This is a genomic window from Variovorax sp. J22G73, assembly GCF_030317035.1.
In the GTDB taxonomy this organism is placed as follows: Bacteria; Pseudomonadota; Gammaproteobacteria; order Burkholderiales; family Burkholderiaceae_C; genus Variovorax.
This window is the reverse complement of record NZ_JASZYK010000007.1, coordinates 111390-224435: the sequence shown is the minus strand read 5'-3', so window position 1 is coordinate 224435 and position 113046 is coordinate 111390. Positions and strand designations below refer to the sequence as shown.

Annotated in this window: 110 protein-coding genes and 5 pseudogenes (1 of these 115 cut by a window edge); 68 read left to right on the top strand and 47 right to left on the bottom strand. The window is 67.5% G+C overall.

The window, feature by feature from the left end; genetic code table 11:
* Positions 1 to 248 precede the first annotated feature (248 nt).
* From QTI51_RS24585 to QTI51_RS24560, 7 genes and pseudogenes are all read left to right on the top strand, one after another.
* Entirely contained in the window at positions 249 to 515 is a 267-nt protein-coding gene (locus QTI51_RS24585; RefSeq protein ID WP_286516345.1) for a helix-turn-helix transcriptional regulator, read from the top strand.
* 168 nt (positions 516 to 683) lie between these two features.
* The gene (locus QTI51_RS24580; RefSeq protein WP_286516346.1) at positions 684 to 1046 is read left to right on the top strand and encodes a hypothetical protein; all 363 of its coding nucleotides are present in this window, start codon (positions 684 to 686) and stop codon (positions 1044 to 1046) included.
* 11 nt (positions 1047 to 1057) lie between these two features.
* On the top strand, positions 1058 to 1297 hold the full coding sequence (locus tag QTI51_RS24575; RefSeq protein WP_286516347.1) for a hypothetical protein: 240 nt from the start codon (positions 1058 to 1060) through the stop codon (positions 1295 to 1297).
* A gap of 54 nt (positions 1298 to 1351) precedes the next feature.
* Positions 1352 to 1885 carry a hypothetical protein gene (locus tag QTI51_RS24570; protein ID WP_286516348.1) on the top strand — a complete coding sequence of 178 codons (534 nt, stop codon included), beginning with the start codon at positions 1352 to 1354 and terminating at the stop codon, positions 1883 to 1885.
* A gap of 201 nt (positions 1886 to 2086) precedes the next feature.
* Positions 2087 to 2248 (top strand): annotated as a pseudogene (locus tag QTI51_RS38965) (DUF2514 family protein); the annotation flags it as partial.
* A gap of 328 nt (positions 2249 to 2576) precedes the next feature.
* The gene (locus QTI51_RS24565) at positions 2577 to 2918 is read left to right on the top strand and encodes a hypothetical protein (protein WP_286516349.1); all 342 of its coding nucleotides are present in this window, start codon (positions 2577 to 2579) and stop codon (positions 2916 to 2918) included.
* Positions 2919 to 2920: 2 nt separating this feature from the next.
* Positions 2921 to 3448 (top strand): hypothetical protein, encoded by a 528-nt coding sequence (locus tag QTI51_RS24560; protein WP_286516351.1) that lies wholly within the window; start codon positions 2921 to 2923, stop codon positions 3446 to 3448.
* Between the two features lie 76 nt (positions 3449 to 3524).
* Here the strand turns inward: QTI51_RS24560 and QTI51_RS24555 are convergent, their stop codons facing one another.
* Positions 3525 to 3917 carry a hypothetical protein gene (locus QTI51_RS24555; protein WP_286516352.1) on the bottom strand — a complete coding sequence of 131 codons (393 nt, stop codon included), beginning with the start codon at positions 3915 to 3917 and terminating at the stop codon, positions 3525 to 3527.
* Here QTI51_RS24555 and QTI51_RS24550 point away from each other — a divergent pair.
* Positions 3916 to 4515 (top strand): annotated as a pseudogene (locus QTI51_RS24550) (ATP-dependent DNA ligase). The gene QTI51_RS24555 and the pseudogene QTI51_RS24550 overlap by 2 nt on opposite strands.
* A 3-nt stretch (positions 4516 to 4518) precedes the next feature.
* Here QTI51_RS24550 and QTI51_RS24545 read toward each other — a convergent pair.
* Both QTI51_RS24545 and QTI51_RS24540 read right to left on the bottom strand, forming a co-directional pair.
* A complete protein-coding gene (locus tag QTI51_RS24545) occupies positions 4519 to 4746 on the bottom strand; it encodes a hypothetical protein (RefSeq protein ID WP_286516353.1) in 228 nt (75 codons plus the stop codon).
* A gap of 15 nt (positions 4747 to 4761) precedes the next feature.
* A complete protein-coding gene (locus QTI51_RS24540; protein ID WP_286516356.1) occupies positions 4762 to 5250 on the bottom strand; it encodes a hypothetical protein in 489 nt (162 codons plus the stop codon).
* Between the two features lie 101 nt (positions 5251 to 5351).
* Here QTI51_RS24540 and QTI51_RS24535 point away from each other — a divergent pair, with 101 nt between their 5' ends.
* Positions 5352 to 6068, top strand: coding sequence for an SOS response-associated peptidase (locus QTI51_RS24535; RefSeq protein ID WP_286516357.1), 717 nt, complete (start codon positions 5352 to 5354; stop codon positions 6066 to 6068).
* 2 nt (positions 6069 to 6070) lie between these two features.
* Positions 6071 to 6373, top strand: coding sequence for a hypothetical protein (locus QTI51_RS24530; protein WP_286516358.1), 303 nt, complete (start codon positions 6071 to 6073; stop codon positions 6371 to 6373).
* A 12-nt stretch (positions 6374 to 6385) separates the two neighbouring features.
* Here the strand turns inward: QTI51_RS24530 and QTI51_RS24525 are convergent, their stop codons facing one another.
* From QTI51_RS24525 to QTI51_RS24515, 3 genes are all read right to left on the bottom strand, one after another.
* Positions 6386 to 6676, bottom strand: coding sequence for a hypothetical protein (locus QTI51_RS24525; protein WP_286516359.1), 291 nt, complete (start codon positions 6674 to 6676; stop codon positions 6386 to 6388).
* A 125-nt stretch (positions 6677 to 6801) separates the two neighbouring features.
* Positions 6802 to 7683 carry an alpha/beta hydrolase gene (locus QTI51_RS24520; protein WP_286516360.1) on the bottom strand — a complete coding sequence of 294 codons (882 nt, stop codon included), beginning with the start codon at positions 7681 to 7683 and terminating at the stop codon, positions 6802 to 6804.
* A gap of 953 nt (positions 7684 to 8636) precedes the next feature.
* Entirely contained in the window at positions 8637 to 9242 is a 606-nt protein-coding gene (locus tag QTI51_RS24515; RefSeq protein ID WP_286516361.1) for a hypothetical protein, read from the bottom strand.
* 256 nt (positions 9243 to 9498) lie between these two features.
* Between QTI51_RS24515 and QTI51_RS38960 the strand changes: the two genes are divergently transcribed.
* The 3 genes from QTI51_RS38960 to QTI51_RS24505 all read left to right on the top strand — a co-directional run bounded on the left by QTI51_RS38960 (position 9499) and on the right by QTI51_RS24505 (position 11297).
* Entirely contained in the window at positions 9499 to 9624 is a 126-nt protein-coding gene (locus QTI51_RS38960; RefSeq protein ID WP_286516363.1) for a YHYH domain-containing protein, read from the top strand.
* 13 nt (positions 9625 to 9637) lie between these two features.
* Entirely contained in the window at positions 9638 to 9919 is a 282-nt protein-coding gene (locus QTI51_RS24510) for a hypothetical protein (protein WP_286516364.1), read from the top strand.
* A gap of 772 nt (positions 9920 to 10691) precedes the next feature.
* Positions 10692 to 11297: a hypothetical protein gene (locus QTI51_RS24505; RefSeq protein WP_286516365.1), complete on the top strand. Its 606-nt coding sequence runs from the start codon at positions 10692 to 10694 to the stop codon at positions 11295 to 11297.
* Between the two features lie 348 nt (positions 11298 to 11645).
* Here QTI51_RS24505 and QTI51_RS24500 read toward each other — a convergent pair.
* The 13 genes and pseudogenes from QTI51_RS24500 to QTI51_RS24440 all read right to left on the bottom strand — a co-directional run bounded on the left by QTI51_RS24500 (position 11646) and on the right by QTI51_RS24440 (position 26803).
* Positions 11646 to 12780, bottom strand: a pseudogene (locus tag QTI51_RS24500) (IS3 family transposase).
* A gap of 423 nt (positions 12781 to 13203) precedes the next feature.
* Positions 13204 to 13860: an energy transducer TonB gene (locus tag QTI51_RS24495; protein WP_165840384.1), complete on the bottom strand. Its 657-nt coding sequence runs from the start codon at positions 13858 to 13860 to the stop codon at positions 13204 to 13206.
* A complete protein-coding gene (locus QTI51_RS24490) occupies positions 13857 to 14291 on the bottom strand; it encodes an ExbD/TolR family protein (RefSeq protein WP_116910932.1) in 435 nt (144 codons plus the stop codon). Before QTI51_RS24490 ends, QTI51_RS24495 begins: the two co-directional genes overlap by 4 nt.
* Positions 14292 to 14303: 12 nt before the next feature.
* Positions 14304 to 14732, bottom strand: a complete 429-nt coding sequence (locus QTI51_RS24485) for an ExbD/TolR family protein (RefSeq protein ID WP_116910933.1) — start codon at positions 14730 to 14732, stop codon at positions 14304 to 14306.
* A gap of 37 nt (positions 14733 to 14769) precedes the next feature.
* Positions 14770 to 15657 carry a MotA/TolQ/ExbB proton channel family protein gene (locus tag QTI51_RS24480; RefSeq protein WP_286516367.1) on the bottom strand — a complete coding sequence of 296 codons (888 nt, stop codon included), beginning with the start codon at positions 15655 to 15657 and terminating at the stop codon, positions 14770 to 14772.
* Positions 15658 to 15690: 33 nt separating this feature from the next.
* Positions 15691 to 16917: an alanine racemase gene (locus QTI51_RS24475; protein WP_116911119.1), complete on the bottom strand. Its 1227-nt coding sequence runs from the start codon at positions 16915 to 16917 to the stop codon at positions 15691 to 15693.
* A gap of 23 nt (positions 16918 to 16940) precedes the next feature.
* Positions 16941 to 17750: pseudogene (locus QTI51_RS24470) on the bottom strand (alpha/beta fold hydrolase); the annotation flags it as partial.
* Positions 17751 to 17909: 159 nt separating this feature from the next.
* A pseudogene (locus tag QTI51_RS24465) lies at positions 17910 to 19346 on the bottom strand (M81 family metallopeptidase); the annotation flags it as partial.
* Positions 19343 to 21052 carry a serine hydrolase domain-containing protein gene (locus QTI51_RS24460; RefSeq protein ID WP_286516368.1) on the bottom strand — a complete coding sequence of 570 codons (1710 nt, stop codon included), beginning with the start codon at positions 21050 to 21052 and terminating at the stop codon, positions 19343 to 19345. The gene QTI51_RS24460 and the pseudogene QTI51_RS24465, both read right to left, overlap by 4 nt.
* A gap of 41 nt (positions 21053 to 21093) precedes the next feature.
* Positions 21094 to 22554 (bottom strand): MFS transporter, encoded by a 1461-nt coding sequence (locus QTI51_RS24455; RefSeq protein ID WP_116910936.1) that lies wholly within the window; start codon positions 22552 to 22554, stop codon positions 21094 to 21096.
* Position 22555: 1 nt separating this feature from the next.
* Complete coding sequence (locus tag QTI51_RS24450) at positions 22556 to 25045, bottom strand: TonB-dependent receptor (RefSeq protein ID WP_165840385.1); 2490 nt, start codon at positions 25043 to 25045, stop codon at positions 22556 to 22558.
* Between the two features lie 112 nt (positions 25046 to 25157).
* Positions 25158 to 26234, bottom strand: a complete 1077-nt coding sequence (locus QTI51_RS24445; protein ID WP_116910938.1) for a FecR family protein — start codon at positions 26232 to 26234, stop codon at positions 25158 to 25160.
* A complete protein-coding gene (locus tag QTI51_RS24440; protein WP_286516369.1) occupies positions 26231 to 26803 on the bottom strand; it encodes an RNA polymerase sigma factor in 573 nt (190 codons plus the stop codon). Before QTI51_RS24440 ends, QTI51_RS24445 begins: the two co-directional genes overlap by 4 nt.
* A 264-nt stretch (positions 26804 to 27067) precedes the next feature.
* Between QTI51_RS24440 and QTI51_RS24435 the strand changes: the two genes are divergently transcribed.
* Positions 27068 to 27367 carry an STN domain-containing protein gene (locus QTI51_RS24435; RefSeq protein WP_116910939.1) on the top strand — a complete coding sequence of 100 codons (300 nt, stop codon included), beginning with the start codon at positions 27068 to 27070 and terminating at the stop codon, positions 27365 to 27367.
* Between the two features lie 360 nt (positions 27368 to 27727).
* Here the strand turns inward: QTI51_RS24435 and QTI51_RS24430 are convergent, their stop codons facing one another.
* The 4 genes from QTI51_RS24430 to flgA all read right to left on the bottom strand — a co-directional run bounded on the left by QTI51_RS24430 (position 27728) and on the right by flgA (position 30331).
* Positions 27728 to 28579: a winged helix-turn-helix domain-containing protein gene (locus tag QTI51_RS24430; RefSeq protein ID WP_116910940.1), complete on the bottom strand. Its 852-nt coding sequence runs from the start codon at positions 28577 to 28579 to the stop codon at positions 27728 to 27730.
* Between the two features lie 35 nt (positions 28580 to 28614).
* Entirely contained in the window at positions 28615 to 29073 is a 459-nt protein-coding gene (locus QTI51_RS24425; protein ID WP_207786742.1) for a flagella synthesis protein FlgN, read from the bottom strand.
* On the bottom strand, positions 29070 to 29420 hold the full coding sequence (flgM, locus tag QTI51_RS24420) for a flagellar biosynthesis anti-sigma factor FlgM (RefSeq protein ID WP_116910941.1): 351 nt from the start codon (positions 29418 to 29420) through the stop codon (positions 29070 to 29072). The genes QTI51_RS24425 and flgM overlap by 4 nt, the downstream gene beginning before the upstream one ends.
* A 101-nt stretch (positions 29421 to 29521) precedes the next feature.
* Positions 29522 to 30331, bottom strand: coding sequence for a flagellar basal body P-ring formation chaperone FlgA (gene flgA / locus QTI51_RS24415; RefSeq protein WP_286516370.1), 810 nt, complete (start codon positions 30329 to 30331; stop codon positions 29522 to 29524).
* Between the two features lie 219 nt (positions 30332 to 30550).
* Here flgA and flgB point away from each other — a divergent pair, with 219 nt between their 5' ends.
* The 22 genes from flgB to flgL all read left to right on the top strand — a co-directional run bounded on the left by flgB (position 30551) and on the right by flgL (position 56523).
* Positions 30551 to 30958 carry a flagellar basal body rod protein FlgB gene (gene flgB, locus QTI51_RS24410; RefSeq protein ID WP_116910942.1) on the top strand — a complete coding sequence of 136 codons (408 nt, stop codon included), beginning with the start codon at positions 30551 to 30553 and terminating at the stop codon, positions 30956 to 30958.
* Positions 30959 to 30986: 28 nt separating this feature from the next.
* Positions 30987 to 31403 carry a flagellar basal body rod protein FlgC gene (gene flgC, locus QTI51_RS24405; protein WP_116910943.1) on the top strand — a complete coding sequence of 139 codons (417 nt, stop codon included), beginning with the start codon at positions 30987 to 30989 and terminating at the stop codon, positions 31401 to 31403.
* A 33-nt stretch (positions 31404 to 31436) separates the two neighbouring features.
* Positions 31437 to 32126 carry a flagellar hook assembly protein FlgD gene (locus QTI51_RS24400; RefSeq protein WP_116910944.1) on the top strand — a complete coding sequence of 230 codons (690 nt, stop codon included), beginning with the start codon at positions 31437 to 31439 and terminating at the stop codon, positions 32124 to 32126.
* Positions 32127 to 32167: 41 nt separating this feature from the next.
* Positions 32168 to 33388 carry a flagellar hook protein FlgE gene (gene flgE / locus QTI51_RS24395; RefSeq protein ID WP_116910945.1) on the top strand — a complete coding sequence of 407 codons (1221 nt, stop codon included), beginning with the start codon at positions 32168 to 32170 and terminating at the stop codon, positions 33386 to 33388.
* A 37-nt stretch (positions 33389 to 33425) separates the two neighbouring features.
* A complete protein-coding gene (flgF, locus tag QTI51_RS24390) occupies positions 33426 to 34172 on the top strand; it encodes a flagellar basal-body rod protein FlgF (protein ID WP_116910946.1) in 747 nt (248 codons plus the stop codon).
* A 76-nt stretch (positions 34173 to 34248) separates the two neighbouring features.
* Complete coding sequence (flgG, locus tag QTI51_RS24385; RefSeq protein WP_116910947.1) at positions 34249 to 35031, top strand: flagellar basal-body rod protein FlgG; 783 nt, start codon at positions 34249 to 34251, stop codon at positions 35029 to 35031.
* A complete protein-coding gene (locus tag QTI51_RS24380) occupies positions 35031 to 35756 on the top strand; it encodes a flagellar basal body L-ring protein FlgH (protein ID WP_116910948.1) in 726 nt (241 codons plus the stop codon). The genes flgG and QTI51_RS24380 overlap by 1 nt, the downstream gene beginning before the upstream one ends.
* A 2-nt stretch (positions 35757 to 35758) precedes the next feature.
* The gene (locus tag QTI51_RS24375; RefSeq protein WP_286516372.1) at positions 35759 to 36886 is read left to right on the top strand and encodes a flagellar basal body P-ring protein FlgI; all 1128 of its coding nucleotides are present in this window, start codon (positions 35759 to 35761) and stop codon (positions 36884 to 36886) included.
* A gap of 13 nt (positions 36887 to 36899) precedes the next feature.
* The gene (gene flgJ / locus QTI51_RS24370; protein ID WP_116910949.1) at positions 36900 to 37904 is read left to right on the top strand and encodes a flagellar assembly peptidoglycan hydrolase FlgJ; all 1005 of its coding nucleotides are present in this window, start codon (positions 36900 to 36902) and stop codon (positions 37902 to 37904) included.
* A gap of 32 nt (positions 37905 to 37936) precedes the next feature.
* Positions 37937 to 38458, top strand: a complete 522-nt coding sequence (locus tag QTI51_RS24365; protein ID WP_116911124.1) for a chemotaxis protein CheW — start codon at positions 37937 to 37939, stop codon at positions 38456 to 38458.
* A 42-nt stretch (positions 38459 to 38500) separates the two neighbouring features.
* Positions 38501 to 40066, top strand: a complete 1566-nt coding sequence (locus tag QTI51_RS24360; protein WP_116910950.1) for a methyl-accepting chemotaxis protein — start codon at positions 38501 to 38503, stop codon at positions 40064 to 40066.
* 7 nt (positions 40067 to 40073) lie between these two features.
* A complete protein-coding gene (locus QTI51_RS24355) occupies positions 40074 to 40355 on the top strand; it encodes a hypothetical protein (protein WP_116910951.1) in 282 nt (93 codons plus the stop codon).
* 8 nt (positions 40356 to 40363) lie between these two features.
* Positions 40364 to 42100: a methyl-accepting chemotaxis protein gene (locus QTI51_RS24350; protein WP_116910952.1), complete on the top strand. Its 1737-nt coding sequence runs from the start codon at positions 40364 to 40366 to the stop codon at positions 42098 to 42100.
* Positions 42101 to 42179: 79 nt separating this feature from the next.
* Positions 42180 to 43793 carry a methyl-accepting chemotaxis protein gene (locus QTI51_RS24345; RefSeq protein ID WP_116910953.1) on the top strand — a complete coding sequence of 538 codons (1614 nt, stop codon included), beginning with the start codon at positions 42180 to 42182 and terminating at the stop codon, positions 43791 to 43793.
* A 16-nt stretch (positions 43794 to 43809) separates the two neighbouring features.
* Positions 43810 to 45405 (top strand): methyl-accepting chemotaxis protein, encoded by a 1596-nt coding sequence (locus QTI51_RS24340; protein WP_116910954.1) that lies wholly within the window; start codon positions 43810 to 43812, stop codon positions 45403 to 45405.
* A gap of 34 nt (positions 45406 to 45439) precedes the next feature.
* Entirely contained in the window at positions 45440 to 47062 is a 1623-nt protein-coding gene (locus QTI51_RS24335) for a methyl-accepting chemotaxis protein (RefSeq protein ID WP_116910955.1), read from the top strand.
* Positions 47063 to 47147: 85 nt separating this feature from the next.
* Positions 47148 to 47669 (top strand): chemotaxis protein CheW, encoded by a 522-nt coding sequence (locus QTI51_RS24330; protein ID WP_116910956.1) that lies wholly within the window; start codon positions 47148 to 47150, stop codon positions 47667 to 47669.
* 51 nt (positions 47670 to 47720) lie between these two features.
* Complete coding sequence (locus QTI51_RS24325) at positions 47721 to 49481, top strand: methyl-accepting chemotaxis protein (RefSeq protein WP_116910957.1); 1761 nt, start codon at positions 47721 to 47723, stop codon at positions 49479 to 49481.
* A gap of 106 nt (positions 49482 to 49587) precedes the next feature.
* Positions 49588 to 51315, top strand: a complete 1728-nt coding sequence (locus QTI51_RS24320) for a methyl-accepting chemotaxis protein (RefSeq protein WP_503011537.1) — start codon at positions 49588 to 49590, stop codon at positions 51313 to 51315.
* A gap of 123 nt (positions 51316 to 51438) precedes the next feature.
* Complete coding sequence (locus QTI51_RS24315) at positions 51439 to 53163, top strand: methyl-accepting chemotaxis protein (RefSeq protein ID WP_503011536.1); 1725 nt, start codon at positions 51439 to 51441, stop codon at positions 53161 to 53163.
* A 133-nt stretch (positions 53164 to 53296) separates the two neighbouring features.
* Positions 53297 to 55261 carry a flagellar hook-associated protein FlgK gene (flgK, locus tag QTI51_RS24310; RefSeq protein WP_116910959.1) on the top strand — a complete coding sequence of 655 codons (1965 nt, stop codon included), beginning with the start codon at positions 53297 to 53299 and terminating at the stop codon, positions 55259 to 55261.
* Between the two features lie 50 nt (positions 55262 to 55311).
* The gene (gene flgL, locus QTI51_RS24305) at positions 55312 to 56523 is read left to right on the top strand and encodes a flagellar hook-associated protein FlgL (RefSeq protein WP_116910960.1); all 1212 of its coding nucleotides are present in this window, start codon (positions 55312 to 55314) and stop codon (positions 56521 to 56523) included.
* Here flgL and QTI51_RS24300 read toward each other — a convergent pair.
* Positions 56510 to 57379, bottom strand: coding sequence for an SDR family oxidoreductase (locus tag QTI51_RS24300; RefSeq protein WP_116910961.1), 870 nt, complete (start codon positions 57377 to 57379; stop codon positions 56510 to 56512). The two genes, flgL and QTI51_RS24300, sit on opposite strands and share 14 nt — an antisense overlap.
* A 142-nt stretch (positions 57380 to 57521) precedes the next feature.
* Here QTI51_RS24300 and QTI51_RS24295 point away from each other — a divergent pair, with 142 nt between their 5' ends.
* A complete protein-coding gene (locus QTI51_RS24295; protein WP_116910962.1) occupies positions 57522 to 58454 on the top strand; it encodes an AraC family transcriptional regulator in 933 nt (310 codons plus the stop codon).
* Between the two features lie 20 nt (positions 58455 to 58474).
* Here QTI51_RS24295 and fliR read toward each other — a convergent pair whose 3' ends face one another.
* The 13 genes from fliR to fliF all read right to left on the bottom strand — a co-directional run bounded on the left by fliR (position 58475) and on the right by fliF (position 70060).
* Positions 58475 to 59260 (bottom strand): flagellar biosynthetic protein FliR, encoded by a 786-nt coding sequence (fliR, locus tag QTI51_RS24290; RefSeq protein WP_371086384.1) that lies wholly within the window; start codon positions 59258 to 59260, stop codon positions 58475 to 58477.
* 8 nt (positions 59261 to 59268) lie between these two features.
* Positions 59269 to 59538, bottom strand: a complete 270-nt coding sequence (gene fliQ, locus QTI51_RS24285; protein WP_116910963.1) for a flagellar biosynthesis protein FliQ — start codon at positions 59536 to 59538, stop codon at positions 59269 to 59271.
* Positions 59539 to 59548: 10 nt separating this feature from the next.
* Positions 59549 to 60307, bottom strand: coding sequence for a flagellar type III secretion system pore protein FliP (gene fliP / locus QTI51_RS24280; RefSeq protein ID WP_116910964.1), 759 nt, complete (start codon positions 60305 to 60307; stop codon positions 59549 to 59551).
* On the bottom strand, positions 60304 to 60819 hold the full coding sequence (gene fliO / locus QTI51_RS24275) for a flagellar biosynthetic protein FliO (protein WP_116910965.1): 516 nt from the start codon (positions 60817 to 60819) through the stop codon (positions 60304 to 60306). Before fliO ends, fliP begins: the two co-directional genes overlap by 4 nt.
* Positions 60816 to 61262: a flagellar motor switch protein FliN gene (fliN, locus tag QTI51_RS24270; RefSeq protein WP_116910966.1), complete on the bottom strand. Its 447-nt coding sequence runs from the start codon at positions 61260 to 61262 to the stop codon at positions 60816 to 60818. The genes fliO and fliN overlap by 4 nt, the downstream gene beginning before the upstream one ends.
* Positions 61255 to 62253 carry a flagellar motor switch protein FliM gene (gene fliM / locus QTI51_RS24265; protein ID WP_116910967.1) on the bottom strand — a complete coding sequence of 333 codons (999 nt, stop codon included), beginning with the start codon at positions 62251 to 62253 and terminating at the stop codon, positions 61255 to 61257. Before fliM ends, fliN begins: the two co-directional genes overlap by 8 nt.
* A 24-nt stretch (positions 62254 to 62277) precedes the next feature.
* Complete coding sequence (gene fliL, locus QTI51_RS24260) at positions 62278 to 62787, bottom strand: flagellar basal body-associated protein FliL (RefSeq protein WP_116910968.1); 510 nt, start codon at positions 62785 to 62787, stop codon at positions 62278 to 62280.
* A gap of 135 nt (positions 62788 to 62922) precedes the next feature.
* Positions 62923 to 64377, bottom strand: a complete 1455-nt coding sequence (locus tag QTI51_RS24255) for a flagellar hook-length control protein FliK (protein ID WP_165840386.1) — start codon at positions 64375 to 64377, stop codon at positions 62923 to 62925.
* A 16-nt stretch (positions 64378 to 64393) separates the two neighbouring features.
* Complete coding sequence (gene fliJ / locus QTI51_RS24250) at positions 64394 to 64849, bottom strand: flagellar export protein FliJ (protein WP_116910969.1); 456 nt, start codon at positions 64847 to 64849, stop codon at positions 64394 to 64396.
* 71 nt (positions 64850 to 64920) lie between these two features.
* Positions 64921 to 66378 (bottom strand): flagellar protein export ATPase FliI, encoded by a 1458-nt coding sequence (gene fliI, locus QTI51_RS24245; RefSeq protein ID WP_116910970.1) that lies wholly within the window; start codon positions 66376 to 66378, stop codon positions 64921 to 64923.
* Positions 66379 to 66392: 14 nt separating this feature from the next.
* Complete coding sequence (fliH, locus tag QTI51_RS24240) at positions 66393 to 67328, bottom strand: flagellar assembly protein FliH (protein WP_116910971.1); 936 nt, start codon at positions 67326 to 67328, stop codon at positions 66393 to 66395.
* Positions 67315 to 68313, bottom strand: coding sequence for a flagellar motor switch protein FliG (gene fliG / locus QTI51_RS24235; protein WP_116910972.1), 999 nt, complete (start codon positions 68311 to 68313; stop codon positions 67315 to 67317). Before fliG ends, fliH begins: the two co-directional genes overlap by 14 nt.
* Positions 68306 to 70060 (bottom strand): flagellar basal-body MS-ring/collar protein FliF, encoded by a 1755-nt coding sequence (gene fliF / locus QTI51_RS24230; protein WP_116910973.1) that lies wholly within the window; start codon positions 70058 to 70060, stop codon positions 68306 to 68308. The genes fliG and fliF overlap by 8 nt, the downstream gene beginning before the upstream one ends.
* Positions 70061 to 70356: 296 nt before the next feature.
* On the opposite strand from fliF, the gene fliE reads away from it, so the two are divergent.
* From fliE to QTI51_RS24110, 24 genes are all read left to right on the top strand, one after another.
* Positions 70357 to 70680, top strand: a complete 324-nt coding sequence (gene fliE, locus QTI51_RS24225) for a flagellar hook-basal body complex protein FliE (protein WP_116910974.1) — start codon at positions 70357 to 70359, stop codon at positions 70678 to 70680.
* A 176-nt stretch (positions 70681 to 70856) separates the two neighbouring features.
* On the top strand, positions 70857 to 72515 hold the full coding sequence (locus QTI51_RS24220) for a flagellin N-terminal helical domain-containing protein (protein WP_116910975.1): 1659 nt from the start codon (positions 70857 to 70859) through the stop codon (positions 72513 to 72515).
* Positions 72516 to 72720: 205 nt separating this feature from the next.
* Positions 72721 to 73068 (top strand): flagellar protein FlaG, encoded by a 348-nt coding sequence (locus tag QTI51_RS24215; protein ID WP_165840387.1) that lies wholly within the window; start codon positions 72721 to 72723, stop codon positions 73066 to 73068.
* 82 nt (positions 73069 to 73150) lie between these two features.
* Positions 73151 to 74590, top strand: coding sequence for a flagellar filament capping protein FliD (fliD, locus tag QTI51_RS24210; RefSeq protein ID WP_116910977.1), 1440 nt, complete (start codon positions 73151 to 73153; stop codon positions 74588 to 74590).
* A 32-nt stretch (positions 74591 to 74622) separates the two neighbouring features.
* Positions 74623 to 75042: a flagellar export chaperone FliS gene (gene fliS / locus QTI51_RS24205; RefSeq protein ID WP_116910978.1), complete on the top strand. Its 420-nt coding sequence runs from the start codon at positions 74623 to 74625 to the stop codon at positions 75040 to 75042.
* 52 nt (positions 75043 to 75094) lie between these two features.
* Complete coding sequence (locus QTI51_RS24200; protein WP_165840388.1) at positions 75095 to 75427, top strand: flagellar protein FliT; 333 nt, start codon at positions 75095 to 75097, stop codon at positions 75425 to 75427.
* A gap of 63 nt (positions 75428 to 75490) precedes the next feature.
* Positions 75491 to 76801, top strand: coding sequence for a flagellar hook-length control protein FliK (fliK, locus tag QTI51_RS24195; RefSeq protein WP_116910980.1), 1311 nt, complete (start codon positions 75491 to 75493; stop codon positions 76799 to 76801).
* On the top strand, positions 76798 to 77088 hold the full coding sequence (locus QTI51_RS24190) for an EscU/YscU/HrcU family type III secretion system export apparatus switch protein (RefSeq protein ID WP_116910981.1): 291 nt from the start codon (positions 76798 to 76800) through the stop codon (positions 77086 to 77088). The genes fliK and QTI51_RS24190 overlap by 4 nt, the downstream gene beginning before the upstream one ends.
* Before the next feature lie 346 nt (positions 77089 to 77434).
* Entirely contained in the window at positions 77435 to 77815 is a 381-nt protein-coding gene (flhD, locus tag QTI51_RS24185) for a flagellar transcriptional regulator FlhD (protein WP_116910982.1), read from the top strand.
* On the top strand, positions 77812 to 78402 hold the full coding sequence (gene flhC, locus QTI51_RS24180; RefSeq protein WP_116910983.1) for a flagellar transcriptional regulator FlhC: 591 nt from the start codon (positions 77812 to 77814) through the stop codon (positions 78400 to 78402). Before flhD ends, flhC begins: the two co-directional genes overlap by 4 nt.
* A gap of 77 nt (positions 78403 to 78479) precedes the next feature.
* The gene (gene motA, locus QTI51_RS24175) at positions 78480 to 79340 is read left to right on the top strand and encodes a flagellar motor stator protein MotA (RefSeq protein WP_116910984.1); all 861 of its coding nucleotides are present in this window, start codon (positions 78480 to 78482) and stop codon (positions 79338 to 79340) included.
* Positions 79341 to 79382: 42 nt separating this feature from the next.
* Entirely contained in the window at positions 79383 to 80279 is an 897-nt protein-coding gene (motB, locus tag QTI51_RS24170) for a flagellar motor protein MotB (protein WP_116910985.1), read from the top strand.
* A gap of 56 nt (positions 80280 to 80335) precedes the next feature.
* On the top strand, positions 80336 to 82450 hold the full coding sequence (cheA, locus tag QTI51_RS24165) for a chemotaxis protein CheA (RefSeq protein ID WP_116910986.1): 2115 nt from the start codon (positions 80336 to 80338) through the stop codon (positions 82448 to 82450).
* Positions 82451 to 82472: 22 nt separating this feature from the next.
* Complete coding sequence (locus QTI51_RS24160; protein ID WP_116910987.1) at positions 82473 to 83789, top strand: EAL and HDOD domain-containing protein; 1317 nt, start codon at positions 82473 to 82475, stop codon at positions 83787 to 83789.
* A 102-nt stretch (positions 83790 to 83891) separates the two neighbouring features.
* Positions 83892 to 84758, top strand: coding sequence for a CheR family methyltransferase (locus QTI51_RS24155; RefSeq protein ID WP_165840389.1), 867 nt, complete (start codon positions 83892 to 83894; stop codon positions 84756 to 84758).
* Positions 84755 to 85468, top strand: a complete 714-nt coding sequence (gene cheD, locus QTI51_RS24150) for a chemoreceptor glutamine deamidase CheD (RefSeq protein ID WP_286516383.1) — start codon at positions 84755 to 84757, stop codon at positions 85466 to 85468. The genes QTI51_RS24155 and cheD overlap by 4 nt, the downstream gene beginning before the upstream one ends.
* Complete coding sequence (locus tag QTI51_RS24145; protein ID WP_116910988.1) at positions 85465 to 86562, top strand: protein-glutamate methylesterase/protein-glutamine glutaminase; 1098 nt, start codon at positions 85465 to 85467, stop codon at positions 86560 to 86562. The genes cheD and QTI51_RS24145 overlap by 4 nt, the downstream gene beginning before the upstream one ends.
* A gap of 31 nt (positions 86563 to 86593) precedes the next feature.
* Positions 86594 to 86989, top strand: a complete 396-nt coding sequence (cheY, locus tag QTI51_RS24140; RefSeq protein WP_172839779.1) for a chemotaxis response regulator CheY — start codon at positions 86594 to 86596, stop codon at positions 86987 to 86989.
* A 1-nt stretch (position 86990) separates the two neighbouring features.
* Positions 86991 to 87632 (top strand): protein phosphatase CheZ, encoded by a 642-nt coding sequence (gene cheZ / locus QTI51_RS24135; protein ID WP_116910989.1) that lies wholly within the window; start codon positions 86991 to 86993, stop codon positions 87630 to 87632.
* Between the two features lie 154 nt (positions 87633 to 87786).
* Positions 87787 to 88968: a flagellar biosynthesis protein FlhB gene (gene flhB / locus QTI51_RS24130; protein ID WP_116910990.1), complete on the top strand. Its 1182-nt coding sequence runs from the start codon at positions 87787 to 87789 to the stop codon at positions 88966 to 88968.
* Entirely contained in the window at positions 88965 to 91064 is a 2100-nt protein-coding gene (gene flhA, locus QTI51_RS24125) for a flagellar biosynthesis protein FlhA (RefSeq protein ID WP_116910991.1), read from the top strand. The genes flhB and flhA overlap by 4 nt, the downstream gene beginning before the upstream one ends.
* Positions 91061 to 93730, top strand: coding sequence for a flagellar biosynthesis GTPase FlhF (flhF, locus tag QTI51_RS24120; RefSeq protein WP_116910992.1), 2670 nt, complete (start codon positions 91061 to 91063; stop codon positions 93728 to 93730). Before flhA ends, flhF begins: the two co-directional genes overlap by 4 nt.
* A 13-nt stretch (positions 93731 to 93743) precedes the next feature.
* On the top strand, positions 93744 to 94538 hold the full coding sequence (locus tag QTI51_RS24115; protein WP_116910993.1) for a P-loop NTPase family protein: 795 nt from the start codon (positions 93744 to 93746) through the stop codon (positions 94536 to 94538).
* A 31-nt stretch (positions 94539 to 94569) separates the two neighbouring features.
* Positions 94570 to 95304 carry an RNA polymerase sigma factor FliA gene (locus tag QTI51_RS24110; RefSeq protein WP_116910994.1) on the top strand — a complete coding sequence of 245 codons (735 nt, stop codon included), beginning with the start codon at positions 94570 to 94572 and terminating at the stop codon, positions 95302 to 95304.
* Here the strand turns inward: QTI51_RS24110 and QTI51_RS24105 are convergent.
* The gene (locus tag QTI51_RS24105) at positions 95288 to 97309 is read right to left on the bottom strand and encodes a type VI immunity family protein (RefSeq protein ID WP_116910995.1); all 2022 of its coding nucleotides are present in this window, start codon (positions 97307 to 97309) and stop codon (positions 95288 to 95290) included. The genes QTI51_RS24110 and QTI51_RS24105 overlap by 17 nt on opposite strands.
* 324 nt (positions 97310 to 97633) lie before the next feature.
* Between QTI51_RS24105 and QTI51_RS24100 the strand changes: the two genes are divergently transcribed.
* Entirely contained in the window at positions 97634 to 99529 is a 1896-nt protein-coding gene (locus QTI51_RS24100; RefSeq protein ID WP_116910997.1) for a glycoside hydrolase family 15 protein, read from the top strand.
* On the opposite strand, the gene QTI51_RS24095 is transcribed toward QTI51_RS24100, so the two are convergent.
* From QTI51_RS24095 to QTI51_RS24085, 3 genes are read right to left on the bottom strand one after another with little or no spacing between them, the layout of a single operon-like run.
* A complete protein-coding gene (locus QTI51_RS24095; protein WP_116911129.1) occupies positions 99492 to 99833 on the bottom strand; it encodes a putative antibiotic biosynthesis monooxygenase in 342 nt (113 codons plus the stop codon). The genes QTI51_RS24100 and QTI51_RS24095 overlap by 38 nt on opposite strands.
* 44 nt (positions 99834 to 99877) lie before the next feature.
* On the bottom strand, positions 99878 to 100435 hold the full coding sequence (locus QTI51_RS24090) for a gluconokinase (RefSeq protein WP_116910998.1): 558 nt from the start codon (positions 100433 to 100435) through the stop codon (positions 99878 to 99880).
* A 46-nt stretch (positions 100436 to 100481) separates the two neighbouring features.
* On the bottom strand, positions 100482 to 101243 hold the full coding sequence (locus QTI51_RS24085; RefSeq protein ID WP_116910999.1) for an SDR family oxidoreductase: 762 nt from the start codon (positions 101241 to 101243) through the stop codon (positions 100482 to 100484).
* Positions 101244 to 101457: 214 nt separating this feature from the next.
* Between QTI51_RS24085 and QTI51_RS24080 the strand changes: the two genes are divergently transcribed.
* Together QTI51_RS24080 and QTI51_RS24075 are read left to right on the top strand one after the other, a co-directional pair.
* On the top strand, positions 101458 to 102411 hold the full coding sequence (locus tag QTI51_RS24080; RefSeq protein ID WP_116911000.1) for a 2-hydroxyacid dehydrogenase: 954 nt from the start codon (positions 101458 to 101460) through the stop codon (positions 102409 to 102411).
* 65 nt (positions 102412 to 102476) lie between these two features.
* Positions 102477 to 103538, top strand: a complete 1062-nt coding sequence (locus tag QTI51_RS24075; protein WP_116911001.1) for an L-idonate 5-dehydrogenase — start codon at positions 102477 to 102479, stop codon at positions 103536 to 103538.
* 18 nt (positions 103539 to 103556) lie between these two features.
* Here the strand turns inward: QTI51_RS24075 and QTI51_RS24070 are convergent, their stop codons facing one another.
* Entirely contained in the window at positions 103557 to 104522 is a 966-nt protein-coding gene (locus tag QTI51_RS24070; RefSeq protein WP_116911002.1) for a PLP-dependent cysteine synthase family protein, read from the bottom strand.
* Between the two features lie 28 nt (positions 104523 to 104550).
* Positions 104551 to 104955, bottom strand: coding sequence for an MAPEG family protein (locus tag QTI51_RS24065; RefSeq protein WP_116911003.1), 405 nt, complete (start codon positions 104953 to 104955; stop codon positions 104551 to 104553).
* A 127-nt stretch (positions 104956 to 105082) separates the two neighbouring features.
* Here QTI51_RS24065 and QTI51_RS24060 point away from each other — a divergent pair, with 127 nt between their 5' ends.
* On the top strand, positions 105083 to 106114 hold the full coding sequence (locus QTI51_RS24060; protein ID WP_116911004.1) for a GlxA family transcriptional regulator: 1032 nt from the start codon (positions 105083 to 105085) through the stop codon (positions 106112 to 106114).
* On the opposite strand, the gene QTI51_RS24055 is transcribed toward QTI51_RS24060, so the two are convergent.
* The 3 genes from QTI51_RS24055 to QTI51_RS24045 form a co-directional block, all read right to left on the bottom strand.
* The gene (locus QTI51_RS24055) at positions 106111 to 107121 is read right to left on the bottom strand and encodes a LacI family DNA-binding transcriptional regulator (protein ID WP_116911005.1); all 1011 of its coding nucleotides are present in this window, start codon (positions 107119 to 107121) and stop codon (positions 106111 to 106113) included. The two genes, QTI51_RS24060 and QTI51_RS24055, sit on opposite strands and share 4 nt — an antisense overlap.
* Positions 107122 to 107379: 258 nt before the next feature.
* Complete coding sequence (locus tag QTI51_RS24050) at positions 107380 to 108297, bottom strand: alkaline phosphatase D family protein (RefSeq protein WP_116911006.1); 918 nt, start codon at positions 108295 to 108297, stop codon at positions 107380 to 107382.
* A gap of 97 nt (positions 108298 to 108394) precedes the next feature.
* A complete protein-coding gene (locus tag QTI51_RS24045; protein ID WP_116911007.1) occupies positions 108395 to 109351 on the bottom strand; it encodes a LysR family transcriptional regulator in 957 nt (318 codons plus the stop codon).
* 201 nt (positions 109352 to 109552) lie between these two features.
* Between QTI51_RS24045 and QTI51_RS24040 the strand changes: the two genes are divergently transcribed.
* Positions 109553 to 110518, top strand: coding sequence for a Bug family tripartite tricarboxylate transporter substrate binding protein (locus tag QTI51_RS24040; protein ID WP_116911008.1), 966 nt, complete (start codon positions 109553 to 109555; stop codon positions 110516 to 110518).
* 123 nt (positions 110519 to 110641) lie between these two features.
* Complete coding sequence (locus tag QTI51_RS24035; RefSeq protein WP_116911009.1) at positions 110642 to 111964, top strand: FAD-dependent oxidoreductase; 1323 nt, start codon at positions 110642 to 110644, stop codon at positions 111962 to 111964.
* Between the two features lie 14 nt (positions 111965 to 111978).
* Here the strand turns inward: QTI51_RS24035 and QTI51_RS24030 are convergent, their stop codons facing one another.
* Positions 111979 to 112380, bottom strand: a complete 402-nt coding sequence (locus QTI51_RS24030; RefSeq protein WP_116911010.1) for a phage holin family protein — start codon at positions 112378 to 112380, stop codon at positions 111979 to 111981.
* A 233-nt stretch (positions 112381 to 112613) separates the two neighbouring features.
* Here QTI51_RS24030 and shkS point away from each other — a divergent pair, with 233 nt between their 5' ends.
* Positions 112614 to 113046, top strand: the 5' portion of a protein-coding gene (shkS, locus tag QTI51_RS24025) for a surface-behavior sensor histidine kinase ShkS (protein ID WP_116911011.1). Its footprint extends 986 nt past the window's final position; only the first 433 of its 1419 coding nucleotides appear in the window; its start codon is at positions 112614 to 112616; its stop codon lies off the right edge, out of view.

Here is a 113046-nt window from a genome sequence, read left to right as displayed (position 1 = left end):
TCGCGTCTCACTGACGCTCGTTCGGTATTGATCTCCGCGCAGAGCCTCACCTCGTCGCACGCTGTCGCAGCTTTTCGCGCCTCTGAGCCAGGCTCCCGAAGGCATAGAGACGGAGGCACGTTTAGTATGTTTACAGCGGCTACGCCTTGAAAATACTCGTGCCGCAGCCGGCGACGCCGTTATGGGCCAAAAGCAGGCCATCCGGCCGTGGATCACACCTTGCGCCTATCGATTACCAGGATCGTTCAATGAAGCGCCGCGTCATCCCGTCGAAGCCGGTGCGCCAGTTGGGCGCCAAGCGCGAGATTTTGCGGCGACTCGACACTGCGACGTCGGCGCTGGTCGGCCTAGCCCGCAGTGGCGGCGCGCGCCTGACCCGCGCCGAGATGTGCGAACGGCTCGGCGTGAGCAGCAACACTCTGACGGCGCGCATTCGCCGTGGCGACGTGCCCACGCCCGGCAAGGACGGGAAGTGGCTGCTGGCTGAGCTCATCGAGTGGGAATCCGGCATCTGATAGGGAAACCGCACGGCACGGGCGGTACCCTGCAACTGCGACGTGTCGCAGCGCATCTGGTGGGTTGGTGGACGGCCATTTGCACGGCCTGGATCTAGAGCGCGCGCCCGTGCTTGGGGAGGTGTCGAGGAGGTCCACAATGCGATGTCCAAGGGAAAGGGGTCGGGGATGGGAATCGAAAACTGCGACTGGCAGAGCCATAGGGACATCGAACGTTGGATGGCCGAATGGCGAGAAGAGGCTGAGTACAAGACGCTCGCCTTCACGGGCGAAGATGACCCGGTCGATGAGCTGCGGCACCGTTTGGAGCGTGGCGATTTCGCCGGCAAGAACAAGGCGTCCGTAGAGGCTTTTTTGAAGGTTGCCGACTCGAAAGCACACCGCGTTTCTGACCAAGGGAAGGCCGACCGCGAAGAGCGTGCAATCGCCGCCGCCGAGCGCTCGGCGAGGTGGGCAGGCTGGGCTATAGCCGTGGCTCTTGCTGCCTTCGCTGTGTCGGCTTGGCCGTACGTAAAAGACCTGCTCGGCTGAAGGGCCGCAGAATGGCCAAGTCCACCCGCACCGCCAAGCAGCTGCAGCAGATGCTGATTCAGCGCATCGAAGCCTTGCCGGGCCTTCGAGGCCAACAGACGGATGTGCACCGCGGCGGCGTAATCGGAATGCAGTCCGAGGAAGGCGGCCCTAACTGGACGGTCAGGATCGTCACAGACCGCGGCACGCACCGCGCAGACATCGCGCAAATCATCCGCACGCTGCAGGGGCAGTTCGATCTGGAAGGCTGAGCCGGCGGCCTTTTCTTTGCGCGCTACGATGCGCGCCAAACGAGGAGAACATGAATGCTGCAACTGCTGCCCGCGCCACCGCCGCCCCCGGAGTACTGCTTGTTTTGGGCAGACCGTTGGTGGCCATGGTTCGAACCATGGTGGGCTTGCATGCAGAAGGGCGAATGGTCGGGATGGGCGCAGGCAATCGGCGCCATCGTTGCTCTCTACATCGCAATCCGATTGCCTGCGAAGGCTCGACAGGATGCTTTGAGTGCTGCGAAAGATGTGGCAAAGACGTTCGCTGCGCAGCTCGCTGTGATTTCTCAAGACTTCATCAGGGCATGCGACAACCAGAAGTTCGAGGACTTCGATGCACACCGACACGCGCTGGCCGACGCCTGCACGATTTCGCAGCTTGTTCCCATTGCCTCGTTGCGCGGTGAGGCGCTCGGGGCACATTTGATCTTGAGGGCTGCCGCCGTAGAAATTCACCGACGCTCCGCTGCCCACATCAGCGGGGGCAGTTGGGCTCATTGGAGGAGCGAGTTCGTGGATTTTCACAACCAGGTGCTGGGCCTCATCGACAGGACTCACAAGTCCGAGTGAAATGGCGTGGTTGGGATTCATACGGCGGCGCCCTCCGCCTCGCACCCACGCCCGAGATGGTCAAGCACACATCGCATTCCTGGAAACTGATCTCGCCGGGGCTCGCGCTGATGGTGAGCGCATGCGCGGCGTCTACCGCGCGCCGTTGAGCGAGCCCGAGCGCTTTCCGGAGCTTTCGGCCCAAGGCCGGGTGAGGGTGGTCCCGATCCCATCGGAGTGTTCGCCGACCTGCTTGGCCGGGCTGACGCGCGCGAGGAAGTCGTCAGAGGCTACGCTGACCGGCTCCGGGTTGCTGGCGCCGTCTGCGAGCGATCTTGGGACGCCGGACTACGCGCTACCGCTGGGCCGGCCGTTACCCCGTGAATAGATACTCGCGGGGCTCGCTCACTCGGCAGGCTGGATTTTTGAATCGAGAAGTGAATAGATACTGGAGCTGCCGGTGCAGCAGCCCAAGCAGCATCTGAGGCGCCTCTTCGGGGTTGTCGGCGATCCGGACAGCCTTCGCGGATCGATAGTTACCGCTCGTCTGGCGGGTAGCACCATCAGCCATTTGCTGACTTGACCAAATGTTGAACTACAACCACAGTCGGGTGTCTACAGGGCTTGCATTGCTTGCAAACCTGCAGTAGCGAGGTAAGCTCGCCAGTCATCACAAATACTTACAAACGATGACTAGTCAAAGCGAGACGAAGTGGCTGTAACGAAACCGACGGGGGCGCCAGCGCCAGCAAAAGTTGGATACGCACAGGCAATTAGGGATGTATTCATTACGTCTATCAATAAGGGTCAATTCCCTTTCGCCATACTTGGCGCCATTGTTTTATTGTTGATTTGGCGAATTCCTGAGCATGAAATTGTCCCGCTAATCCATTGGATTTTTGAAACGCTGGGATCACTGCAATATCTGGGATTTTTGCTTTTTGCTTTAACTGTATTTTTCTGGTATTTTCATGCGCAAAGAATGCGTAGAGAATTTACAGAACAGCTGAATGCATTCAAGGCCGGACAAAAAGCCCCGAAACCAGGGAAATAGATATGTTTATAGGAATCTTAATTCTTGCACTGACGCTGTTTGCGTTTTTGCACTTTATTGCAGACGGAATCTTAGCTCCGTCTGAGCAAATGCTTGTTCGGCTCAAGCTACTCAAAGCTTCCGACGAAGTAGAGAAAATCGCCGCCCGTTCCTCTGGGCCGAATAGGCAGCACGCTTTTCGTGTTCGGGCGTCGTACCACAATCTCATAAACGAGATGCCGCGTTTCAATCTTTGGACGTTCGCCGCGGTCAAACACAAGTTTGATACGGATGCGAGTTTTAGAGAGGAAGCGAAAGCTCGTATCCGAGAGTTCGATTCGTGTGATGACTTGGAGTTGATCGAGATGCGGAAGCGTGTTGTGCGCTACGGGGATAAGATTCTTCTGTGGAATACGGTTGGCTGGGGCCTTTATGTGTTGCCCATAGCATTCTGCGGCATGATTTTCGCCAAAATCCAAAATGGGATTAAGGCGATTATTACGCTTCCGCCCTCAAAATTGGATGAAATAGAAAGGCATTTCGCTCGGTAGCGAACTGTTTGGTAGTCGCAAATGAAGATCCCCAGCACAGCCTGGGGATTTTTTTTGGCTCCTTGGCCAATGGGACCTACTTCAAAGGGAGGCCTACAGGCGACGCATCTTCATCGTCACTACTATCTTCGCGTGGTCCAATGCGCTCATCTGGAGCGTAGGTGACCAGCGCTTTCATTCCTTCCTGCAGGGCGTCGAGCCACATGTCATAGCCTTCACTGGCAGATTCAAGCTCCCGCCATTGCGATGCATCGTCGCCTTCCTCCATGAGCACCCAGTAGAAGTGGCCGGGGTCCGGCTCGTCGACGTGCAGGGAGATTCGGCGGATATGGGACATCTTGGCTCCTTTCAGGGCCAGCACCGCGCTGGCCGAGCTTGAACGCTCCTGTGTGGTCGGGCTGGCTTCCATCCTCAAAAAGCGATTGCGGCTGACAGCGTCCTTCCTACGACAGAAGGAATTTGCGGACATGCCGCACCTCACGGACTTTCCACCCATGCTGCTCGACGAGCGGCCCCTTGACTTCAAGGAGCCGGGGTGGATATACGAGATCAAGTTCGACGGCTACCGGATGACGGCCGAGTTCGACCGCGGCGCGGTGCAGTTGCGAAGCCGAAACGGCGCGGATGCCGCCAGGTGGTTTCCTGAGATCACACAGGCGCTGGGCAGCGTCAAGGGCGGCCAGTACATCGTTGACGGGGAGATGCGTGTGCTCGACGAGCTCGGTCGTAGCGACTTCGACAAGCTGCAGGACCGCGCGCGGCGTCGGCGCTGGTACGAAGGCGCCTCCCCGGTCATCTACTGCGTGTTTGACCTGCTGGTGAACCGTGGCGTGGATATCTCGCAGCAGCCGCTGGTGCAGCGCAAGGCGGCGCTCGCCAAGGTGTTCAAGCCGGCCAAGCCCGGCATCCTCGTGGTTCGCCACTTCGATGACCAGCCGGGCAGGATCTAAGAGGAGGCGGTCATCCCGCTGAAGCTCGAAGGCCTGGTGGCCAAGCGTGCCGTTAGCTTCTACCAGCCGGGCATCCGGTCATCGGAGTGGGTCAAGGTCAAGCGAGTGGCGAAGTAGCCGTCAGCACTTCCTGAAGGGGTTGATGCCGATCTGCGCAGTATCGACTGCGCGCATGCGCTGGCGCCACTCGTCATCCGTTTCTGGAACCTCTCGCACGATCAGAGAGCCTTCGACCCGCACCGCCTCCGGGTGGCTGGTGCGGATCTGCTCCTCCGTGCTGTGGTAGCGGGTCGGCGACATCTTGCCGTTCCATTTCGTCATCCACCGGTAGGTGTGTTCGACCCTCATCGCTCGCGAGGCCAGTCAGAACGGCACCGGGCCATAGTTCGCGCGGATCAGGTCGCCGGCGCTTCCTTCCCGCGCGCTGCGGAACTGGTCGCCCACCGCCGCGCATAGCTCGGTCACGCCGTGGGCGAATTCCAGCTGCGCCGGCGATAGCTCGTCGCCTTCCTGAATCAGCTGCACCTCGGCGGCAAGCGCCTGGAACTTGGTCTGAGCACTGGTCAGCGTGTCCGCGGCGCCGGTGCAGGAGTTGAAGTGCTGACGGGCGATCTCTTCGGGCGGCCGATGGCCGACGATGTGGTGCAGCGTCAGGCCTTCGTTCTGGGCAATGTCATCGTCCATGCGTCCATTGGCAAGCCGCGCCCACTCGGTGATGTAGCGGTTCACCCATTGGTTGCGCGCCTCAATGACAGCTTCTTGCGGGTCGAGGCGCACGGGTGGGCGCCTGATCGGGACGACCTTCTCACGCACGGCCGGGTACCTGATTTCGAACTCGTCGGGGAATGACATGGCGGGCTCCTGAAGTACTGGATGGGTGTACAGTATTATTCCGGCCGCGGTTCTTCGTCAACAGGTCTTGCTGTCGCAGAATGTGATCCGGAGGACACCGCATGTGCAACCGCTACATCAGCCCTGAGACCGCCGAGGCCGAGCGCTTTTGGCGCATCAAGGAGAGCAACAGTCGCCGGCCGCTACTGCCGCCGGTGAACGTCTTCCCGCGCGCGCAGGCGCCGTTCATCCGCCGCGCGCGCAACGAAACCGGCTACGAGCGCGAGCTGGTCATCGGCCAATGGGGCCTGATCCCCTGGTTCGCGAAGGAGCCGAAGCTGAAGTTCCCAACGAACAATGCGCGCAGTGAGGAGCTCGAGCAGAAGGCCAGCTACAAGGATCCGTGGAAGCGCGGCCAGCGCTGCATCATCCCGGCCATCAGCTTCGACGAGCCGAACTGGGAGAGCGGGAAGAACCAGTGGTGGCAATTCCGCCGCGCGGACGGCACGCCGTGGGGCCTGGCCGGGCTGTGGAGCACCTGGACGGACAAGACGACCGGCGAGGTGCACGAGAGCTACACAATGCTCACGCTGAACGCCGATGACCACCCGCTGATGAACCGGATGCACAAGCCCGAGATCGACAAGGACACCAAGCTGCCGCTGCCTGCAGACAAACAGGACAAGCGCAGCGTGATCCCCATCGAGTTTGGCGATGTGGATATGTGGCTGGCCGGCACCGTCCAGGAGGCGAAGACCCTGCTGCGCCTGGCGCCGGTTGAGGAGTTCGACGCGGGTCCGGCGCCGGCCTCAGCGCCAGCAGTGCAGCAGTCGTTGTGACGATGGTGCTCAAGGTCCTGGGCGCGACGCTGGCGGAGATCGCCAAAGGGCTGCTGGCCGCCCAGGCGGTGCTCGACCAGGCGGGCGTCACCGACATACAGGGCGCGCGAGCGGAGTTCGATCTTGAAGGCTGGGACGTTGCCTACGACATGGACGAGAAGCGGCGGCCGGGTGCCGATGTGTTTGATGCCGCGGCGGCGCTGGATCGCGCCCGAGGTGCCGCAGTTGCGGCCTGCTGTGCGGAGTGGGCCGCTCTTCCTGATGTTCAGGACTGGTCGCTGGACGTGATTTCCAGCCACCTTTGAGGCGGCTGCGCCTCAGTCGTCTCGCATGGGCGGGAGGGCCTGGAGCAACTCCCACGTCGGCGTGTCGTCGTCGAACGGCTCACGCTTTTTCAACGTCAACCCCATCCGCCGCAGGTCGTCGTGGATGTGCGTAGAGGTTGCCTCAAGATTTTTCAGCAGCAGCTTCGTCCGCTTGGGATCGCTGTTGCCGCCGGTGATCAGCTCGATGAGCTGCGCCTGGTCATCCTGGATCTGGTCGAGTGCGGCCTTCAGCAGCCGAAACAGCCGACCCTCAGACTCCGTGAGAACTCGTTGTTTGCCCATCAATCGATCATGGCGCGGGCAGAACGAGGCGGCAATGCGGGGAGACGCTAATTTGTACCTGCCAGAGATCTGAAGCCTGTTTCGGGTACATAGCACCGTGGACGCTGCGCGATCAGCGGCGCTTTTTATTGCCGCATTTGCCAGTAACGAGGATCAGCCTCGCTTGGGCGTGGCTTGAGGTTCGGGCGCGAAGCCGCGCGTTTGCCTTCTACGATAAGCGCGCCGATGTCTCGGATCAGTGCCGGGGAGGAAGCAAAGTACGAATGTCCGAGGAAATCGGTATCGATCGCGGAGGCGTCGATGGTCTCTAAACCGTTGCCGAAAACAATCTCTTTGCCCGCCGAGCCGACGCGGCTGAATCCGTGCATTTCGACGGAGGTCCGCAGCGCTTTATCTTTCGACGAGGCGTAGATAGTCACCGGAACGCCGGCGTCAACAAGAACAGGCATCACCTGCTCTTTGAAAACTGCGGCATCCAGGTCCGGAGCAGCGAGAACAAGGTGAAGCAGCCTCTTCGCGATCTTTGGATCGCGTTCGATCATCTCCACGAGAGCTGATGTGACGATGCGAGAGCCCATGCTGTGCGCCACAATGACGATTTGGTCGATGTTTGATCCGCTGAGGTAGGTTGTGAGGAACTTCTTGAAGTCCGGCACGCTTTGTAATGCGGTGTTCTCGTCTCTCCAGTAAGCGGCGGTTCCCGCTTTGGAGGCCCAGCTGAAGAACACCGGCATGCTCTGCAGTTCCATGTCGAACGACATTTGCGCTGCACGAAATGCTGCGGCCTGAAAGGCGACGTTGTAGCCGTGAACGAAGACCAAGGCACTGTGCTTGCCAGGTTTACCCTTGAAGAAATCAGCCGTGATACGAGCGATATCTCCCTCAGAGATCTGGTCGGCGTCCAATAGCCTGAAGTAGCGCATGGGATTTTTGAACATTGCGTAGTCTTCGAAGCCGTTCGGCGGCGTCGGGATTTCGCCCTTGTTCCGGAACGGAGGAATGCTCACGACCGCTTGGCCATAGGCGAGTGGGCCGCGTGACGTGCCATAGCCCTGCACTTTGCCTTGGACTCGCGCCAGCGGGACGCGATTCGTTCCGAACAAGACGGGGACAATTACGGGCTTCCGCTTGTCACCTCGAGCAGGCGGTGGCACTGGCGTTGGAGGCGTCACCGTGCCGGTTGATGTTGGAGGTATCGCCGCGACGGGAGGCGGAGCGATTACAGGCGGCGAAGAATTTGGTGAGGTAGTCGGGGCAGGCGTTGGAACGCCCTGCGATGCACAGCCACCGAGGATCAGTATGGCCGTCGCAGTGGTCAACCTGCAGACCAGGTCGAGCGTGTCCGCTCTGAGCACCGGTAGTTTTTTACGCCTCATCTGCCCCTCCGGCATGTTCTCGTCAGCATTACGGCGCATCAGCCCGCGCGGGCTTGTTGACGCGTCGAGGCGGTCAGCGTAGCGGGCTCGGAGAGCTACGGTCTATCCCCATTACATGGGATTCAGCGGAGTCGCAAGCACGCTTGCAACGTGAGAGCATCCCATCAAGAACTCGCCGAATTGCGGGTAAACCGGGCGCCCGACTCAGCTCGTACCGAGGCGACTAAAACATGAAGACAACGTTGCTCGCCATCTTGATCGCATCTGCTGCCGGCAGCTCAAACGCAGGTTTTCTGGCCACGCCGGGCAGCCGGGGTTTCGATCCCGCTGGCGCGGCATCGGCGCCGACTTTTGCGGCGGCGAATCGTTCAGGAAGCCGGCGCGTCGGTGGCCACAGCAGTGGCAAGGGCAGCCACTATGTGGGCGGCCGCCGTCGATAGCCGTGCGGCAGGGTCGGCGAAGGACAAGAAAAGGACCGTGAAAAGCCAGCACGGGGCGGGCTTTGCAGATATGGTCGTGAACTCCTACGTGGTCCACACTACGGCAAATTCGTTCGCAATAAAGTCATCTTGTTTTCTTCGTCGTCAGTCGGTCACGACGGGAAAAATATGGGGTGAAGACGCCCTGAACGCCAAGTGACGGGCCTCCCTTTCCGTGTCCTCTGCGGCGACTTCGGACAGGACTGTTTTGAACGCCCCGGAAAAGTCGAAATCGGACTGTGGCAAGCCAGCACTTTGGCGCAGACTTGCTGCAATCCCGAAGGCCGTGAGCCCCAGTTCACAGTGGCCTTTTTTGCGAGCACGAAAGTACTGCCAAAAGTCGGGCGGGTCTGCTTCCCACTTTGGTCCGATCGTTTCTCGGGCGCTCCTGATGACTGCAGGCATATTTAGTATCCGATAGCAAAGTGCTGGCTCTATTGACTTCCAGTCCACGTCGAGAGCGGACACATCGAAGTTCGGTGACGGCACGCTTGTCTCAACCAGCCCTTGCTCGTTGTATTCGCCATCGTCATGAGCCACAGCAAGGCAAGCCTCGCAATAGTGGTCAATTTCGCACGTAACGCGCACCGACAGGTATCCTCTCGCGGTCGCGCGAGAGGCGCGGTACTCCAGCCACTTCTGTAGGCTGGTAATTCCGCCACCAATAACGACGCCGACAAGGCCCGCAACTGCTGTCGTAATTTCTGCCACCGTATTCCTTTGTTTTTTGGGCGCCTTTCACCCGACCTTCGACGCCCGGGTCAGGCAGGCTTGAGATGCCGCCCATGTTGGATGGTAGCGGCGGCCGTGTCACCGCGGTGGCCGAGGCGTACCGGCAAGCCGGGTGCGCAACACGCGTTCGCGCCACACAAGGAGTCCCATGTTTATGGGAGAGGGCTCGCAAACCCTTGTAGAACCCATGCTACAGAAGCTCACACTTCAGTCCTTGCCAAAATGAGGAGACGATATGAAGAAGATCGCTGTGCTGATTGCTGCGTTGTGTTTAAGTTGCGGCGCGCTGGCTCATTCTGGCGGCACTGACAAGAACGGGTGCCATCGAGATCACAAAACTGGTGGCTCGCACTGCCATTGACACGGAGCAAAAAATGAAATCGATCATCGTGCTGGTTGCACTCTTGGCATTCGGCTCGTCAGGCTTCGCCCGCGGCGGCGGCGGTCATGGCTCCAATAGCCACGGCGGTTCCAACTCATACAGCTCCGGGGCATCGACCGGAAGCCATTCGACCAGCGGCTACGTCAAAAGCAACGGGACCTACGTCGCGCCGAGCCACGCAACGAATCCGAATGGCACCAAGGCGGACAACTGGTCCACCAAGGGAAATGTGAACCCCTATACCGGCAAGCCCGGCACGAAGTCTCAGGACTGACATGGCTTGCCGGTGGAGGATATCTACGCGTGGCTTGCGGGCCGGTACGACTTCGATCACGTCGCCATGAGGATTTCCGGCTGAGGCTGGCTAAGCTAGATGCTCATTACTCGAGCTCAGCGTCGGCGTCTTGATACTGCTAGGCCTTCTTATGTCGCAACCAGTCGGACTCAGGTTTAGGGACGTCATTGGTGGCCTTCCACGTTGGATCCTCTGAGCAGTGTTTTTGGTACCGTATGGACGATTACTGATGGGCGCTTATGGTTGGATGGTGCGCCATTCAAGCAAGCTAGTGCGCAGGCATTCGTAGGCCTGGTCAAAGCGATAGCCTCCTCGAATCCTTTTACGCTGAATCCTGCGGTTGGCAACACAATATCTGACGGAATCCGCAGGAAAACGGCACTTCATTGCCGGCTTGGGAAAGCTGAAACCAAACGGCCAAGTAATACGACCAGTCAACATACGGCCCCAATTACAACCACTCGGACCCCACATGACTCGCGTGCTACCAGCTAGCTTTCCGTTCTTTGAGGTTCCTGCGCCCGCTCGTTGCGTATTACCGGACTTAAGTGACCTCTCGATCTCCTGCAAATACTCGCCAGCGTATCCACCGCCAGCGGGCACGTTGCTTAAACAACTGAGCAATTTTCCGGATATACAAGACGTTAGGGAATCAATCCAAGACGGGTACTTTCGTACAAAACCTATACGGCCGCAGCCCGGAACCTCTCCAACCAATCACTGGACTGTCTATACGCATTTAAAAACGCAAATGAGCGGCCGTATTCCTGACAAGGTGTGTATTCCGCAGCCTGCTGGGGAAGCTGCAGAGAGCCGCGCTTGGCAGGCTGCGCTCGAACTGTTTGCTGCTCACCCGTCGCCAGCGTGGGCACCGTCCGTGATTTCGCCACCCAACAGTTGGCCGCAGCATCATTTGTTAAGCTTGGATGGAATTTTAAGCTCGGTGTGGATAGATAGAGCTTCTCCACAGACCCCCTTCATCATCGACCAGCTTTGGGTCGTGTCGTGGCTGCATCAACCCTCACTCTCGTTCATCGTTGGTATAGAGGTCGATGGGGGCTACAAGTGGAATGATCAAAAAGGCGAATGGGCGACGAACCCAAAGGATCGAAGCGTTCAGCGCTCGTTCGAGATCCTGTCCAAGGGCGTTGCTCTCTTTCGGGTGTCCAGCAAGGATTGTGAGACCGATGCAGGGGCACTGAATCAAATTCAGTCTTTGTGGGACCGATTGACGACGGCAGCATTCCTTCATCGCATGAACCTCTCGAGCTTTGCCGCGCAGGACTTGCGTGATGTTGATGCAGCCTTCGACTTGGCGTGCAGGGAATACACGAGACATGGGGATTTTCTTTGGTGAAATACCACGTGCAACTCTTCACGTGATCTTTCGCCAGCATTCCTTCTGGCCACGCCCAGATTAATCAGTCCATCTGCAGCGCCATTCCACGACTAGTGGATCGCGACTACCGCATCGGCAAGCGTCATATACGCGTACTCGTTTCCCGCTCTGACTGATGCCAATTTCGTGCTGCACGTGCCAAGCACTCGGTGCCTGAAGACTGGAACCTGAACGGATTTCTCTCCGTACTCCATATCTTGCTCGAATTCCACCCAAGCCCACCAAGCGCCACCGCGCTGGGCAACCGTGATTGACCTGCCCCCTTCTGCCATGCCATTCATAACGAGGAAGTCCGGGGTTGCAAGATTAATTGATCTCGGTGGTTGTTGAGCTGGATCGAGCTGCATCGCCAGCGCGCTGGCGATGCAGCTCGGCGAACTTCGACGGAGGCATTCGCTGGCAACTGCTGTGCGGCCTGACCTCGTTGTAGTCCTGGCGCCAGAGCGTGATGGCCGAGCGGGCCTGCTGCAGTGTCTCGAACCACTGTTCGTTCAGGCACTCGTCCCTGAACTTGCCGTTGAAGCTCTCGATGTAGCCGTTCTGCATGGGCCGTCCCGGCTCGATCAAGATGTGACGGATGCCGTGGGCCTGCGCCCAGCCCATGAAGGCGCGACTGGTGAACTCCGGGCCGTTGTCGGTGCGCACAGCCAGCGGGTAGCCTCTGAACACGGCCGCTTGATCCAGCAGTCGCGTAACGTATTGCCCCGAGATTCCCCAGTCCACCGAGATACTCACGCACTCGTGGCTGAAGTCATCGGCCACGGTCAAGCACTTGATGCGTCGTCCCGTGCTCAGGCTGTCGCTGACGAAGTCCATGCTCCATACCTCATTGACCGTCGTGGCCAGTTGCAGCGGAACGCGCTCGCTCGCGGGGCGTTTGACCTTCTTGCGCTTGCGCACCGCCAGGTTGGCCGCGCTGTACAGGCGGTAGACGCGCTTGTGGTTCACGCCCGGGAAGTGCGGGCGCAGCATGTCGTGGATGCGCCGATAGCCGAAGCGCCGACGTGCATGCGCGATCTCGACGATCTTGCTGCTGAGCTCTTGCGTCATGGCATCGGCCTCGGGTGGATTGCGATAGCTGTCGCGGGAGAGCCCACAAGCCTGCAGGCACGTCGCTCGCTCAGATCGCATTCCCCGATCATGATGGCGACGGCCGCGCGCTTGGCTTGCGGGGCTATCGCTTTACACCGAAGGCCGTGTTCAGCGCGTGGATGTCCAGGTGCGCTTCGGCCAGCAGCTTCTTGAGTTTGTTGTTCTCGGCCTCGAGCTCACGCAGGCGCCTGGCATCGGGCACGTCCATCCCGCCGTATTTGGCGCGCCATTTGTAGAAGGTCGCATCGCTGAAGCCGCCCTTGCGGCACAGATCTTTGATCGGCAAGCCGGACTCGGCTTGCTTGATGAAACCGATGATCTGCTCCTCGGTGTATCTGCTCTTTCTCATGTCCGTCATTCTCCAAGTTGACGGACTTCACTGCCATTACGCTGGTACGGCCGGGAGGGGGCAGGTCACCACGTTGGAATCCACAGATGAGCGATGGATGTGTGTGCAGAACACCACAGTGCGGGGCCGGCAGAGAGTTGGAGCGAGACAGCTATTCGCTGTGTAGCGTATGAGGTGACCAGCAACACATGTTTGGGGGCATCCATGGGGGCACAGACGAAAAGGAAAAATCGGATTCGCCAGTATTCATGCCCTTTGCAGCCCGACATGCTGCCGCCTCCCTCCCTCCAAGAATGGCCCCGCAAGGGGCTATTTTTTTGCCTGTACGTTCCCGAGCCGCAAACCAAGCCGCAAACAAAAAAGGCATTGCGCGGGGACAGGCCCCGGCGCAACGCCCCGGTCGCAAAAGCAGGTCCCCCCCGCCTATTCGATCTTGAACACGAACTCCTGCGTCGCCAGGATCTCCGCATCCCCTGTCGTCTGGCACTCGTAGCGCATCATGGCCGAGCGCACCGCCGACTGGTACACCTTGGGCCCCGACAGGAAGCGCACCTCCGTCACGCGCCCGCCCTTGATGCGCACTTCCGCCTTCACCACGCCGCTGATGCCTTCGTCCAGCGCCTTGCGCGGCATCTCGGGCTTCACCTGCCGCGGGCAGGCCACGGCGATGTCTGTCGAGGTCGCCTGCGCCGGAGGGGCCGGCGGCGCGGGAGGCGCAGGCGGTGCGGCCGGCGGCGGCGCGATGGGCTCGGTGGTCTGCACCGCGGTGATCGCGGGCGCGGTGCTCGGCGGCGGGGTCACGGCCGGCGGCGGCACGTAGGCCGGCTTGGGCGGGGGCGGCGCCTTGGGCGTCTCCTGCTTGATGACCTTCTTCGGCGGCGGTGGGGGAGGCGGCGGGGGCGGCGGCAGCTTGACCTCCGCGATGATGGTCGCGTCCATCGGCTTCTTGATCATCTCCACCGCCTGGCGCGCCAGGCCCGAGACCAGCGCGTAGCCGACCAGCACATGAAACAGCACCATCACGCCGATGCCCACGGGGCCGAAGCGGGACTTGGGGTCGAAGTCGTTGGTGCGGCTCATGGAATGAACTGCTCCGAACCCATGATGCCCAGCTTGGTCAGGCCCGAGCGTTGCGCCGAGGCCATCACGCCGGCCACCACGTTGTACCTGGCGGCCTTGTCGGGGCGCAGGTGCACCTCGGGCTGCACCGGCTGCGCGGCGACCTGCTCGAAGCGCCGCTCCACCTCCGTCAGCTCGGCCACCGCCTCGCCGTTCCACAGCACGGTGCTGCGCGCGTCGATGTCGATGCGCAGCACCTCGGGCTTGATGTCGCTGGGCGGCGGGTTGCCGTTGGGCATGTTCAGGTTCACCGCATGCAGCTGGATCGGGATGGTGATGATCAGCATGATCAGCAGCACCAGCATCACGTCGATCAGCGGGGTGGTGTTGATGTCCATCATGGGCTCGTCGGACGGGGTGCCGCTGCGGCGCCCCTGCTTTTCTTTTCGCATGGCTGTGCCTTCTCAGTTGCGCGCGGGGGGCTCGGTGATGAAGCCCACCTTCACGATGCCGGCCGACTGGCACGCGAAGATGATCTTGCCGACGGGCTCGTAGTCGGAGTGCCAGTCGCCGCGGATGTGCACCTCGGGCTGCGGCGTCATTGCGGCCACTTTCTTCAGCTTGTCCGCCAGGCTCGCCACGTCGCGCACGGGGGTGTCGTACCAGTAGATGCGGCCCGCGGCGTCCACCGACAGCACCACGGTCTCGGGCTTGCTTTCGCGCACCTCGTTGCGCTGCTTGGGCACGTCCACCGGCACCGAGTAATTGACCACCGGAATGGTGATGAGGAAGATGATCAGCAGCACCAGCATCACGTCGACCAGCGGCGTGGTGTTGATGGCGGCAATGGCCTGTTCCTCGTCGCCGCCGGCGGATGGGATGTTCATCGCCATGGTGTGGGTCGCTCGCTTGCGTGCGGTCGCGCGGCGCTCAGGCCGGGGCGCTGCCGGCCAGGATCACCGAGTGCAGCTCGCCGCTGAACTCGCGCACGTCGTCCATCACGGTGATGTTGCGCCGCAGGAGCCAGTTGTAGCCCAGCACCGCGGGCACGGCCACGGCCAGGCCGATGGCGGTCATGATGAGCGACTCGCCCACCGGCCCGGCCACCTTGTCGATCGACGCCTGCCCCGCGATGCCGATGGCGGTGAGCGCGTGGTAGATGCCCCAGACCGTGCCGAACAGGCCCACGAAGGGCGCGGTCGAACCCACGGTGGCCAGCAGCGACATGCCGTTGCTCAGCCGGCGCTGCACGCGCTCGGTGGCGCGGTGGATGCACAGGTCGACGAAGTCGGCGAAGTCGACCTTGCCGCGCAGGCCGTCGTGCTTCTTGGTGGCGTGCACGCCCGCGTCGGCAATGAAGCGGAAGGGGCTGCCTTCGGCCAGCCGCGCGGTGCCGGCCTGCACGGTGCCTTCGTTCCAGAACTCGTTGTCGACCTCCTTCGCCTGGCGGCCCATGCGCATCTGCTCGAGCAGCTTGGTGACGATGACGTACCAGCTGCCCATCGACATGATCGCCAGGATGAGCAGCACGGTCTTGGCCACCAGGTCGCTCTGCGCCCAGAGCGCGCCCACGCCGTAGGGGTTGTCGACCTTCGCCGCGGCGGGTGCTGAAGTGGTGGGGGAGGCGGCAGGGGAGGCGGTCGGCGCCGTGGCAGCCGATGCAGCGGGGGCGGGGGCGTTCGCCGTCGTGGGCTCGGCAATGGCAGCAGGCGCCGCCGGAGCTTGCGCATCGGCCGCATGCGGCGTGGCCGCCAGGGTGAGTGCCAGAACGAAAGGGGCGGCGACGGCCATCAGCCTGGCGCGGAAGGTTTTCATCATGAGTGACTCCAAAAAAACAGAACGTGTCTCGAATCAGGCCGCTGCAGCTGCAGTCGCTGCGTCGTGCAAGGCCGAAGGCGTCGCCGCGTGCCAGCCCTGCGCCTTCCCCCACACGGCGTGCACGCCCGTGCCGTTGCCGCGCACGACGTGGTACCGGTCGTAGGGCGCGGCGGTCATGCAGGCGTGGTGCGGCAGGATGCGCACGCGGCTGCCCAGGGGCAGCGCGTCGAACATGGCCTGCACGCCGGCCTTGCCATCGCCTTCACAAGCGACCAGCCCGTGCTCCTGGTGCAGCTCCGCCACCCGCAGCCCGCCCAGCGGCGTCGTGCCCTGCGCCGCGCACACCAGGCCGAAGCCCAGCCCGTCGCGAAACTCCGCGCCCGATTCGTCCTTCGACAGCGCGAGCGCGCCCGCGTCGATCAGCACCCGACGCGAGCGCGGGTTGTGGCCGATCACCGTGGCCAGCACCGACAGCGCGATGTCCTCGATGCGGCAGATGCCGCGCGCGGCCTGGTCGAGGTCGAAGAAGGTGTAGACGCCGGGGCGCATCTCGGTGACGCCGTCAAGCCGGTCGGCGCACACCGCGGTGGGCGTGGCGCCCACGCTGACCGTGCCCACCTCGAAGCCGGCCGCGCGCAGCCGCGCGGCTGCATGCACCGCGCCGGCGCGCTCGGCCTCGGCAATGCCGCGAATGGCCGCCAGCCCGGCGGCGTGGTAGCTGTGGCCCGCATGCGTGAGCACGCCGGCCAGCCATAGCGATTCGCTGGGCTGCACCTCGCGCGCGACGGCCAGCAGCGCCTCGTCGTCGGGCGCGACGCCGCCGCGGCCGCCGCCGGTGTCGATCTCTACCAGTAGGCCGAAGCGCGCGCCCAGCGTGCGCGCCCGCGCGGCCGCGGCCCGCACCGCCTCGACGCGGTCGGCCAGCAGCGTGATGCGCGCGCCGTGCGTGCGTTGCACCAGGTGCAGCGCGTCGATCTTGCCGGCGGCAATGCCGACGGCATAGGTGATGTCCAGGAAGCCGTGGCGCGCGAAGTAGTCGGCCTCGGCCACGGTCGACACCGTGATCGCGCCGCTGTGCCCGCGCGTGGCCAGGCGCGCCACCTCGGCCGACTTCGAGGTCTTCAGGTGCGGGCGCAGCGCCACGCCATGGCGTGCCGCGCGCTGCGCCATCGCCTCGCAGTTGCGCTCGAGCACGGTGGCGTCGAGCAGCAGCGCGGGCGTGGTGAGTTCGCCGAGGGCGGTGCGGGAAAGCTGGGTCATCTGCATCGTTCGCTCGATCTCCATCACCGCGCCCATCCGAGCTCGGCCATCATCAAATCGACCGCTTGCGCGATCTGCTGCACGAACGGCGGCAGCATCACCAGCGTCATGTGCGCGGCGCCTTCCACCAGCTGCACGCGTCCGCGCGTCGACAGCGCGGCATGGTCGTGCTGGTACTCGGGCCAGCGGCGCTGCACGTCGGCTGCCGCATCGGCTGCCGTGTTTTTGGTCGCGCCAGTACCCGGCGGCAGCGGCGGCTGCGCCGCCCACAGCACGGCGAGTGGGCGGGCGCCCAGGTCGGGTGATGCCGCGGCCTGCTGCGTCACCTTCGGCAGCCCCGTGTGCTCCGTCACCATCGTGTCGATGGCCTGGGCCGTGTAGGTCGCCTTCAGCTGCCGCACCACCTCGGGCATGTCCGCGAAGACAGCCTCGATCGGCGCCATTTCCGGCGGCGGCTCGCCACCGGCCTGGAAGGCGATGCGCTTCGCGCGCTCCGCGTCCAGGTGCGCCTGCGGCAGCGGCTGCCTGAACAGTTCGCACTGGTCGGGGTGGCTGGCATCGAGCATCACCAGCCCGACCACCTGCGCGGGATACAGGCCGGTGTAGATGCGGTTCAGCAGGCCGCCCAGCGAATGGCCGACCAGCACCACAGGCCCTGTCACGCCAGCGGCGCTCAACAGGGCATGCAGCCGGTGCGCGTTGCGCTGGCCGTCCAAGGGCTCGGGGTCGGCTTCGCTCCAGCCCATGCCGGCGCGGTCGTAGCTGAGCACGGGGTACTTCGCCGACAGCACCTGCTGCAGCCGCCCGTAGAGCGACGAGGCGCAGCCGCCGCCCGCCTCGATCACCAGCGTGGGCTGCAGCGCGCCGGCCGGCGCGGGGCCGCTGCGCTGCAGGTGCATGGCGCGTCCGTCGATGGCGTACAGCTCGCCGGGGGCGTCCAGCGTCCACGGGCCGGCCGCCTGCGCGGGCCGGCGCTTCGGTTGTTCCACGCGCGGCCAGTAGTCCAGGTCGCGCACGCGGTAGGGCAGGTTGGCGAAGTCGTTGCTCAGCGCCGCCGGCGTCGACACGTACAGCACCGCCTTGGCAAGCGGCGCGAACTGCGCATGAAAGTGCTGCGCCGACTTCACCACGACCAGCTTCTTGCCCTCCAGCGCAATGCCCAGGCCGGTGAACAGGTCGGGCGACATCACCTGGTTGCGCTTGCTGATGAGCACGATGTCCACGCCGTTCGCGGCCTGCACCCACACGCTGGCGCCCATGGGCGTGCGCGTGCCGGCGAGGCCGCCCTGCGAATGCGCTTCCGCCACGCCCCGGACGGTCACGCGCAGGTCGATCGGGTCGCCCGAGGTGGGGCCGCATTTGCCGCCCAGGCGCAGCTCGAAGCTCGCGCCCACGCCCGCGTCGCGGCACAGCTGGATGGCGCCCAGGTCCCACACGCCGCCCAGCGCCACGTCGGCGATGCCGCGCTCGACCATCGCGCGCAGCACGAAGGTGCTGTCGCTGGTGGCACCGCCGCCGGCGTTGTCGGCCATGTCGGCAATCACCACCGGACCACCCTGCAGGGCCATGGCTTCGTCGAGCGTCTCGTCCACCGAGGGCGCGCGCGCGCCGGTCTGGTGGCGCAGCGCCCAGAACTCGCGGCCCAGCTCGTCGGCCAGTCTGGCGGCCAGCACCGGGTCGTTGTCCGTCACCACCCACAGCTTGGCGCCGGACTCGGGCACGTCGGCCCACGGAAAGCCATGGCCCAGCGACACCGACAACACGCCCGGCAGCTTCTCGCTGGCCTCCATGCGGCGCACGAAGCCGGCCATCGGCTCGCGCGTGGTGTGCCACAGTCCCACCATGCGGCAGTCGTGCACGGCCGTCACCGGTTGCACGCGGCCCTGCGCGGCGTCCACCACGATGCGCACCAGCTCGCGCAGGCGCAGCACCGCGTCGGTGTGCGGATATTCCTTGTAGCCGACGATCACGTCCGACTCGGTCAGCATCTGCTGCGTGAAGTGGCAGTGCAGGTCGAGCTCCACGCCGATCGTCACCTTGGGCCCGACGATGGCGCGCACGCGCGAGATGAGGTCGCCCTCGCAGTCGTCGTAGCCGTCGGCCACCATGGCGCCGTGCAGCACCAGAATCACGCCGTCCACCGGGCCGGCCTTGCGCAGGTCGTCCAGGATCTCGTCGCGCAGGCTCTCGTACACCGTGCGCACGGTGCGCCCCAGCGGCTGCGCGAACGCCAGCAGGCTCTCGACCATCTCGTGGCCCTCGGCGGCGAGCAGGTTGCGCACCTCGATCGCGAACATGCCGTAGCCGTCCGCGTTGCGCGTGCTGGAGTCGCCGTGGAACACGCCGTATTCGTTGAAGCTGCCCCAGCCCGTGGGGGCGGAGACGAAGGTGTTGGTCTCGGTGGCGAGCAGGGCGGTGAAGAACTTCATGCGCGTGACTCCTGACGGGCAAGGTGGATGTTTCGGGTGCGCAGGGTGTCCAGCCGCAGTCCCACGACGCGGCCGGCCTTGCGCTCCACGTTCAGAACCGACTTGCCCATGCGGGCGAGCACGGGGTCGTTCGAGGTGAGCGTCATCACGTCGGCCGACAGCGGCGTCAGCGCGCACACGTGCTGACCGTGGCGGCCCTGCACCGTGAGCAGCAGCGTGCCGTCGACCAGCGCCATGCGCGCGGTCGCGTCGAGGTCGGCGCTGGCGTAGTCGCCGCACAGCGCGTCGGCCAGCGCGGCGGCATCGGGCGCGTTTTCGGACAGGCGCTCGAAGCGGCGCGGCAGGCCGCCTTCGTGCAGCACCAGCGTGTCGGGCGCGCCCGTGCGGTCGCCGCGCGCAGCGATGTCGGCGGCGTCCAGCACCAGGTCGTTCACCGGCAGGTCCTGCAGGCCCAGCCACAGCTTGCCGTCGCCCTGGTGCAGCGGCTGCGCGGGCGAGGCCTGCCACGACATGGCCAGCTTGCCCGCCACGTCGGCAAAGCCCAGCACGCTGCCGGTGGACGGCGCGTGGTAGTGCTGGCCCACCAGCGCGGAGAAGTCGCTGGCCAGTGGCCGCACCTCGGGCGCTTCGAGCGCATCGCCCAGCAGCAGCTCGACCACCTTCAGCGCCAGCGGCGAAGGCGCCACGGGCGCGCCGTTCACCATCACGATGATGTCCAGCCCATGGGCCGGCACGCTGAGCATCTGCGACGTGGCGCCGAGCACCGCGCCCGCGTGGTGGACGATGTCGACGCCGCGGTACGGGTGGCGCGCCAGCCCGAAGCCGTAGTGCACCTGCGAGCCCGACGACAGCGTGGTCGGCGCCGACAGCAGCGCCCAGCTCTCCGCGCTGCCCACGGTCTTCTTGTCGGCGCGCATGTGCGCCTGCCAGCGCAGCATGTCGTCCACCGTCGACACCAGCGACCCGCCGCCGTCGAGTTCGCACGGGTACACGCCGCGCTGCCATCCGCCGCCGGGCGCGGGCATGTAGAGGCCGGCCAGGCCGGGCACCACGTCGAGGTCGGTCGCCACCGAGAAGGTGTCGGGCATGCCCAGCGGGCCGAACAGGCGCTCTTTCAGGAAGTCGTTGAAGCCCCGCTTGCTCACGCGCTCCACGATCTTCGCGAGCAGGTGGTAGCCGCCGTTGCTGTAGACCATGTGCGTGCCGGGCTCGAAGTTGAGCTCGCCCTGGCGCGCCATGGCGGGCAGCCCCGGCCCTGGTTGAGTGAAGGTGAGGCCGTGCGCAATGGCCCACAGCTCGTCGTGGCCGCGCCAGCCGCTGGTGTGCGCCAGCAGGTGGCGCAGCGTGGGGCCGTTGGCGCTCAGCGCCGGCATTTCGGGCAGGTGCTTGTGCACCGGGTCTTCCACGTCGAGCAGGCCGTCTTCGGCCAGCAGCAGCACGGCCATGGCGGTGAAGTGCTTGCTGGTGGAGGCGATGCGCATGCGCGTGGTCGGCGTGAGGGCCACGCCCATTTCCAGGCTGGCCATGCCGGTGGCGCGCCGGTACAGCAGGCGGCCGTGTCGCGCGATGCCGATCACCAGGCCGGGAGCGTCGCTGCGGGCGAAGGGCGCCAGCAGTGCGTCGATGGCGGCGAGCGCGGCGGCATCGGCTCCGTCAACGGCGGAGGGTTCGGAGTCGGGAAGAGAGGAAGAATTTGGTTGTGGCATGAAAGGCAACGAGAGGGGGTGTGAGCGAAACCGCGAAACGGTCAGTTGGCTTGCGCCGCGCGCATCAGGCGCACGAACGGGCCTTCGGTGGCGCGCAGCACCAGCGCGCCGAGGCAGCCGCCGACCAGGGTGGTGGCCACGATGGAAATCGCCAGCCCGTTGGGCACCGACTTGAGGGCGTCCGACAACATGCCGACCACCAGCGGCCCCACCACGCCGAAGGGCAGGCTGGCCATGGTGAGCAGCGCGATGGTGCGGGCGCGCAGGTGCGAGGGCGCGGCGTCCTGCAGCACGTTGGGCAGCAGCACCGCGCCGCTGATGAGTGGCACCACCAGCAGCGCCAGCAGCATGAAGGCGTCGTTGGCCGAGCGCGTGAACAGCAGCAGCGTGGACAGCAGCGCCGCCGTCAGGTTGCCCAGCATGATGATGCGCAGCGCCGCGGCCGGTCCCATGCGCGGCTGCACGTAGCGCATCGACGCCACGCCCAGCAGGCCGCCCACCACCGTGCCGCACAGGAAGGCCAGGCCCATGCCTTGCCCCATCTGCGCCGGCGTGGCGCCGTACTCGCGCGCCGCCACGATGGGCAGCCAGGTGCCGATCGAGCTCAACCCGATGCTGGCCAGCCCCACGCCGATCACCAGGCCCGAGAAGGTGCGCCAGTGCTTGCGCAGGTGATCGCGAAAACCGATGTCGTTGGCCGCATCGGCTGCATCAGGTTGTCCACCCGACAGCGTGGCGAGCGGCGCGAAGCCCGAGGGCGCTTCGCCCGCACGCGCGTCGGCCACTGCTTTCGCGGACGTTGCAGGCGGCGGCACGCTGCGCCGCGTGCGCCGTATCGACAGCACCAGCAGCGCCACCGGCACGCCCGCGGACGCCATCACGAAGAAGGTCAGCCGCCAGGGTTCCAGGTGTTGCATCGACGCGGGCAGCCAGTGGCGCAGGTCGTCCGTCAGGTGCACCACGGTGCCGCCTACCAGGGCGCCCAGCGCGCTGCCGAAGATGGCCGACAGCGCGAACACCGCGTTCGCCAGCACCCGCTGCGCGCGCGGGAACAGGTCGGGAATCATGCTGTTGGTGATGGGCGTGAGGCCGGCTTCGCCCACGCCCAGGCCGATGCTGGCGATGAACAGCACGCCGTAGTCCATGGCGGTGCCGCGCATGGCGGTGGCGGCGCTCCACAGCAGCACGCAGGCCGCCAGCACCACGCGCCGGTCGTAGCGGTCGCTCAGCCAGCCCAGGGGCAGTGTGGCGATGCCGGTGAACAGCACGATGCCCGCGCCCTGCAGCAGGCCCAGTTGCGTGTCGGAGAGCGTCAGCGCAATGCGCATCGGCTCGGTCAGCAGCGTGAGGATGACCTTGTCGACCGAGCCCAGCACCGTCGCGATGACCAGCACCGCCAGCGCGTACCAGGCGCTGGGCAGTGCCTTTTGCGTCTTCTCGTGTGCTGCGGGCCCCGTCGCGTCCGGCGGCAAGGCGGCCGCCAGCGGAGTGAGGCTGGACATCTCAGAACGGAACGGTCACGGTCATGCCGACGGTGCGCGAAGGCGCCAGCGCCGCCTGCACCAGGTTCGGGTTGGCCGACAGGCCCGTGTCGATCGACAGGATGCCGCGCTTGTTGGCCAGGTTGCGCACATAGGCCGAGAGGCTGAAGCGCGGAAAGTCGATGCCCGCCTGCAGGTCGACCACGGTGAAGGCCGGCATGACGATGCTCGGGATCGTCGCGCTGCCGCGGTAGCCCGCGTCGCGCTTGCCGGTGTAGCGCGCGCTCACGCCGAAGTAGGCCGGCCGGTCGCCGATGCTGAAGTTGCGCGTCACGCCCAGCGTGGCCGAGAAGCGCGGGGTCTGCGGCAGGCGGGTGCCGGCCTTGGCGTCCAGGCCGGCCGCGTCTTCGGTCAGGCGCGCGTCGATGGCCGCGCCGTTGGCGGTGAAGCGCCACTCCTTGCTGGGCTTCCAGGCAAGGGTGAGCTCGCCGCCCTTCACGCGCGCCGCGCCGGCATTGGTCACGAACACGAAGCCGCCGCTGCGCGTGGGCTGCTGCACGTCGCGCCATTCGATGTCGTACAGCGCGGCCTCCAGCGACAGCGTGCGGTCCAGCAGGTCGGCCTTGTAGCCGAGCTCGTAGCTCCACAGCGAGTCGGACTTGAACATCGGCTGCACGATGTTGCGGTTGGTGTCCGGCTTCAGCATGTTGGGGCCGCCGGGGCGGTAGCCGCTGGCCGCGCGGAAGTAGGCGGTGCTGGTGTCCGACAGGGTGTACTTGGCCGCGGCCAGGTAGGTGGTCGGGCTTTCCGACGAGGTGCCGCTGGCGGTGGAGGTGGTCGGGCCGATCAGCATGCCGCTCTGGCGGCTGCCGTAGGTCTGGCTGTTGCGCGCCAGGCGCACGCCGCCGGTGAACGACAGCGCGGGCGTCACGTTCCAGGTCACGTCGCCGTAGGCGGCCGTTTCGCGGTAGCGCGAAGACTGCGAGGACGACAGCAGGTTCAGGCTGCCGAGCCCGCCGACCAGGCCCGCGTCGATGCCGCCGTCGGTGCTGCCGCGTTCGCGGTTGAGGTACAGGCCGGCCAGCCACTCGAAGGTGGTGCCCGAGCGCGAGGTCAGCCGGAACTCCTGGCTGATGCGGTGCTGCCCGATGTCGTTGGCCAGCGGCACCGAGGCCACCGGCAGGCGCAGCGCGCTCGCCAGCGGCGCGTACAGGGCGGTGAGGTCGGCGGCGTTGGAAATCTTCACGTCCTGCGCCGAGGTGATGGAGTTCAGCCGCGCCCAGCCGAAGTCGTACTCCACGTCCAGGCCGAACAGCTGCGTCTTGTTGCTGTAGGGCTCGCGCAGCGACAGCTGGCGCGTGCGCTCCAGGCCCCAGGGGCGCAGCGTGCGCCGGTCGATGTCCTCGAAGCCCAGGCCCTTGCGCTTCACGTCCTGCACGGTGCCCGTGAGGCGCACCGTGAGTTCGCGCGTGGGCGTCAGCAGCAGCGACACGCGCCCACCGTCGGTGTGGCCGCGGTCGATGTTCTTGCCCCAGGCCGGGCCCGAGGCGTTGTAGCTGCCGCCGAGCTGGTCGGTGAAGGCGGCGAAGCGCACGGCCGCCACGTCTTCCTTCAGCGGCACGTTCAGCACCGCGCTGGTCGTGAAGCCGGGGCCGCCGCCCTGGGTCCACGAGGTGCCCAGCTTCACCGAGCCCGCGAACTCCATGGTGTCGGGCTGGTTGGTCACGTACTTCAGCACGCCGCTCATGGCGCCCGCGCCGTACAGCGTGCCCTGCGGCCCGCGCAGCACCTCGATGTGGTTCAGGTCGAGCATGCCCATGTCCAGCGGCGTGAAGCCGCCGAGCGCGCTGGACGAGCTCAGCCCCGTGGCCACGTCGTCGACGTACACGCCCACGGTGGCAATGCCCTGCACCGGGCCGGTGGTCAGCCCGCGCATGGTCAGGATGCCGCCCACGCTGCCGCTGCTCGTGAGGTTCACGCCCGGCTGCTCGGCGATGTAGTCGGCCAGGTTCTTGGCACCGGCGCGCTCCAGCGTCTCGGCCTTCATCACGTTGACTTGCATGGGCACTTCGCGCACCGGTTCGCGGCGGCGCGTGGCGGTCACGGTCACGCTGTCGAGCGACTGCGGCTCCTCGGTGGTGGGGCGCGTGACCACGGGCGCCGCGGTGTGGACCACGATGGCGCCGTCGTCGCCGCGGCGCGTGACCAGCGGCGTGCCTTCCAGGATGCGCGCGAGCGCCTCCTGCGGCGGCAACGCGCCCTTCACGCCGCGCGTGGCGAAGCCCTTCACGTCGTCGACCTTGTAGATCAGCTGCACCCCGCCCTGGGCCACGTAGGCGTCCAGCGCGCTCTTCAGGTCGCCGCCGGCGATGTCGAAGCTCTGCGGAGCCTGGAGTGGAGCCTGGCTTTGCCCCTGGCCTTGCGCCTGTGCCTGCGTGGAGAGCCCGCCGATCAGCGCGCAGCTGCCCGCGATGACCCAGGGACGGAGGGTGACCCGTTTGCTCTTCTTCACGGACGGCACGGAAGGCAGGGTAGCGCTTTGCTCGATTCGATTCATGATCTACAGCGTGGTATTTGTTTGGGTACCCACTGAGACGAATGCCCCGTCACATTCCGGTAATAAGCTAGTTTGAAATTCGTATTTCATTGCCGCTGTCTTGCACGGCCAGCCCGAAGCCCTGCTTGAGCAAGGCCACGAAGCCGTTCATGTTGTTCGCGTCGAAGCTGCCGCCGATGCGAATGCGCGCAATGGCCGCATCGGCGATCACCAGCTTGCGCGTGTTGTAGCGGTTGAACTGCGTGGCCGCGTCGCCCAGCGTGGTCTGGTCGAACACCAGCTTGCCCTGGCGCCAGCTGAGTTCGTCGTCGATCTGCTTGGGCGCCTTGGGCATCACCAGCACGTTGCCGGCATGGGCCACCGCCGCCTGGTTGCGCACGATGACGGTCGGGGGCGCATCGCCTGCGCCGGTGCCTTGCGCCGAGGCGATCTGCACGCGGCCTTCTTCCACCACCACGTTCACCTGCTCGCCCTGGCGGCGCACCACGAAGCGCGTGCCCAGCACGGTGATGCGGCGGTCGCCCGCGATCACCACGAAGGGGTGCTTCTTGTCGTGCGCGATGTCGAAGTAGGCCTCGCCGTCTTCCAGCCACACCTTGCGCCCGCTTTCGTTCACCAGCGTGCGCAGCTGCGTGGCGGTGTTCAGCGTGAGCACCGAGCCGTCGGCCAGCGACACCTGCTGGCGCGCGCCCACGGCGGTGGCGTAGTGCTCGCTTTGCCAGTCCTGCGTGTAGCGCCAGCCCAGCCAGCTGCAGGCGGCCGCCGCGAGCACCACGCTGGCGGCGATGCGCTGGGTGGAGAAGCGCGGCAGCCAGCGGGCGCCGGCGCGCCGTGGCGATCCGGTCGGTGTCCCGGTCGGTGCAGCGGTCGGTGCACGCGTCGGCAGTGGAATGGGCACCACCGCGGGTGTCGCGGGTATCACTGGCGTGGTGGGCGCCGCGGCCGGCACCGTCGGCGCGCGCAGGGCGCCCAGCCGGTCGGCGCGCTGCCATGTGCTTTCCAGCCGCAGCCAGGCGATGCGGTGCGAGATCGACTCGGCGATCCAGGCGTCCAGCCGCTGCTGGTCGGCGGGTTCCCAGTGGCCGCTGTCGCGGCGGGCCAGCCAGTCGGCGGCGGCGGATTCGATGCGTTCGGCTTCGGTCATGGCGAGAGCCTCTTGTCGTTCTGTGCCCGGCCGAAGGCCTTGGTGTGCAGCTGCACGCCGCTGGAGAGCATGGCGTCGGCCAGCGCGCGCACGCCGCGCGACACCTGGCGCTCCACCGTGTCTTCGGTGATGCCCAGCTGCGTGGCCACCTCGCGCTGCGAGAGGCCGTCGATCTTGCGCATTTCCACCACGCGGCGGCATTTGGAGGGCAGGGCGTCGAGCGCGGTCTGCAGCAGCCGCAGCTCGCCGCGCCCCGCGGCATGGCGCTCGGGCGTGAGCTCGTCGGCGGAGAAGTCGAGCGCGTCGAGGTCGGCAATGATTTCGATGGACACGATCTGGGCCCGCCGTGCGCGGTCGATCAGCAGGTTGCGGGCGGTGGTGAAGACAAAGGGCTTGACCAGGTCGGGGAGGGCTTTGGCAGCCGATTCATAGATACGCACGTAGACGTCCTGGCGCAGGTCGGGTATTTCGGCGTCGTCGCGCCAGTTTCGGCGAAGAAACCGCGTGAGCGCGGCCTCCATCGGCAGCACTTCGCTGACGAACCAGGTGTCCAAGTCACTGAGAACCAAAAGAGCGCTCCTGGGATGGCCGGATGGGGGTTTCGACGGGTCGCCGGGATTGGCGACAGACAGTGAGACGAACGGCCGGAAGATTTCCGGTAACGCGCGACGGAAATACCGGAAACCACGGGCTGGCTCGTCTCACAAGGGTCACAAGAAAAAACACATCGCGGGAATCACATCCAAATGAATCGAATCGGGAGGCTCGCTGTCACCGCCCCTGCCGCAGCCCGGCGCTACGTAGGACATCTGAGGCATCCGGGGCACCTTGCCGTGGGCCTCGCGCTGGGCGCCGCCCTGCTGGCGCTGCCGACCTCGGCGCTGGCGCTGGCCCGCGAGTTTGACGTGGCCGGCGGCGCGCTCAAGCCCGCGCTGGACACTTTCATCGCCCAGTCGGGCGTGCAGCTGATCTACAAGGTGGAAGACGTGAAGGACCTGTCCACGCGCGGCATCAAGGGAAGCATCGCGCCCGACGCGGCGCTGGACCGCCTGCTGGAAGGCACCCGGCTGCGCATCCGGCGCGGCCAGGACGGCGCGATGGTGCTGATTGCGCCGGCGGAGCGCAAGCCCTGAAATCATTCAGTCTGGCTTAAGTTTGGCCGCTGATACTGGCCTGGACGGTCAGCTGGCGCTGGTAGAGGTCGCTCAGGCACCCGCCCATCAGGGGTGGTTCCTCGAAGCCGGCGGTCGTCCCAATTTCACCGGCGCGGCGTTCCTTTCAGGGGGCGGCGTGCCGAGTTGTCCAGGTGCTCATTCCGCAGGCACCGCGTTGCAGGCCACGCCAGGCAACGATCTCGCCCGAACTCCGCACGGTTGTCCCCAGTGTTGTCCCCAATCGGCGGGGACAACCCGCGAAGACTCGAAAAGACTGCCTGCCGGTCGCCCAGGAGCCTTCAGCGGCCTTCGGCTGGCTTCAGGCGCCTTCGGCCGCGTTCAAGCCCAGGCCCGCGCCTCGTCTTCCAAGCGCCAGGCCGGCTCGTTCGAGGTGTCGGGGTAGCGCGAGCTGTCCGCCGGTTGCACCAAGATCGGCGAAGGCTCGGTGCGCACGGGCAGGTGGCGCAGCTCGTAGCCGCGCCCGTACACCGAATGCAGCACGAACTCGCTCTGCTTGTGCAGCGACAGCTTGCGCCGGATGTTCGCCACGCAGCAGTCGAGCACGCGGCTCTTGCGCTCGATGCGCGAATCCATCCACAGCGAGGCCAGCAGCCAGTCGCGCTCCAGCAGGCGACCGGCGTTGCGGAACAGCAGCAGCGCCAGCTCGAACTCGCGCGGCTTCAGGCGAATGTCCTCGCCCTTGTGCACCACCACCTTGCGGCTGCCGATGAACTGGTAGTCGCCGAAGCTCGCGCTCACCGACTGCGGATGCAGCAGCGTGTGGTTGCGCCGCAGCGACTCGCGCACGCGCAGCTCCATCTCGAAGTCGTCCACCGGCAGCACCGCGAAGTCGATGGTGGCGCCGTGGGGCTCGGTGTCCACCGCCGCCAGCGCCTCGACCAGCAGGTCGCGCTGCAGCGCATGCGCCACCAGGAAGATCGGCAGGCGCAGCGCCTTGCACATCGAAGTCAGCACCGGCCACGCGGCCTGGTCCTTCAGTACCACCAGCAGCAGGCCGAATTGGCTGCCGTGGGTCACGGCCAGCAGAAAGTCGGTGCTGGTGTCGAAGCGCGCCGTGGTGCACCCCATCAGGTGCAGCCGGTGGCTCCACGCCTGTGCCTGGGCGGCGTCGCAGCCCACCATGGCCACCTGGCGCGAGCCGAGGCTGTTCTTCGTGTCGATAGCTTCCATGGAGTGCAAAAGGGGGAATGGGTGCGACGGCGGGCTCAGCCGGCCGCCAGGCGGGTGCCGGTGCCGGCCTGCGTCTTGCGAACGCCGTCCGGCCCGTAGAAGAGTTGCGCGCTGGCCTGCAGGAAGTGCAGCGCCTGCTGGGTGAAGTCGAGGTGCGCGTACACCATGGAGCCGTTGCGCAGGTTGTGGCTGCGCGCCTGCACGGCCAGCACCAGCAGCTCGGCCCAGGCCTGCTGCACGGCGCTGCCGCCGGCGGCGGCCGCCGCGTCGGCACCGGCGCGCCCGGGCGCATGGCCCAGCGACACCTGCAGGGTCTCGCGGTCGAGGTCGAGCGCGGCCATGCGGTCCAGCAGCTGGGTCTTGCGCGCGGCAATGCCGGCCAGCTCGCCGAACACGTTGTCCGACATGGCCTTGGCCTCCTGGTCGAGCACGGCCAGAAATTCCTGGATGCAGGCGGTTTCGGTGCGCAGGTGCGCCAGCAGGGAAGCGGTCATTCGCGGTTTTCCGGATCGGGGTTGGCCTTGCCCTGCACCTGGGCCGGCAGCTCGGCTTGCGGGTCGAGCAGGTTGCGCACGCTGGCCAGCAGGCCGTCGGCGATGCGCTCGGGGCGGATCTGGTAGCGCCCGGCCCGGATGTCCTCGCGGATCGCGGCCACCCGGGCGGCGTCGAAGTCGCTGCCGCCCACGGCGCTGGGCATGGTGTGGACGTGCGCGGAGGGCTGCGCCGCCTCCTTGGGGCGCGCCGCGGCGGTGGCGGCGGCCGTTGCCGTGGCAGGGGCCGCGCCCGCGGCGGGCGTTCGTTGCAGGGGCGTGGCCGAAGGGGCGGGTTGATCGATTTTCAAGGTGATTCCTCAGGGGCTGACCCGTATATCGGCAGCGCGGGCAATAACTTTAGAAGCGGTGTGCAACAAAGCGTACGGCAGAACGTCGCGGGCCGGCCGGTTCACTGGGCCAGCTGGATCTGCCCCTGCATGTCGGCGATGCCGCTGACCAGCCGCCCGTCCTGCGTCTTGGCCTGCACCACGGCGCCCACCGTGGCCCCGCTCAGGGCCTTGGCGTCGGTGCTGACCACGAAGCCCTGGCCCTGGGCCACCACCTTCACGGCCTGGCCCTGCTGGATCACGGTCACGCCGCGCACCAGCTCCTTGCGCAGCGGCGCGCCCGGCGCGATGCGGTTGGACGCGACCACCCCGGCCAGCTCGGCCGCGCTGGTGATCACCGAGCGCGGCAGGCGCGACAGGTCGCCCGTGCGCTCGCTGTAGTCGCCCGCGGCCAGCGGGCGGCCCGCGTCGATGGCGCGCGCGGCCACGAAGTAGCTGCCTTCCACCGCGACGTGGGCCTGCACGTAGCGCATCCACGGCCGTTCGGTCTGGCAGCGCACGCCCACCGACACCCGGCCCCACGGCGAGGCGCCCGGCGGCAGGAAGACCTCGGGGTTGTCGCAGGCGGGCAGGGCGGAGGTGCCGCGCCCTTCCAGGCGGATCGTTACCTTGCCCGGCAGGCCGGCGGTCTGCACCTGCAGGTACCTGGCGATGGCGAGCTCGGCCGCGGCGATCGACGCGGCGGTGGGGGGGGAGTTCTGCGCGCCTTCATGCGCGGCGTTCTGCGCGGCCATCTGCCCGGCCATCTGCACGGCCTCCTGCGCCCACGCGGGCGCCGCGCAGCAGACAGTCAGCAGCAGGGCCGGCAGCAAGGCCGGCTGCCGCGCCGGCGTGGTGCGCGGCAGGCGCTTGCGGAGCTTCAGGAGGTTCATCGAATGTGTTGGAAAGGGGCTCGGGCTGCGGCACGGATGCCCTGGAGGGCACAAGCCGCCGCCCGCAAATTCTAGAAATTCGCCCCCGGATCGAAGGTGCGAGCAGCACCACAAAACCCCCTTTGTTCGAACGATTGCAAAAGCGGCTCATGCATAGACTCGCTTTCCATCTGTCGCCACGCCATGCGCGAACGCGACGCTTCAACAGATGGAACTCAGATGATCGACAAGCTGGATGCGGCGCTTCGCTTCAACCGCGAAGCCCTCAACCTCCGGGCGGAACGCCAGGAGGTGATTGCGGCCAACATCGCGCACGCCGACACGCCCAACTACAAGGCGCGCGACTTCGACTTCAGCGCCCGGCTGAGCGACGCCGTGGAGCGCGGGCGCTCCTCGCAATCGATGTCCATGGCCACCACCTCGGCGCGCCACATCGAGGGCCAGGCCCAGGCCGCGTCCGACAAGGACCTGCTCTACCGCACGCCCAACCAGTCGAGCATCGACGGCAACACGGTCGAGATGGACGTCGAGCGCATCGCCTTCGCGGACAACGCGCTGCGCTACGAGTCGAACCTCACGGTGCTCAACGCAAAGATCAAGTCGCTGCTGTCGGCGGTCGCTCCGTAAACCCCACAGGACACACAGGACGCACCCCATGCCCTTCAACAGCACATCCATGAACATCTTCAACGTGGCGGGTTCCGCCATGACCGCGCAGTCGCAGCGCATGAACGTGACCGCCAGCAACATGGCCAACGCCGAGAGCGTGGCCGGCCCCGACGGCATGCCGTACCGCGCCAAGCAGGTGGTGTTCGAGGTCGCGCCCTCGGGCATGCAGAACATCGGCGGCGTGCGCGTGGCCGGCGTGGTGGAAGACCCCTCGCCCCCGCGCATGGTGTTCGACCCCAAGAGCCCGCACGCCAACACCGAAGGCTACGTTGCCATGCCCAACGTCAACGTGGTCGAGGAAATGACCAACATGATCTCGGCCTCGCGCAGCTACCAGGCCAACGTCGAGGTGCTCAACACGGCCAAGACGCTGATGGTGAAGACGCTCACCCTCGGCCAGTAAACCTTTCTCTTCTTCCAAAGAAACCCCAACGCCATGGCCATCTCCGACACCTCGTCCATCACCGGGCAGAACGCCACCAGCGCCGCCAGCAGCAGCAACACCAGCGTCAGCAACGAAGACAGCGAGCAGCGCTTTCTCAAGCTGCTGGTCACGCAGCTGAACAACCAGGACCCGCTCAACCCGATGCAGAACGCCGAGCTCACCTCGCAGCTCGCGCAGATGAGCACCGTGAGCGGCATCGAGAAACTCAACACCACGCTGTCGGGCCTGGTGAGCCAGACCGGCTCCAACCAGGTGCTGCAGTCGGCCTCGCTCATTGGCTACAACGTGCTGTCGCCAGGCGACGTGCTCACCACCAAGAAGCCCGAGGACGGCAAGGACCCGGCCACGCAGGCCTTCGCCGTGGAGCTGCCCGGCACCGCCGCCAACGTCGACATCAAGATCGTCGACGCCTCGGGCAACGTGGTGCGCACCATCAACGCGGGCTCCATGAAGGAAGGCGTCAACGCCGTCACCTGGGACGGCAAGGACGACGCCGGCAACGTGGTGCCCGCGGGCGCCTACCAGTTCACCGTGGACGCCACCAACGGCGGCTCGGCCGTGAAGGCCACCGCGCTCACGTTCTCGCAGGTGGCCGCCGTCAAGCAGGGCACCGGCGGCGTCACGCTGGAGCTGTCATCGGGCAACAACATCGGCCTGTCCGACGTGCGCCTGTTCCTCTGAGTCATTCACCGCATCCAACGCAAACCAATCAAGGAAACATCATGGCTTTTTCCCAGGGCATCAGCGGGCTCGGCGTGGCCGCCGCGAACCTCGACGTCATCGGCAACAACATTGCCAACTCGAGCACCATCGGCTTCAAGTCGGCCGCCGCCACCTTCCAGGACGTGTACGCGGGCTCGCGCATCGGCCTGGGTGCCTCGGTGGCCGGCGTGACGCAGAACTTCACGCAGGGCGTGACGCAGACCAGCAGCCGCCCGCTGGACGTGGCCATCCTGAACGGCGACGGCTTCTACCGCCTGACCAGCGAGACCGGCGAGGTCATGTACTCGCGCAACGGCCAGTTCACGCGCGACAAGGACGGCTACATCGTCAACACCCAGGGCCTGCGCCTCACGGGCTACGGCGTGAACGCCAACGGCACCATCAACGGCGGCACGCCCTCGGCCATCCAGATCCCGACCGCGCCCATGACGCCCAAGGCCACCACCAACGTGAAGGCCGAGTTCAACCTCGACGCACGCCTGGCGACGCCCACCAAGACGCCGTTCAACTCGGCCGACTCCGACACCTACAACTACTCCAACGCCGTGGGCCCCGTGTACGACTCGCTGGGCAACCCGCACGACGTGGCGGTGTACTTCGTGAAGGCGGCCACGCCGGCCAACACCTGGAACATGTACGGCACCTCCGACGGCGCACCGCTGAGCGGCGGTGCCGCGCTGAGCACGCTGACCTTCGACTCCAGCGGCAAGATGACCGCCCCGGCCAGCGGCGCGCTGAACATCGGCCCCATCACCTTCACCAACGGCGCCGCGCCGCTGAGCGCCAAGGTCGACCTGTCGGGCACCACCCAGTTCGGCTCGGCCAACGGCATGAGCAAGCTCGCGCAGGACGGCTACCGCTCGGGCGAGCTGACCTCGTTCTCGGTCAACCCCGACGGCACCCTCACCGGCAAGTTCTCCAACGAGCAGACCCAGCTGCTGGGCCAGGTCGTGCTGTCGTCGTTCGCCAACCCCAACGGCCTGGAGCCCAAGGGCAACAACGTGTGGGCCGAGACGCTGGCCTCGGGCACCGCGCTCACCGGCACGCCGGGCGAGGGCACCAAGCTCGGCTCGCTGCAGGCGGGCGCGCTGGAGTCGTCGAACGTCGACCTCACGTCCGAGCTGGTGAACCTGATCGTCGCGCAGCGCAACTACCAGGCCAATGCGCAGACCGTGAAGACGCAGGACCAGGTCATGCAGACGCTGATGAACATCCGCTGATGCGCCGCCACTGAACGACCGACACCAGGAACACCCAGTGGATCGCATGTTGTACGTCGCCATGAGCGGCGCCAAGCAGGTCATGGAGCAGCAGGCCTCGGTCGCCAACAACATGGCGAACGTCTCGACGCCAGGCTTCCGTGCGCAGATTGCCAACTTCCGGGCCGTGCCCGTGGTCGGCGCGGAGGCGCAAACGCGCGCCTTCGTGGCCGCCACCACGCCCGGCGCCGACTTTTCCCACGGCCCCATCACCGAGACCGGCCGCTCGCTCGACGTGGCCGTGAGCGGCTCCGGCTGGCTGGTGGTGCAGACGCCCGACGGCGGCGAGGCCTACACCCGCGTGGGCAACCTGCAGATCGGCGCCGACGGCCAGCTCACCACCATGGGCGGACGCCCGGTGGTGGGCGACAACGGCGCCATGACGGTGCCGCCCGGCTCGTCGCTGACCATCGCCTCCAACGGCCTGGTCGCGGCGCGCGACCCGGCCTCGGGCACGCTCACCGGCATTGCCGAGGTGGGCCGCCTGAAGCTGGTGAACCCGCCCACGGCCAACCTGGAGCGCGGCGACGACGGGCTCTTTCGCATGCGCGCGGGCCAGCAGCCGGCCGAGGCCGACGAGGCCGTCACGCTGGTCAGCGGCGCCATCGAGGGCAGCAACGTGAACCCGGTCGAGGCCATGGTGGCCATGATTTCCAACGCGCGCAGCTTCGAGATGCAGATGAAGTCGCTGCAAAGCGCGGACATCAACGCGCAGTCGGCCAACAAGCTGCTGTCGTACGGCTGATGCGGCCGCGCCGCCGCAGCCGCCCCGACACCGAAGTGCAGACCCGCACGCCATACATCCACAGGATTTCCCTCCAATGATTCGCTCCCTCTACATCGCCAAGACCGGCCTCGACGCGCAGCAGACGCAGCTCGACGTGGTCTCCAACAACCTGGCCAACGTCGGCACCACCGGCTTCAAGCGCAGCCGCGCCGTGTTCGAAGACCTGGTCTATCAGAACCTGCGCCAGAGCGGCGGCCAGTCGTCCGACCAGACCCGCCTGCCTTCGGGCCTGCAGGTGGGCACCGGCGTGCACGTGGTCGCCACCGAGCGCATCCACTCGCAAGGCAACCTCACCAAGACCGACAAGCCGACCGACGTGGCCATCAACGGCGGCGGCTTCTTCCAGGTGCTGATGCCCGACGGCACCACCTCGTACACCCGCGACGGCTCCTTCCAGAAGGACCGCGACGGCCAGCTGGTCACGGCCAGCGGCTTTCCGGTGCAGCCGGCCATCACCATTCCGGCCAACGCCACCAGCATCACCGTGGGCCGCGACGGCATCGTGTCGGTGGTGCAGGCGGGCAGCACCAACACCGTGCAGGTCGGCCAGCTCCAGCTCGCCACCTTCATGAACCCGACCGGCCTGGAAAGCAAGGGCGAGAACCTCTACGCCGAAACCGACGCATCGGGCGCGCCCAACCAGGTGAACCCCGGCGTGGACGGCGCGGGCACGCTGAGCCAGGGCTACGTGGAAGCCTCGAACGTGAACGTGGTGGAAGAGCTGGTGAACATGATCGCCACCCAGCGTTCGTACGAAATCAACAGCAAGGCCGTGCAGACCTCCGACCAGATGCTGCAACGCCTGGCGCAGATGTGATGAGCGGCGTGCGTCTTCTTCATCGCCTGGGTGGCATCGCGCGCTCTCGCGCGATGCTGCTGGTGTCCCTTGCCGCATGGGCCGCGCTGGGCGCGGGCTGCGCGCAGGTGCCGCGCGAGCCGCTGGTGCACCAGCCGATGACGGCGCGCGCCGAAAACTACGCGGCGCTGCAACCGCGCCGCGCCCCCGGCGCGATCTTCCAGGACGGCCCCGGCGCCAACGCGCTGTTCGAGGACCGCCGGCCGCGCAACGTGGGCGACATCCTGACCATTCTCATCAGCGAGAAGGTCAACGCCACCAAGAATTCCGGCGCGAACGCCAGCCGCGCGGGCAGCACCGCCAGCGTGTTCGCGGCCATTCCCAAGCTCATCGGCGGCCTGCTCGACGGGCAGGACACCAAGCTCAGCGGCACCAACACGCTCACCGCCAAGGGCGGCGCCAATGCCAACAACACCTTCAACGGCGTGATCACGGTCACCGTGACGGACGTGATGGGCAACGGCAACCTGCTGGTGAGCGGCGAGAAGCAGATGGGCATCAACCAGGGCACCGAGTACATCCGGTTCTCGGGCGTGGTCAACCCGCGCACCGTCTCGGGCAACAACACCGTGCCCTCCACGCTGGTGGCCGATGCGCGCATCGAGTACTCGGCCAAGGGCTACATCGACGAGGCACAGACGATGGGCTGGATGCAACGCATCTTCCTCAACGTCATGCCGTTCTGAACATGAAAAATATCCTGGCTTCACGCACCTCGGCGCTCCTGCGCACCGCAGCCCTCGCGGTGCTCGGCACGCTGTGCCTCGCACCCGTGCATGCCGAGCGGCTCAAGGAGCTCGCCACCATCCAGGGCGTGCGCGACAACCCGCTCATCGGCTACGGCCTGATGGTGGGCCTGGACGGCACCGGCGACCAGACCATGCAGACGCCGTTCACCACGCAAAGCCTGAACAACATGCTGCAGCAGCTGGGCATCACGATTCCGCAAGGCGTGAACATGCAGCTGAAGAACGTCGCGGCGGTGATGGTGACGGCCACGCTCCCTTCGTTCGCGCGGCCGGGGCAGAACATCGACGTCACCGTGTCCTCCATGGGCAATGCCAAGAGCCTGCGCGGCGGCACGCTGCTGATGACGCCGCTGAAGGGCGTCGACGGCGCGACCTACGCGGTGGCGCAGGGCAACATGGTGGTCGGCGGCGCGGGCGCCGCGGCCAACGGCAGCAAGGTGCAGATCAACCAGCTGAGCTCGGGCCGCATTCCGGCCGGCGCGCTGGTGGAGCGCACGGTGGAAGCACCCGTGGGCGCCGAAGGCACCTTCGCCATCGAGCTGATGCGCTCCGACTTCGGCACCACGCAGCGCGCGGTGGACGCCATCAACCGGCAGTTCGGCCCGGGCACGGCCGAGGCCATCGACGCGCGCGCCATCCGCGTGCGCGCGCCCGAGCCGCAGCAGCGCGTGGGCTTCCTCGCGCGGCTGGAAGACCTCGAGGTGACGCCCACGCAGGCCAGTGCCCGCGTGGTGGTCAACGCACGCACCGGCTCGGTGGTCATGAACCAGGCCGTGCGCGTGAAGGACTGCGCCATCGCGCACGGCAACCTGTCGGTGGTGATCAACACCGAGCCGGTGGTCAGCCAGCCGGGCGCGCTCTCGGGCGGCAGCACGGTGGTGGCGCAGACCTCGCAGATCTCGGTGAACCAGGGTGGCGGCGCGCTCCAGATGGTGCGCGGCGGTGCCTCGCTGTCGGACGTGGTCAAGGGCCTGAACGCCCTGGGCGCGAACCCGCAGGACCTGGTGTCGATCCTGCAGGCCATGAAGTCGGCCGGCGCCCTGAGCGCCGAGCTGGAAATCATCTGAGGACGACCACTCCATGACCGTTTCTGCCACCGGCGCCTGGAACGGCGCCGACGCGGCCAGCCGCACCGGCGCGCTCGACCAGCGCTTCGCCCTCGACGTGCAGGGCGTGGACGCCTTGCGCCGCACCGTGCGCACCACGCCCGAAGAAGGCCTGCAGCAGGTCTCGCGCCAGTTCGAGGCCCTGTTCATGAACATGGTGCTCAAGAGCATGCGCGAGGCCACGCCCTCCAGCGGCCTGCTCGACAGCCAGGACCAGAAGGTCTACATGTCGATGTTCGACCAGCAGCTCACGCAGAACCTCTCGGGGCGGGGCGTGGGTTTGGCCGAGTCCATGCTCGCGCAGCTGCGCCGCCAGCTCCCTTCGGGCCCGACCGACTTCGAGGCCGACGCGGCCATCGGCACCAAGCCGATGTCGCTGGAGCCGCGCGGCGGCTTCCCCTACGCGCCCAACGCGGGCATTCCGCTGGGCTCCGCGCCCCCCGGCCGCACGGGCACGCAGGCCGACCTGAGCGTGTACCAGTTCAACAGCGACCGCCGAAGCGCTGCGGGTGGCGACGCCTCGCTGCAGGGCAAGGTCGACGACTTCGTGGGCCGCATGGGCGCCTCCGCGCAGGCGGCCAGCACCGCCAGCGGCGTGCCCGCGCCGCTCATCCTGGCGCAGGCCGCGCTGGAGTCGGGCTGGGGCAAGCGAGAGATTCGCGCCGACGACGGCACGCAGAGCTTCAACCTGTTCGGCATCAAGGCCGACAAGAGCTGGAAGGGCGCCACGGTGGAAACGACCACCACCGAGTACGTCGACGGCGAGCCGCAGAAGGTGCGCGCCAAGTTCCGCGCCTACGGCTCGTACGAAGAGGCCTTCACCGACTACGCGCAGTTCATCACGCGCAACCCGCGCTACGCCAACGTGCTGGCCACCGACGACCCGGCCGCGGCGGCGCACGGCCTGCAGCGCGCGGGCTACGCCACCGATCCGAAGTACGGCGAGAAGCTGGTTCGCATCATGCAGAAGTTCGGTTGAGCCGCGTGCGGCCCACCCTCGAAGGAAATTCCATGACAGACATCGCGGGCACCGCCCACAAGCAGCTGCAGCAGACACAGATCCATGCCGCCGCGGGCACCGCCCGCCTGGAGGTCGTGACCTTCAAGCTGGGCGAAGAGGAATACGGCATCGACATCCAGAAGGTGCAGGAGCTGCGCGGCTACGACGCGGTGACGCGCATTGCCAATGCGCCGGACTACATCAAGGGGGTGGTGAACCTGCGCGGGATCATCGTTCCGATCATCGACATGCGCATCAAGTTCAAGCTGGGCGACCCGACGTACGACCAGTTCACGGTGGTGATCGTGCTGAACATCGGCGGCCGCGTGGTGGGCATGGTGGTGGACAGCGTGTCGGACGTGATCACGCTCACGGCCGAGCAGATCAAGCCGGCGCCGGAGATGGGCTCGGTCTTGGACGCGGACTACCTGATCGGGCTGGGCACGCTGGACGAGCGGATGCTGATCCTGGTGGACATCGACCGCCTGATGTCCAGCGACGACATGGGCGTGATCGCGAAGATCGCGGCCTGAGACAGAACAACAAAGACACAGGGTCCGCGAGGAAAGAGACACATGAAGAATTGGAACGTCGGCCGGCGCCTGGGCGCCGGCTTTGCGCTGGTGCTGGCCCTGGTGCTCATCACCTCGGGCATCGCCGTGCTGCGGCTGCAGCACGTGGGCGAGGCCACCGACGAGATGGCCAAGCGCTCGCTGGTCAAGGAGCGGCTGGCCGCGGCCTGGCAGCTGGGCACCAGCACCAACAGCGTGCGCACCTTCTCGCTGCTCAAGAGCAACGACCCCGCCGTGCAGGCCTACCTGCAGAAGAACATCACGGCCACCAGCGCCGCCATCAGCGAGACGCAGAAGAAGCTCGAGGACATGCTCGACACGCCCGCCGAGCTGGCGCTGAGCGCCGACATCAAGAAGAAGCGCGGCGACTACGTCGAGCTGCGCAACCGCATCCTCAAGCTCAAGGCCGACGGCAAGGGCGAAGAGGCAGCCCAGCTCACCGACACCCAGCTGCTGTCGGCGCTGGACGCCTACGACGCGAGCATTCGCGCCATGGTGGCGCAGCAGCAGCAGGACATCGACCGCACCGCGGCCGACATCGACACGCAGTACCGCTCGGGCCGCGTCTACGTCATCACGCTCACCATGTTCTCGCTGGTGGCGGGTGGGGTGATTGCGTGGGCGCTCACGCGCAGCATCGTCGCGCCCATCGGCGAGGCGCTGCTGATTGCCGAGACCGTGGCCTCCGGCGACCTGAGCAAGGACTTCGAGACCGAGCGCGGCGGCGACTTCGGCCGCCTGCTGCGCGGCATGGGCGACATGGAAGACACGCTCACCGAGCTGGTGACGCGCATCAAGGCCTCCACCGATTCGATCGCGGTGGCCTCGCGCCAGATCGCGGCCGGCAACGAAGACCTGTCTTCGCGCACCGAGCAGCAGGCCAGTTCGCTGGAGCAGACCGCGGCGTCGATGGAAGAACTCACGAGCACCGTGAAGCAGAACGCGGACAACGCACGGCAAGCCAACCAGCTGGCCGTGTCCGCCTCGGAAGTGGCCGTGAAGGGCGGCAGCGTGGTGTCGCAAGTCGTGGGCACCATGGGCTCGATCAATGCGTCGTCGAAAAAGATCGTGGACATCATCGGCGTCATCGACGGCATCGCGTTCCAGACCAACATCCTCGCGCTGAATGCCGCCGTGGAAGCCGCGCGTGCCGGCGAGCAAGGCAAGGGCTTCGCGGTGGTCGCGTCGGAAGTGCGCAGCCTGGCGCAGCGCTCGGCCTCGGCGGCCAAGGAAATCAAGACGCTCATCGGCGACTCGGTCGAGAAGGTCGAAGAGGGCAGCAAGCAGGTGGCCGAAGCGGGCCGCACCATGGACGAGATCGTGGGCAGCGTGCGCCGCGTGACGGACATCATGGGCGAGATCACCTCGGCGAGCCAGGAGCAGACCTCGGGCATCGAGCAGATCAACCAGGCCATCTCGCAGATGGACCAGGTCACGCAACAGAACGCCGCGCTGGTGGAGCAGGCCTCCGCCGCCGCACAGTCCCTGCAGGAGCAGGCCGACAACCTGGTGAGGGCCGTGAGCACGTTCAAGCTCGACGCCGATGAAACCGATGCCCAGGCGGCCTGAAGACTTCGTGCGCAATCGTCTCAGTCCCAAGCGCGCCCTGCGTACAGGTGTCGGCTTTTCCATTCTCCTGTTCATGCTGGCCGGCGCGCTCAGCCTCGGCTTCAAGGCCGGCGCCGGCTACGAGTGGGCCCGCCACGCGGTGTTCGCGCTGGCGGTGATCGCGCTGCTCACGGGCGTGCTCGTGGCCTGGCGCATCACGCGCTCCCTGGCGCGCTCGGTGCGCGACGCCGAGCTGGTGGCCCAGCGGCTGGACCGCGTCTTCAAGAATTTCAAAGCTAGCGACTCCTGACCCTTTTCATGAAATCACTCCTCAATCTCAAGATCGGCACCCGTCTCGGCATCGGCTTTGCCGCGGTGCTCCTGTTGCTGGCCGGGCTGGTCGGCCTGGGCATCAACGCGATGGGCGGCATGCAGTCGCGCCTGGAAGGCATCGTCGACAGCAACAACGTGAAGGTGGCCGCGGTCAACCGCATGATGGACGCGATACGCGACATCGCCATCTTCGACAGCAACCTCATCCTGCTGAGCGACGACGCGGCCCTGCGCGAAGAGAGCAAGAAGATCGCCTCGGCGCGCGACCGTTACACCGACGCGCGCGCCCAACTGGCCAAGCTGATGGTCACGCCCGCGGGCAAGGCGCTGGTGGCCGCCATCGACGAGAAGGTGGCCGTGCTGGTGCCGCTGAACACGGCGCTGTCGGAGTTCGCGCTGCAGAACAAGAACGACGAAGCGACGATGCTCTTCATCACCAAGTTCCAGCCGGCCGTGAAGGCCGTGATCGTGGAGCTGAACAACCTGGCGGCGCACGAAGAACGGCTTTCCGAGGCCGCCAGCGTGCAGGCCCGCGACGGTTATGCCTGGGCACGCACGCTGATGCTCTCGCTGGGCGCGCTGGCAGTGCTGCTGGGCGCGGCCATTGCGTGGTTCATCACGCGCACCATCACCGGCCCCATCGGCCAGGCCGTGGAAGTGGCCGAGAAGGTGGCCGCGGGCGACATCAGCTCGCGCATCGACGTGCATTCGAAGGACGAAACCGGCCGCCTCATGGCCGCGCTGAAGGCCATGAACGAAAGCCTGGTGCGCATCGTGCGCGAAGTGCGCACGGGCACCGACACCATCGCCACGGCCTCCAGCCAGATCGCCTCGGGCAACCAGGACCTGTCGTCGCGCACTGAGGAGCAGGCCAGCTCGCTGGAAGAAACCGCCGCCTCGATGGAAGAACTCACGAGCACCGTGAAGCAGAACGCCGACAACGCACGCCAGGCCAACCAGCTGGCCGTGTCCGCCTCGGAAGTCGCGATGAAGGGCGGCAGCGTGGTGTCGCAGGTCGTGGACACGATGGGCTCCATCGACGCGTCTTCCAAGAAGATCGTGGACATCATCGGTGTCATCGACGGCATCGCGTTCCAGACCAACATCCTCGCGCTGAACGCCGCGGTGGAAGCGGCGCGTGCCGGTGAACAAGGCCGCGGCTTCGCAGTGGTCGCATCCGAAGTGCGCAGCCTCGCGCAACGCTCGGCCGCAGCCGCAAAGGAAATCAAGACGCTCATCGGCGACTCGGTCGAGAAGGTCGAGGCCGGCAGCAAGCAGGTCGAAGAAGCTGGCCGCACGATGGACGAAATTGTCGGCAGCGTGCGCCGCGTGACGGACATCATGGGCGAGATCACCGCAGCGAGCCAGGAACAGACCTCGGGCATCGAGCAGATCAACCTCGCCATCTCGCAGATGGACCAGGTCACGCAGCAGAACGCCGCTTTGGTGGAAGAAGCCTCCGCAGCGGCCCAGTCGCTGCAGGAACAGGCCGGCAGCCTGGTGAAGGCCGTGAGCGTGTTCAAGCTGGGCGACCAGCCCGCGGCGCCCGCGCGCCCCGGCTTCACGCGCATCACCCCCATCAAGCCCATCGCACCGGTCACGAAGCATGGCAGGCCCGTGGCGCAGGCCGCGTCCAAGGCGCTGCCGGCCCAGCGCCGGGCCTCCACGGCCCCGCAATTGGCCATGGCGGGCGACGCCAAGGGCGACTGGACGGAGTTTTGAGAAAAAAGGTCTCAAGTCTGGCGACCTGATGCCGATAACAGAGGGTGGACCCATCCCCCGTTATTGAAGGAAGCGCGCAATGAGTTTGAAGGATCTGAAAATCGGCACCCGCCTGGGCCTCGGCTTCACGGTGATGCTGCTGCTGATGGCACTCATTGCGGGCACCGGCGTGGTGCGGCTCACCAACGTGGGCAAGGCCACGGACGACATGGTGTCGCAGTCGCTGGTGAAAGAGCGGCTGGCCACCGAGTGGCTGGCCAACCTGCGCTCCAACACGGTGGCCAACTTCGCGATGGTGAAGACCACCGATCCGCAGATTGCCGCCTACTTCGCCAAGACCCAGGCCGAAGGCTCGGCCCGCATCAGCCCGGCGCAGAAGAAGCTGGAGTCGATGCTCGACACGCCCGAGGAGAAGGCGCTGTACGCCAAGGTGGCGGCGTCGCGCGCGGTGGTGCTCGAGACCGTGGGCGTGCTCAACAAGCTCAAGGCCGGCGGCCAGCAGGCCGAGGCCAACACGCTGGTCGACACCAAGTTCACCGACGCGCTGGCCGTGTACAGCGGCGCGGTCGAGGCGCTGGCCAAGCACCAGCGCGAGAAGATCGACGCCACCGCCAAGGGCATCGACGCCGATTTCCTGACCGGGCGCACCACGCTGCTGGTGCTGGCCGCCATTGCGCTGGTGCTGGGCGCGCTGTTCGCCTGGCGCCTCACGCTGGGCATCGTGCGCCCGCTGGGCCATGCCGTGACGGTGGCCGAAACGGTGGCTGCCGGCGACCTGAGCGCCCGCATCGTGGTCGAGAGCCGCGACGAAGCCGGCCAGCTGATGCACGCGCTGCGCGAAATGAACGCCAGCCTGGCGAAGGTGGTGGGCGAGGTGCGCATGGGCACCGACACCATCGCCACCGCCTCCAGCCAGATCGCCTCCGGCAACCAGGACCTGTCCGCGCGCACCGAGCAGCAGGCCAGTTCGCTGGAGCAGACGGCGGCGTCGATGGAAGAGCTGACCTCGACGGTGAAGCAGAACGCCGACAACGCGCGTCAGGCCAACCAGCTGGCCGTGTCGGCTTCTGAAGTTGCAGTGAAGGGCGGCAACGTCGTGTCCCAGGTCGTGGACACCATGGGCTCGATCAACGCGTCGTCGAAAAAGATCGTCGACATCATCGGCGTCATCGACGGCATCGCGTTCCAGACCAACATCCTCGCGCTGAATGCCGCTGTGGAAGCCGCTCGCGCGGGCGAGCAAGGCCGCGGTTTCGCGGTCGTCGCCTCCGAAGTTCGCAGCCTGGCCCAACGCTCGGCCGCGGCCGCCAAGGAAATCAAGACGCTCATCGGCGACTCGGTCGAGAAGGTCGAGGAGGGCAGCAAGCAAGTGGCCGAAGCGGGCCGCACGATGGAAGAAATCGTGAGCAGCGTGCGCCGCGTGACCGACATCATGGGCGAGATCACCGCCGCCAGCCAGGAGCAGACCTCGGGCATCGAGCAGATCAACCAGGCCATCACGCAGATGGACCAGGCGACGCAACAGAACGCGGCGCTGGTGGAAGAGGCCTCGGCCGCCGCGCAGTCCATGCAGGAGCAGGCGGGCAGCCTGTCGCAGGTGGTCGGCGTGTTCCGCCTGGACGGCAACGCCGTTGCCGCGCAGTCGCGCCATTCATCGCAATCGCTGTCGCAAATTTCAGCACCAGCACTATAAAAAGGGAGAACAGACAATGCAGTGGTTCCAGAATCTTCGCGTCACCGTTCGGTTGATCCTCAGCTTTCTCGTGGTGGCGGCGATAGGCGCGGCGGTCAGCGCGCTCGGCATCTATCACATGGGGCGCATCAGCGCCTCCACCGAACAGCTCTACGCGAACGAACTGCACGCGCTGCAGGCCGTGCAGGAAGCCAACATCCACCTGCTGTACGCCAGCCGCGCGCAGATGACGCTGCTGTCGGCCGGCACGCGCGGCGAGCGCAACGCGGGCGCGAACGAACTCAAGGCCTCGCTGGAAAGCCTGTCTTCGCGCGCGTCGGAAGTCAGGTCTTTCTTCCAGGAGAGCGAAGAGGGCATCAAGCTCTGGGGCCAGTATGAAAGCCTGGCCGGCCCGCTGGAAAAGCGCATGAGCGACTTCGTGGCGCTGGTCAACAAGCAGCCGCTGGACAGCTCGCAGTTCGACAACCAGGTGAGCGAGGACAGCACGCGCCTCCTGAAGGAATCGCGCGGTCTGGAAGACGTGCTCAAGGGCATGGTCGCGTACAGCAAGGAGCTCGCGCGCGTGCGCGCCGAGCACGCCGACGACATCTACAAGACTTCGCGGCTGATGATGCTGGTGCTGGCGCTGGCGGGCATCGCGATCAGCGTGGGGCTGGGCCTGGTGGTCGCGCGCCTGATGGGCCGGCAACTGGGCGGCGAGCCGCAGTACGCGGCCGACGTGGTGGGCCGCATCGCCAACGGCGACCTGTCGCTGGCGGTCGAGGCCGACACCGCGCACGACGGCAGCCTGCTGCACTCCATCAAGCAGATGCAGGCGCAGCTGACCTCGATCGTCGGGAAGATCAAGGATTCGAGCGACACCATCGCCACGGCCTCGGGCCAGATCGCGGCGGGCAACCAGGACCTGTCTTCGCGCACCGAAGAGCAGGCGAGCTCGCTGGAGCAGACGGCGGCTTCGATGGAAGAGCTGACCTCGACGGTGAAGCAGAACGCGGACAACGCGCGTCAGGCCAACCAGCTGGCGGTGTCGGCTTCGGAAGTGGCTGTGAAGGGCGGCAGCGTGGTCTCGCAAGTGGTCGACACCATGGGCTCGATCAATGCGTCTTCCAAGAAGATCGTCGACATCATCGGCGTCATCGACGGCATCGCCTTCCAGACCAACATCCTCGCGCTGAATGCCGCTGTGGAAGCCGCACGTGCAGGTGAGCAAGGCCGAGGCTTCGCAGTCGTGGCATCGGAAGTTCGCAGCCTCGCGCAGCGTTCCGCCGCAGCCGCCAAGGAAATCAAGACCCTCATCGGCGACTCGGTGGAGAAGGTCGAAGAGGGCAGCAAGCAAGTGGCCGAAGCGGGCCGCACCATGGACGAGATCGTGGGCAGCGTGCGCCGCGTGACGGACATCATGGGCGAGATCACCGCAGCGAGCCAGGAACAGACCTCGGGCATCGAGCAGATCAACCAGGCCATCACGCAGATGGACCAGGTCACGCAGCAGAACGCGGCATTGGTGGAAGAGGCTTCGGCCGCCGCCCAGTCGCTGCAGGAGCAGGCCGGCAGCCTGTCTGAAGTCGTGGGCGTGTTCCGCCTCGGCACCACGCAACCTGCCCTGACCTGAACCGCCCTGACCTGAGAGAAAAGCAAGCAGCATCATGCGTGTCAACCTGCCCATCACCGGCGTCGAATACGAACTCCCGCCAGGCGCAGCCCTGGTGTCCCGCACCGACCTGAAGGGCCGCATCACCTACGTCAACCCCGCGTTCGTCGAAGCCAGCGGCTTCGCGGTGGGCGACCTCATGGGCAAGGCGCACAACATCGTGCGCCACCCCGACATGCCGCCCGAGGCCTTCGCCGACATGTGGCTCTCGCTGGGCCAGGGCCTGCCGTGGACCGGCCTGGTGAAGAACCGGCGGCAGAACGGCGACTTCTACTGGGTGCTGGCCAACGTCACGCCCATTCGGCGCAACGGCCGCGTGCAGGGCTACATGTCGGTGCGCAGCAAGCCGGGCCGCAACGAAGTGGCCGAGGCCGATGCGCTGTACGCCCGCCTGCGCGAAGGCGGCGGCAAGAACATCGAGATCGTGCAGGGCGAGGTGGTGCCGCGCGGCTGGCGCAACCCGATGGCGCGGCTGCGCCGCATTCCGGTGCGCCAGCGCGTGTTCGGCGCGACCACCGTGGCGGCCGTGCTGTCGCTGGGCCTGGGCGCCGCGGGCTGGAACGAAGCCTCGCGCATGGTGGCCGCGGCCGGCGCGCACAGCTGGCTGCCTGGCGCGCTCGCCGCGGGCGGCACGGGCTTCGCGCTCGCATGGCTGGGGCTGGGCCAGTTCCTGGCCCGCACCGTGTTCCGCCCGCTCGACGAAGCCGTGCACGTGGCGCGTTCCATCGCCGGAGGTGACCTGGCGCGCTTCGAGATCCGGCGCGGCGACGAGATCACCGGGCTGCTGCGCGCGCTGAACCAGATGAGCGCCAACCTGTTCGCCATCGTCTCGGACGTGGGCGAGAACGTGGCCGGCGTGATGTCGGCATCGACCCAGATCGCCTCGGGCAACGAAGACCTGTCTTCGCGCACCGAGCAGCAAGCCAGCTCGCTGGAGCAGACCGCGGCGTCGATGGAAGAACTGACCTCGACGGTGAAGCAGAACGCCGACAACGCGCGCCAGGCCAACCAGCTGGCCGTGTCCGCCTCGGAAGTGGCGGTGAAGGGCGGCAGCGTGGTGTCCCAGGTGGTCGATACCATGGGCTCGATCAACGCGTCGTCGAAAAAGATCGTCGACATCATCGGTGTCATCGACGGCATCGCGTTCCAGACCAACATCCTCGCGCTGAACGCGGCGGTCGAAGCCGCGCGCGCCGGCGAGCAGGGCAAGGGCTTTGCGGTGGTGGCATCGGAAGTGCGCAACCTCGCGCAGCGCTCGGCCTCGGCGGCCAAGGAAATCAAGACGCTCATCGGCGACTCGGTGCAGAAGGTCGAGGCCGGCAGCAAGCAGGTGGCCGAAGCGGGCCGCACCATGGAAGAGATCGTGGGCAGCGTGCGCCGCGTGACCGACATCATGGGCGAGATCACCACCGCGAGCCAGGAACAAACGTCCGGCATCGAACAGATCAACCAGGCCATCTCGCAGATGGACCAGGTCACGCAACAGAACGCGGCGCTGGTGGAAGAGGCCTCGGCCACGGCCCAACTGCTGCAGGAACAGGCCGACGGCCTGGTGAAGGCGGTGCGGGTGTTCCGCGCCGATGCGGGCCAGGTAGCCGAAGTGGCCGAAGTGGCCTGAAGCCCCAGACCGCCCCAGACCGCCTCAGCGCCACCCGAACCCACACAGACACACACACAACAGATTCAACCCGGAGAAGATCATCATGCTCAACAAGGCCAAAGACCCACTGAAACAAGCCGCCTCGGCATCGTCCGCCACCGCGGGCACCGCCCGCCTGGAGGTCGTGACCTTCAAGCTGGGCGAAGAGGAATACGGCATCGACATCCAGAAGGTGCAGGAGCTGCGCGGCTACGACGCGGTGACGCGCATCGCGAACGCGCCGGACTACATCAAGGGGGTGGTGAACCTGCGCGGGATCATCGTCCCGATCATCGACATGCGCATCAAGTTCAAGCTGGGCGACCCGACGTACGACCAGTTCACGGTGGTGATCGTGCTGAACATCGGTGGCCGCGTGGTGGGCATGGTGGTGGACAGCGTGTCGGACGTGATCACGCTGACGGCCGAGCAGATCAAGCCGGCGCCGGAGATGGGCTCTGTGCTGGACGCGGACTACCTGATCGGGCTGGGCACGCTGGACGAGCGGATGCTGATCCTGGTGGACATCGACCGCCTGATGTCCAGCGACGAAATGGGCCTGGTCGAGGCGGCCGCCACGGCCTGACGCGCTGACCAACTAACGACGCCTGCACGCTCCATTGCCAGAAGCACGCTCATGAACTTCCTCGCCAACCTCCGCATCGGCTCCCGCCTGACCCTGGCTTTCGCCGTGGTGCTGGGCCTTACCGTGATCTCGACCGCCATCGCGCTGGTTTCCGCGCGCAACAACGCGGAAGCCACGCGCGTGATGATGCAAAGCCCGCTCGCCAAGGAGCGGCTCATCTCCGACTGGTACGTGCTCACGTACTCGGCCATCGCGCGCACCTCGATGATCGCGCGCACCACGGACGAGACCCTGCCCGTCACCTTCGCCGACGTGATCGCCGAGAGCGTGAAGAAGGGCAGCGAGACCATCGCCAAGGTGGAGCCGCTGCTGTTCACCGACGAAGAGAAGGCGACCTACAAGTCCATCATCAACCTGCGCGCGAAGTACCAGGCCGGCAAGGACGAGGTGAGCAAGGCCAAGGCGAGCGGCAACGCGGTGGACACCGCGCGCGCGTTCAAGGAAGTGTTCCAGCCGGCGGCCAAGGCCTACGAGAACGGCGTGCTCGAGCTGCTCTCCATCGAGCGCCGCGACATCGACCGCATGAGCCAGGACATCGACGCGGCGAACACCCGCAGCTTCAACCTGCAGCTGCTGCTGACCGTGCTGACGGTGGTGAGCGGCGCGATCTTCGCGTTCTTCATCTCGCGCAGCATCGTGCGGCCTCTGGCGCGTGCCGTCGAGGTGGCCGAGACCGTGGCCGCCGGCGACCTGAGCGCCGACATTCGCGTGGACAGCCGCGACGAGTCGGGCCAGCTGATGCAGGCGCTGAAGAACATGAACGCCAACCTGGCGAAGGTGGTGGGCGAGGTGCGCACGGGCACGGAGACCATCGCGACCGCTTCAGGGCAGATCGCGGCGGGCAACCAGGACCTGTCTTCGCGCACCGAAGAGCAGGCGAGCTCGCTGGAGCAGACGGCGGCTTCGATGGAAGAGCTGACTTCGACGGTGAAGCAGAACGCGGACAACGCGCGTCAGGCGAATCAGCTTGCCGTGTCGGCTTCGGAAGTGGCCGTCAAGGGTGGCAGCGTCGTGTCCCAAGTCGTGGACACGATGGGCTCGATCAACGCGTCTTCCAAGAAGATCGTGGACATCATCGGTGTCATCGACGGCATTGCCTTCCAGACCAACATCCTGGCGCTGAACGCCGCAGTGGAAGCCGCTCGCGCAGGTGAACAAGGCCGCGGCTTCGCAGTCGTCGCCTCCGAAGTTCGCAGCCTCGCGCAACGCTCTGCAGCAGCCGCCAAGGAAATCAAGACCCTCATCGGCGACTCGGTCGAGAAGGTCGAAGAGGGCAGCAAGCAAGTGGCCGAAGCGGGCCGCACCATGGACGAGATCGTGGGCAGCGTGCGCCGCGTGACGGACATCATGGGCGAGATCACCGCGGCCAGCCAGGAGCAGACCTCGGGCATCGAGCAGATCAACCAGGCCATCTCGCAGATGGACCAGGTCACCCAACAAAACGCAGCGCTGGTGGAAGAGGCTTCGGCCGCCGCCCAGTCGCTGCAGGAGCAAGCCGGCAGCCTCGTGCAGGCCGTGAGCATCTTCAAGCTGGGCGCGGGCGAACCCGCGCTGGCGCGCCCGGCGGCATACGCGCAGTTCGGTGCGCGTTCCGGTGCGCGTTCCGACATGCGTTCAGCTACCCACGATCGTTCCGCGCAGATCCCTGCGAAGACCAAGGCCAAGGCGCTGCCCACCGCGCGCCCCAAGCCGTCGTTGCCCGCCGCGCCGCAACTGGCCGCGGCTGGCAGCGGCGACTGGACCGAATTCTGAGCCTGCCGCGGAACAACAACACACAACAGGTCATTCGGGGCCCGCGGCCCCCAAAGGAAAAATCATCAAAGCCTTCTACAACCTCAAAATCGCGACCAAGCTGCTTGTGTCGTTCATCGCCGTCCTTGTGCTGACGGCTTGCGTCGGCGCCGTGGCGTTGCTGCAGCTGTCCAAGGTGCACGACATGTCCACCGACCTGGCGACCAACTGGATGCCGGCGACCCGCTCCCTGCTGGAGATGAAGAACCTGGTGTCGCGCTACCGCACGCAGGAGCTGCAGCACATCCTGTCGGGCTCGTACGACGAGATGGCCACCTACGAGAAGTCGATGGACGTCACCTGGGCCGCGCTGCAGAAGAACCGCGCCGAGTACCAGGCGCTGATCTCCGAGCCTGAAGAGCGCGAGGTGTACCCCGTGTTCGAGAAGCTCATGAACGAGTACGCGCTGGAGCACAACAAGGTCATCGCCATCTCGCACACGCAGGACACCGAGCAGGCCACCACGCTCAGCCGCGGCAAGTCGCTGCAGCTCAACCGCGAGATGAACACCGCGCTCGACAAGCTGACCGAGGTGAACGTGGCCGGCGCCGTGCGCGCGGGCCAGACCGCCGACACGGTGTACGCGGAAGCGCGCCTGTGGGTGCTGGGCCTGCTGCTGGGCTGCATCGTGCTCGGCCTGGGGCTGGCGCTGTGGATCGCGCGCATCGTCGCGCGTCCGCTGGCCGAGGCCGTGAAGGTGGCGCAATCGGTGGCCGCCGGCGACCTGACCAGCCACATCGAGTCGCAGACGACCGACGAGACCGGCCTGCTGCTCGAAGCCCTGCGCGGCATGAACCAGAGCCTGGTGAACATCGTGGGCGAAGTGCGCACGGGCACGGACACCATCGCCACGGCGTCGAGCCAGATTGCCTCGGGCAATCAGGACCTGTCTTCGCGCACCGAAGAGCAGGCCAGCTCGCTGGAGGAAACAGCCGCTTCGATGGAAGAGCTGACCTCGACGGTGAAGCAGAACGCGGACAACGCGCGCCAGGCCAACCAGCTGGCCGTGTCGGCATCCGAAGTTGCCGTCAAGGGCGGCAGCGTGGTCTCGCAAGTGGTCGACACGATGGGCTCGATCAACGCGTCGTCGAAGAAGATCGTCGACATCATCGGTGTCATCGACGGCATCGCATTCCAGACCAACATCCTCGCGCTGAACGCCGCTGTGGAAGCGGCTCGCGCAGGTGAACAAGGCCGTGGCTTCGCGGTGGTGGCATCCGAAGTTCGCAGCCTGGCCCAACGCTCTGCAGCAGCGGCCAAGGAAATCAAGACACTGATCGGCGACTCGGTCGAAAAGGTCGAAGAGGGCAGCAAGCAGGTCGAAGAGGCCGGGCGCACCATGGACGAGATCGTCGGCAGCGTGAAGCGCGTGACGGACATCATGGGCGAGATCACCGCCGCGAGCCAGGAACAAACGTCCGGCATCGAGCAGATCAACCAGGCCATCACGCAGATGGACCAGGTCACGCAGCAGAACGCGGCGCTGGTGGAAGAAGCCTCTGCAGCGGCCCAGTCGCTGCAGGAACAAGCCGGCAGCCTCGTGCAGGCCGTGAGCATCTTCAAGCTGGACCACAACGCGCTGGTGGCGCGCCCGGCGTTCACGCGCATCACGCCGATCGCGAATTCCGCCAAGTCGGGCAAGCCTGGCCTGTCCGGCATGCCCGGCAAGCCGACCGCCAAGCTCTCGCCCCAACGCGCCGCCAAGGCCCTGCCCACGCGCCGCGAACCCGGCGCGGGCGGTTCGCCCCAGCTCGCCGCGAGCGCCGACGCGAAGGGCGACTGGACCGAGTTCTAAGGCAACGAGAGACAGGCTCAATACCGGCGGGCCCGTGCCGATAAACGAATCGACAACGCCGCATGTCGCGGTGGGATTCGCACCCGTTCTGAAAGAGAAGAAAACAAAATGAGTTTGAAGAACATGAAAATCGGCGCCCGCCTGGGCCTTGGCTTTGCGGCCATGCTGCTGTTGATGGCGGTGATTGCAGGCACCGGCCTGCTGCGCCTTGCCAACGTGGGCAAGGCCACGGACGAGATGATCGAGCACGCGCTCGTGAAGGAGCGCCTGGCCAACCAGTGGTCCAACCTGCTGGGCCCGACCATCGTGCGTTCCTTCGCCATGGTGAAGGCCACCGACCCCACGGTGGTGGCCTACTTTGCCAAGGCGCGCGCCGACAGCTCGGCGCTCATCAACCCGGTGCAGAAGAAGCTCGAGGAAATGCTGACCTCGCCGGAAGAAAAGAAGCTGTACGCCGGCGTGGCCGATGCGCGCGCGGTGGTGCTGGAGATCATCGAGAAGATCAACAAGCTCAAGGCCGCCGGCCAGAGCGACCAGGCCACCGCCATGGCGGACAACCAGTTCGCCGCCGGCCTGGTGGTCTACGAAGAAGCCGTGGCCAAGCTGGCCGCGCACCAGCGCGAGAAGATCGACCTGCTGTCCAAGGGCATCGCGGCCGACCACGCGGGCGGCCAGATGATGCTGCTGGCGCTGTCGGCCATTGCGCTGGTGCTGGGCGCGCTCTTTGCCTGGCGCCTCACGCTGGGCATCGTGCGCCCGCTGGGCCATGCCGTGACCGTGGCCGAAACCGTGGCCGCCGGCGACCTGAGCTCCGACATTCGCGTGGAAAGCCGCGACGAAGCGGGCCAGCTGATGCAGGCCCTGCGCGAGATGAACGCCAGCCTGGCGAAGGTGGTGGGCGAAGTGCGCACGGGCACCGAGACCATCGCGACCGCATCGGGGCAGATCGCCTCGGGCAACCAGGACCTGTCTTCGCGCACCGAGGAGCAGGCGAGCTCGCTGGAGGAAACAGCCGCTTCGATGGAAGAGCTGACTTCGACGGTGAAGCAGAACGCGGACAACGCGCGCCAGGCCAACCAGCTGGCCGTCTCGGCGTCGGAAGTCGCGGTCAAGGGCGGCAGCGTCGTGTCCCAGGTGGTGAACACCATGGGCTCGATCAATGCGTCTTCCAAGAAGATCGTGGACATCATCGGCGTCATCGACGGCATCGCGTTCCAGACCAACATCCTGGCGCTGAATGCCGCTGTGGAAGCGGCTCGCGCGGGTGAACAGGGCCGAGGCTTCGCAGTCGTGGCATCCGAAGTTCGCAGCCTCGCGCAACGCTCTGCAGCCGCCGCCAAGGAAATCAAGACGCTCATCGGCGACTCGGTGGAGAAGGTCGAAGAGGGCAGCAAGCAGGTCGAAGAAGCCGGGCGCACCATGGACGAGATCGTCGGCAGCGTGAAGCGCGTGACGGACATCATGGGCGAGATCACCGCGGCGAGCCAGGAGCAGACCTCGGGCATCGAGCAGATCAACCAGGCCATCACGCAGATGGACCAGGTCACGCAGCAGAACGCAGCGCTGGTGGAAGAAGCCTCTGCAGCAGCCCAGTCGCTGCAGGAGCAGGCCGGCAGCCTCGTGCAGGCCGTGAGCATCTTCAAGCTGGACCGCAACGCCGTGGCCTCCCCGCGCGCGGCGTTCACGCCCATCACGCCGATTCCCAAGGTCGAGCGGCCGGCGGCCCGTCGGGGCGGCAGACCGCTGCCGGGGCGCACCGATGCGCTCAAGGCGCCCAGGGCAGCGAACGCCGCGGCGCCCCAGTTGGCCATGCCGGGCGACGCCAAGGGCGACTGGACCGAATTCTGACCCTCAACTTTCGGCTGCTGCTGCCGATATAGAGAGCAAGGCACCGGCCAGCGCGCGCAACGCAGCGAACCGATGCCACCCCTACACCCACCATTCACCCACCATTGACTGGTAAAGAGACAGGTAACACCCGATGTCCGGAAGTTTGTTCTACACAGGCCTGAGCGGCCTCGGCGTCGCCCGCACGGCGCTCATGACCACGGCCCACAACACGGCCAACGTGTACACCGCCGGCTACAGCCGGCAGGTGGCCGAGATCGCCACCGGCGGGGCCATCTCCAGCGGCTCGGGCTTCATCGGCTCGGGCGCCAACGTGACGACCGTGTCGCGCAGCTACGACCGCTACCTGACGGCGCAGCTGGGCACCGCGCAGTCGGCCTCGGCCGCGCTGGCCACCAACAGCGTGCAGATCAACCGCATCGACACGCTGCTGGCCGACAAGACCTCGGGCCTGGCACCGCTGATGCAGAGCTTCTTCACCAGCGTGCAGGGCGTGGCCAACACGCCGGCCGACCCGGCCGCGCGCCAGCAGATGATCAGCTCGGCGCAGGCGCTGGCCAGCAAGTTCCGCTCGACCGACCAGTACCTGAGCGACCTGAACTCCTCGGTGAACGAGCAGATCGTGGGCAGCGTGGACCAGATCAACACCTACGCCAGCAAGATCGCCAGCCTGAACCAGCAGATCAGCCAGATCAGCGCCATGGCCGGCGGCCAGCCGCCCAACGACCTGCTCGACCAGCGCGACCAGCTCGTGAGCGACCTGAGCCAGGTGGTCGACGTGAAGGTGCTGCAGCAGGACAACGGCAAGTACAACGTGTTCATCGCCACCGGCCAGTCGCTGGTGGTGGGCGACTACGCCTCGCAGATGGCCGCGGTGAACTCCGCCGCCGACCCGTCGCGCAAGGCCGTGGCGTTGAAGGGCTTCGCCGGCAACGTGTCGGAGCTGTCGGACACCGCCATCACCGGCGGCGTGCTGGGCGGGCTCATGAGCTTTCGCCGCGACACGCTCATTCCCACGCAGAACGCCATCGGCCGGCTCGCCATGTCGGTGGCCGACTCGGTGAACGCGCAGCACAAGCTGGGCGTGGACCTGAACGGCGCGCTGGGCACCGACTTTTTCTCGCAAGCCACCCCCGGCGTGATCGTCAACGCCAAGAACACCGGCTCCCTCGAAATCGGCGCTTCGCTGACGGATGCCTCCAAGCTCACCACCAGCGACTACAACGTGAGCGTCACCGACGTGGCCGGCACGCTCAACTACTCGGTCACCCGGCTTTCGGACAAGACGTCGATGGGCACTTTCACTTCCTTCCCGATCACCTTCGACGGCGTGAGCCTCAGCGCCGCCAGCGGCACCGCCGCGGCCGGCGACTCGTTCCTGGTGCAGCCCACGCGCACCGGCGCGCGCGACGCCAGCGTGCTCACGCTCGACCCGGCCAAGGTGGCCGCCGCCTCGCCCATCTCGACCGGCAACACCGCCGGCAACAAGGGCAGCGGCGCATTGAGCGCGGCCACCGTGGACGCGAGCTACCCCGGCACCCCGCTGGCCGCGAAGGTCACGCTGAGCTACGACGCCGCCACCGGCAGCCTGTCGGGCTTTCCGGCCACCTCGCCGGTGACCGTGACGCTGGCCGACGGCACCAGCAACACCTACGCCGCAGGCACCGCCGTGCCCTACACGGCCGGCGCGAAGATGAGCTTCGACGGCATCACCGTGAGCATGACCGGCGCGCCCACGCAGGGCGACACCTTCACCATCGGCAAGAACGTCTCGGGCGTGTCCGACAACACCAACGCGCTAGCGCTCGGCGCGCTGCAGCGCAAGACCACCATGTCCGGCGGCACGGCGACCTTCAACGGCGCCTACTCGCAGCTGGTGAGCGACGTGGGCAACCGCGCCATGGCGGTGAAGGTGGCGGCCACCACGCAAGACAGCGTGACCACGCAGATCAAGGCCAGCCAGCAGTCCATCTCGGGCGTGAACCAGGACGAGGAAACCGCCAACCTGCTGATGTTCCAGCAGATGTACCAGGCCAATGCCAAGGTGATCCAGACCGCGTCGACCATCTTCGACGCGATCCTCGGCATCAGCAACTGAGCGGCACCCGCCTTCTGAGCCCCCCACACGTACAGACCCAGGACACCGCGATGCGCATCAGCACCCAATCCTTCTACGACCAGAACGTCAGCGCCATGGGCCTGCAGCAGCAGAAGCTGTTCCGCGTGCAGCAGCAGCTGGCCACCAACTCCAAGTTCCTGACCGCCGGCGACGATCCGGTGGGCGCGGCCCGCGCGCTCGGCGTGACGCAGACGCTGTCGGAAAACGCGCAGTACGCCACCAGCCGCCAGCGCGCATCGCTGTCGCTGTCGACGGAAGAAAACGCGCTGAACTCGGTCACCTCCATCCTGCAGAACATCAAGACGCTGACCGTGGCGGCCGGCAACGGCACCATCTCGGACGCCGACCGCGGCTCGCTCGCCACCACCATCCAGAGCGCGCTCGACCAGCTCGTGGGCGTGGCCAACTCGGACGACGGCAACGGCCAGTACCTGTTCGGCGGCTACAAGAGCGGCACGCCGCCCTTCGTGGCTTCCAACGGCGGCGGCGTGCAGTACGTGGGCGACCAGGGCCAGCGGCTGATGCAGGTCGACGTGGCGCGCCAGCTGTCCACCTCGGACGACGGCCGCAGCGTGTTCCAGACCGTGCAGGGCGGCGCGGGCTACGTGACCGCCGGCGCGGCCGGCAACACCGGCACCGGCGTGTTCGGCTCGGTGGGCGTGAAGGACGCCACCGACCCGAACTACGGCAAAGATTTCAGCATCAGCTTCTCCGGCGGCAACTACTCGGTGTCCACCAAGGACACGCCCCCCGTGGTGGTGGCCGGCGGCCTGTACACCGCGGGCCAGCCGATTTCCTTCGGCGGCGTGCAGACCACCTTCACCGGCACGCCGGCCGATGGCGACAGCTTCGACGTGTCGACCGCGAAGAACGCGGGCACCGACATCTTCGCGTCCATCAGCGAACTGGTGAGCGCACTGCGCACCCCGCTCACCGGCGGCGGCGCGGCGGCCCAGGCCAAGCTGCAGAACGCCCTGAGCACGGCCAACGTGAAGGTCACCAACGCGCACGACAACGTGCTGACCGTGCTGTCGTCGGTGGGCTCGCGCCAGACCGAGATCGACGCGCTCGACACCGCCGGCGCGGCCAGCAAGCTGCAGGAAGAAAGCTACCGCTCCAGCATCGAAGACCTGGACCCGTACAGCGCCATCGCCGAGTTCTACCAGCGTCAGTCGTCGCTGCAGGCGACGCAGATGACGTTCGCGAAGCTGAACAGCATCGCGTTGTTCAACTACCTCTGATCGGCACCGGGGCTTCGCGCACGTCGAAGTCGGTCGAGAACGCAAGTTCCTTTTGCGATTCGAGTTCTGCAAGCCGGGCGGTCAGCGCCTTGTGCATTGCCGCGTACGAATCGCTGCCCAGCACGAGACGCCTGGGCGCCGGATGCTGGTCGACGCTCGCGATCATCTCGCGGGCCATTTTTGACGGGTCTCCTATCGCTGGCGCCATCGCCGTGTCTTCGATCATGCGGTGGACATGGGCAATCGGCGTGGAGGCATACGCGTCGAGCCAGGCCCCCAGCTTTGCACTGCCATGCCTGAATTCGGTTCGCGCGCCGCCGGGTTCGACGAGCGTGGCGGCAATGCCGAAGCTGGCTGCTTCCTGGTTCACGGCGTCGATGAAGCCTTCCATGCCCCATTTGGTGGCGTGATACATCGAGCCTCCCGGAAATGCCGCTTGTCCGCCAACGGACGACAGCTGCAGGATCCGTCCGCCGCCCTGCGCGCGCAGGCAGGGCAACGCGGCGCGCACCACTTGAATCGAGCCGAGCAGGTTGGTGTCGAGCTGGTGCTCGACCTGGGCGTCGGTGAACGATTCCGCGGCGCCGAACAGGCCATAGCCCGCGTTGCTGACGATGACGTCGATGCGGCCCAGGGCGGCGAACGCGTCGCGAACGACCTGGCCGACAGCCGCGCTGTCGGTCACGTCGAGAAGGTGCAGCGACAGGCGGTCGCCGTAGCTTGCCTTCAGGTCGTCCATCGAGCCCGGTTTGCGGATCGTTCCGGCGACGCGGTCGCCGCGCGAGAGAAGTTGCTGCGTCATGTGGCGGCCGAAGCCGCTGTTGACGCCGGTGATGAACCAGGTTCTTTGTGTCATGTGGGCGCTCGTGGTTGAAGGTGACTGTCCGAAATCGGACGGCTTGACGATATGCCGGCCGATTCAGACTTTGAATTCAGTTGAGTCTGTAATACTTGCTCCATAGTCCAGAAGTGACTGGTTTTCGGCGATCATCGGTTGAATGAACGACGACCCCTTTTCCGATGTGCTCGGACTGATCAACGCCAGGTCGGTCGTGTCGGGGAGCCTGACAGCGGGCGGTGCCTGGGCGATTCGCTTTCCCGCTTCGGATCGCATCAACTTCTGGGGAATTGCCCGCGGCGAGTGCTGGTGCATCACCGAGAGTGAAGACACTCCCCTGAAGCTCGAAGCCGGCGATTTCCTCTTGCGCGCTTCACCCCGGGCCGCGGTGCTGACCACCGACCCTCAGGTAAAGCCGGTCCACTTCGAGGAACTGGCCGTGTCCAGTGCCGGGAACACCCGCCACCACGGCGTGGGTGATGAGTTCCTCATCATCGGCGGCAAGGTGGATTTCGACGAGAAGCTGGGCGCGCCGCTCCTCGGCCTGCTGCCGCCGACCCTGCTCGTGCGGCATGGGTCGGTGCACGCGACGGTGCTCCAGTGGCTTCTTTCTCAGCTCGTGCGCGAACGCGCGGATGCGCTGCCTGGCGTTGCGGCTGCATCGGCCCAGCTCGCGCACCTGATGTTCATCCAGATTCTTCGTGCCCACCTGGATGCGGATGCGACGTTGGCCCCGGGATGGCTGCGCCTGTTGGGCGATCGGCGCCTGGCACCCGCGGTGCGTTTGCTTCATCGGGAACCGGCGAGGGCGTGGGGCCTGGAGGAGCTCGCTCGCGCGTGCAGCATGTCGCGCGCGACCTTCGCCGCCCATTTCAAGGCGGTCGCGGCCATCACGCCCGTCGCGTACCTGACGCAGCTTCGAATGCGTTTCGCGGAGCGCTCGCTGCGCGAAGGGGACACCGCCGTCTCGGCGATCGGCTATGCCCTGGGCTATTCGTCGGAAAGCGCGTTCAGCAGTGCGTTCAAGCGCTTCGCCGGAGAAGCACCGAGCCGTTACCGGGCGAACACCCGGTCAAGTCGAACCGCGAGCTGAACTCCGGCGAGCCGCCAGCCTCAAGGCCGCAACCCCTGCGTGAACCGCAGCATGTTCGCAATCGACTCCGCGAACCGCGGCTCCAGGAACGCCGCCAGGCTGGGCATCAGCAGCTGCAGCATGAAGATGCCCGCCAGCAGCGTGAGCGGAAAGCCCACCGCGAAGATGCTGAACTGCGGCGAGGCGCGGTTCAGGATGCCCATGGCCAGGTTCAGCGTGAGCAGCGCGGTGATGAGCGGCAGCGCCAGCATCAACCCGCTGGCGAAGATGTCGCCCGCGGCCAGCACCAGGAACATCCAGCCGCCCGAGGCCATTTGCCCCTGCGAGATGGGCAGCGTGCCGAAGCTCTCGGCCAGCGCGTTCACCATCAGCAGGTGGCCGTCGAGCGCCAAAAAGATCAGCATCGCCAGCATGTTCAGGAGGCGCGACACCACCATGGTGCTGCCGTGGCTCATGGGGTCGAAGAAGGACGCGAACGACAGGCCCATCTGCAGGCCGATGTACTCGCCGGCGGCGAGCACGGCGGTGAACACCAGCTTCATCGAGAAGCCCATGGCCGCGCCGACGAGCACCTGCTGCACGATGATCCACGCGCCCTCGGCCGACACGACCGGCACGGCGGGCAGCGCGCCGATGGTGGGCGCGATGACGAAGGTGAGCATGACCGCCACCGCCACCTTCACCGGCCGCGGCACCCAGGCCTCGCCGAAGATGGGAGACGTGCTCACCAGCGCGAGCATGCGAACGAAGGGCCACAGGAAGGCCACCATCCAGGCCTCGAGCTGGGCCGAGGTGACCGAGATGATCGACGGCGTCACGCCACCAGCTGCGGAATGCCTGCGAACAGCGCGCGCATGTAGTCGAGCATGCGGTCGAGCATCCACGGGCCGGCGATGACCAGCGTGGCGAACACCGCGAGCAGCTTGGGAATGAACGACAGCGTGGCTTCGTTGATCTGCGTGGCGGCCTGGAAGATGCTCACGATCAGGCCGATGATGAGCGCCACCAGCAGCAGCGGGGCGCCCAGCAGCAGCGAGATCTCCATGGCCCGGTGGCCCATGGTCATGACGGATTCGGGTGTCATCTCTGCGTACCTAAAGGTAGAAGCTCTGCGCCAGGGCGCCGATCAGCAGCTGCCAGCCGTCGGCCAGCACGAACAGCATCAGCTTGAAGGGCAGTGCGATGGAAGCGGGCGGCACCATCATCATGCCCATCGACATCAGCACGCTGGCCACCACCAGGTCGATGATGAGGAACGGAATGAAGATGGTGAAGCCGATCTGGAAGGCCGTCTTCAGCTCGCTGATGACGAACGATGGCAGCAGGATGCGCAGCGGCACGTCCTCGGGGCCCTGCATGTCGGGCACCTTGGCCAGCCGCGCGAACAGGGCCAGGTCGCTCTCGCGGGTCTGCTTGAGCATGAAGGTCTTGAAGGGGGCGATGCCGCGCTCCAGCGCCTTGTCGGCGCTGATCTTGTTCTCGGAGAAGGGCACGTAGGCGTCGGTGTAGGCCTTGTCCAGCACCGGCGACATCACGAAGAAGGTGAGGAACAGCGACAGCCCCACCAGCACCTGGTTGGGCGGCGAGGTCTGCGTGCCGATGGCGGTGCGCAGCAGGCCCATCACGATCAGGATGCGCGTGAAGCTGGTCATCGACAGCAGCATCGCGGGCAGGAAGGTGAGCGAGGTCAGCAGCACCATGGTCTGCACGCTCAGCGACCAGGTCTGGCTGCCGCCGGGGCCGGGCATGCTGGTGATGCCGGGCAGGCCCTGGGTCCAGGCCACGGCGGGCAGCGAGGCGGCGGCAAGCAGCAGCGCGGCTCGCAGGCCGCGGCGCAATGCGGGGTGCGTCATGGGGCGGTGTGCGTCTTGCCCGAGAGGGATTCGCGCAGTTTCCGGGCAAAGAGTTCGACGGGGTTGTTCAGCGCGTTCGGCGTGCCTGCACCGCCTGTGCCACTTTTGCCGCCTGTGCCATTCGCGGCGGGCTGCGCCTGCGCCGGCAGCATGTGCAGCATGTTGACCTGGCTCGACGTCACGCCCAGCACCAGCCACTGGTTGGCCACCTCGACCACGACCACGCGTTCGCGCTGGCCGACCGAGGCGCTGGACACCACCTTCACCAGATGGCCGCCGCCCAGGCGCTGCAGCCCGAAGCGGCGCGCCAGCCAGGCGCACAGGAAGATCAGGCCGACCACCACCGCCATGCCGAAGCCGGCCTGCAGCAGGCCCGAGGCGCCGACCGCGGACGGCTGGGCTTCGTGCACGGGCGTAGGCACCGTGGGCAGCGCGGCATGCGCGGTGTGCACGGCATGCGCCGCAAGCAGGCACAGCGCCGGCAGCGCGCGAAGGTGGCGGCGCAGGTTCATGAGCGCGCGAGCTTCTGCATGCGCTCGGAGGGGGTGACGATGTCGGTCAGGCGAATGCCGTACTTCTCGTTCACCACCACCACTTCGCCCTGGGCGATGAGGTAGCCGTTGATGAGCACATCCAGCGGCTGGCCGGCCAGGCCGTCGAGCTCCACCACCGAGCCCTGCGACAGCTGCAGCAGGCTCTTGATGGTGATGCGGGTACGGCCGATTTCGGCGGTGAGCTGCACCGGCACGTCGAGCACGCGCGCGATGTCCACCGCGGTGGTGCTGGCGGGCACGGCGGGCGCGTCCTGGATCTGCTGGAAGACCTGGGCGGTGGCCGGGGCCACGGCGGGTTCGGGCGCGGCCGGGGAAGCCGGCGCGGTGGCTGCCGTCTGTTCGGCCAGCGCGCTGGCCCAGTCGTCCGCGTCGCTGCTGGCGGAAGAGGTGTTGTCAGTCATGGTCGTTCTTCGAGTCGGTGTCTTGGTGGGAGATCATGTTTTGCACGCGCAGGGCGTAGCGTTCGTTCGCGGTGCCGTAGCCGCACTCCATCACGGGCACGCCGCCGACCTTGGCGACCACCGTGGTGGGGAGCTCGATGGGAATCACGTCGCCGACCTGCAGCTTCATCACGTCGCCCAGGGTGGAGGGCATGGTCACGAAGTCGGCGATGAGCTCGACGTCGGCGGCCTGCATCTGGCGCGACATCTGCTTGACCCAGCGCTTGTCGACCTCGACCTCGTCCTGGATCGGGTTGGACAGCAGGTCCTTGATGGGCTCGATCATCGAGTAGGGAATGCACACGTGCAGGAAGCCGCCCACCGGGCCGAACTCGATCTGCAGCGTGGTGTTGATCACCACCTCGTTGGGCGCCACGATGTTGGCGAGCTTGCCGTGCATTTCGGCGCGCACGTAGTCGAAGTCCAGCGGGAACACCGGCTGCCAGGCGTCTCCGTAGCACTGCAGCGACAGGTCGAGCAGGCGCTTGATGATGCGCTGCTCGGTGCGCGTGAAGTCGCGGCCTTCCACGCGCACGTGGTAGCGGCCGTCGCTTCCGAAAAGGTTGTCCACCACCAGGAACACCAGCTTCGGGTCGAACACGAACAGCGCCGTGCCCCGCAGCGGCTTCAGGTGAATCATGTTGATGTTCGCGGGCACCGGCAGGTGCCGCACGAACTCGCCGTACTGCTGGATCTGCACCGGCCCCACCGAGATGTCGGGGCTGCGGCGCATGAAGTTCAGGAGCGCGCTGCGCAGGCCACGCGCGAAGCGGTCGTTGATGACCTCCAGCGTGTGCATGCGGTTGCGCACCACGCGGTCGGGCGCGCCGAGGTCGTAGGCCGGCAGGCCGTCCTTGGGCGGCGGGGGTGCGACCGCCTGGTCGACTTCGCCGGTGACGCCTTGCAGAAGCGCATCGACCTCGTCCTGGGAGAGCACCTGTTCATACGCCATGGATCGCTTGTCCGAAGGAGGGGGTCACTGCACCACGAAGGTGTTGAAGGACACGTTGGAAATGCCCAGCGGCGGTTGCCCGGCGGCCAGAGGCGTGTTCAGCGTGGTACGGATCTCTTCGGCCAGCTTGGCCTTGCCCTCGGGCGTGACCAGCGTGTCGGGCGTGCGGTTGGACAGCAGCATCAGCAGGCGGCTGCGCAGCTCGGGCATGTACTCGACGATCTGCGCCTTGGTCTTCTCGTCGGGCACGCGCAGCGCCATGCCGATCTGCAGGAAGCGCGCGCGGCCTTCGGACTGCAGGTTGACGGTGAGCGGCTCGAGCATCAGGAAGATCGGCTTTTCGGGTGCGGCCACCTTCGCCGGCTCCGCGGTTTCGGAAGCGGGCTTCATGAAGTGCGGAACGAAGGTGTAAGCGGCTGCGGCGGCAGCGGCGAGGCCGACGACGACGACCGCGGCGATCAGCAGCTTGGAAGAGCGCTTCGAGGGCAGTTGGGCGGCCGGGACGGCGGTTGCAGCGGGAGTGGAGGTAGCCATGGTGATGCGGGTTTTCGTGTCCGATCTATTCTTTGCGAAGTCCCTCGCGAACGAACGGCCGAACAAGCGCACAAAGGCGTGTCATATCCGTTCATTGCAGGCGCCGCGCGGGCGCCCCGAGGGGAAGGGCGGGCGTCAGGCGAAGGTGTCGACCCCCGCGCTCGCGTGGGTGGCAGGCGCCGCGCGCGCGGCGGCCACGGGCGCGACCGGTGCGCTGGCGCCGGGCCGGCTGGCGCCCGGGTAGCTGGCGGTCTGCTGGCGTGCGGCGTTCTGCTGCTGTTGCTGCTGCTGCGCGAAGGCGGCGTCCTGGCCGCTGGCTTGGCGCGTGTCGGCGCCGACGGAGGCCTGGCCCAGGGTGATGCCCTGTTCCGACAGCGAGGTGCGCAGCTGCGGCAGCGCGGCTTCCACGGCCTTGCGCACGCTTTCATGGGCCGAGACGAACATCGCCTGGGCCTGGTTGTCGCCCAGCGACAGCGTGACCTTCAGCGGGCCGAGGCCGGCGGGGTTGAGGTTGAGCTCGGCCGTGTGGTGGCCGGTGGTGCTCATGCGCGCCAGCTGCTGGCCCAGGGCCGGGCCCCATTTGTCGGTGCCGACCTCGGGTTCGATGGTGTGCACCGAAGGGCGGGCGGCCGCGGCCTCTTCGGCGCGGGCGGCCGATGCCGTGGTGGCGGAGGCCTGTTGCAGCGCGAACGGGTTGGCGGCGGTGCCGGACGAGGCGTCGCCGGATTCGGCGTGGGTGTCGGCGCCTGCGGCCGTGACGGGCGCCGAGATGGCAGCCACCGCGGCGGCGCTGCCTTGGGTGGCCTCGCCGCCCTTGGTCTGCGCGGCGCTGGCAAGCTGCTCGGCGGTGGTGGCGCTCACGGCGCCGCGCGGTCCGGCGCGGCCGGCGGCACCCGCGGCACCGGCGGGGCTGGCGCTGCTGGCGCTCGTGGCGCCGGGCTTGGCGGTGCCCACGTTCATGGCCTGGGCGGCGACGGCGGCGCGCACCACGTCCTGGATGGAGGCGGTGGGTGCGGCGTCGGCCGCGCCGTCCGCCGCTGCTGCGGTGGCGGAAGGCTTCGCGGCGTCCTTCAAATCCTTGGCATCGGCGTCCGGCACGGCCTTGGCGTCCGCGGCCACGGCGGCGGCGTCCGGCAAGGTCGCCTGCACCTTGGCGAGCGGGTCGGTCACCGCGGCAGTGGCGGCAGTGGCGGCAGCGGCGGCAGCGGTGGCACCGTCCACGGGAATGTCGCTCACGCCGGCGGCTGCCGCGCCCCTGGCGGCCGCGCGGCCGGCGAGGGTCAGCGCATGCAGCGGGCTGTTGGGCTGCGGCAGAAAGGCGAGGTTCGGGTCGGCGGGCAGCGCGTCCTTGCTGTCGTCGTCGGCACCGGGCTTGCGCGCGGGTTTGCGTTCGGCGCTGGCGGTGCCCGCCGTGCCGGCCTCGTCAGCGGTCTTCGTGCGCTGCGAATTGCCGTTGGCACGCGAGCGCTCCAGCGCGGCGCCGAAGCCCTGGCCCTGCGTGTCGTCCGCGCCGCGGCTGCGCGAGCCGGCCTGCGTGGCCGGCTGGCTGGCGCTGTTGGCCACGACGGGGGGCGAGATCATGGATGGCATGTCGGTTCCTGGAGATTCAAAGGGTCGGGTGCGAGGCGCGGTCGAAGAACTTGCGCGCGGCGCGCTCGTCGCTGTCGCGCTGCTCGCGCTTGTTCGCGGCCATCAGCTCTTGCGCGCGCACGCGCTCGGCCAGGGTGTCGAAGGAGCTCAGGCGGCGCTTTTGCTGCTGCCAGTCGATGCGCCCGCTGTCCAGCCGGCTCTCGGTCTGGGAGGCGATGGCGCGCTGCTGCTCGATGGCGCCGTCCAGCGTGCCCAGGAAGTTGCGGTAGTTGCGCCACTGCGAAGAGGGCAGGCCGTCGCGCATCAGCGCGTCGAGCTGGTCGTGGTAGTCCTGGCGGTACTGCAGCAGCAGCTCGAGTTTCTGGCTGGCGCTCAGGTGCGCGCTCTGCAGCGTGCCCAGGCGCCGCGCGGCGTCGTCGGTCTGCGTGTGGGCCAGGTCGATCAGCATGCCGAGGGGGAGCTTGCGGGTCATGGAAGAAGTCCTTGCAGGAAGTCTGTGGAGATGTGTGGGGGTGTGTCGGATGGCGGTCGGCTTCGACGGCTTCAGGCGCGGCGCTGCTCGGGCACGAACAGCCCTTCGAGCTGCCCGATGGAGTCCTCGTAGCCGGTGCGCTCGTGCATCGACTGCTGCAGGAAGGACTCGATGCGCGGGTACATCGCGATGGCCTGGTCCAGCTGCAGGTCGTGGCCGGGCGCATAGGCGCCCACGCTGATCAGGTCGCGGTTGCGCTGGTAGCGCGACAGCATCTGCTTGAAGCGGCGCACCGTGTCGAACTGCGTCGAGGGAATCAGCGCGGTCATGGCGCGGCTGATGGACGCCTCGATGTCGATGGCCGGGTAGTGCCCGGCCTCGGCCAGCGTGCGCGAGAGCACCACGTGGCCGTCCAGGATGGCGCGCGCCGAGTCGGCGATCGGGTCCTGCTGGTCGTCGCCCTCGGAGAGCACCGTATAGAAGGCGGTGATGGAGCCGCCGCGGCCCTGCGCGTCGCGCGCGCCGTTGCCGGCGCGCTCCACCAGCGCGGGCAGCTTGGCGAACACCGAGGGCGGGTAGCCCTTGGTGGCCGGCGGCTCGCCCACGGCCAGCGCGATCTCGCGCTGCGCCATGGCGTAGCGGGTGAGCGAGTCCATGATGAGCAGCACGTCCTTGCCCAGGTCGCGAAAGTGTTCCGCCAGGCAGGTGGCATAGGCCGCGCCCTGCAGCCGCAGCAGCGGTGAGTTGTCGGCCGGCGCCGCCACCACCACGGCACGCGCCAGGCCTTCTTCGCCCAGCGTGTTCTCGATGAAGTCCTTCACCTCGCGCCCGCGTTCGCCGATCAGCCCGACCACGATGACTTCGGCACTCGTGTAGCGCGCCATCATGCCCAGCAGCACGCTCTTGCCCACGCCGGAGCCGGCGAACAGGCCCATGCGCTGGCCGCGGCCGACGGTGAGCATGGCGTTGATGGCGCGCACGCCCACGTCCAGCACCGAGTCGATGGGCGCGCGCGTGAGCGGGTTGACCGGCGGCGAGCTCAGCGGCACCTTGCGCGTGATGTCCAGCGGGCCCAGCCCGTCGAGCGGGCGGCCGACCGCGTCGACCACGCGCCCCAGCATGCCTTCGCCCACGGGCAGGCGCTTGGTGTGGGCGTTGCCGCCCAGGCCGGAGCCCGCGGCTTCGCCGGGGTCCATGGCCACGGGCCGCGCGAACACGCGCGCGCCGGGCACCAGGCCGGCCACCTCGGTCTGCGACATCAAAAACAGGCGGTCGCCCGCGAAGCCCACCACTTCGGCCTCGGCGTAGCGCTGGGCGTTGCCCGGCGGCAGCTCGATGAGGCAGTCGCTGCCCACGGGCAGCTGCAGGCCCACGGCCTCCAGCACCAGACCGACGGCGCGCGTGAGCCGACCCGAGGTGGTGGTGGTGGTGCACTGCGCGACGCTGCCGCGCGCCTTCTCCAGCGTGGCGCGCACGTTGCGCAGGTGGACGTTGGGGGTGGCGGTGGCTGTATCGGTGGCGGCTTGCATGGGGGACCCGGGGTTTAGAGGAATTCGCCGCCGTCGGAGGCGTTCTCGCGCAGCACCGAAGCCACGCGCTTCCAGCGCGTTTCCAGCGTGCCGTCGAGCTCGCCGTTGGCCGACTGCACGCGGCAGCCGCCGCGCGCGAGCGTGTCGTCGCTGCGCACCTGCCAGCCGGCGCCCTCGATCTCGTGGCCCAGGCTGTTCTTCACCAGCGCCACGTCGTCGGGGTGCAGCAGCAGGCGCGGTTCGCCGCGCAGCGCGGGTTCGCTGTTGAGCAGGTCGCGCACCAGCGGCAGCACCCATTCGGGCTCGGCCTTCAGCGTGCGGTGCACCACCTGGCGCGCCACGTCGAGCGCGAGCGCCAGCACGGTGTCGGTCAGCTCGCCTTCGGCGCGGCGCAGGGCGTCGGGCAGCGAAAGTGCGAGTGCGCGCAGCCGTTCGGCATGCACGCTGGCCGCCGCCAGGCCGGTGGCTAGGCCTTCGGTGTGGCCGACCTTGCGGCCTTCGGCCAGCCCCAGCGCGCGGCCCTCGGCCTCGCCGGCGGTGCGCGCCTCCTTGCGGATGCGGGCGAGCTCGGCCAGGTCGACCTTGGGCGGAGGCGGTGCCACGGGCGCGACCGGCGCCGCCACGGGGCTGCGGCCGCCGTTGCGGTTGAACTCGGCGGCCGCGGCGGCCCTGCGGCTCGCGGGCACCGAGGGCTTGCCGTCGAGCGTGTTCATCTCCCAGCGTTCCCATGCGGAGAGCGCGGGTCGCGAGGCATCGGCCGCGTGTGTTGCGTGCGATCCGTGCGACAGATGAGGCACCGCGGCCTGCCGCGCTGCGGCGTGGATGGCGGCCAGGCGCTCGCGCGCCCCGCCGAAGCTTTCCGACGTCACCGAGGCCGCCGGGGCGCCCGGGTTGAACGGAGCGAGCGGAGAGGTGGATGCGCCCTGGGCGCCGCGGTCAGACGAAGTCATCGGTGCCAGGCGCCGCAATCACGATTTCGCCGGATTCCGCCAGGCGGCGGGCCACCTGCAGGATGGTCTTCTGTTCGGTCTCGACCTGCGACACGCGCACGGGGCCGCGCAGCTCCATGTCCTCGCGCAGCGTCTCTGCGGCGCGTTGCGACATGTTGTTGAGGAACTTGTCGCGCAGCTCCATCGGCGCGCCCTTGAGCGCGATGATGAGCGAGTCGCTCTCGATGTCCTTCAGCAGGCGCTGGATGCTCCTGTCTTCCAGACCCAGCAGGTTCTCGAAGACGAACATCTCGTCCACGATGCGCTGCGCCAGCGCCTCGTCCTGTTCGCGCACATGGGCGATGGCTTCTTCTTCCACCGCGGTGCTCATCAGGTTGACGATCTCGGCCGCGGTGCGCACGCCGCCCAGTCGGCTGCGGCGCAGGCCCTGGCCCGCGAGCATCTCGGTGAGCACGTCGGTCAGCTCGTTGAGCGCCGAGGGCTGCACGCCGCCGAAGGTGGCCACGCGCATGATCACGTCGTGGCGCAGGCGCGCGGGCAGCTTCTCGAGCACCTCGGAGGCCTTCATGCGGTCCAGGTGGACCAGCAGGGTGGCCAGGATCTGCGGATGCTCGTCGCGGATGAGCTCGGCCACTTCGCCGGCTTCCAGCTCGTTGAGCCGCTCGATGCCGCCGTGCGGCTCGTCGGGCGCCAGGATGTCTTCCAGCAGGTTGCTGGCGCGGTCTTCGCCCAGCGCCTTCTTCAGCACCGCGCGGATGTAGCTGGTCGAGCCCAGGTGCAGGGCCGACAGCTGCTCGGTTTCCTGGCGGAACTCGGCCAGCACCTCGGCCAGCTCTTCCCGGGAGACGGAGGTGAGCTTGGACATGGCCAGCCCCAGCGTCTGCACCTCGGAGGTGGGCAGCTGGTGCAGCGCGGCGGCGGCGCGGTCTTCGCCCAGCGCCATCAGCAGGATGGCGCTCTTGCGGGTTCCCAGTTCGTTACTCATCGCTGTTCATCCAGTGCTGGATCAGGGCCGCGACCAGCTTGGGGTCCTTGTCGGCGATCTGGTGCGCATAGTCCATGTCGGCTTTCTTGCGATTGGCCTCGCGTTCGCGCAGGCTTTCTTCCGGCGTGGGCGCATTGGCGTCCGCGACGGCGGGGGGCGGGGTGTCCGCGTCGGCATCGGTGCTGGCGACCGGCAGCGGGGCCGGCGGCGGCGGCGCGTGGCGGCGCATCAGCGGACGCACCACGGCGAGCCAGGCGAACAGCGCGATCAGTGCGTACAGCAGGTACTGGCCCACCGACTTGCCGATCTCGATGTTGTCGCGGTCCTTCCAGAACGGCACCTCGGGGCCCGGCCCGCTGTCGGCGTCGCGCGCGAAGGCGCTGTTCACCACGTTGAGCGAGTCGCCGCGCTCCGTGCTGAAGCCCATGGCTTCCTTGGCCAGGTTGCGGATCTGCTCCACTTCGGCCGGCGTCAGCGCGCGGCTGGTGGTCTTGCCCGCGGCGTCCACGCTGTCGCGGTTGTTCACCACCACGGCGACCGACAGGCGCTTCACGCCGCCGGCGGCTTGCTGCACGTGGCGGATGGTGCGGTCGAGTTCGTAGTTGGTGGTGGTGTCCTTGCGGGTGCTGCTCGGGCCGGTGCTGGCCGTCGACGTGGTCGCGGCAGCGGCGCCGGCCGTGCCGACCGCGCCCGGTGCGCCAGGCGTTCCGGGTGGCGGCGTGCCTGGTGCGTTCGGCGCGCGCGGGCCCACGATGGGCGCCGTCGGGTTCACCGGCGGCTGGTTCGACAGTGCGCCCGGCACGCCGCCCGGTGCGCCGCCGCCGTTCTGGGCCGACTCGCTGCTCTGCTGGCTGCGCACGGCGGCCTGCTTCGGGTCCTGGTTGGGCGTGTACTTCTCGTCGGTGTGTTCCACCACCGCGAAGTCGATGTCGGCCGCCACCTGGGCGCGTACATTGCTCGCGCCCACCAGCGGCTGCAGGATGGCCTCGATGCGGCGGATGTAGCCGGCCTCGATCTCCTGCGCATATTTGAGCTGGCTCACGTCCAGCCCGCGGTCGGTGCCGCGCGCCGAAGAGAGCAGGTTGCCGCGCTGGTCGACCACGGTGACGCTCTTGGCGTCCAGGTCGGGCACGCTGCTGGAAACCATGTGCACGATGGCGCTGACCTGGCCTTCGTCGATGCTGCGCCCGCGCAGCAGCGTGAGGATCACCGAGGCCGAGGGCTTCTTCTGGTCGCGCACGAACAGCGACGGCTTGGGCAGCGCCAGGTGCACCCGGGCCGCCTCGATGGTGCCGATCGACTCGATGGAGCGCGCCAGCTCGCCTTCGAGCCCACGCTGGTAGTTCACCTGCTCGGCGAACTGGCTGGTGCCGAACTTCTGGTTGTCCATCAGCTCGAAGCCCACGCCGCCGGCCTTGGGCAGGCCCTGCGCGGCGAGCTTCAGGCGGGTTTCGGCCACCTTGTCGCCAGCGATCAGGATCGCGCCGCCGCCTTCGGCGAACTTGTAGGGCACGTTCATCTGCTGCAGCGACGCGATGATCGCGCCGCCGTCGCGGTCCGACACATTGGTGTAGAGCACCTTGTAGTCGGGCGCGCGGCTCCACAGCATGAACGCCGCGGCGGCCGCCACGATGGCCGCGCCGCCCACGATCAGGGGCAGCTTGGGCTGGGCGCGCATGCGTTCCAGGATGGGGGGCAGGCCGTTGCCGGATGCCGGCATGTCGCCCGTGGGCACCGCCGTGCTCATGGGCGCACCTTGTGGGGAACGCCCGGTTGGCCGCAAGCGGCCAAAGCCATGGAGAGAGAGGGATTTCGGTGTTGAGAGTTCATTCCGGAGGGCCGGTGAAGTCGTCCACGGCCTGTTCGTTTCGCAACGATTGTCAACAGAGCATGCGAATTCGAATGGCCGAACAGCCGGGGTTTTCGCCCTCAGTTGCGCGCTTGAATCGGGGTCTTCCCTTGATACGCTGCACGCCAGCCGGAGGACCCAGCGTTCTCCTTGTCAAGTCACGCAGAAGTGTTCACACAGGAAGAAGAGATCCCATGTCGATCAGCGCCATCGAATCCGTCTTGCAGCAAATGCGCGTCACCGCGCTCAACACCGGCATCGGCCCGGCCAGCGGCGCCGCCGCCCCCGCCGAGGCCGGCGGCTTTGCCGCCGAGCTGAAGCGCTCGCTCGCCAACATCAGCGGCGCGCAGCAAAGCGCGTACGCGCAGGCCGAGTCCTTCGAACTGGGCAAGCCCGGCGTCGCCCTGAACGACGTCATGGTCGACCTGCAGAAGGCCAACGTGGCGTTCCAGACCGGTCTGCAGGTCAGAAACCGCCTGGTGACGGCTTACCAGGAAGTGATGAACCTGCAGGCTTGAGGGGCCTGGTTGGGTGACTGGCGCGGCCTGTGCAACTTTTTTGTACGCCGCCCTAAAGGTTTGAAGGCACCCGCCGATAACCAATTCAACGATGGCTTGAGTCTCACAGCGGAAGCGGGTCCAGCGTTACGGCCGATGGCCGGAGTCACACAACCTTTGTCAATCAGGAGTCCAACATGACGCAAGTCATCAACACCAACAGCCTTTCGCTGCTCACGCAGAACAACCTCAACAAGTCGCAGTCGGCGTTGAACAGCGCCATCGAGCGCCTGTCTTCTGGCATGCGCATCAACAGCGCCAAGGATGACGCTGCCGGCCAAGCCATTGCCAACCGTTTCACGGCCAACATCAAGGGCCTGACGCAAGCAACGCGCAACGCCAACGACGGCATCTCGATCGCTCAAACGACCGAAGGCGCTCTGACCGAAGTCAACAACAACCTGCAACGCATCCGCGAACTGTCGGTGCAAGCCGCCACGGGCACGAACTCGTCGACCGACCTGGACTCGATCCAGTCGGAAATCGGCCAGCGCCTGGACGAAATCAACCGCGTGTCGGACCAGACCCAGTTCAACGGCGTGAAGGTCCTCTCGGCCGACGCTGGCAAGCTGACGGTTCAAGTCGGCGCGAACGACGGCGAAACCATCGACATCGACCTGCAAGAAATCAGCGCCAAGACCCTGGGTCTGGACGGTTTCAACGTGAACAACACCGGTTCGAAGAACAAGGCTGCCACGTCTTCCGACCTGCTGGTCGCCGGCTTCGCCGCAGGCACGACCACCAACGGCGTCACGCCTTACACCCGCACGCTGACCGCCGCCAAGAACGGCGCCACGGCCAACGACGTGCTGGCCAAGATGCAAGACGGCGGCACGGTCACCTCGACCGGCGGCGCAACGTACACGTACAGCGCAGCCACCAAGAGCTATACCGCGTCTGAAGCCGCGCGCAGCCAAGCCAACACGCTCGCATCGCTGACCCCGCCGGCTGGCACCAGCGTGACCGCCACGGTCAAGCTCGGCACCCACTCGATGGACGTCAAGATCGACAGCAACGGCGCCCTGACCGACGCTGCCGACGGCTCGGCCCTGTACCTCGACTCGTCGAAGAACCTGACGAAGACCGGCGGTGGCACGACGACCGCTGCAACCCTGTCGGCCGTGCTCGAACAAGCCACCGGCATGGCCGCCGCTGGCGACTCGATCACCATCGGCGCGACCGGCGCTTCGTACACCGTGGTGACGGCAGCTGCCGGCGCCAGCACCTTCGCGGTTGCCGGTGAAAAGGCTTCGGCCGACCAAGTCGCAGCGAAGATCAACGGTGGCGCTGGCTCCATCGACATCGACGGCGCTGGCGCTACCACTGCCTACGCAGTGGCAGCAGCTGGTGGTGCAGTGACCGGCGCCTTCATGGGCGTGAGCGGCCTGACGACTGTCGCCGCCGAATCGATCAACCTGAACGCCAACGGCGTGGTGACCGACGCGCAAGGCAGCACCGTGTACGCCGACTCGACGAAGGCCGGCAAGCTGACGACCAACGCAGTGAGCGACGCCAAGTCGACGGTCGACCCCCTGAAGACCCTGGACGCCGCCCTGTCGAAGGTCGACAAGCTGCGCTCCTCGCTGGGTGCGGTGCAGAACCGTTTCGACTCGGTGATCGCCAACCTGGGCACCACGGTGACCAACCTGTCGTCGTCGCGTTCGCGCATCGAAGACGCTGACTACGCCGTGGAAGTGTCGAACATGACCCGCGCGCAGATCCTGCAACAAGCCGGCACCTCGGTGCTGTCGCAAGCCAACCAGACCACGCAAGGCGTGCTGTCGCTCCTGCGTTGATCGACAAGGGCTAGTTAGAAGCAAGGCAAGGCCGGGCACCACCCGAACAGGGTGGGGTCCGGCCGGTGCAGGTCCCCGGAAGCAAGCCGGACCCGGCCTGCGCTGTCCTCTGCGGCCATGCCCCCGGCAACGGGAGCGAGGCCGCAGAGGACAGCGAAGAACAAAGAGCAGTCAAACAAGTCAGGTGGAAAAAATGTCGAACCCCGTGCCAGCAAACCCAGTGAAGGACAACCCGTGGACGCAGATGCTCGTCGGCGGCGCCTCGGGTGCGAGCGCGGGCGTGCGCGGCCTTTCCACCGCGACGAAGAGCGAGGCGAAGGAAGAGGCTTCGCCGGTGCAGGTCGAGCAGGCCGTGCACCAGGTGAACGAGTCGCTCGCGCTGCGCGAGGTCGGCCTGCAGTTCGAGGTCGACAAGGACACCGACAAGCTCATCGTGAAGGTCGTGGACCGCAGCAGCGGCGAGGTCATCCGCCAGATTCCCAACGAGGAAGTCGTGCGCATCGCCAAGCTCATGAGCGACGGCAAGGGGCTCCTGGTGGACCACGCGGCTTGATGCCGCTTGAAGCCGCCTGACCCCTCCTTGACGCCACATTCGATTTTTCATCTGCAATCGCAGTAATCAGGAATACACACACATGGCAACGATCAGCAGCCTCGGCGTTGGCGCCAACCTCGACCTCGCCTCCCTGCTCACGCAGCTCACCACGGCAGAAAGCCAGCCGCTGGTGGCATTGCAAGCCAAGGCCAAGAGCTACACGAGCAAGCTGTCGGCCTACGGCACCATCCAGAGCGCGCTCAGCACGCTGCAGGCGGCCGGCAAGAAGCTGGGCGACCCGACGCTGTTCCAGAGCGTGACCGGCACGCCCACCGTCAGCGGCATCCTGTCGGCAACGGCCACGGACTCCAGCGCCGCCGGCAACTTCACCATCGACGTGAAGCAGCTCGCGCAGGCGCAGACCGTCATCAGCGCGGGCCAGGTCGACACCAAGACCGCCATCGGCAACGGCAAGATCACCATCGACTTCGGCCAGGTCACGGGCGGCACACTCGATGCCACCACCGGCAAGTACAGCGGCGCCACCTTCACCGCGGACGCGAGTCAGCCGTCGAAGTCGATCACCATCGACCCGACCAACAACACGCTCGAAGGCATCCGCACCGCCATCAACAACGCCGCCGTGGGCGTGACGGCCACCATCGTGAACGACGGCAGCGGCGCACCCAACCGGCTGGTGCTGACATCGTCCACCACGGGCGAGAAGTCGAGCATGCGCATCTCGGTGGCCGGCGACGCGCCGCTGCAGAACCTGCTGAACAACGACCCGGCCGGCACGCAGAACCTGAAGCAGACCTCGGCCGCGCAGAACGCCCAGCTGAACGTGAACGGCATCGACGTCACCAGCTCGACCAACACCGTGAAGGAAGCCATCCAGGGCGCCACGCTCACGCTGGTGAACACCGGCAAGACCGGCCTGTCGATGAAGGAAAACACGGCGGGCGTGAAGTCGGCGATCACCGATTTCGTGAACGCGTACAACGCCCTGCAAAGCAGCGCCAAGTCGCTCACCACCTACGACGCCGACACCAACACCGCCGCCGCGCTGGTGGGCGACAGCACGCTGCGCAACCTGCAGACGCGCATCCGCCAGGCGCTGACCACGCCGCAGGCCGGCGGCCCGAACGACATGAAGGTGCTCACCGAGATCGGCGTGGCCTTCCAGAAGGACGGCACCATCGCCATCGACGCCACCAAGCTCGACAAGGCCCTGGCGACCAACCTGAAGGGCGTGGCCAACCTGTTCTCCAGCGCCACCGGCAGCACCGGCGGCTACGGCAAGCAGATCGACGCGCTGGTGACCGACCTGAACAACGGCGCGCTGAAGATCGCCAGCGACGGCGTGACCTCCACCATCAAGCAGCTCGACACGCAGTACGACGCGATGCAGCTGCGCGTGGACTCGACCGTGGCCCGCTACAAGGCGCAGTTCACGCAGCTCGACGTGATGATCAACAGCATGAACAACACCAAGACCTACCTCACGCAGCAGTTCGAAGCGATGAGCAGCAGCAAGTAATTCAGCAGAACGAAAAACTGGAGCAGCAGCCGATGTACACCCCCCACAACCTTCGCACCGGTGCCGGCGCGTATGCGCGCGTCGGCGTGGAAACCAGCGTGATGAGCGCGTCGCCGCACCAGCTCATCGTGATGCTGTTCGACGGCGCCAAGACCGCCATCGGCATGGCGCGGCACCACATGGTGAGCGGGGAGGTCGAGGCCAAGGGCCAGTCGATCTCCAAGGCCATCGGCATCGTGGACAACGGCCTGAAGGCCGCCCTCGATGCGAAGGCAGCCGGGGAGGCCGGCGCCGAACTCGTGGGCAACCTGTCCGCGCTGTACGACTACGTCGTGCGGCGCCTGTTCCAGGCCAACCTGCACAACGACGTGCAGGCCCTGGACGAGGCCGGGCAGCTGCTCGAAAACGTCGCTTCCGCATGGCGGGAGATCGACGAGCGCAACCGCGGCTGACCAGCGCAGCCGCGGAGGGAGATCACAAATGACAACAGAGATAGGGAACAACATGGCAGTCCGGAGTGAGGTCGTTCATTGCTATGAAGAGCTGGCCGCCAGCGTCGCGCTGATGCTGGTGCTTGCACGCTCGAAGGAATGGGGCAAGCTGCCCGAGATCGAGACGCGTTGCTCGGGGCTGGTCGAGCGCTTGCGCGCCATCGAGCCGCTGGAGACGCTGGATGCGATCCAGATCGAGCGCGTGCTCGCCTTGCTGGACCGCATCCGCGAAGACCAGGCCGAGGTGTCGGGCCTGATCAAGCCGCAGCTGGACGACCTGATGACCCGCATGGGCCACCTGCACAAGCAGAAGAGCGTGGGACGCGCCTACGGTTCGACGCATTGAGCACTGCACAGAGCGCCCGACCTGCCTTCCCCCGCCTGAATTCCCTTACCTGACGCCACCCCCATGACTGGACTCGCCGGACTGATCGACGCACTGCTGGCCGCACGGCTCGCGCCGCGGCTCGACGTGCTGGGCATCAAGGGCGAGACCACCATCGGCGCGCCGGGTGCGGCCGTGCCCATCGGCAAGGTCGACAACGACGTGCGGCTGCCGTCCAACGCGGCGCTCGACCGCCAGCTGCCGGGCGCGTTGCTCGGTGGCGCGGTGCACGCCGGCGGCGGCGCGCCGTCTTCGGTGGACACGCGGCTGTCGGTGGCGGCACGCGTCATCGGCGCGGTGCTGGCCGACCTGCAGGCCGAGCCGGGCCCGGTGCGCGGCACGGTGCCGCTGTCGGCCTCGGGCCAGCAGCCCGCCAGCGCCGCGGCACTGGCCGGCGCGCTGGCACGCACGGTGTCGGACAGCGGGCTCTTCTATGAATCGCACCTGGCGGAGTTCGCCACCGGCACCCGCACGCTCGCGCAGATGACGCGGGAGCCGCAGGTGCGCTGGGCCGGTCCGGTGGTGGCGCAGCCCGCCGTGGCGGCGGCAGCGCTTGCCGCGGTGCCTGGGGTGGCCGATGCGCTGCTGCCGGCCGCCGCAGCCGCGTCGACGCAGGCTTCTGCCGGCGAGACGCAGGGCGATGCGGCGCGTGCCGCTCCTCAAGCGGGCACCCCCCACACTGCGGCGCCGCATGTGGCCCCGGCGAGTGCCGCGGCCCAACCCGGCGCCGCGCAAACACATGACGCGGGCGCATCGGTCGACGCGTCGCGCCTGCAGGCTGCCTACGGGCAGGCCGACGGTGCTGGCGGTCGCGCCACGGTCGATGGCGACGCGCCGTCGCACCGTACTGGCGACATCGCGCGCCTGTCCGACAGCAGCGCCGCTTCGTCGGCGTCCGCATCGTCCGCATCGGTGGCAGCGCCGCGTGGCGAAGTCATTCACCCGCAAGCGGTCACGCTGGTGCACCAGCAGCTCGACCTGCTCGCCACCGCCGCCTTCCGCTGGAGCGGCCAGGCCTGGCCCGACGTGCCGATGACCTGGTCCGTCGAGGAAGAACAAGACAAGCCCGCCGCCCGCGAAGGCGCCGGCGCGGTGGAAGAGGCCGAGCGCCGCTGGTCGACCACGGTGTCGCTGGCGTTGCCGCGGCTGGGCGAGGTCGAGTTGCGGCTGAGCCTGGCGGGCGCGTCGGTGCAGGCGCACCTGTCGGCGCGCGAAGCCACCACCACGGCGCGGCTGCGCGGCGATGTGGGCCAGCTTGCCAAGCGCCTGGAGGCCGCGGGCCTCGAGCTGCAGCAGTTGCAGGTGACTGAAAAAACCATGGCGGAGGCGGCATGAGCGGCGCCGCACTGAACGAAGCCCTGGACGACCGTACGAGCGCGATCGCGCTGTCGTATGCCGACAAGAGCAAGGCGCCCGTCGTCGTGGCCAAGGGCTACGGCGTGGCGGCCGAATCGATCATGCGCGAGGCGCGCGCGCACGGGCTGTACGTCCACTCGTCCGCCGACCTCGTGAAGTTGCTGATGCAGGTCGACCTCGACCAGCAGATCCCGCCCCAGCTGTACCTGGCGGTGGCCGAGGTCATGGCCTGGCTCTACGGTCTCGAAGGCCGTGCGGCGAATTAATCAAGGCAGTAGATCAATGCAAAGTCATGGGTATTCATCCGACCGGTTTGGAGCTGCATAAAACGCCATTCCCCGAATGGACGAAATGCCCATAGTCTTTATTAATTCGCCAATTGAAATGAATACATTACTGCCGAAAGTGTATCTTTGTAACCACTGGTTGCAGATCGCCGCTCGCACCCTCGTTGGCAACTTTGCCACTCTGACAGAGGGAGTGAGTCATCTTGATGTCAGACTTGTCCTACTTTTTTTGTCGCCATCTCTTACAAAGTTCTTCAAAGTGTAAAACTTTGTGTATAGAATGTATACACGATTGATTAGAACCATTGTGGACTGGAGATCGGAAATGGAAAAAGACGTGGAAAATAGCAATTTCAATGCAGGCGGCGTGATTTCTAAGGAAATCGGCGAGATCAACCTGGCCTATATGCTGCTCGCGCAGAAGCTGGTCAAGCAGGACCGGGCCGAGGCCATGTTCAGGCTCGGCGTCGGGCGAGAGCTCGCCGACCTGCTGGCGAACATGTCGCTCAGCCAGATCGTGAAGCTCGCGGCATCCAACTTCCTGCTGTGCAGCTTCCGCCTGGACGACCGCCCGATGTTCGCGGTGGTCGGCGAAGGCAAGGAGCCTGCATTGCAACAGGCTCATATGTCGATCCTGATGGCGGCGCGACAGATCCAGGCCCAAGGCCAGGGCCAGATGCGCGACCTGGGCGTGGCGGCTGCATGACCCCCCGCAAGAGCGTCCTTGGCGAAGTCCGTGAAGTGCAGCTCGCTGTCGAGCTGATCGGGCTCGGCGCAAGACTGCAGTTCCTCGAGGCGGCGGTCACGCTGAGCCGCGAGCGGCTGATCCGCCTGTACAAGGAGCTCAAGGGCGTCTCGCCGCCCAAGGGTCTGCTGCCGTTTTCTACCGACTGGTACATGACGTGGCTGGCCAACATTCACTCGTCGATGTTCTACAACATCTACCGCTTCATGCTCGATGAAGCCGACGAGAACGAACTGCCCGCGCTCATCAAGGCCTACAGGCTCTATGTGGAACAGGTTTCGTCGCAGGGCGGCGAAGTGGTGCTCGACTTCACGCGCGCCGAGACGATGGTGCGCTTCTTCGACAGCGACATGCTGCAGCTGAGCCCGTGCAGCCGGTGCGGTGGCCACTTCGTGGCGCATGCGCACGATCACAAGAATGGATATGTGTGTGTCTTGTGCCGGCCGCCTTCGCGCGCGGGCAAGGCACGCAAGCCCAAGGCCGTGGAAGTGCGCCGGGGCGGACTGGTGGCCGTGGGCCCGACGCTCGACCTCGGCGGCGCGGTCTAGGGGAAAGTGCCTCGCGTCCGGTTCGTGGACGTCGGGGTTTGGTTTGTTTGACGCCCGAGGGCGATGAGGGGTAGCCCGTGCTGGTTCTGGTTGGATACATCGTGGTGATCGGTGCCGTGTTCGGTGGCTACGGCCTCATGGGCGGGCACTTCGGCGTCCTGTTCCAGCCGATCGAACTGCTCATGATCGGGGGCTCCGCATTGGGCGCGTTCATCGCGGGCAACAACGGCAAGACCATCAAGGCGACCATCAAGGAGCTGCCGCTGCTGCTGCGCACCTCCAAGCACAACCGCCAGCTCTACATGGACCTGCTCGCGCTGCTGTATGAGCTGCTCGCCAAGGCCCGCAAGGAAGGGATGATGAAGCTGGAGTCCGACGTGGAGGACCCGGCGCAGAGCGAGATCTTCTCGCGCTACCCGAACATCCTCGGCCACGAAGGGATTACCGTCTTCCTGTGCGACTACCTGCGCCTGGTCATCAGCGGCAACACCGACGCCCACGAGATCGAGGCCCTGATGGACCACGAGATCGAGACCATCCAGCACGAGGCCATGGTGCCCGGCCACAGCCTGTCCCGCGTGGGCGACGCATTGCCCGCGCTGGGCATCGTGGCGGCCGTGATGGGCGTGGTGCACGCGCTGGCCTCGGCCAACCTGCCGCCCTCGGAGATGGGCGCGCTCATTGCGCACGCCATGGTGGGCACCTTCCTGGGCGTGCTGCTGGCGTACGGCTTCGTCTCGCCGCTGGCCTCGCTCATCGAGCAGAAGGTGTCCGAGGGCATGAAGATCTACCAGTGCGCCAAGGTCACGCTGCTGGCCAACCTGAACGGCTACGCACCGCAACTGGCGGTGGAGTTCGGCCGCAAGGTGCTGTTCTCGACCGAGCGCCCCTCGTTCACCGAGCTGGACGACCACGTGCGTGAAGTCAAGGCGCGCTGACGCTCGCACCGCAAGAAGAACCGAGCGAACGAGCAAGCGACCATGAGCGAAGGCAAGCCGAAGATCATCATCAAGCACGTGCACAAGGCGCACGGCGGCGGCCACCATGGCGGTGGCTGGAAGATTGCCTATGCCGACTTCATGACGGCGATGATGGCGTTCTTCCTGGTGATGTGGCTGCTGTCCATCTCCAGCCCCAAGCAGCGCGACGGCATTGCCGAGCACTTTCGCATGCCGCTGCGCGTGGCCATGAACGGCGGCGACAAGAGCAGCCTGAGCAGCAGCATGATTCCCGGCGGCGGCGCCGACGTGATGCACGTCGAGGGCGAGGTGAAGAACACCGAGGCCACCAGCGAGGACGAGGCCGACGCCAACCGCCTGGCCGAGATGAAGCAGCAGCTCGAGGAGCTGATCGCCAAGAGCCCGGTGTTCCAGCAGTTCCGCTCGCAGATCCTGATCGACATCACCACCGAGGGCCTGCGCCTGCAGATCGTGGACACCGAGAACCGGCCGATGTTCGAGCTGTCGAGCGCCCGCGTGGTGCCGCACATGCGCGCCATTCTTCGCGAGCTGGCGCCGGCGCTGAACGTGCTGCCCAACAAGATCACGCTGTCGGGCCACACCGACGCCATCGTCTACACCAACGACCGCTCGTACGGCAACTGGGAGCTGTCGGCCGACCGCGCCAACGCCTCGCGCCGTGAACTGATGATCGGCGGCATGGCCGAAGGCAAGGTGCTGCGCGTGATCGGCCTGGCCGACAGCATGCACCTGGACAAGGCCGACCCGCGCAACCCCATCAACCGGCGCATCAGCATCATCTTGCTGAACCACCGCACGCAGCAACGCATCGAGCGCGAGAACGCGAACGAACCCGTGGGCACGCGCATCGGCAACGTGCCCCCGGCAGCTCCCAAGGCGACCGTCGCGTCGCGATAACGAAGACAAGCAACACCCAGGGGCCGGCGCGAGAGCGGCGGCCCGGAGCACACGAGATGGACCTCAGTCAATTCACCCAGGCATTCTTCGTCGAAGCCATCGAGCTTCTCGCCGAGATGGAGCAGCTGCTGCTGCAGCTCGACGTCGACGCGCCCGACAGCGAACAGCTCAACGCCATCTTCCGCGCGGCCCACTCCATCAAGGGTGGTGCGGCGACGTTCGGTTTCACCGCCTTGACCAACACCACGCACGTGCTCGAATCGTTGCTGGACCGCGCCCGCCACGGGCAGCTGGTTCTCAGCGCTCCGATGATCGATGCCTTTCTGGAAACGAAGGACGCCTTGCAAGAACAACTCACCGCCTACCAGGCCGGCAAGGAGCCGGAAGCCGACATGGTCGCGCACATTTGCGGCGTGCTGCAAAAGCTCGCGCTGGAAAACGCTGGCGCGGCCTCCGCGCCAGCGGCCGCACCGGCCCCCGCGCCGAAGCCCGCACCGAAGCCCGTTGCCGTGGCCCCTGTGCCGGCACCCGCACCCGCGTCCGCCGAGCCCGAAGCGGCCGCCTCCGGCGACGGCGTGCTGCGCATCCGCTTCGCGCGCCTGTCCGACAGCGAATGCGAGCTGCTCGCCGGCGAGCTCACCAACCTGGGTACCGTGCGCTCGCGCACCCGCACCAACGACCAGCTGACCGTGCTGCTGGAGACCACCTGCGACCCCGACGACATCGTGGCGGTGTGCTGCTTCGTCATCGACGAATCGCAGATCGACATCAGCCGCGAAGGCGCCGGCGTGCCTGCCGAAGCGGCCGCCGATGTCTCCGCCGAGCCGGAACCCGCCGTCGCGGTGGCGCCCGAGCCCGAACCCGAACCCGTGGTGGTCGCCGATGCGCCCGCCCGCCAAACCGCGGCACCCGCGGCCTCGGCACCGGCGGCACCGGCCGGCGCCAAGGAATCCAGCTCCATCCGCGTGGACGTCGAAAAGGTCGACCAGCTCATCAACCTCGTGGGCGAGCTCGTCATCACGCAGTCGATGCTCACGCAGGCCGCCACCATGCTCGACCCCGTGGCGTACGAGCGCTTCCTGAGCGGCCTGGGCCACCTGGAGCGCAACGCGCGCGACCTGCAGGAATCGGTCATGTCCATCCGCATGATGCCGATGGACTACGTGTTCAGCCGCTTCCCGCGCGTGATCCGCGACGTGAGCGCCAAGCTGGGCAAGCAGGTGCGCCTGGACACCTACGGCAAGGAGACCGAGCTCGACAAGGGCCTCATCGAGCGCATCGTCGATCCGCTCACGCACCTGGTGCGCAACAGCCTGGACCACGGCATCGAGACGCCCGAGGTGCGCCTGGCCAAGGGCAAGGACGCCACCGGCCAGCTGCTGCTTTCGGCGCAGCACCATGGCGGCAACATCGTGATCGAGGTGAGCGACGACGGCGCCGGCCTCAACCGCGAGCGCATCCTGGCCAAGGCCCTGCAGCAGGGCATGGCGGTCAGCGAGAGCATGCCCGACGAAGAGGTGTGGCAGCTGATCTTCGCGCCAGGCTTCTCCACCGCCGAGCAGGTCACCGACATCTCGGGCCGCGGCGTGGGCATGGACGTGGTCAAGCGCAACATCCAGGAAATGGGCGGCCACGTGGAAATCCACTCGCGCGGCGGGCAGGGCACCACCACCCGCATCGTGCTGCCGCTGACGCTGGCCATCCTGAACGGCATGTCGGTCAAGGTGGGCAGCGAGGCCTACATCCTTCCGCTGAGCTACGTCATCGAGTCGCTGCAGCCGCTGCCGGAGCACCTGCATTCCATTACCGCCGAAGGCCACGTGATCCGCGTGCGCGGCGAGTACCTGCCGCTCATCGAGCTGCACCGCGTGTTCGACGTGAGCGGCGCGCAGACGCAGCCCACGCAAGGCATCCTGGTGATCGTGCAGGCCGACGACAGCCGCTTCGCGCTGCTGGTGGACGAGCTGCTCGGCCAGCACCAGGTGGTGGTGAAGAACCTGGAGACCAACTACCGCAAGGTGCCGGGAATTTCGGCGGCCACCATCGTGGGCGACGGCAGCGTGGCCTTCATCGTCGACGTGGGCGCCATGCCGCGCATCCAGCGCGCGCAGGCCGCGAGCGCCGCCGCCCTGGCGGGCGCCGCCCGGAGGACCGACGCCATCGCTCTCTGACACCCAAGACGGAGACTGCTGCATGCGTTTCGATTTCTTCCGCCGCTCCGGTTCGGGCGACGCCAACGACAAGGGCGCGAATGCCGCGCTGGTCTCCAACGAGCCCGGCGCCCATGGCAACGTGGCCTACGAGATGCTGCTGGACGCGCAACGCCGCGTCATCGGCTACCGCATGGCATGGCGCGCACCGGGCGACCAGCCCGGCTCGCGCGCGGCCGCGCCGGCCGCCGGCGTCAAGGCGCTGATGGACACGCTGGCCCTGCACCTCAACCCCGAGAAGTCGGGCTGGCTGCTGGGCTCGCAGGTGCTGTTCGTCGACGTGGCCGTCGACGCGCTGTTCCAGGGCGAGCTGCAGTCGCTGCCCGCGCACAACGTGGTGCTGTGCATGGGGCCCGACGACCTGCTCGACGCGGACATGCGCTCCATCTTGCTGTTCATGCGCGAGCAGGGCTTCGGCTTCATGCTGTGCGGCGCCAAGGCGCTGCCCGAGGACACCGAGCTGCGCGCCATCGTCACGCACTTCGAGGTGGAGGCGAACGACGCGGCCACCGTGTCGCTGCTGCGCCAGGAAATGCTGCTGGGGCACCCGAGCGTGGAGATCATCGCGTCGCGGGTTCGCACCTGGAAAGAGTACGAGGCCTGCATGGCGCGCCGCGTGAACGTGTTCATCGACGGCGCCTTCGGCAACCCGCCGGTGCGCGAGGCCGAAGACGCGCTGCAGCCCGAGTCGCTGCTCATCGTGCAGCTCATGCAGATGATCCAGCGCAACGAAGACGTGCGCACCATCGAGGCCGCGCTCAAGCACGACGCGGCGCTGACGTACCGGCTGCTGCGCTACATCAACTCGCCCTCGGTGGGCGTGGCGGTGGAAATTCATTCGCTGCGCCACGCGGTGACCATGCTGGGCTATTCGCCGCTGTACCGCTGGCTGTCGCTGCTGCTGGCCACCAGCAACAAGGCGGGGTCGCCCTTCATGATGAAGAAGGCCATCCTGCGTGGGCGCTTCGTCGAGCTCATGGGCCAGGGCATGCTGCCGGCCAGCGAGTCGGACAACCTGTTCGTGGCGGGCATGTTCTCGCTGCTCGACCAGCTGCTGGGCGTGTCGATGGAGGGTGTGCTGCGCAAGGTGCAGCTCACCGAGGCCGTGCAGCAGGCCATCCTGTCGCGCGGCGGCCTCTACGGCCCTTTCGTGGCATTGGCCGAGGCCTGCGAGCTGGACAACGGCGAGGCGCCGCGCCTGTCGGAAGCGCTGTTCGTGAGCGCGGCGCAGGTGAACGCGGCGCAGCTCACCGCGCTGGTGTGGTCGCAGGACGCAGGCCCCGCCGCGTCGGGTCCCTGAGCATGGCGCGACGCATGACCACCAGGCAACTTCAATCAGGATTGCAGGCAGAACTGCAAGGTGTTGCCGCGTCTTATCGGCTCATTGGAAACAGGGAGTGCTATGTACATTGAAAGCCACATTTCCAAGGCTGCCGTGAACTCCGAGTTTCTTTTTACCGACAGCGATTTCTCCCGAATCCGCACCCTCATCCATCGCCGTGCGGGCATCGCCCTGGGCGAGCAGAAGCGCCAGATGGTGTACAGCCGGCTGTCGCGCCGCCTGCGCGAACTGCAGGTGCCGGAGTTCTCCACCTACCTCGACTGGCTCGAGCAGCGCCAGGACGGGGAGGAGTGGCAGTTGTTCATCAACTCGCTCACCACCAACCTCACCTCGTTCTTTCGCGAGGCGCATCACTTCCCGACGCTGGCCGACCATGTGCGCAAGGCGCAGCAGCCCGTCACGGTGTGGTGCGCGGCGGCGTCGACCGGGGAAGAGCCTTATTCGCTGGCCATCACGCTGATGGAGGCGCTGGGCGACAAGGCGGCGTCCGCGCGCGTGATCGCCACCGACATCGACACCGCGGTGCTGGGCAAGGCCGCCACCGGCGTGTTCACCACCGAGCAGGTGCGTCGGCTCTCGCCGGACCGGCTGCGGCGCTTCTTCAACAAGGGCACCGGTGCCAACGCGGGCAAGGTGCGCATCCGCCCCGAAGTGGCGGCGCTGGTGAAGTTCTCGCGCCTGAACCTGCTCGACAGCTCGTGGGCGGTGAAGGAGCCGGTGGACGCCATCTTCTGCCGCAACGTGATGATCTATTTCGACAAGCCGACGCAAAAGAAGGTGCTCGACCGCTTCGCGCCGCTGCTCAAGCCGGGCGGCCTGCTGTTCGCCGGGCATTCGGAGAACGCGTCGCTGGTGAACCCGGCGTTCCGCCCGCTCGGGCAGACCGTGTACGAGCTGGCGCGCGCGAAAGCCTCCGGCCTGCCATGACCGCGACGCACGTGGGCGCGCCGGGGGCGGTCGCCAGCCACCACTACTTCGACCGCGACGTCGGGCTCATGGCCGTGAAGCTGCTGCCCTCGGAGTACTACGTGACCTCGAGCGACACCGTGCTGAGCACCGTGCTCGGCTCGTGCGTGGCCGCCTGCCTGCACGACCGCGAAGCGGGCGTGGCGGGCATGAACCATTTCATGCTGCCCGACGACGGCGAGGCCGGCCCGGGCGCGCCCCGGCGCGACGCCACCGAGTCGATGCGCTACGGCGCCTACGCCATGGACGTGCTCATCCGCGAGCTGGTGCGCGTGGGCGCGCGGCGCGAGCGGCTGCAGGCCAAGGTGTTCGGCGGCGGCGCGGTGCTGGCCAACATGACCACGCTGAACATCGGCGACCGCAACGCCGACTTCGTGCTGCGCTACCTGCGCAACGAGCGCATCGAGGTGGCGGCGCAAGACCTGCGCGGCCCGCATGCGCGGCGCGTGTGCTTCCTGCCGTCCACCGGCAAGGCCATCGTGCGCAAGCTGCGCGCGCAGACCGAGGTGCTGGCGGTGCAGAACGAAGAAGGCGAACTGCTGCGCAGGCTGGGTGGCCTGCGCGCGGAAGGCGACCCGCAACGATCGGGCCATGGCTCGGGCACCCTGGCCACCCCGGCCACCTCCGTACCGCGCAAGGTCCCGGTGGCAGCAATCAAAGGAATCCGGTGAGCGTCAACAAGAAAATCAAGGTGCTGTGTGTCGACGATTCGGCACTGATCCGCAGCGTGATGACCGAGATCATCAACAGCCAGGCCGACATGACGGTGGTGGGCACCGCGGCCGACCCGCTGGTGGCGCGCGACCTCATCAAGGTCACCAACCCCGACGTGCTCACGCTCGACGTGGAAATGCCGCGCATGGACGGGCTGGAGTTTCTCGAGAAGCTCATGCGCCTGCGGCCCATGCCGGTGGTGATGGTGTCGTCGCTCACCGAGCGCGGCTCGGAGATCGCGCTGCGCGCGCTGGAGCTGGGCGCGATCGACTTCGTGACCAAGCCGCGCCTGGGCGTGCGCGACGGGCTGCTGAACTACACCGAGCTCATTGCCGGCAAGATCCGCACGGCCGCCGGCGCGCGCCTGCTGCCCAGCCGCCACGCCACCGCCCGCGCAGGGCAGGGCGCCGTGGCCGAGGCGCCGCAGGAGTCGCTGCTGCGCAGCCCGCTGCTGAGCACCGAGAAGCTCATCATCATCGGCGCCTCCACCGGCGGCACCGAGGCCATTCGCGAGGTGCTGCAGCCGCTGCCGCCCGATTCGCCCGCGGTGATGATCGCGCAGCACATGCCGGCCGGCTTCACGCGCTCGTTCGCGCAGCGGCTGGACGGCCTCTCGCGCATCAACGTGAAGGAGGCCGAGCACGGCGAGCGCGTGCTGCCCGGCCATGCCTACATCGCGCCCGGCGGCTTTCACCTGTCGCTGGCGCGCAGCGGCGCCAACTACGTGGCCCACCTCGACCAGGAGCCGCCGGTGAACCGCCACCGCCCGTCCATCGACGTGCTGTTCGACTCGGCGGCCAAGCATGCCGGCAAGAACGCCATCGGCATCATCCTGACCGGCATGGGCAAGGACGGCGCCGAGGGCCTGCTGCGCATGAAGCGCGCCGGTGCCCACACGCTGGCGCAGGACGAGGCCAGCTGCGTGGTCTTCGGCATGCCGCGCGAGGCCATCGCGCTGGGCGCGGTGGACGAGGTTTCCCCATTGAGTGAAGTGAGCCGCCGGGTTCTGGCGCACCTGCGCACGTTCGGTGAACGTGCGAACCGAGTTTGAATAACGACCTGTTGGAGTTGGAAATATCGTGATCGACAAGAGCATCAAAATCCTGGTTGTGGACGACTTCCCGACCATGCGCCGCATCGTGCGCAACCTGCTGAAGGAGCTGGAGTTCCTCAACGTCGACGAGGCCGAGGACGGCGCGGCGGGCATCGAGAAGCTGCGCGGGGGCAACTTCGGCTTCGTGGTGTCCGACTGGAACATGCCGAACATGGACGGCCTGACCATGCTGCAGACCATTCGCGCCGACCCCGAGCTGAAGAAGCTGCCGGTGCTGATGGTGACGGCCGAGGCCAAGAAGGAAAACATCGTGGCGGCCGCGCAGGCGGGCGCCAACGGCTACGTGGTGAAGCCCTTCACCGCCGCCACGCTGGAAGAGAAGATCACCAAGATCTTCGAGAAGCTGGCCAAAGAGGCGGCCTGACATGAGCCAGACCGCCACGGAGGCCGCGGACTCCACCAACACCGCCGAACAACTGCTGGGCCGCATCGGCCAGCTCACGCGCCAGCTGCGCGAGGGCCTGCGCGAACTGGGCCTGGACAAGGAAGTGGCCAAGGCCGCGCAAGCCATTCCCGACGCGCGCGACCGCCTGAGCTACGTGGCCGAGACCACCGAGCGCGCGGCGCACCGCGCGCTCAACGCCATCGACGTGGCCCAGCCGCTGCAGGAAGCGCTGGCCGCCGACGCCAAGGGCCTGAGCCAGCGCTGGGACAAGTGGTTCGAGAACCCCATCGAGCTCGACCATGCGCGCGAGCTGGTGCTGGACACGCGCGGCTACCTCAACGAGGTGCCCCAGCGCGCCAGCGCCATCAACTCGCAGCTGATGGAAATCCTGATGGCGCAGGACTTCCAGGACCTGACGGGCCAGGTCATCAAGAAGATGATGGAAGTGGTCAACGACGTGGAGACGCAGCTGCTGCAGGTGCTGATCGACAACTCCCCGCCCGAGAAGCGCACCGAGGCCGCCCACAGCCTGCAGAACGGCCCCCAGGTCAAGCCTGGCAACCCCGACGCGGTGACCGACCAGGCGCAGGTCGACGACCTGCTGGAGAGCCTGGGCTTCTGAGCCCCCGCGCGCCCCGGCCTGCCTCGGCCGCGGCGCGCTGATTGTGCGAAGAGCAGGGCGATCAGGGCCCTGATCGACAGATTGTTCCGGACGACCGAATTCAATAATTTGGTTCTAGGCAAGGCGTAGTCCGCCACTGCCGTCCGGAGCATGAATGTCTGAGGAAAGCGATCTCGAAAAAACGGAACCCGCCTCCGAGCGGCGCCTGGAAAAGGCGCGCGAGGAAGGCAACGTTGCCCGTTCACGCGAACTCACCACGTTCGTGATGCTGGCGACCGCCAGCGCGGGCCTGTGGCTCGCCGGCGACTCGCTCAGCAGGAGCATGGACGGCGCGCTGCGCCGGGCCCTGCAGTTCGACCGCGCCAGCGCCTTCGACCCGCAGCACATGCTGGCCCAGACCGGCCTCATGGGCATGCAGGCGCTGATGGCCGTGGGCCCCTGGTTCGGCATGATGGTGGTGGCCGCCGTGGTGGCGCCGCTGATGCTGGGCGGCTGGATGTTCTCCACCAAGGCCATCGCGTTCAACGCCGGCAAGCTCAACCCGCTGGCCGGCATCGGCCGCATGTTCTCGGCGCAGTCGCTGGCCGAGCTGGTGAAGGCGCTGGCCAAGTCGGCGCTCATCGGCTGGGTGGCGTGGTGGGTGGTGTCGCGCGACATCGAGGCGCTGATGGCGCTCATGGCCCAGCCGCCGCACTACGCGCTGCCGCACGCCATGGTGCTGGTGGCCAAGCACTGCGCGCTCATTGCCGCCACGCTGTTCCTGGTGGCGCTCATCGACGTGCCCTTCCAGCTCTGGAGCTACTACCGCAAGCTGCGCATGTCGCGCGAAGACCTGCGCCAGGAGCACAAGGAAAGCGAAGGCGATCCGCACATCAAGGCGCAGATCCGCCGCCAGCAGCAGGCCATGGCGCGCCGCCGCATGATGGCCGAGGTGCCCAAGGCCGACATCGTGCTGACCAACCCCACGCACTACGCGGTGGCCCTGCAGTACCTGGACAGCGACATGCGCGCGCCGCGCGTGGTCGCCAAGGGCACCGAGCTGGTGGCCGCGCGCATCCGCGAGCTGGCCAAGGAGCACAACGTGCCCATCCTCGAGGCGCCGCCGCTGGCGCGCTCGCTCTACAAGCACACCAAGCTGGGCCAGGAGATTCCGGCCGGGCTGTACACGGCCGTGGCCGAGGTGCTGGCCTGGGTCTACCAGCTCAAGCGCTGGAAGAGCGACGGCGGTGACCAGCCGCGCACGCCGAGCGACCTGCAGGTGCCCGCCGACCTGCAGTACGCAGACACCCCTGATACCCCTGACACACCGAACCCCGTGGAAGCCCAAGCCGCATGAACGCGATGACCAATTTCCTGCGCCTGCCGCCGAACCTGTTCGGTGGCACGCAGTTCAAGGGGCTGGCAGGGCCGGTGCTCATCATCCTCATCCTGAGCATGATGGTGCTGCCGCTGCCGCCCTTCCTGCTCGACCTGCTGTTCACCTTCAACATCGCGGTCTCCGTGATGGTGCTGCTGGTGAGCATGTACACCATGAAGGCGCTCGACTTCGCGGCCTTCCCGGCGGTGCTGCTGTTCTCCACGCTGCTGCGCCTGTCGCTGAACGTGGCCTCCACCCGCGTGGTGCTCATGCACGGCCACACCGGCCCGGACGCCGCGGGCAAGGTGATCGAGGCCTTCGGCCACTTCCTGGTGGGCGGCAACTTCGCCGTGGGCGTGATGGTGTTCATCATCCTGGTGCTCATCAACTTCATGGTGATCACCAAGGGCGCGGGCCGCATCGCCGAGGTGGGCGCGCGCTTCATGCTCGACGCCATGCCCGGCAAGCAGATGGCCATCGACGCCGACCTGAACGCCGGCCTCATCGGCGAGGAAGTGGCCCGCAAGCGCCGCCAGGAAGTGGCGCAGGAAGCCGACTTCTACGGCTCCATGGACGGTGCCAGCAAGTTCGTGCGCGGCGACGCCATCGCGGGCCTGCTGATCATGGTCATCAACATCATCGGCGGGCTGGTGGTGGGCATGCTGCAGCACGGGCTCGACTTCTCCACGGCCGGCAAGACCTACACGCTGCTGGCCATCGGCGACGGCCTGGTGGCGCAGATTCCGGCGCTGGTGATCTCCACCGCGGCCGGCGTGATCGTCTCGCGCGTGACCACCGACGAGGACGTCGGCAGCCAGCTCACGGGCCAGCTCTTTTCCAACCCGCAGGTGCTGTTCCTCACGGCCGGCATCGTGGGGCTGCTGGGCATGATCCCGGGCATGCCGAACCTGGCCTTCCTGCTGATCGCGGGCGGCCTGGTGTGGCTGGGCCGCCGCCTGATCCTGCGCAAGCCGAAGGAAGCCGCGCAGCAGGCCGCCGCCGCCGCGCAGGCCGCCAGCGTGTCGCCCGCCGCCGAGATGGCCGAGGCCACCTGGGACGACGTGGCCATGGTCGACCCGCTGGGCATGCAGGTGGGCTACCGCCTCATTCCGCTGGTGGACCAGTCGCAGCAGGGCGAGCTGCTGGGGCGCATCAAGAGCATCCGCAAGAAGATCGCGCAGGAGGTGGGCTTCCTGGTGCCGGTGGTGCACATCCGAGACAACCTCGAGATCAACCCCAACACGTACATCATCAGCCTGAAGGACGTGGAAATCGGCCGCGGCGAGGCCTACCCGAACCAGTGGATGGCCATCAACCCCGGCCAGGTGACGGGCTCGCTGCCCGGCACGCCCACGCGCGACCCGGCCTTCGGCCTGGCGGCGGTGTGGATCGACGCCAGCCTGCGCCAGCAGGCGCAGGTGTACGGCTACACGGTGGTCGATGCCTGCACGGTGATGGCCACGCACCTGAACCACCTCATACAGACGCACGCCGCCGAGCTGCTCGGCCGCCAGGAAGTGCAGCAGCTGCTCGACCAGATCGCCAAGACCGCGCCCAAGCTCACCGAAGACCTGGTGCCCAAGGTGCTGTCGCTCAGCACGCTGCACAAGGTGCTGCAGAACCTGCTCGACGAAGAGGTGCCGATCCGCGACATGCGCACCATCCTGGACGTGATGGCCGAGCACGCGCCGACCATCAAGGACCCGACCGAGCTCACCACGCTCACCCGCCTGGCCCTGGGCCGCGCCATCACGCAACAGCTGTTCCCGGGCGAGACCGAGATGCAGGTCATCGGCCTGGACGGCTCGCTCGACAGCGTGCTGCAGCAGGCGCTCACCAGCAGCAGCGGCATCGAGCCCGGCATTGCCGACAACCTGCTGCGCCAGGCGCAGGCCGCCATCGTTCGACAGGAGCAGCTGGGCCTGGCGCCCGTGCTGGTCGTGCAGCACGCGTTGCGCGTGCTGCTGTCCCGTTTCCTGCGGCGCAGCCTGCCGCAGCTCAAGGTGCTTTCGCATGCGGAGATTCCTGACTCCCGCACCATCAAGATCACTGCCGCCATTGGAGGACGCGTTTGAATTCCCAGCAGACCGACGTGCGCACCACCGCACGCAAATTCGTCGCGGCCACCAGCCGCGAAGCCCTGAGACTGGTGCGCGAGGCGCTCGGCGCCGATGCCATCGTGCTCAGCCACCGCGTGGCGCCGGAAGGCGTCGAGATCGTCGCCATGGTGGAAGGCGACATGCAGCAGGTGGTGGGTGATGCCGCGCCTGTGAAGCCGGCCCAGCCGGCGGCGCCGGTGGCCTATATGGCGTCCGTGGCCGCGCCGGTCGTGCCCGTGGCGTCGATGACGCCGGTGGCCTCGGTGGCACCGGCCGCGATGCGCGCCGTGCCGTTGACGCCCATTGCCGTCGCGCCCGTCGCGGTCGCGCCTGTTGCCGTGGCACCAGCAACCCCTGTGGCGCAGGTGACGCATGTGGCGCACATGGCCCCGGTCGCCGCCGCCGCACCGGTCGTGCAGGCCGCACCCGCCGCCATGCCCGCACCCGTGGCCCACACGCCGCCCGCAGCCACGCTCGCTCCCGCATCCGACACCGTGCTCAACGAGCTGCACTCCATGCGCGGCATGATCGAAGAGCAGCTCGCCAGCGTGGTGTGGAACGACAAGCAGCGCCGCGACCCCGTGCGCGGGCGCCTGCTGCGCACGCTGCTCGGCGCCGGCTTCAGCGCCAAGCTGTCCAAGGCCATGCTCGAGAAGCTGCCCACCGGCCAGACCTACGCCGAAGGCATGGCCTACGTGCGCTCGGAGCTGATCCGCGCCGTGCCCGTGCACGAAGACGAAGACGCGCTGTTCGCGCAGGGCGGCGTGTACGCGCTGATGGGCCCCACCGGCGTCGGCAAGACCACCACCACCGCCAAGCTGGCCGCGCGCTGCGTGATGCGCTTCGGCGCCGACAAGCTCGCGCTGGTCACCACCGACAGCTACCGGATCGGCGCGTACGAGCAACTGCGCATCTACGGCCAGATCCTGAACGTGCCGGTGTACGCCGTGAAGGACGCGGCCGACCTGCACCTGGTGCTGCAGGACCTGCGCGACAAGCACATGGTGCTCATCGACACCGTGGGCATGAGCCAGCGCGACCGCGCCGTGCCCGAGCAGATCGCCATGCTGGGCCAGAGCCCGCGCCCGGTGAAGCGCCTGCTGCTGCTGAACGCCACCAGCCACGGCGACACGCTCAACGAGGTGGTGCACGCCTACCGCCACGGCAACGAGCTGACCGGCTGCATCTTCACCAAGGTCGACGAAGCCACGCACCCGGGCGCGCTGATCGACACCGTGATCCGCCACCGCCTGCCGGTGCACTACATCTCGAGCGGCCAGAAGGTGCCCGAGAACCTGATGCAGGCCGACCGCGCGCAGCTGGTGGACAGCGTGTTCCAGCCGCGCCAGCACAACCCGCTGTTCGTGCCGGCCGAGAGCGACCTGCAGGAAGAGGGCGCCGGCGCCAACAGCGCCGCGGCCTCCGCGCAGGTGGTGCAGGCCCAGGGCGAGACCGACCGGCTGCGCCTGAAGTACCAGAACCTCATCCGCGCCATGGCGCACGACGCGCAGGAGCTGGCCACCGCCGCCAGCGCGCTGGCCGGCGCGCAGATCGGCTTCGAGCGCGCGCGGGGCCTGTGGCGCCAGGCCGGTGACGAGCAGGTCGGACAGAAGACCCTGCTGCAAGACCTGGCCGTGCATGCGCGCAGCGAAGTGGCCGCGGGCTGCGAGCAGCATGTGCTCGCGCTGTCGGGCCAGATCGGCCTGCGCTCCAACGAGGGCGGCGACGCCTACGAATGCCATGGCAGCCTGCTGCTGTCGGACCGCACGGGCCTGCCGCTCGCGGCGCCCAACCAGTGGCTGGCCACCGCCGCCACCCGCGGCATGAAAGACCCGGCGCGCAAGCCCGGCGCGCGCCAGGCGCCCTGGCTGCGCCAGCAGGACTTCGGCGCCAAGCCGGTGGTGCATGTGCTCACGCGCCTGCCCGGCATCGAGGCGATGGTGCAGTGGCAGGCCACGGGCCAGCGCTGGCTGGCGCGCGCGCCGGGCTCCACCGCCGTGATCGATACGCGCACCGGCGCGCCCGACACGCTGGCGCGCATGGACTTCGAGTTCGGCGAGACCCGGCCCGTGCGTTTTCGCGGCAAGGCCGCGCTGCAATGCGAGGCGCACGTGGACGTGGTGCTGCGCTTCAACACCGCCGCCGCGGCGGCCGGCGTGGCACGCGAGGCCATGCCCGCGCTGCGCTGCGTGGCCGTGCGCACGCTCGATGCGCGCACCGGCAATGTGCTGTCGCTGTCGTTCGCGCTGTCGAACGTGGGCACCGACGTGCCGGCGCGCCAGCTGACGCAATGGCAAGGCTGGGCCAACGAGGCCGAGCCCTGCTTCCGCCTGCTGCGCGACGGCGTGCAGCTGGCCGGCGGCATCGGCGAGCTGGGCGACCCCGACAACATGAAGCGCCTGCTGATCGCCGGCCAGGTCACCACCACCGTGTGGCGCCTGCTGCACGCCGAGGGCGAGTGGGCCGACCGCACGCGCGCGCTGCTGGGCCAGCTCACGGCGCGCCCGGTGCGCAACGGCCGGCTCATGAGCGGCAGCGCGCTGTATGCGGGCGTGGGCAAGCTCTTCTTGCTGCTGGAGGCGCTGGGCACCGAATCGACCGCGCCCACGCAGGCGCCGCGCGCCATGGAGCAACTGGGCTGATGAGGAGGACGGAATGAGCAAGCTGGTTGCCGACCAGGCCGACGGACTGCGGCGCCTGCTGGCGCCGAAGCCCACGCGCGTGGTCGCCGTGGCGGGCATGGGGCAGGGCGCCGGCGGCACCACCGCCGCCATGAACCTGGGCGTGGCCCTGGTGCAGCAGGGCAAGCATGTGCTGCTGCTGGACGAACACTGCCCGAAGGAAGGCTCGGCCTGCGAGGTCTGGGCCATCGACCCGCTGGGCAGCCTGGCCGACGTGGCCAGCCACCGCCTCACGCTGGACGGCGCCGAGGTGCGGGCCGACTGCGGCGTGCACGTGCTGCCCGCGCCGCCCGGCGTGGCGCCCGAAGACACCGACCCGCGCGCGCTGTGGCCCGACGGCGTGGTCATCGTGGACGCGGCCTTCGACAGCGAGGGGCGGCTGTCGCCGCTGGCGCGCGCCGCGGACGACCTGCTGCTGGTGCTCAAGCCGCACCCGGCGTCGATCACCTCGGCCTACGCGGGCATCAAGAACCTGCACTACGCGCACGGGCTGAAGCAGCTGCGCTTCCTGATCAACGGCGTGGTCGACACCGAGGCCGCGCAGCAGATCATGAACAACCTGGCCAATGCCGGCAGCCGCTATCTGGCGCTGTCGCTGCAGCCGGCCGGCATGGTGCGCTTCGACGCGCGCATCCCCGACGCCTGGCGGCTGAAGCAGACCATTGCCGAGGCCTTTCCCGCGAGCGCGGCGGCCGTGGACTTCCGCCGGCTGGCCGACGACATGGGCCGCTGGCCCTGGCGCGCGGCCATGCCGCTCCAGGCCGCCTGAGCCGCCGACCCCCCAACGGAAAAGGACGGCCGTGTACACCGCACAGGGAACCATCGAGAAATCGCACCTGCTGGCGCAGCATCAACCGCTGGTGCGCCGCATCGCGCTGCAGATGATGGCCAAGCTGCCCGCCAGCGTGGAGCTGGACGACCTCATCCAGGCCGGCATGCTGGGCCTGCTGGACGCCTCCAGCCGCTACCAGGACAACCGCGGCGCGCAGTTCGAGACCTTCGTCAGCCAGCGCATCCGCGGCGCCATGCTCGACGAGCTGCGCGCCAACGACTGGGGCTCGCGCGGCCTGCGCCAGTCGTCGCGCGGCGTCGAGAAGGCCATTCACGCGCTGGGCCACCGGCTCGGGCGCGCCCCCACCGAAGGCGAGATCGCCAAGGAACTGAAGATGGACCTGGAGGCGTACCAGTCGCTGCTCCAGGAGATCCAGGGCTGTCAGCTGCTGTACGTGGAAGACTTCACCAAGGACGATGCCGACAACCCGTTCCTGGACGCGCATTCGCAGGAGTCGCGCAAGGACCGGCGCAGCGGCAACGACCCGCTGGAGCAGCTGCTGGAAAGCGGCTTCAGGCACCAGCTGGTCGATGCGATCTCGGCGCTGCCAGAGCGCGACCAGCTGCTGCTGAACCTGTACTACGAGGAAGAGCTGAACCTGCGCGAAATTGGCGCCGTGCTCGAGGTGAGCCAGTCGCGCGTGTGCCAGCTGCACAGCCAGGCGATCAGCCGGCTGCGCGCCAAGCTCAAGGACGTGCTGTAGCGCGGCTGGCGTCCAGCCCGCGCGGCCATTGGCTCGCCGTGTCGAAGCGCTGCAGCCAGAGCGCGGATGACGCCGGCGTGAAGATGTCGTCGCTCGCGGCGTTCGGCGGATAGCTGGTCATCCACAGCCTGTCGAGCCGCACGGGTATCAAGGCCTCGGCCAGCGCGCGCAGGTGGCGGGGCACGCCTTCTTCCACCGGGTAGAGCGCCGGTGCATCGCCCGCCTCGATCCACAGGCCGCCGCCGTCCATGCAGGGCTGCAGTCGCATGCCGGGCACCTTCTGCAGCCGGCGCTGCAGTGCCTCCGTGCCGCCCAGCCGCGCGGCGAAATCACCGCACACCAGCACGCCGAAACCCGGCGTGCGCATGCCGCATTCCAGGCTCATGCCGTCGGGCCGGCTGGAGCGCATGAAGAAGGGCTTGTCCACATCGAGCCCGAGAAAGCGCCGCGCCAGCGCGAACTCGGCCGTGTGCTGCAGCGGGTAGCGCTCCAGCACCGGCGGGCGGCCGATGCCCAGGCCCATGTAGGCCTGCTCGGCCTGCAGCCGCTGCAGCGCGCCCAGCCACCACGCACGCACCTCGTTGTGGTGCGTGGCCCAGAAGTCCAGCGGAAAGTGAAGCGCCAGGCAGTCCAGCCCCGCGGCGGCCCGCGGCATGCGCGCGCGCCGGAATTGCGCCACGGCCTGGAACTCGAAGCGCGACGAGCTCTCCTTCGTCGGCGCGTCGAAGCCCTGCAGCGAGACGATGTCGTCGGCGTGCTTGAGGTACTGCGCTTCGATGTCTTCCTGCGCGTGGCCCTTGCGCGCGACCGCGCCGCTGCGAAAGCCCATGTAGCGGGTGAGCGCGTGGCCGGTGAGCTGCTGGAACTCGTCGTGCAACTGCGGCAGCAGCGTGGCCAGCCGGCCGACGTCGGCCTTCGAGCGAAGATGGAAGAAGGCCGAGGCGGACATGGCCAGCCGCCAGGTGGCTGGCGTCTGGAACAGCCCGGCCGCGTGCTGCGGCGCCACCGTGGCGGTCGCGTTGGCATCGGTGCGCAGGGCGGTGATCCAGGCGTCGAGTTCCAAGGGCGATAAAGGCGACAAAGGTGACAACGGCGCTTGCCCTTGCAACTCCGGCGCGTACAGCAGGTGGAAGCGGTCGCGTCCGAACAGGTCGATGTGGTTCTGGCTCTGGTTCAAGCCCAGCGAATCGGCCGTGAGCTTGAGCTCCACCGCATGCGCCACCCTGGACGCATGGCTGGGGTGCGAGGCGGGCGGCACCGTCGGCACCACCAAGTCCGGCGACAGGCTGCCCTTGGGCTTGCGCCAGTGACAGTCGCCCTTGCGCGCGGGCCGCGGCGACGGGCTGCCGATGTAGGGCATGCCGCTGGCCGCGAAGGCCAGCTCCGACTTGAACGGCGCGTTCCACCAGCCGGCCTGGTAGTCGCAGGCGTCCAGCAGCGTGGCGAAGCTGCGGTGCGCGTCCTGGCGCACCTTGGGCTTGTCGTCGCCGCCGGCATGCAGCACCGATTCCTCGCCGGGCTGCGGCTCGTAGCGGCGCGAGTCGGCGCGCACCGGAAAGGCCAGAGCCAGGGTCGCCAGCGCGTGAAACAGCGGCAGGAAGGGCAGCGGGCGGCCAAAGGTGTCCGGTGGGTTGGCTTCGTCTCCCGTGGCCGGTTCATCAGGTGCATCGGCCACGTAGCGGCCCAGGCTGTCGAGCACGCGCACCAGCACGTCGAGCGCGCCGCGCAGGCCGGCCTCTTGCCACTTCAGGTCCGGGTAGAGGAGCAGGCTGCGCTCCAGGTCTTGCTCGAGCAGCACGGCGATCGGCTGCGTGGGCGCTGCGTCCGCGCACAGCAGCTTGCCCAGGCGGTACATCAGCACACCCATCGGGCGGCGCAAGCCGGCGATGCCGTCGGGGCCCAGTGCTTGGAGGACGGCCAGCGCGTCCTCGATGTGGTCGAGGCTGGACTCGCTGGATGTCTCTAGAGAAATCGCTGATGAAGAGGTCGGGTGTGCATGCGCCATCTATGAATTCCGGCTTAGGGGAAAAAAGGTCGGCGCAGTCTGCGAGGCGGTGGGTGCTCGCTCTGCAAACAATGGTGAACAAGTCTTTGCTGCCTGAAAAATCAGCGGCAGACCGCGAACAAATCCGCAGGGCGCTGCGATCAGGCTTTGTCCGGCAAGGCTTCGGGCCGCTCTCCGTCGCGCGGCAGGACCAAGAAGCACGACCCTTCACACTTGCCAAAGACCGCCACCTCCACCCCCAAGTCCGCCGCCAGCGCGCCTGTGTCTGCCAGGCCGACGTCCAAGTCGACGGCGAAGCCGTCTCCCAAACCGCCTTCCAGGCTGGTGTCCAGGTCGCGCAAGCTGCACGCGCATCGCCCCATCGGCGACTACGCGCTCATCGGCTCCACCCACAGCGCCGCGCTCGTGCACCTCGGCGGCGACATCGAATGGCTGTGCCTGCCGCGCTTCGATTCCGCCGCCATGTTCGCCAGCCTGCTGGGCGACCAGCGCAACGGCCACTGGACCCTGCGCGCGAAGAACCCGAGGGCGCGCGTCACGCGGCGCTACCTGCCGGGCACGGTGGTGCTCGAAACCACCATCCACACCGCCAATGGCACCGCCACCGTCACCGACTTCATGCCGCGCCCCGGCCCCGGCGGCACGCACGAGGTGGTGCGCATCGTGCAGGGCGTGCGCGGCACGGTCGCCATGCACACCGAGCTGCGCATCCGCTTCAACTACGGCGAGTGGTGCCCGTGGGTGGAGCGGCGCGACGGCGCGGTGTACGCCACGGCCGGGCCGGACGCGGTGCGCATCAACTCGGGCGTGCCGCTGGTCAACGAGAACTTCGCGAGCTTTGCCGACTTCAGCGTGTCGGCGGGCCAGTCGATCGCGTTCTGCCTCGAATGGTTTCCCTCGCACCAGACGCCGCCCGTCACGCGCGACGCCAGCGCGCTGCTGGCGCGCACCGTGGCCGAGTGGAGCGAGTGGACCGGGCGCAGCGGCTACCAGGGCGAGTTCCGCGAGCCGGTGATGCGCTCGCTGCTCACGCTCAAGGCGCTCACCTACGAGCCCACCGGCGGCATCGTCGCCGCGCCGAGCACCTCGCTGCCCGAGCTGCCGGGCGGCGAGCGCAACTGGGACTACCGCTTCTGCTGGCTGCGCGACGCCGCGCTCACGCTCTATGCGCTGCTGGCCTCGGGCTACGTGGAAGAGGCCAGCGCCTGGCGCTGGTGGCTGATGCGCGCGGTCGGCGGCTCACCCGAAGAGCTGCAGGTGATGTACGGCCTGCACGGCGAACGCTCGCTCACCGAACTGGAACTCGGCTGGCTGCCGGGCTACGAGGGCAGCCGGCCGGTGCGCATCGGCAACGGCGCGCACGGGCAGCGCCAGCTCGACGTGTACGGCTCGGTCATCGCGGCCTTTCATGCGGGGCGCAAGGCCGGCCTGTCGGAGATGGACAAGGTGTGGCCGCTGGAGCGCGCCATCGCCAAGCAATTGATGGTGCTGTGGAAGGAGCCCGACTGCAGCCTGTGGGAGGTGCGCGGCGAGCCGCGCCACTTCGTGCACTCCAAGATGATGTGCTGGCTGGCCTTCGACCGCATGATCGCCAGCGCCACCGAGTTCGGGCTGGAAGGCCCCATCGACCAGTGGCGCGCGGTGCGCGACGAGATCCACGCCGAGGTGTGCGCGCGCGGCTACGACGCCGCTAGCAATTCCTTCGTGCAGTACTACGGCGCCGACACGGTGGACGCGGCCCTGCTGTGGATGCCGCTGATCGGCTTTCTGCCGATTCACGACCCGCGCGTGCAGGGCACCATCGCGCGCATCGAGAAGGAGCTGATCTTCAACGGCCTCGTGTACCGCTACCGCACCGAGAAGGGCGTGGACGGGCTTGAGGGGGGCGAGGGCGCCTTCCTGGCCTGCAGCTTCTGGCTGTCGAACGTGTACGTGGCCATGGGCAAGCTGCGCAAGGCGCGCGCGCTGTTCAAGCGGCTGCTGGCGCTGGGCAACGACCTGGGGCTGTTCGCGGAGGAATACGACCCGGTCGGCAAGCGGCAGCTGGGCAATTTTCCGCAGGCGTTTTCGCACATCGGGCTGGTGAACAGCGCGCACGCGCTGGAGTCCGCGGCGGGGGGCGTGTGGGAGCTGGCGGACCTGGATGGCAAGGCCTCCGAAAAGAAGCCGGTGAAGCCTATGCCTAAGCCTGAGCCGCGAGCGCGAACTCCTCGGCGCTGAACACCGTGTGGAAGACGGTGCCGTCGAACATCTCGAAGAGCTTCTTCGACACCTCGCGGCTCTCGTAGCGCACGGGCGAGTCGAGCGCGGTGGCAATGTCCTCGCGGCTCGCATAGCGAATCGACAGCACCATCGCCAGCTCGGGGTCGCTCACGTCGCTTTCGAACTGGCGCAGCACGCGCACTTCGAGCGCGCCCGGAAAGCGCGTCCACAGCGGCACCAGCTTGTCGTGCACATGGCGCTCGAAGGCCTCATGCATGCCGGCCTTGACCTGGCCCTTGAAGAACGCGCAGCGGATGAACATGGGTGTGTCTTTCGTGTTGGAAATCTTCATGCGGGAACCTGCGGTCATGCCGAAACTTTGGTCGCGGGGTCGCTTGCCGTGCGTTGCAGCAGCTGCGCGCCCACCTCCGCCACGATCCGCGCGACCGGCGTGTCGATGCGGGCATGCAGCACGTCGGCTTCGCTCGCGTCGGGTGCTTCCAGGGTTTGCAGCTGGCTTTCGAGCAGCGCGGGCGGCATGTAGTGGCCGCTGCGTTGCGTCATGCGCTGGCGGATGAGCGCGGGCGGGCCGTCGAGAAACACGAACTGCAGGCACCGCGGGTCGGGCGACGCGGCGCGCAGCCGGTCGCGGTAGGCGCGCCGCAGCGCCGAGCAGGCCACCACCACACCATGCGGCGCGGCTGTGGCGTCGACCAGGCAGGCGCCGATGCGGTCCAGCCAGGGCCAGCGGTCCGCATCCGCCAGCGGCTGGCCGGCGCGCATGCGCGCCACGGCCTCGGGCGTGTGCAGGTCGTCGCCGTCGATCCAGGGCACGCCCAGCAGCTGCGCCAGGCCGGCGGCCACGCTGCTCTTGCCGGTGCCCGACACGCCCATGACCACCACGCTCAGGCGCGGTCGTGGCATTGCGACAGGTCCATGGCGGTGGCGGTGGTGGTTGTGGTGGTGGCGGTCAGAGGCTCGCCGTGATGCCGCCGTCCACGTACAGGATGTGCCCGTTCACGAAGCTGGAGGCGTCCGAGGCCAGGAAGATGGCCGCGCCGCCCAGCTCTTCCACGTCGCCCCAGCGCCCGGCCGGCGTGCGGCCCGACAGCCAGCCCGTGAAGGCCTCGTCGGCCACAAGTGCCTGCGTGAGCTCGGTCTTGAAGTAGCCCGGGCCCAGGCCGTTGACCTGGATGCCGTACTTGCCCAGGTCGATCGCCATGCCTTTGGTGAGCATCTTCACCGCGCCCTTGGTGGCGGCGTAGGGCGCGATGCCCGGGCGGCCCAGCTCGCTCTGCACCGAGCACACATTGATGATCTTGCCGCGCTTGCGCTCGATCATGCGTTGCGCCACGAAGCGCCCGACCAGGAACACGCTGTCGATGTTGGTGGTGGTGATCTTGTGCCACGCGTCGATGGGGAACTCGGCGAACGGCCCGCGGTGTTGCATGCCGGCGTTGTTCACCAGGATGTCGATGGCGCCCACGCCGGACTCGATGGCGGCCACGCCGGCTTCCACCGCGGCGGCGTCGGTCACGTCGAAGGCCGCGGCCTCGACCGCGATGCCCTTGGCGCGCAGCGCGTCGCGCGCGGCGTTCAGCGAGGCGGTGTCGCGTGCGTTGAGCACCACGCGGGCGCCCGCGTTGCCCAGCGCCTCGGCCAGCGCGAAGCCGATGCCCTTGCTGGAGCCGGTGACGAGGGCGGTGCGCCCGGAAAGATCGAACAGTTTCAAGGCGGAAGCTCCTGGGCGAAGGTTGGCGCGGCGTGACGCTGGTGACGCTGCTGGATGGAAACGTCAGCGGGTGGCGGCGTAAGTTACCGGTATCTTTGTGTGGCGTCAACCGGTGAAACCTGTGATGGCGTTCTTGTCGACGCTCAGTTAAAGTTACCGGTATCTTTTGGGCCCGGTGCCCATTTCCCGTTTTGCTTCCCCAGGAGACACCCGCTTGACCGCCAATGCCAACGCCCCGCACGTGCTCATGACCGGCACCTACCCGGAATGGGACATGACGCCGATGCAGTCCGCCTACACGCTGCACCGGCTCTGGGAGGCGTCCGACCGCGCCGCCTTCATCGCCGAGCACGCCGGCAGCATCCGCGCCATTGCCACGCGCGGCGAGCTGGGCGCCAGCGCCGAGCTGATCGCGGCGCTGCCGAAGCTGGAGCTCGTCGCCTGCTACGGCGTGGGCACCGACGCCATCGACCTGGCTGCCTGCCGCGCGCGCGGCATTCGCGTGAGCAACACGCCCGACGTGCTCAACGGCGACGTGGCCGACCTGGCCGTGGGCCTCACGCTGGCGCTGCAGCGGCGCATTCCGGCGGGCGATGCCTTCGTGCGCAGCGGCGCCTGGGCCGAGGGCGGCGTGCCGCTGGCCACGCGCGTGTTCGGCCAGCGCGTGGGCATCGCGGGCTTCGGGCGCATCGGCGGCACCATCGCGCGGCGGCTCTCGGGCTTCGACGTGGAGCTGGGCTACTTCAGCCGCAGCCCCAAGGCAGACAGCCCGCACCGCCACTTCGTCAGCCTGGAGGCCATGGCCGACTGGTGCGACGTGCTCATCGTCATCCTGCCGGGCGGCGACGCCACGCGCGGCATCGTCGGCGCGCAGGTGCTGAAGGCGCTGGGCCCCAGGGGCTGGCTGGTGAACGTGTCGCGCGGCACCACCGTCGACGAAGGCGCGCTGCTGCAGGCGCTGGAGCAGAGGAGCATCGCCGGCGCGGCGCTCGACGTGTTCCTGAACGAGCCGCGCATCGACTCGCGCTTTGTCGCGCTCGACAACGTGGTGCTCACCCCGCACCAGGGCAGCGGCACCGAGCAGACGCGGCGTGCCATGGGCGAGCTGGTGCGCCGCAACCTGGAGGCCCACTTCGCGGGGCAGCCGCTGGTCACGCCCGTGGCCTGAGCCGAACACGAACTTGAATCCGAACCCGAACCCGAACCCGAACCCGAACTGAAAGAAGAAACATCATGCGTTTGCGTTGCATGTGCCTCGTGATCCACGCGCCCGACGACCTGCGCCTGGACGAACAGGACGCCGGCGAGATCGGTCCCGGCCAGGTGCTGGTGAAGGTCGGCATGGGCGGCATCTGCGGCTCCGACCTGCACTACTTTCACAACGGCGGCTTCGGCACCGTGCGCATCAAGGAGCCGATGGTGCTGGGCCACGAGGTGGCCGGCACCGTGGTGGCGGTGGCGCCGGGCGTGCAGAACGTGCGCATCGGCGACAAGGTGGCCATCAACCCCAGCCGCCCGTGCGGTGCCTGCAAGTTCTGCCTCGAAGGCCTGCCCAACCAGTGCCTGGACATGCGCTTCTACGGCAGCGCCATGCGCACGCCGCACGTGCAGGGCGCGTTTCGCAACATGCTGCTGTGCGAGGCCACGCAATGCGTGAAGGTGGCCGAGCACGTGCCGCTGCGCCTGGCCGCGCTGGCCGAGCCGTTTTCGGTGGGCCTGCACGGCGTGTCGCGCGCCGGCCCGCTGCTGGGCAAGCGCGTGCTGGTGTCGGGCTGCGGGCCCATCGGCGTGCTGGCCATTGCGGCGGCGCGCGCACATGGCGCCGCCGAGATCACCGCCACCGACGTGGTCGACGAGCCGCTGGCCATTGCGCGCGCCATGGGCGCCGACCAGGTCATCAACGTCGCGAAAGACAAGGCGTGGGTGTCGCGCTACTCGCCCGACAAGGGCACCTTCGACGTGATGCTCGAATGCTCCGGCAACGAGCGCGCGCTGCGCGACGGGCTGGAGGTGATGCGCCCGCGCGGCGTGGTCGTGCAGCTGGGCCTGGGCGGCGACGTGAGCATTCCGCAGAACATGGTGGTGGCCAAGGAGCTCAGCATCTGCGGCTCGTTCCGCTTCCATGCGGAGTTCGCGCTGGCGGTCAAGCTCATCAACGAGGGGCGCGTCGATTTGTCGCCGGTGGTGACGCACACCTTCCCGATGCTGCAGGCACGCGCCGCCTTCGAGCTGGCGAGCGACCGGCAGAAGGCGATGAAGGTGCTGATCGATTTCGCGGACCCGGTGGCGGCCTGACGGCCCGGCGGTCCAAGTTCATTGATCCAGGTTCTGCGAGAACGCCTTCAGGTACTTCATGCCGGTGTCGCACATGATCGTCACGACCGTGGCATCGGGCCCGAGGCGCTCGGCCAGCCGCAGGGCGGCCGTCACGTTCGCGCCGGTCGAGGTGCCGCAGAACAGGCCTTCCTCCGCCGCCAGGCGAAAGGCCATGGCCTTCGCCTCGTCGGTGGACACGCGCTCGATGTCGTCGGCGATGCGGTCGTGCCACAGCGGCACCACGTAGCCCGCGCCCACGCCGTCGATCTTGTGCGCGCCCGAGGGCTCGCCCGACAGCACCGCCGACTCGGCCGGCTCCACCGCCACCACGCGAATGCGCGCGTCGCGCTCGCGCAGCGTCTGCGAAATGCCGCGCAGCGAAGCGGCCGTGCCTACGCTCTGCACGAAGCCGTCGATGCGCCCGCCCGTCTGCTCCCATATTTCGCCGGCCATGCGCGTGTAGGCGTGCAGCTGGTCGGGGTTTTCCATCTGCGCGGTGATGTAGGCGCCCGTGCGCTGCGCGATGCGATGCGCCTCGCTGATCATGTCGCGGGTCAGCCGCTCGGTCTGCTTGCCGTTGTCGCTGGGCACCAGCGTCAGCTGCGCGCCCAGCAGGCGCATGTGGTCGAGCTTTTCCTTCGAGAAGGCGTCGGAGGACACGAGGTGCAACGGATGCTTCAGCACCGCGCACACCAGCGCCAGCGACACGCCGGTGCTGCCGCCCGTGTACTCGACGACCGCGCCGCCCGGCTGCAGCCGCCCGTCGGCGCGCGGCGCCTCGATCATGGCGAGCGCGATGCGGTCCTTCATGCTGCCGGTCGGGTTGCGGCTTTCCAGCTTCAGCAAGACGCGCGCGCCGTTGGCGGGAACGACATGGCGCAGCGCGAGCAGCGGCGTGTCGCCGATGGTGTCGAGCACGCTGCCCTGGATGGCGTTGTCGATGGTTCGTGCAACTTGGTTCATGGGTGTTCTCCGTTGAATTGAAATCGGGCTAGACACGCGCAAGCAGCACCCACGCGAACACCAGCGTGGCCGCCGAGCCGCACAGGAAGGCCAGGGTGCGCACGCCCGGAATGCCCGCGGCGTAGACCACGTAGTGCACCAGCCGCGCCCCCAGGTAGAGCTGGGCCGCGAACACGGTGGCCGGGCTGCCGGCACCCACGGCGTGGGCCACCAGCACCAGCGGCGCGAACACCGCCAGGTTCTCGATGGCATTGGCATGGGCCTGGCGCGCGCGTTGCGCCCAGGCCGGCAGCGGCGGGTTCGACGCAGCGGGGTTGGCCAGCGTGCGGCCCAGGCCCTGGCCCAGCACGCGCGCGACCACGTAGGGCACCCACATCAGCGCCGTTGCGAGCACCACCAGGGTGAGGAAGAAGAGTTCGGGTGTGAGTGTCATGAGGGGCCTGGTTCCGTCGGCGGATCGATTGAAAGCCTGCAAGCAGGATGGCTTGTGCGCCGCAGTGTAGGCAGCGCATCCGTCGCAGGCTATAGTCGTAAATGACATTAATAAAGGTGTTTGCGACATGAAGATTTGCGTGCTCGCGCTGGACGACGTGTTCGACACCGGGCTGACCGCGGTGCTCGACATCCTCTCCACGGCCAACGAGCTGGCCGCCGCGCAGGGCTTTGCCGCGGCGCCGTTCGAGGTCGAGCTGGTCGGCATGCGCCGGCGCATCCGCACCGCGCAGGGCTTCTCGGTGGCGGTGCAGCCCGCCGCGGCGGTGCAGCGGCCCGACTGGGTGTTCGTGCCCGCGATGAACGCCAGGCAGCCCGACTCGCTGGCCGCCGCGCTGGACCGCCCCGACGCGCGCGAGGCCCGCCGGCACCTGCGTACGTGGCACGCCAAGGGCGTGGGCATCGCGGCCGCGTGCATCGGCACCTTCCTGCTCGCGGAGGCCGGCCTGCTCGACCACGGGGAGGCCACCACCACGTGGTCGCTGGCGCCGTTTTTTCGCCAGCGCTATCCGCAGGTGCGGCTCGAGGAATCGCGCATGATCGCCGCCTCGCGGCGCGTGGTGACGGCCGGGGCCGCCATGGGCCACCTCGACCTGGCGCTGTGGCTGGTGCGCCAGGCCAGCCCCGAGCTGGCCGCGCTCGTCGCGCGGTTCCTGCTGATCGACCGGCGTTCGTCGCAGGCGCAGTACATCATTCCCGACCACCTGGCCCATGCCGACCCGCTGATCGCGCGCTTCGAGCGATGGGCCCGCGACAACCTGAGCCGCGGCTTCTCGCTGCAGGAAGCGACGGGCGCGCTGGCCGTCGGCACGCGCACCTTGCAGCGCCGCACGGAGGCCGTGCTGGGCAAGTCGCCGCTCGCGTTCGTGCAGGACCTGCGGGTGGAGCGCGCGCAGCAGCTGGTGGCGCTGGGCCGCGACCTGGACAGCATCGCGACCGAGGTCGGCTATGCCGATTCGGCGACGCTGCGCACCCTGCTGCGCCGCCGCCTGGGGCGCGGCGTGCGCGAGTTGCGCGCGGAGCGGCTGGGGCAGGCGCGCGTGCCCGCCTCAGCCCGGGCGCCTTTATCGAAGGGTGGGACGGGTGGGACGGGTGTCTAGGAGCTCTCGCGCTGCTCGATGTGGAACGGGATCAGCACCGTTTCCGCCGGCGGCCGATGCCCTTCGCGCGTGCCGTCGATCACCCGCAGCAACAGCTCGCCCGCGGCCTTGCCGATGCCCACGCAATCGACCGCCACGGTAGTGATGCGCGGATGGCAGGCGCGCGCCACTTCGAAGTCGCCGAAGCCCGCGATCGCGATGCGGCCCGGCACGCTCCAGCCCTGGCGCTGGCATTCCATCAGCGCGCCGAAGGCCGACAGGTCGGACACGCAGAGCACCGCGTCCACGTCGGGCCATTGGCGAACCAGTTGCGCCACCGCCTCGCCGCCTTGCGCCATCGAGATCGGCGGCTGGCCGAAGCTGATGACGCGCCCGTCGGGCAGGCCGAGCTCGCGAATGGCCTGCGCATAGCCGCGCTGGCGGTCCGCGCCGCGCGTGTCGCGGTTCGAGGTGCCGCCGATGTACGCGATGCGCCGGTAGCCCTTGCCGTGCAGGTGCCGCACCATCGCCGCGGCCGCTTCCGCGTTGGAGAAGCCGACCGTGTGCTCGACGGGCGTGGCCGGCAGGTCCCATGTCTCGACCACGGGCACGCCGGCGGCCTGCAGCATGGCGCGGGCGGCGGGCGTGTGCGCGCCGCCGGTGAGGATCACGCCTTCGGGCCGGCGCGCGAGCATGGCGCGCAGCAGGCGCTCTTCGGTTTCCACGCGGTAGTCGGTGTAGCCCAGCAGCACCTGCAGGCCGCGCGCTTCCAGCGCGGCGGTGATGCCCTGCGCGGTCTCGGAGAAGTTGGAGTTGTTCAGCGACGGGATCAGCACCGCGATGAAGCCCGAGCGCTTGCTGGAGAAGGTGCGCGCCGTCTGGTCGATGACGTAGCCCATCTCCTCGCAGGCCTGCAGGATGCGCTGGCGCAGCGCCTCGGAGGTGACGCGGTCGCTGCTGGCGCCGCGGTTGAGCGCGCGCGACACCGTCATCTTCGACACGCCCACGCGCGCGGCCACGTCGGCCATGGTCGCCGGGCGGCTGAGGGGGGCGGGGGCTTTGGTCGAGGGCAAAGGGGCTGTCCTTGGGGGTCTTGGTGCAACGCACTGCCTGGCAGGTACCGATACCGTGTACGCGGCACCTGCAATGCAGCGGAGGATACCTTGGACAGCCGCACGTGCAAGAGCGAAGAACACCCCGCGGCAGGCGTTCGACGTGCCTGGGTTACCGATATCTGAATGCGCCCCCGGCAGGGCGGGGGCGCAAGGGACGCAGGGCAGCCCCGGCTACCTGATTTCCTGGTGCTCGAACGTGGCGTTGTCGATCACGTTGTGGTGCTCGAGCCCGTGGATGTCGTAGAGCTTGATGTCCGTGCGCTCGGGCGTGTAGTCGAGGATGCCGAAGTTCTCGCGCTTGCCCACCAGCTTGTACTTGGTGACGAAGGCGCCGGAGGAGATCACCTCGAACATCTTGGTGGCGCCCGCGGGCGGCAGGAAGGCGTTCTCGTGGATGTCGCCCGACAGGAAGACGATATTGCGCATGTAGATGAGCTGGCGCAGCCGGGCGTAGTCGTCGCGGTAGCGCATCCATCCATTGCCGGTGGCGCGGATCGGCATGCCGGCGCACAGCAGCACCAGGCCTTGCTCCTGCTGCAGTTCGTGTTCGAGAAACTTGAACTGCGCTTCGCCGAGCAGGCGCTTGTCGTCGCCCGGCTCCTCGCTGTACCACCGCGTGTCCAGGAAGATGGCCCGCCCGATCCGCTCGCCCGCATGGCTCAACGGAATGGAGTAGTAGATGCCTTCGACGGGCGGGTCGATCTGCATGAAGCTTGCGAACAGCTCGCGCGAAATGCCCTTCTTCGTGGCGCTCACCTGTGAGCCGCTGGCGTTGTTCCAGGCGAAATCGTGGTCGTCCCAGGTGCCGTACACGCCGCCCTGCGGGCCCTGGCGATCGCGCATGGCCGCGAACAACTCCTTGAAGCCCGGCGTGTTCCATTGCGCCGTGTACTTGTCGGTCATGGACTGGCGGAAGTACGCGTCCGACCACTGCTTGGGTTCTTCCAGGTGCGGAAAGAAGTCCATGTAGATCTGGTCGCCGAGCAGGAACAGGTAGTCGGGCTGCTCCTGCGCGATGCGGTTCCACACGCGCTGGTCGCCGCCGGGCCCGGCTTCGAAGTTCATGCAGGAGGTGAAGGCGATCTTCATGGGGCGTGTCTTTCTCCGGTGGGGTGGCCGGGTGGGCCGGATGATATTCAGCCTGCGCGTGCTGTCTCTCGGCAGAACATGGGATGGCGCCGCAGATTCAGGTGCGCTCCTTCTTCAGCTGCCGCAGCGCCGCCTGCGCATGCGCGATGAAGCGGCCCGCCAGCAGCGAGGGCGCGAAGTTGTCGTTGGTCACCGCGAAGATGTCGAAGGAGGGTGCCTTCTGTATCGGCCTGAAGCTCAGCCGGTCGGTCATGCAGCCGCGCGCGGTGAGGTCGTCGACGATGGCCACGCCCGCGCCCGCCGCGGCCATCGCGCAGGCGCTCTGGCCGGCGCGCACCTCGATGCGCGCGTCGGGCTCGCAGCGCTGCTGCACGCACCAGTCGGCAATGATGCGGCCCTGCGGCGTGTCGGGGCTGAAGGCGATCATGCGTTCGCCCAGGATGTCGGCGGGCCTCAGCGTGCGCCGTGCCTCGAGCGCATGGCCGCGCGGGAACACGCCGGCCAGCGTCCACTGGCCGATGGGCCGCGCGGTGAGCAGCGGGTCGTCGATGGCCAGCGTGGAAATGGCCACGTCGGCCTCGTGCGCGGCCAGGCGCTTGACCATCTCCCTGGCCAGCAGCACCTCGAAGTAGATGCGCGCCGCCGGAAACTCCTCGCCCAGCGCGGTGAGCGCGCGCGGCACCATGTCCAGGCCGGTGCTGGGGCTGCACAGCACGCGCAGCGTGAGCATCTTGCCGTCCTTCAGCGCCTGCGCGCAGTCGTCGATGCGCGCCACGCCGCGGTACACCTGCTCGACCTCGGCGAACAGCGCCTGCGCCTCGGGCGTGGCCAGCAGCTTGCCCTTGCGCCGCTCGAACAGGCGCAGCCCGAGCTGCAATTCGATGTGCGACAGCATGCGGCTGATGCCCGGCTGCGACACGTGCAGCGAGCGCGCCGCGTCGGTGACGGAGCCGGCGAGCATGACGGCGCGGAAGACTTCGATCTGTCGGAGGTTCATGACTTGGCCCCGCACGATGGCGTTGTTCGATAACGCGATGTTATGGGCTTGCGACATGTTGGTATTTGCGGCGCGGGCGGGGGCTTCCTACGATCAGGGCTCTTTCCTGCACAAAAACCGAAGAGGCAACGAGACATGGTTTCAGCTACCGCCCTGCGTGGCATCACGAGCAGCGCCTCCCCTGGCATAACCCCTGGCATAACCCCTGGCATCACCGCTGGCGTTACCGCTGGCGTTACCCGCAGGCATGCGCTTTCCATGCTGTCGGCCGCCGCGCTGGCCGCCACCGCCGGCATGCACGCCGGCAACGCGGCGGCTGCCGATGCCTGGCCCACCAAGCCGGTGCGCATCATCGTGCCCTTCGCGCCGGGCGGCGGTGCCGACGGTTCGGCGCGCGTGCTGGCCGAGGTGCTGGCGCCGCAGCTGGGCCAGGCGGTGATCGTGGAGAACAAGCCGGGCGCGGGCAGCGCCATCGGCGTGGCGGCGGCGCTGCAAAGCCGCGACGGCCACACGCTGCTCATGGGCAGCAACAGCATGGTGATCAACCCCTCGCTCAACCCCAAGCTCACCTACGACGTGGCACGCGACTTCGACGCCATCGGCATGGTCTCGCAGCAGCCGCTGGTGCTGGTGGTGCCGGCCGAATCGAAGGCGAAGACCGTGGCCGACCTGGTGGCCCAGGCCAAGGCGCAGCCGGGCAAGCTGAGCGCGGGCAACAGCGGCACGGGCACGCTGGCGCACCTGACGGCCGAGCTGTTCGCGCAGGAGACGGGCACGTCGCTGGTCAGCGTGCCCTACAAGGGCGAGAGCGCGCTGATGCCCGACCTGATCTCGGGGCTGGTGTCGATGGGCTTCCTGAACCTGCCGAGCGTGATCGTGCACATCCGCTCGGGCCGGCTGCGTGCGTTGGCGGTGTCGTCGGCGCAGCCGGTGGCCGAGCTGTCGAGCGTGCCGACTTTCCGCAGCCTGAAGCTGCAGAGCCTGGAAGTGGAAGGCTGGGCCACGCTGGTCGCGCCCAAGGGCAGCATTCCGGCGGACGGGTTGGCGCGGCTGGAGAAGCTGCTTGCGGCGGCGCTGCAGTCCGAGGTGGTGAAGAAGCGCTTCGACGCGCTGAGCCTGGAAACTTTCACCCGGGGGCGCGAGGCCACTGCGCAGTACCTGAAGGCCGAAGGGAGCCGGTGGGGGCAGGTGGTGAAGAGCCGCGGGATTCAGATCGATAACTAGGTTTTGGGTTCGTTGTTCAGCGCGTGATCGTTGGGCAGTGCAGTCGTTGATTGCAGATCACCCGCCCCGGACGACAACGACCGAACCAGGTAAAGCAAACAGACACAGCAGCGACCCACTGAAATGAACACAGACATCAACAACAGCCACAGCGTGGAAGCCGACGTCGTCGTCTGCGGCGGCGGCGTGGCGGGCACCATGGCGGCGGTGGCGGCCGCCAGGCAGGGCGCTTCGGTCGTGCTGGTCGAGCGCTACGGCTTCCTGGGCGGCAACGCCACGGCCGGCGCGGTGGCGCAGTTCAACAGTTGGCAGACCGGCAACGGCCGCAAGGTGGTGGCGGGCCTGGCCGACGAAGTGGTCGCGCGGCTGCGGCGCTACGGCGGGGCGCGCGAGCACGAGAGCTTCGTGATGTCCACCGGCCACCACATGGACCGCGTCGAGTACGCGCCCGAAGTGCTGAAGCTGGTGCTCGACGACATGGTGGCCGAGGCCGGCGTGCGGCCGCTGCTGCATGCGAACCTGCTCGACGTCGAATGCGTCGCCAGGCGCGTCGTCGGCCTGCGCGTGCTGACCAAGGGCGGCGTGCTGCAACTGCGACCGCGCGTGCTGGTCGACGCGTCGGGCGACATGGACGCGCTGAAGCAGGCCGGGGCGCGCTTTCTCGACCTGGGCGACGGCGAGGCGCTGCAGCCCGCCACGATGATGTTCCGCTTCGGGCCCATCGACTTCGAACGCTTCGGCGCGCTGACCAAGCCCGAACTGGCCGCGCTGGCCGCACAGGGCTACGCGCAGGGCGGGCTGGCGCGCGCCGCGCTGCATTCGAGCCGCGACCCGTACTCGGACGACGGCTGGTTCAACATCAGCCGCCTGGGCATCGACGCCACCGACCCCATGGCCCTGGGCGCGGCCGAGATCGAAGGGCGGCGGCAGGCATGGAAGGCCGCGGCGTTCCTTGCGGCGTCGGTGCCCGGCTGCCAAGAGGGCCGGCTGCGCGCCTTCGCCACGCAGGTGGGCGTGCGCGAAACGCGGCGGGTGGAAGGCGACCATGTGCTCACGGCCGGTGAATTGCTCGAACCCGTGCAGTTCGACGACGCCATCGCGGCCGGGGCGTACCCCATCGACATTCATCCGGCACAGGGCGGCGCGCTGCACTACGTGCCGATGGACGCCGACCACGCGTACCAGATTCCGTACCGCAGCCTGGTGCCAAGCACGCTCGACAACGCGTTGGGGGTGGGGCGCGGCATTTCGGCCAGCCACGAGGCGCTGGCGGCGATACGGGTCATGACGATCTCGATGGCCGTCGGGCACGCGGCCGGCATTGCGGCGGCCATGGCGGTGAAAGAGGCGGACAGCGAAGGCTGGACGGGCGGCGCGCAGGTGCGCGCGGTGCCGGTGGCGGCGCTGCGCGAGGCGCTGCTGCGCGACGGCGCCGTGCTGGCCTAGAACTGCTCAGGCGCTCAGAGCCAGTTGCCGCTCTGCGGCATCTGCACCTTCTCGGCCGGGTCGTTGCTCGTCACGAACGAGCCGATGACGATGCTCAGCAGCGAGATGAAGATGCTCGCGAACAGCGCCGTCCAGAAGCCCGACACCCGGAAGCCCTTCACCAGCGCCGCCACCAGCAGGATCATCAGCGCGTTGATGACCAGCAGGAACAGCCCGAAGGTCACCAGCGTGAGCGGCAGCGTGAGCACGATCAGCAGCGGCTTGACGACCGCGTTGGCCAGCCCCAGCAGCAGCGCCGAGACCACCAGCGCGCCGGTGCTGTCGAACTTGAGCCCGCGAAAAAGGTGGCTGGCCACCCACAGCGAAACGGCGGTGATGGCCCAGTGGATGAGGAAGGGGGTCAGGTTGTTCAGCATGTCGGGGCAGGTGTGGCGAAGAGGACGCGCCATGGTAGTCGGGCCAGTTGGCGTGCGCGTGCGGCCCGAGCCCGGGCGGCCCGGGATTATCTCGGCGTGCGTTCATGGGGGTTGATCGATTGTTACCCCGTGAAACAATGGCGAACTGACCGGTAAACTCGCCGCTTTCGCGCCCCGGGGCCAGAGCGACCGGGGCTTTCTTTTTCGCCTGATCAACGAGGACCGTGCGCCCTATGGCCAATGCGTCGATCGCCAGCATGACCCCCGCCCCGGCCTCGGCCGACGAGGCCGAATCGTGGGTGCGCGGCGAGCTCATCCGCAGCCTGATGCGCTCCGCGAAGGGCTCGTACCTGGTGTCGGCGCTGCTGATGCCGGCCATGGTCGGGCTGAACTGGGGCTACGCGGCCCGCTGGGAGCTGTTCACCTGGCTGGTGGCCGGCATTCTGGCCACGGCCTGCCGCGCCTGGGGCGCGCGCGTGTACGCGGTGCGCTACGCCGGTCGCAGCGCGGTGGCGCAGCAGCAGTTCACCGAGCGCTACGGCTTCGTCTGGAGCACCAGCGCGGTGGTCTGGGGCTTCTCGGTGATGCTGTTCTTCGAGCGCTCGCCGCAGGTCAACCAGTTCATGAGCTGGCTCATCGTGGCCGGCGTGGGCACCTTTCCGCTCA

Bases quoted from the DNA above. Each gene is read 5' to 3' on its own strand.
- flgL (WP_116910960.1), top strand. From the start codon at position 55,312: ATGCGCATCAGCACCCAATCCTTCTACGACCAGAACGTCAGCGCCATG.
- QTI51_RS24315 (WP_503011536.1), top strand. From the start codon at position 51,439: ATGAAAATCGGCGCCCGCCTGGGCCTTGGCTTTGCGGCCATGCTGCTG.
- fliK (WP_116910980.1), top strand. From the start codon at position 75,491: ATGACTGGACTCGCCGGACTGATCGACGCACTGCTGGCCGCACGGCTC.
- QTI51_RS24155 (WP_165840389.1), top strand. From the start codon at position 83,892: ATGTACATTGAAAGCCACATTTCCAAGGCTGCCGTGAACTCCGAGTTT.
- flhA (WP_116910991.1), top strand. From the start codon at position 88,965: ATGAACGCGATGACCAATTTCCTGCGCCTGCCGCCGAACCTGTTCGGT.
- QTI51_RS24095 (WP_116911129.1), bottom strand. From the start codon at position 99,833: ATGTTCATCCGCTGCGCGTTCTTCAAGGGCCAGGTCAAGGCCGGCATG.
- QTI51_RS24505 (WP_286516365.1), top strand. From the start codon at position 10,692: ATGAGCGGCCGTATTCCTGACAAGGTGTGTATTCCGCAGCCTGCTGGG.
- QTI51_RS24065 (WP_116911003.1), bottom strand. From the start codon at position 104,955: ATGACACTCACACCCGAACTCTTCTTCCTCACCCTGGTGGTGCTCGCA.
- cheD (WP_286516383.1), top strand. From the start codon at position 84,755: ATGACCGCGACGCACGTGGGCGCGCCGGGGGCGGTCGCCAGCCACCAC.
- flgC (WP_116910943.1), top strand. From the start codon at position 30,987: ATGCCCTTCAACAGCACATCCATGAACATCTTCAACGTGGCGGGTTCC.
- flgB (WP_116910942.1), top strand. From the start codon at position 30,551: ATGATCGACAAGCTGGATGCGGCGCTTCGCTTCAACCGCGAAGCCCTC.
- QTI51_RS24525 (WP_286516359.1), bottom strand. From the start codon at position 6,676: ATGGGCAAACAACGAGTTCTCACGGAGTCTGAGGGTCGGCTGTTTCGG.
- QTI51_RS24330 (WP_116910956.1), top strand. From the start codon at position 47,148: ATGCTCAACAAGGCCAAAGACCCACTGAAACAAGCCGCCTCGGCATCG.
- QTI51_RS24190 (WP_116910981.1), top strand. From the start codon at position 76,798: ATGAGCGGCGCCGCACTGAACGAAGCCCTGGACGACCGTACGAGCGCG.
- QTI51_RS24540 (WP_286516356.1), bottom strand. From the start codon at position 5,250: ATGTCATTCCCCGACGAGTTCGAAATCAGGTACCCGGCCGTGCGTGAG.
- flgJ (WP_116910949.1), top strand. From the start codon at position 36,900: ATGACCGTTTCTGCCACCGGCGCCTGGAACGGCGCCGACGCGGCCAGC.
- QTI51_RS24545 (WP_286516353.1), bottom strand. From the start codon at position 4,746: ATGAGGGTCGAACACACCTACCGGTGGATGACGAAATGGAACGGCAAG.
- flhD (WP_116910982.1), top strand. From the start codon at position 77,435: ATGGAAAAAGACGTGGAAAATAGCAATTTCAATGCAGGCGGCGTGATT.
- QTI51_RS24495 (WP_165840384.1), bottom strand. From the start codon at position 13,860: ATGAGCCGCACCAACGACTTCGACCCCAAGTCCCGCTTCGGCCCCGTG.
- cheZ (WP_116910989.1), top strand. From the start codon at position 86,991: ATGAGCCAGACCGCCACGGAGGCCGCGGACTCCACCAACACCGCCGAA.
- QTI51_RS24060 (WP_116911004.1), top strand. From the start codon at position 105,083: ATGAAGATTTGCGTGCTCGCGCTGGACGACGTGTTCGACACCGGGCTG.
- flhC (WP_116910983.1), top strand. From the start codon at position 77,812: ATGACCCCCCGCAAGAGCGTCCTTGGCGAAGTCCGTGAAGTGCAGCTC.
- QTI51_RS24295 (WP_116910962.1), top strand. From the start codon at position 57,522: ATGAACGACGACCCCTTTTCCGATGTGCTCGGACTGATCAACGCCAGG.
- QTI51_RS24300 (WP_116910961.1), bottom strand. From the start codon at position 57,379: ATGACACAAAGAACCTGGTTCATCACCGGCGTCAACAGCGGCTTCGGC.
- fliI (WP_116910970.1), bottom strand. From the start codon at position 66,378: ATGCAAGCCGCCACCGATACAGCCACCGCCACCCCCAACGTCCACCTG.
- QTI51_RS24585 (WP_286516345.1), top strand. From the start codon at position 249: ATGAAGCGCCGCGTCATCCCGTCGAAGCCGGTGCGCCAGTTGGGCGCC.
- QTI51_RS24380 (WP_116910948.1), top strand. From the start codon at position 35,031: ATGAGCGGCGTGCGTCTTCTTCATCGCCTGGGTGGCATCGCGCGCTCT.
- flgE (WP_116910945.1), top strand. From the start codon at position 32,168: ATGGCTTTTTCCCAGGGCATCAGCGGGCTCGGCGTGGCCGCCGCGAAC.
- QTI51_RS24105 (WP_116910995.1), bottom strand. From the start codon at position 97,309: ATGGCGCATGCACACCCGACCTCTTCATCAGCGATTTCTCTAGAGACA.
- QTI51_RS24360 (WP_116910950.1), top strand. From the start codon at position 38,501: ATGAAGAATTGGAACGTCGGCCGGCGCCTGGGCGCCGGCTTTGCGCTG.
- QTI51_RS24045 (WP_116911007.1), bottom strand. From the start codon at position 109,351: ATGTCGCAAGCCCATAACATCGCGTTATCGAACAACGCCATCGTGCGG.
- QTI51_RS24535 (WP_286516357.1), top strand. From the start codon at position 5,352: ATGTGCAACCGCTACATCAGCCCTGAGACCGCCGAGGCCGAGCGCTTT.
- QTI51_RS24570 (WP_286516348.1), top strand. From the start codon at position 1,352: ATGCTGCAACTGCTGCCCGCGCCACCGCCGCCCCCGGAGTACTGCTTG.
- fliN (WP_116910966.1), bottom strand. From the start codon at position 61,262: ATGACTGACAACACCTCTTCCGCCAGCAGCGACGCGGACGACTGGGCC.
- fliS (WP_116910978.1), top strand. From the start codon at position 74,623: ATGTACACCCCCCACAACCTTCGCACCGGTGCCGGCGCGTATGCGCGC.
- QTI51_RS24050 (WP_116911006.1), bottom strand. From the start codon at position 108,297: ATGAAGATCGCCTTCACCTCCTGCATGAACTTCGAAGCCGGGCCCGGC.
- fliF (WP_116910973.1), bottom strand. From the start codon at position 70,060: ATGAGCACGGCGGTGCCCACGGGCGACATGCCGGCATCCGGCAACGGC.
- QTI51_RS24255 (WP_165840386.1), bottom strand. From the start codon at position 64,377: ATGCCATCCATGATCTCGCCCCCCGTCGTGGCCAACAGCGCCAGCCAG.
- QTI51_RS24055 (WP_116911005.1), bottom strand. From the start codon at position 107,121: ATGGCCGACGTGGCCGCGCGCGTGGGCGTGTCGAAGATGACGGTGTCG.
- QTI51_RS24425 (WP_207786742.1), bottom strand. From the start codon at position 29,073: ATGACCGCTTCCCTGCTGGCGCACCTGCGCACCGAAACCGCCTGCATC.
- QTI51_RS24445 (WP_116910938.1), bottom strand. From the start codon at position 26,234: ATGACCGAAGCCGAACGCATCGAATCCGCCGCCGCCGACTGGCTGGCC.
- QTI51_RS24375 (WP_286516372.1), top strand. From the start codon at position 35,759: ATGAAAAATATCCTGGCTTCACGCACCTCGGCGCTCCTGCGCACCGCA.
- flhB (WP_116910990.1), top strand. From the start codon at position 87,787: ATGTCTGAGGAAAGCGATCTCGAAAAAACGGAACCCGCCTCCGAGCGG.
- QTI51_RS24485 (WP_116910933.1), bottom strand. From the start codon at position 14,732: ATGGCGATGAACATCCCATCCGCCGGCGGCGACGAGGAACAGGCCATT.
- cheA (WP_116910986.1), top strand. From the start codon at position 80,336: ATGGACCTCAGTCAATTCACCCAGGCATTCTTCGTCGAAGCCATCGAG.
- QTI51_RS24200 (WP_165840388.1), top strand. From the start codon at position 75,095: ATGGCAGTCCGGAGTGAGGTCGTTCATTGCTATGAAGAGCTGGCCGCC.
- QTI51_RS24510 (WP_286516364.1), top strand. From the start codon at position 9,638: ATGAAATCGATCATCGTGCTGGTTGCACTCTTGGCATTCGGCTCGTCA.
- QTI51_RS24325 (WP_116910957.1), top strand. From the start codon at position 47,721: ATGAACTTCCTCGCCAACCTCCGCATCGGCTCCCGCCTGACCCTGGCT.
- QTI51_RS24115 (WP_116910993.1), top strand. From the start codon at position 93,744: ATGAGCAAGCTGGTTGCCGACCAGGCCGACGGACTGCGGCGCCTGCTG.
- QTI51_RS24030 (WP_116911010.1), bottom strand. From the start codon at position 112,380: ATGCTGAACAACCTGACCCCCTTCCTCATCCACTGGGCCATCACCGCC.
- QTI51_RS24530 (WP_286516358.1), top strand. From the start codon at position 6,071: ATGGTGCTCAAGGTCCTGGGCGCGACGCTGGCGGAGATCGCCAAAGGG.
- QTI51_RS24350 (WP_116910952.1), top strand. From the start codon at position 40,364: ATGAAATCACTCCTCAATCTCAAGATCGGCACCCGTCTCGGCATCGGC.
- flgA (WP_286516370.1), bottom strand. From the start codon at position 30,331: ATGAACCTCCTGAAGCTCCGCAAGCGCCTGCCGCGCACCACGCCGGCG.
- flgG (WP_116910947.1), top strand. From the start codon at position 34,249: ATGATTCGCTCCCTCTACATCGCCAAGACCGGCCTCGACGCGCAGCAG.
- QTI51_RS24070 (WP_116911002.1), bottom strand. From the start codon at position 104,522: ATGAACCAAGTTGCACGAACCATCGACAACGCCATCCAGGGCAGCGTG.
- fliQ (WP_116910963.1), bottom strand. From the start codon at position 59,538: ATGACACCCGAATCCGTCATGACCATGGGCCACCGGGCCATGGAGATC.
- QTI51_RS24455 (WP_116910936.1), bottom strand. From the start codon at position 22,554: ATGTCCAGCCTCACTCCGCTGGCGGCCGCCTTGCCGCCGGACGCGACG.
- motB (WP_116910985.1), top strand. From the start codon at position 79,383: ATGAGCGAAGGCAAGCCGAAGATCATCATCAAGCACGTGCACAAGGCG.
- QTI51_RS24340 (WP_116910954.1), top strand. From the start codon at position 43,810: ATGCAGTGGTTCCAGAATCTTCGCGTCACCGTTCGGTTGATCCTCAGC.
- QTI51_RS24365 (WP_116911124.1), top strand. From the start codon at position 37,937: ATGACAGACATCGCGGGCACCGCCCACAAGCAGCTGCAGCAGACACAG.
- fliM (WP_116910967.1), bottom strand. From the start codon at position 62,253: ATGGCGTATGAACAGGTGCTCTCCCAGGACGAGGTCGATGCGCTTCTG.
- QTI51_RS24430 (WP_116910940.1), bottom strand. From the start codon at position 28,579: ATGGAAGCTATCGACACGAAGAACAGCCTCGGCTCGCGCCAGGTGGCC.
- fliP (WP_116910964.1), bottom strand. From the start codon at position 60,307: ATGACGCACCCCGCATTGCGCCGCGGCCTGCGAGCCGCGCTGCTGCTT.
- QTI51_RS24345 (WP_116910953.1), top strand. From the start codon at position 42,180: ATGAGTTTGAAGGATCTGAAAATCGGCACCCGCCTGGGCCTCGGCTTC.
- flgK (WP_116910959.1), top strand. From the start codon at position 53,297: ATGTCCGGAAGTTTGTTCTACACAGGCCTGAGCGGCCTCGGCGTCGCC.
- QTI51_RS24035 (WP_116911009.1), top strand. From the start codon at position 110,642: ATGAACACAGACATCAACAACAGCCACAGCGTGGAAGCCGACGTCGTC.
- QTI51_RS24580 (WP_286516346.1), top strand. From the start codon at position 684: ATGGGAATCGAAAACTGCGACTGGCAGAGCCATAGGGACATCGAACGT.
- QTI51_RS24400 (WP_116910944.1), top strand. From the start codon at position 31,437: ATGGCCATCTCCGACACCTCGTCCATCACCGGGCAGAACGCCACCAGC.
- QTI51_RS24555 (WP_286516352.1), bottom strand. From the start codon at position 3,917: ATGTCCGCAAATTCCTTCTGTCGTAGGAAGGACGCTGTCAGCCGCAAT.
- fliD (WP_116910977.1), top strand. From the start codon at position 73,151: ATGGCAACGATCAGCAGCCTCGGCGTTGGCGCCAACCTCGACCTCGCC.
- QTI51_RS24490 (WP_116910932.1), bottom strand. From the start codon at position 14,291: ATGCGAAAAGAAAAGCAGGGGCGCCGCAGCGGCACCCCGTCCGACGAG.
- QTI51_RS24480 (WP_286516367.1), bottom strand. From the start codon at position 15,657: ATGATGAAAACCTTCCGCGCCAGGCTGATGGCCGTCGCCGCCCCTTTC.
- QTI51_RS24560 (WP_286516351.1), top strand. From the start codon at position 2,921: ATGTTTATAGGAATCTTAATTCTTGCACTGACGCTGTTTGCGTTTTTG.
- fliG (WP_116910972.1), bottom strand. From the start codon at position 68,313: ATGAGTAACGAACTGGGAACCCGCAAGAGCGCCATCCTGCTGATGGCG.
- QTI51_RS38960 (WP_286516363.1), top strand. From the start codon at position 9,499: ATGAAGAAGATCGCTGTGCTGATTGCTGCGTTGTGTTTAAGTTGCGGC.
- fliJ (WP_116910969.1), bottom strand. From the start codon at position 64,849: ATGACCCGCAAGCTCCCCCTCGGCATGCTGATCGACCTGGCCCACACG.
- QTI51_RS24460 (WP_286516368.1), bottom strand. From the start codon at position 21,052: ATGCCACAACCAAATTCTTCCTCTCTTCCCGACTCCGAACCCTCCGCC.
- QTI51_RS24040 (WP_116911008.1), top strand. From the start codon at position 109,553: ATGCTGTCGGCCGCCGCGCTGGCCGCCACCGCCGGCATGCACGCCGGC.
- fliH (WP_116910971.1), bottom strand. From the start codon at position 67,328: ATGACTTCGTCTGACCGCGGCGCCCAGGGCGCATCCACCTCTCCGCTC.
- QTI51_RS24575 (WP_286516347.1), top strand. From the start codon at position 1,058: ATGGCCAAGTCCACCCGCACCGCCAAGCAGCTGCAGCAGATGCTGATT.
- QTI51_RS24335 (WP_116910955.1), top strand. From the start codon at position 45,440: ATGCGTGTCAACCTGCCCATCACCGGCGTCGAATACGAACTCCCGCCA.
- fliL (WP_116910968.1), bottom strand. From the start codon at position 62,787: ATGGCTACCTCCACTCCCGCTGCAACCGCCGTCCCGGCCGCCCAACTG.
- QTI51_RS24220 (WP_116910975.1), top strand. From the start codon at position 70,857: ATGACGCAAGTCATCAACACCAACAGCCTTTCGCTGCTCACGCAGAAC.
- fliO (WP_116910965.1), bottom strand. From the start codon at position 60,819: ATGAACCTGCGCCGCCACCTTCGCGCGCTGCCGGCGCTGTGCCTGCTT.
- QTI51_RS24075 (WP_116911001.1), top strand. From the start codon at position 102,477: ATGCGTTTGCGTTGCATGTGCCTCGTGATCCACGCGCCCGACGACCTG.
- QTI51_RS24160 (WP_116910987.1), top strand. From the start codon at position 82,473: ATGCGTTTCGATTTCTTCCGCCGCTCCGGTTCGGGCGACGCCAACGAC.
- fliE (WP_116910974.1), top strand. From the start codon at position 70,357: ATGTCGATCAGCGCCATCGAATCCGTCTTGCAGCAAATGCGCGTCACC.
- QTI51_RS24475 (WP_116911119.1), bottom strand. From the start codon at position 16,917: ATGACCCAGCTTTCCCGCACCGCCCTCGGCGAACTCACCACGCCCGCG.
- QTI51_RS24090 (WP_116910998.1), bottom strand. From the start codon at position 100,435: ATGCCACGACCGCGCCTGAGCGTGGTGGTCATGGGCGTGTCGGGCACC.